We start from the raw sequence: 114,116 nt of genomic DNA, 5'->3' as shown, positions 1-114,116 counted from the left end.
GATAGGTCGGCATCTGCGGGGTTTTCACCGGGCTGGCCAGCGCTTGGTCGCCCTTGGTGATGTTTGCATTGTCCGTGGAGACAAATGCGGTATAGCCCGACTCCGGATCATCCAGCTGCGTCCGGGCATAAGCCTCGAACTCAGAGACGTAGAATTGGTAGTTCGTGAACAGCACATGGTTCTGGAAATGTGTGGCGTCCGTGGCCGTGTAGTGTGATAGACGGGCCAACGAGTAATCGACGCGTTGTGCGGTAAAGGGGGCCAGCGGTCCGATACCATCAGGGGACACATAGGTGCCGTTCACGATGTCATCATTCGTGGTCGTCAGATCCGGCACATCAAAGACATCGCGCAGCGTGAAATCCGCCGCCCCTTCCTGCGGTACGGTCATAGTGGCGTCATGTGCCACAGCGAAATGCACTGGCATAGGGGTCTCGGAGGCCCCGATGATCACTGGCTGATTGTGATTTTCGATCAGCAGGCCGATTTGCTGGGTCAGGTAGCTACGAAAGAGGTCTGGGCGCGTGATCGTGGCGCGAAAACTGCCGGGGGCGGAGACATGACCGTAGCTGAGCCGGGTATCCACCTGCGCAAAGGTCGAGGTCTTGAAGAGGACCTGCGGGTAAAACGCGCGAACCCGCCCGTCTGGCGCGCCGTCGGCCATCGCCTTGACGAAATGTGTGCAGAGGAAGTCGGTTGCCTGTGTGTAGAGCTCCTCCAGCCGCGCAACGGCGGCCTTGGCATCAAGGAATTCTTCGGCCTCTGGGGCGTCGGGGGTCAGGATATCTGTCATGAAAGTGGCTCAATTACTGGAATGAATTCAAAGCTGCGCACATCGACAAGACCGAGATCGGAGATGCGCAGTTCCGGGATCACCACGAGGGCGAGCAGCGAATGCTGCATATAGGCGTTGTTGAGGGTGCAGCCACAATCGCGCATGGCCTGCATCATCTGGTCGGTTTTGGCGGCGATGTCCTGCGCCGGTTGGTCCGACATCAGTCCGGCGATAGGCAGTTCGACCAGCGCGGTCTCTACGCCGTCCTTGAAGATGACGACACCGCCGCCGACCTCCCCCAAGCGGTTCGCCGCCATGGCCATATGCGCGGCATCGGTGCCGACCACGATCATATGGTGGCTGTCATGGGCGACCGTGGAGGCCATCGCCATCGGCCCCTCGTAGCCAAAGCCAGAAACAAAGGCGTTGGTCACGGATCCGGTGGCGCGGTGGCGCTCGACCAGTGCGATCTGGCAGACCTCGCCGGTTATCTGCACCCGGCCTTCGGTAACCGGCAGCTCGAACTGCAGCGCTTTGGTAGGCGCCTGGTTCTCGACCACGCCGATCACATTGGCGCGCACCGCATTGGCCCCGCTGGGCGCCGGAATGCCGAAATCATCGGCCTTCAGCACCTTGCCCATGTGTACGGTCTGGCGCGCCTTGGCGGGCCAGTCGTAATGCGGGCAGTCGACAAGGCATTTGCCATCTTCCGCCACGATCTGGCCGCGGGCAATCACGGTTTCGATCGGCAAGGTGGTCAAATCCGAGGTCAGGATCACATCCGCACGTCTGCCGGGGGTGAGCGAGCCGATCTCGCGTTCCAGCCCGAAATGGGTGGCCGTGTTGATCGTGGCCATCTGCAGAGCCACCACCGGGTCACAGCCGCAGTCTATCGCGTGGCGCACCACCCGGTTCATATGTCCGTCGTTCACCAGCGTGCCTGAATGGCAGTCATCCGTGCACAGGATCATGTTGCGCGGATCGAGCCCCTTTTCGGTGATCGCCGTGATCTGGGTCTCCACATCGTACCACGCGGACCCGAGCCGGATCATCGACCGCATCCCCTGCCGCATCCGCGCGATGGCATCCTCTTCGCAGGTGCCCTCGTGATCATCTGCGGGGCCACCCGCCACATAGCCTGCAAAGGCCGGCCCCAGATCGGGCGAGGCATAGTGTCCGCCCACGGTCTTACCGGCGTTTTGGGTCGCGGCCATCTCGGCCAGCATCTTGGGGTCTGCGTTCGACACACCGGGGAAATTCATCATCTCGCCCAGCCCGATAATGCCACGCCATTGCATGGCTTCCGCCACATCCTCCGCCGTGATTTCAAACCCCGTGGTTTCCATGCCCGGCGCCGAAGGGGCGCAGGAGGGCATCTGGGTGAAAATGTTCACCGGCTGCATCAGCGCCTCGTCATGCATCATGCGCACGCCTTCCAGCCCCAGCACATTGGCAATCTCATGCGGGTCGGTGAACATCGATGTCGTACCATGGGGTATCACGGCACGGGCGAATTCCGCCGGGGTCAGCATGCCGCTCTCGATGTGCATATGTCCGTCGCAGAGACCGGGGATCATGTACCGCCCCTGCGCCGCGATGATCCGGGTGTCTGGTCCGATGCAATGCGACGCATCCGGCACCACACAGGCGATGCGACCGTCCGCAATGGCAATATCGTGGTGGTCGAGGATTTCGCGGGTGTGCACATTGACCCATGTGCCGCCCTGTATCACGGTGTCAGCCGGGGCGCGGCCCGTGGCAACAGCGATCAACCGGCTGGCGGAATCGGGCCATGAGGGGAAAGAAGCATGCGTCATGTCCCTAGGTGCCACGGCAATTGGGAAGGTTCAAGCGGGGAGGGGCGGATATGGATTATGAAACAGTAACGGCCGAGGATTTCGGCAAAAGCCTGCGCGGCATCGGGTTGAATCTGCTGGTGCGCGATGTCCGGGCCACCTGTGCCTTCCTCGCGGATGTCTTTGACTTCAACGCCCACCGGGTCAGCGACGACTTCGCCATCATCACTGCGGGCAAGGAGGTGTTCCAATTGCATAGCGACGGTACCTATGCGGATAATCCGCTGTTGGGTCTGCTCCCTGAGAACCCGCCGCGCGGCGCGGGTCTTGAAATCCGGCTCTATGACAGCGATCCGGATGCCGCCGTGTCCAGGGCGGAGGCGTGCGGCGCCATGATCCTGCAGGCCCCGACCGACAAGCCGCACGGGCTGCGCGAAGCCAATATCCTGTGCGGCGATGGCTATGCCTGGGTCCCCAGCCGCCCGCTCTGAGAACAGCAGGTAGGGTGGGCTTTCAGGCCACCTTCTGCGCCGCGATCTCCTCCCGCAGCCAGGTTGAAAAGGCACGGGCGGCACTCATCTCATGGGCGCGGGGCGACTGGATCAGATAGTAGGCCTCCTGCATTCGGGCACGATGGAAAAAGGGGGCGACCAGATGGCCCGCCTCAATCAGTCCACCCGCAATGGCATCATGCGCCAAGGCGAGCCCGCCACCGGTCATGGCAACCGAAAGCGGCACGGAATAGGTGGTCGCATAGGTAGTGGGTGGATCGGGCCAGTCTAGCATCTGCTCTTCCGCCCAGACCGCCCAGGTGCCCATCATGTTGGCGCAGTCATAAAGCGGCTGGTCCGCCAGCGTCTGCAATGTCACCGCATAGCCGGGCGCACAGACCGGATAGTAGTGATCGGTCAGTAGCACTTCGGCATGCACGCGGTCCGACGGGCGCAGGGAAAAGCGAATTTCCACATCGGCGCCGTCTGCCATGTCCCGCGGCTCCCACAATTCGGTGACGATATTGATCTGCACCTCCGGGTGCCTGGCCCGAAAGCGGATCAGCCTCGGCGCCAGCCAGTGAATCGCAAAGGTCAGGTTCGATTGAACCTGCAGGACATCGCTTTCGTTACGCGTCAGGGCGCGGGTGCCATGGGCCAACGTGCGAAAAGCGTCGCGCACCACCGGCAGATAGCTGATGCCGGTCTGGGTCAGCTCCAGCGCGCGGGGGCGCCGGTGAAAGAGCGGTCGCCCCAGAAACCCCTCTAGGGATTTGATCTGCTGGCTCACCGCGCTCTGGGTCATGTTCAGATCGCGCGCAGCCCCGGTAAAGCTCAGTGTCCGGGCCGATGCCTCGAAGGCGCGGAGCCAGTTCAGGGGGGGCAGGTCAGCCATTATAACCACTTCATTAGTTTTACTTATGGCCAGCTTGCGTTTTTTTCGTTGGTCAGGCAAGCGGCTTGGATGTTGTCATGGGGCAGATGATCCGGAGGATACCCGTGACGGAAATGCGCCCGAATATGGAGAACTGGCAGGAGCGGGTTGACCTAGCCGCCGCCTTCCGTTGGACCGTGCGGCTGGACATGCACGAGGCGGTGGCCAATCACTTCAGCCTCGCCATCAACGAGGATGGCACGCGGTTCCTGATGAACCCGAACCAGATGCATTTCTCGCGCATCCGGGCCTCGGACCTGATCGTCGTGGATGCCAATGACCCGGCAAGCATGGAGGGCCCGGACGCGCCGGACCCAACGGCCTGGGGGCTGCACGGCGGGTTGCACCGGCATTGCCCGCACGCCCGCTGCGCCATGCATGTGCATTCGCCCTATGCCACGGCGCTGGCCGCCTTGGCCGACAGCCGTCTACCGCCGGTGGACCAGAACGCCTGCACCTTCTTCAATCGCTACGTGATCGACGACAACTATGGGGGGCTCGCTTTCGAGGAGGAAGGGGCGCGCTGTGCGCAGCTTTTCGACGACCCGAAAAAGAAGGTCATGATCATGGGCAATCACGGCATCATGATCATTGGCGACACCGTCGCCGATACCTTCAACCGGCTCTATTACTTCGAGCGGGCCTGCATGACCTATATTCTCGCACTGCAGACCGGTCAGCCGCTGCGCGTGTTATCGGATGAGGTGGCGGAGAAAACGGCACGGGAATTGGAGAGCTACCCTGAACAGGATGCCCGACATCTTGCGGAGCTAAAAGCAATCCTTGACGCGGAGGGGTCTACCTATGCCCAGTGATGTTGAACCGCAGGAATTGTCGAGCCCCGTCGAGGAACGCGAAGCCGGGCGCTGGAACTATCGGCCAGCGGTACCACTCGCCCAGAACCCGCTGTTTCAATGGCCGCCACGTCCGCGCGCGATTTTCCAATGGTATGCGGCGTTCTGGCTGGAAATCTCGACGACAACCCTGTGCTTTGCGCTCGCCCTGCTGGCCTATTTCGCAATTCTGCCGGAACTGGCGGAGATGCAGGTGTTGGCTTGGGGTTGGGTCGCGAAGGTCTGGCTCGCCAATCTGGTGCCGCAGGTGATCTGTGCAGGCACGCTGCACTACTGGCTGATCATGCGCAAAGGGCAGGGGGATCAGACCAAATACGATCCGCGCGATCAGGCGCGCACCAACGGCACCTTCACCTTCGGCAATCAGGTGCACGACAATATGTTCTGGCACATCGCGAGCGGCATTACCCTGTGGACGGCTGCGCAGGTACTGGTCTTCTGGGCAATGGCGAATGGCTATGCGCCAACCATGCTCTTTCCGGGCAATCCGGTCTGGTTTGTGGCGTTTTTCGTGCTGTTGCCAATTTGGTCGAGCTTCCATTTCTACTGGATTCACCGACTGCTGCACTGGCCGCCGCTCTACAAGCTGGCACATTCCCTGCACCACCGAAACGTGAACGTGGGGCCATGGTCAGGCATCTCGATGCACCCGGTTGAACACCTGCTCTTCTACACCAATTTTGCCATTCATTTCATCGTCCCGAGCCATCCGCTGCATGTGCTTTTTCACGGCTACGTGCAATCCACCCACCCGGTGTTTTCGCATTCCGGCTTTGAGGAGATCGTGGTGGGGGACAAGCGGCAGGCCAAGGCGGGTGTGTTCTTTCACCAGCTGCACCACCGCTATTTCGAGTGCAACTACGGCACGGTGGAAATGCCATGGGATCGCTGGTTCGGCAGCTACCACGATGGTTCGGCCCGCGCGACGGATGAGACCCGCGCGCGCAAGACGCAGATGTACACCTGATGGGGGGCCGCGTGGTTATCGACGATCTGTCGTGCTGGACGAGCACGCGGCGACTGGGGAAGTGAGGTCGCACGCCGCCTTCCTTCCACCGTACGCAAGAGACCTGACAGATGACGACATTTGGCCTGACTGACGAACATCAGATGATTGCGGAAACCGTCCGCAGCTTTGTTGAAAACGAAATCTACCCCCATGAAGAACTGGTCGAACGCACCGGCGAGGTGCCTGCTGAGATTGCGCAGGAGATCAAGCGCAAGACGATTGAGCTGGGCTTTTACGCCTGCAACTTTCCCGAAAGCGTAGGTTGCGCAGGGCTGAACCATCTTGAGTTTGCACTTGTCGAGCGGGAATTGGGACGCGGCTCCATGGCGCTCAATCATTTCTTCGGACGACCGCAGAACATCCTGATGGCCTGTGAAGGCGCGCAGGTGGAGCGTTACCTGATGCCCGCGGTGCGGGGCGAGAAGATGGACGCGCTGGCCATGACGGAACCGGGCGCCGGGTCGGACGTGCGGGGCATGAAATGTGCCGCCGCGCGGGACGGCCGCGACTGGGTGGTGAATGGCACCAAGCATTTCATCTCCGGCGCGGAGCACGCGGATTTCGTCATCGTCTTCATCGCGACGGGCGAGGATCAGACGCCAAAGGGTCCCAAGAAGCGGATTACGGCGTTTCTGGTGGATCGCGGCACACCCGGTTTCACCATCCGCGACGGGTACAAGTCCGTGAGCCACCGCGGCTACAAGAACATGATCCTTGAGTTCGATGACTGCCGTCTGCCGGATGTCCAGATTCTGGGGGAGGTTGATGGCGGGTTCGAGGTGATGAACACCTGGCTCTACGCGACGCGGATCACCGTCGCCACCATGAACGTGGGGCGCGCGCGGCGGGTGTTCGACTATGCTCTGAACTACGCTGCCGAGCGCGAACAGTTCGGCCAGAAGATTGGCAAGTTCCAGGGAGTCAGTTTTCAACTTGCTGATATGATTACTGAAATCGACGCGGCAGATTTGCTGACTCTCGCCAGTGCTGACCGGCTGGACAAGGGATTGCCCGCGAACCGAGAGATCGCGAGTGCGAAGCTTTATGCCAGCGAGATGCTGGCACGGGTCACGGATGCGGCCATTCAGATTCATGGCGGAATGGGTTTGATGGACGATTATCCGCTGGAACGTTTCTGGCGGGATGCGCGGGTGGAACGCATCTGGGATGGGACCAGCGAGATCCAGCGCCACATCATAAGCCGCGATCTGCTGCGGGCGCTGGGGGCATAGAGGTTTGTGCCTCCGGCGGGGATATTTGCGGCGAGAAGAAGCGTGCGGAGGCTTCAGATGAACCGCGACCTTGGTCGGATGTTGCGGCCCCGGTCGGTGGCGGTGGTTGGCGGAGGCCCTTGGTGTCGTCAGGTGCTGCGCCAGCTCCATGGCATGGGGTTTTCCGGAGGCATCTGGCGGGTACATCCCGACCCGGCGTCAGTGGAGGGGGTTGCCGCCGTGGCATCGGTTGCTGATCTGCCCGATGTGCCGGACGCGGTTTTCATTGGTGTGAACAGGCACCTGACCGTGCAGGTCGTGTCGGCTTTGGCGCAGATGGGTGCGGGGGGCGCGGTCTGTTTCGCTTCCGGCTTCTCCGAAGCGACCGGAGAAGATGGCAGCGCCCATGATTTGCAATCGGCGCTGGTTGGTGCGGCGGGCGACATGCCTATTCTTGGACCCAATTGCTATGGGTTCATTAACGCGCTGGACGGCGCATTGCTCTGGCCGGATCAGCATGGCTGTGTGTCGGTGGAGCGGGGTGTCGCGATCCTGACGCAGAGTTCCAACATCGCGATCAACCTGACGATGCAGCAACGCGGGCTGCCAATTGCCTTTGTCGGGACCTGTGGGAACATGGCCCAGACCTCGCAGGCGGATCTGGCTTCTGCACTGTTGGATGATCCACGGATCACAGCAATTGGTCTGCATATTGAAGGGTTCGGGGACACTGCGGCCTGGCACGCGCTGGCCATGAAAGCACATGGCAAGGGGGTGCCGCTGGTGGCTTTGAAGGCGGGCACATCGGAGGAAGCGCAACGCGCGACCCTGTCACATACCGCCTCCCTTGCGGGCAGTGATGCCGGGGCTGCTGCACTTCTGGCGCGTTTGGGTGTCGCACGCGTCCATGATTTGCCAGGCCTTCTGGAGAGCTTGAAGCTGCTGCATGTCGCGGGTCCGCTGGAAACCTCGGCGTTGTCGAGCATCAGCTGCTCGGGAGGAGAGGCCAGCCTCGCCGCAGACGCCGCGACGGGCATGCGGCTGTCTTTCCCGGCGCTGGAACCTCGGCAAAAGAAGGCTTTGCAGGAGGTATTGGGCCCGATGGTCGCCCTGTCCAATCCGTTGGATTATCACACTTATATCTGGGGGGATGCCGAGAAGATGGCAGCAGCCTGGACGCCGATGGCAGCGGCACACATCGGGTTGGTTCTGATCCTCGTCGACTACCCGCATACCGATGCAGCAGATTGGCACTGCGCGACTAAGGCTGCGATTGCGACCCACCGGGCCAGCGGACGGCCCGTGGCCGTGGTCTCGACCCTGCCGGAACTGATGCCCGCTGAGGTTGCCGCGACGTTGATGCAGGCCGGGGTCACCCCGCTTTTTGGCCTGCGCGAGGCGATGGTGGCAGTGGAGGCGGCGGCGCATCTGTCCGCGCCTTGTGTCGCGCCGCCCTTGGTTGCGTCACCGCCCGCTACACCCCGGGTGCTGAAGGAAGCAGAGGCGAAAGACCTGTTGCAACGCTTTGGTGTGGCCGTGCCTGCCCATCTGGTCTGCGAGGACGTTTTGCAGGTTGATGCCACGGCGCTGCGTGCGCCCTTGGCGCTCAAGGCACAGGGGATTGCGCATAAATCGGAAGTTGGCGCGGTGCGTCTTGGCCTGTCTCACGGTGATTTGCCCGATGCGGCGCGGACGCTGCCCAAGGGCAGTTTGCTGATCGAAGAGATGGTGCAGGGCGGTATCGCCGAACTGCTGATCGGCGTCACGGTGGATGCCGTACACGGCTACGTCCTGACCCTCGGAACCGGCGGTGTCCTGACGGAATTGTGGCAGGACAGCGTGTCGTTGTTGCTGCCGGTGACCGAGATGGACGTCCGGCAGGCCCTTTGCCACCTCAAAACCTACCCGCTGTTGACCGGGTTTCGCGGCAAGCCGCCCGTTGATTTGAGCGCGATTGTCGAGACCGTTATGGCGCTGCAGAGATGTGTGATTGCGCATCAGGGCGAGATCGCGGAAGTTGAGATCAACCCGCTGATCTGTACATCTACATCGGCGGTTGCCGTGGACGCACTGATGGTGCTGGGTACGTTGGCGATTTCAGAAGGAGACAGGCATGGACCCGATCAAAACTGCTCGCAAGGGGGCCATTCTTGAGGTCACGCTGGACCGGCCCAAGGCAAATGCCATCGATCTGAAAACCTCGCGTATCATGGGAGAGGTCTTTGCCGAGTTTCGCGATGACCCGGACCTGCGTGTCGCCATCCTCACCGGTGCGGGTGAGAAATTCTTTTGCCCCGGATGGGATCTCAAGGCCGCAGCCGAGGGCGACGCGGTGGATGGGGATTACGGCGTTGGCGGGTTTGGCGGGCTGCAGGAATTGCGCGGGTTGAACAAACCGGTGATTGCCGCCGTGAACGGGATCGCCTGCGGGGGTGGGTTGGAGCTGGCCCTGAGCGCTGACATGATCCTGGCTGCGGATCATGCGACCTTTGCCCTGCCGGAAATCCGGTCGGGCACCGTGGCGGATGCGGCGTCCGTCAAGCTCCCTAAACGCATCCCCTATCACATCGCGATGGAGCTGCTGTTGACCGGCAGATGGTTTGACGCGCAGGAGGCGCATTGCTGGGGGTTGGTCAATGAGGTTGTGCCGGCCATAGAACTGATGCAGCGGGCCTGGGCGCTGGCGGAGCTGATCGCCTCCGGCCCGCCGCTTGTTTACGCGGCCATCAAGGAGATCGTGCGGGACGCGGAAGACGCCAAGTTCCAGGATGCGATGAACCGGATTACCCAGCGGCAGCTGGAGACGGTGGACCGGCTATACGCATCCGAGGACCAGTTGGAAGGCGCGCGCGCCTTTGCTGAAAAACGTGATCCGATCTGGAAAGGTCGCTGAATGGATTTGCCGAAGCCACCCGTCTGCCGCTATGGGAGGTCACGGTTTGAAAGAATAGTGTGAGTATAGATGAAACTGCTTTTTGTGCACCAGAACATACCCGGCCAGTATCGCGAGATCGTGCAGTGGCTGTTGGCGACCGGTCAACATGAGATCGCGTTTCTGACCCAGCGCCGTAACCCGCCGAAGTTCGATGGGGTGCGCACCATTATCTACAAACCACATCACGTGCCGGGCAAGGACGCCTACGGGCTGTCAAAGGTATGGGAAGAGGCCGCCGGTTCCGGCTTTGGCGCGGCGATGGCGGCTCGCAAACTGGAGCGCGACCACGGCTTCAAGCCGGATATCGTGGTGGGGCACGTCGGCTGGGGCGAGCTGACGTTCTTCAAACAGGTCTGGCCAGATGTGCCGATCATCGGGTATTTCGAATACTACTATAATCTGCATGGCGGCTTGGTAGGGTTTGACCCGGCAGAGACGGTGTCGGATCACGCCCCCTTCCTGATGCAGGCGCGAAACGCGATACCTCTTGCGAACATCGAGACCGTCGATCTGGGGCAATGCCCGACCCTGTGGCAGCGCGACCGTTTCCCGAGTAGTTTCCATGACCGAATGTATGTCTGCCACGACGGCATCCGGACTGATACGCTGGTGCCCGATGCCGATGCATCTCTTTCTCTGGGCCGGTTGGATCATCCGCTGACGCGGGAGGACGAGGTGATCACCTACGTGGCGCGCAATCTGGAGAAGACGCGCGGATTCCACGTGTTGATGCGCGCCTTGCCCCGTATTCTGAGGGAACGCCCGAAGGCGCGTGTGCTGATCATCGGCGGTAATGATGTCTCTTACGGCGGCAAATCCGAGCGCCCCGGCGGCCTGCGTCGTGAAATGGAAGAGGAAGTGGGGCAGGACATCGACTGGAACCGCGTGCATTTTCTGGGGCAGATCCCCTATCCGGAGTTCCAGAATCTGGTGCAGCTCAGCCGCTGTCACATCTATCTGACCATGCCTTTCGTGCTGTCATGGTCGCTGATGGAAGCGATGGCAATGCGGGCGACCATCGTGGCCTCGGACGTCTTGCCGGTGCGTGAAGTGATTACGCACGGGGAAACCGGGCTGCTGGTCGATTTCCACGATCCGAACGCGCTGGCGCAGCAGGTCATCGATGTGGTGTCGGACCCCGGTGCCTTTGCCCATCTTGGGCTGGCGGCGCGCGCGCATATCGTGCAGCACCACGATTTTCTGACCCGCTGCCTGCCGGAGCATCTGGTACGTATCAACGGTCTGCTCCCGAAGGCCAAGGAGATCACGATGCCGGTCTAGCGCATCTTGCACCCGGCGTGGTGGCGGTCCACTTTGAGCCTATGAGCAAAACACTTCTGTCATTCGGGCACGGGTTCAGTGCCAGAGCCCTTGCCCCCCGATTGATCCAAAAGGGCTGGCGGGTGATCGGCACCACGCGCAGCGCTGAGAAGGCCGGAGAGATTGCAGCCACCGGTGTGGAGCCGCTGATCTGGCCGGGCACGGATGTGACAGATGCGCTGGCCGATGCCGATGCGGTGCTTGTTTCTGCCGGGCCGGGGCCGGAGGGCGATCCGGTTCTGGCGGAGATGCGGGCGGAGATCACCGTGGCCGCGCCGCGGCTCGATTGGGTCGGGTACCTGTCCACCACCGGCGTCTATGGCGATCATGCGGGCGGCTGGGTGGACGAAAGCGCCGATCTGACACCCTCCACGAAACGGGGCCGGGCAAGGGTTGCCGCCGAAGCCGAATGGCAGGCGATACCGGACCTGAACCTGCATATCTTCCGGCTTGCCGGTATTTATGGTCCCGGGCGCGGCCCCTTTGCCAAGGTGCGCGCGGGTACGGCCCGGCGTATCATCAAACAGGGTCAGGTGTTCTCGCGCATTCACGTGCAGGACATCGCGCAGGTGCTGGAGGCATCGCTGGCGCAGCCGAACCCCGGCGCGATCTATAATCTTTGCGACGACGATCCGGCGCCGCCGCAGGATGTCATCGCCTATGCCGCCGAATTACTGGAGGTCCCGCTGCCCCCTGCAGTTGATTTCGAGACGGCAGAGATGACCCCCATGGCGCGCAGCTTTTACGCAGAGAGTAAAAAAGTTCGGAACGATCGCATCAAAGAAGAGTTGGGTGTCCAGCTGCTTTATCCCGACTACCGGACCGGGCTGGAGGCGTTGTTGCGTGAGGAAAACCGAGATCAGGACGTTTCAGGACTATAGAGACTGGCCGCTGAGCACGTTGCTCGACGCGGTGGATCGCGCGGCAACGGATGAAAAAGTCGAAATGCGCGATATCCTGTCCGAGATCGGGGACAGGACCATCACACCCGTCATTCTGGTGGTCGCGCTTTTCCTCGTGTCCCCGATGTCGGGCGTGCCGGGCATTCCGACAATCTCTGCAGTCATCATCGTGATGCTGGCCGTGCAGGGCCTCATGGGGCGCAGGCTCTGGCTGCCCCAACGAATCATGCGGATGCGCATCGGGGCCTCGACCCTGACACGGGTGGTGGCATGGCTGCGTCGCCCGGCCGCGTGGATTGATCGGAACTCCTCCCCGCGCCTGCAATACCTGACGCGCGGGCCGATGCGCATGATCATTCTGCTGCAATGCGCGGTGATCCCGCTGGGCTGGCCCGCGCTGGAACTGGTGCCGGGCGTTACATCGCTGGCCGCGGCGACCATTGGGCTCTTCGCCTTTGGTCTCTTTGCGCGGGACGGTTACTTCGTCATCGCGGGCTACATCGGCATGATCGCGGTGCCACTGGGTGCAATGCTGCTGCTGCAGGTGGCGGTGACCTGACACTCAGGCGCGGGCTTCGCCGATCTGCGCAACACCAAGCACGTTCAACACTTTGCCTTCGATTTCGGCTGCATTCATGCCCGCCACGGCATACATATCCGCCGGGCTGGCCTGATCGATGAAGATATCGGGCAGCACCATGGAGCGGTATTTCAGCCCGGTATCAAAGACCCCTTCGTCGGCCAGAAGCTGCGCGACATGGCTGCCGAAACCGCCCACGGCACCTTCCTCGATGGTGATCAGCGCCTCGTGATCGGCGGCCAGTTGCAGGATCAGATCACGATCCAGCGGCTTGGCAAAACGTGCGTCTGCAACCGTTGGGCGGATGCCACGCCCGGTGAGCGCCTCGGCTGCTTTTTCCACTTCGGCCAGCCGCGTCCCGAATGACAAAAGGGCGACGCGCGCGCCTTCGGAAATGATCCGGCCCTTGCCGATCTCGAGCACCTCGCCGCGTTCCGGCATCTCGACGCCATTGCCTTCACCACGCGGAAAGCGAAAGGCGATGGGGCCGTCATCATGCGCCGCCGCCGTGGCGACCATGTGTTTCAACTCCGCCTCATCCGCCGCAGCCATCACCACAAAGCCCGGCAGATTGGCAAGATAGGCGATGTCGAAAGAGCCGGCATGCGTTGCCCCATCGGCACCGACCAACCCGGCCCGGTCGATGGCAAAACGCACCGGCAGTCGCTGGATCGCCACGTCATGCACCACCTGATCATACCCGCGCTGCAGGAAGGTGGAATACATCGCGCAAAAGGGTTTCATCCCGCCCGCGGCCAAGGCAGCAGAGAAAGTCACCCCGTGTTGCTCCGCGATGCCCACGTCAAAGCACCGGCTTGGATAGCGTTCGGCAAAGAGGTCGAGGCCAGTGCCATCCGGCATCGCCGCCGTGACGGCGCAAATCTTATCGTCCTCTGCGGCTTCCTGCAGCAGGCTGTCGGCAAAGACGCGGGTGTAGCTGGGCGCATTTGAGGGTGCTTTTTTCTGCTCACCCGTCAGCACATCAAACTTCGCGGTGGCATGGCCCTTGTCGCGCGCTGTCTCGGCTGGGGCGTAGCCTTTGCCCTTCTTGGTCAGCACATGGATCAGGATCGGCCCGGTGGCGCGCGCTTTCACGGTGCGCAGGACGGGCAGAAGCTGGTCCATGTCGTGCCCGTCGATCGGCCCGAGATATGAAAACCCAAGCTCTTCAAAAAGCGTTCCGCCAACCGCCATGCCCTTGAGCATGTCCTTCGCGCGTTTGGCCCCTTCGCGGAAGGGTTCGGGCAGCAGGCTCACGGCCCCTTTTGCGGCGGCCTTGAAGTCCTGAAACGGTTCTTCCGCGTAGAGACGGCTGAGATAGCTCGACATCGCACCGGTCGGCGGGGCGATGGACATTTCATTGTCGTTGAGGATCACAATCAGGCGTTTGCCCAGATGGCCCGCGTTGTTCATCGCCTCATAGGCCATGCCCGCGCTCATCGAGCCATCGCCGATCACCGCAATCGCATCGCCCAGCCCTTCGGGCACCACACCGCCCAGATCCCGCGCCACGGCAAAACCCAAAGCGGCAGAGATCGAGGTCGAACTATGGGCCGCGCCAAAGGGATCGTAAGGTGATTCCTTGCGCTTGGTAAAACCGCTGAGCCCGTCTTTCATGCGCAACGTGCGGATGCGGTCCCGGCGTTCGGTCAGGATTTTATGCGGGTAGCACTGATGGCCCACGTCCCAGATCAGCTTGTCGCGCGGCGTGTCAAAGACCGCGTGCAGCGCCACCGTCAATTCGACGACACCCAGACCCGCCCCCAGATGTCCGCCCGTCACCGAAACGGCAGAGACGGTTTCGGCCCGCAGCTCATGCGCCAGCTGGGTCAGCTCCCGATCAGACAGGTCTTTCATGTCCGCAGGGCGCCGGATCCTGTCCAGCAGCGGTGTTTCGGGTTTGTCTGAGGTCATGATGCCCCTCTCAATGCGCGCGCGTCACAACAAAACGCGCCGCCTCTTTTAAGATGTCTGCGCGCGCGCCGTAACCCCCCAGGCTGTCGCAGGCTTGTTCCACAAGATCATCGGCGCGTCGCCGTGCCGCCTCCAGCCCCAGAAGCGACACGAAAGTTGCCTTGCCTGCGTCGGCATCTTTGCCAACCGCCTTGCCGACCGTCGCACTGTCGCCGGTCACATCCAGAACATCATCGGCAATCTGGAAGGCAAGGCCAAGCGCGCGCGCATAATCTTGCAGGGCAGTGGTATCTGCTTCGGCCATCACCGCCCCGGTGGTGGCAGCCCATTCGATCAGGGCGCCTGTCTTGCCGCGCTGAAGTGCTGTGATGTCGTCCAGCGTCAAGGGATGCTGAGCCGTTTCCGCCGCAATATCGAGCGCCTGTCCCAGAACCATCCCCTGCGCCCCGCTGGCGCGGGCCAGACGCAATGCGAGTGTGGCGCGCACTTGTGCCTCCAGGCCTGCCTCGGTCCCCGTCACCAGCTCGAAGGCCAGCGTCTGCAGGGCGTCGCCCGCCAGCACAGCGGTTGCCTCGTCCCATTTGCGATGCACCGTCGGGCGACCGCGCCGCATGTCATCATCGTCCATGCACGGCAGATCGTCATGCACCAGCGAATAGGCATGCAGCGCCTCAATGGCCGTGGCAGGCCAGATCGCCGCCCGGGTGTCGATGTCATGAAGCCGCGCGCTTTCCAACACCAGAAACCCCCGCAAACGCTTGCCGCCCTGGGTCGCATGCGCCATGGCCTGCACCACGGGCAAATCGTCCAGACGCCCCAGGATCAGGTCGAAATGCTGTTGAATGGCCTGAGCATCCGCGCTCAGACGGGTCTCGAACATGGTCAGAGCCCTTCGACCGGTGTCGTTCCCGTCGGTGTGCCGTCGCCGTCCAATGTAATGGCGGCAACTTTCTCTTCGGCTTCTTTTAGCTTGGCCTCGCAGCGCGCTTTCAAGGCCGCACCACGCTCGTAAAGAGCAATACTCTCATCCAGCGCCACGTCGCCACGCTCCAACTGGCCCAAAACCTTCTCAAGCTCAGCCATAGCCTGTTCAAAGCTCATTTGATCCACTGGGATATCGGTCATGGTCGGAAATCCTGTCTTTGCGCTGGCGGTTTTCTAGCGGGTATTTCTGCGCTGTGCCAGCCCGCGCCCTGTTTCTTCTGGCCAGAAATATCCTCGGGGGAGGCCCGTCAGGGCAGGGGGCAGACAGCCCCCAACACCCGGTCTGCTATTCCGGCGCCAGCATATACCCCGCACCACGGACGGTTTGCAGGTACCGCGGCTGCTTTGGGTCTTCTTCGATTTTGCGGCGCAAACGGGTGATCTGCACATCGACGGCGCGTTCCTGCGCCTGCCCGCGATCCCGCCCCAGCTCTTCGACCAGCTTGGCGCGGCTGATCGGCTCATTGCAACTGGCCGAGAAAATTTTCATCAGCTGCATTTCGGTGGCTGTCAGCCGCACAAGGTCTTCACCCTGCCACATCTCGCCGCGTTCCATGTCATATCGAATGCCACCGAGCGTCAGCACCTTGGGCGCGGTCTGATCGGCGGGCGCTTCAGGCATACGGCGCAGAATGGCGTTGATGCGCAAGAGCAGCTCCTTTGGTTCGAACGGCTTTGGTAGATAGTCATCCGCGCCTGCTTCCAGCCCTTCGATCCGGTTGCCGGTTTCGCCCTTTGCGGTCAGCAACAGGATCGGCACGGCGCGGGTTTCCCGCAGTGATCTTGTCAGCTCCAGACCATCCTCACCCGGCATCATGACATCGAGTACGATCAGATCGAAATCCAACCCAGACAGAATGCGCCGCGCATGCGCCGCGTCCCGTGCGGCAGTCACCAGAAACCCATTACGCATCAGGAATTTCTGCAAAAGTGTCCTGATCCGCTCGTCATCGTCGACGATCAGCAGGTGCGCGTCCATATCGCTCATGTGCCACTATCCTTAAGTCTTCCATAGGCGTTGCGCATTTCCCGGTCCATCATCGCCTCAAGCACCCTGCGGAACCCGGCGACGGCGTCCGGCCCGGCTTCCCGGTAGGCCATCCGCATCCGTACCCGCTGTGCGTCCGACAGTTTCTGTTCCAGCGCGTGGCCCTCCTCTGTCAGGAACAGATGGCGTTCCCGCTTGTCCGCCTTCCCGACCTTGCTCTCAACCAGACCATCCTCGATCAGCGTGCGCAAGACACGGTTGAGCGATTGTTTCGTGACCCCGAGAATGTTGAGCAGGTTGTTGACCGTGGTGCCCGGCGCGCGATTGATGAAGTGCACGGCGCGGTGGTGGGCGCGCCCGTAAGCCATGTCCGAGAGGATACGATCAGGGTCGGCCGTGAACCCGCGATAGGCAAAGAACATCGCCTCGATGCCCTGCCGCAACTGCTCATCGGTCAAAAACAAAAGGTTTTCACCGCTTTGGGCTGAAGAAGCGCGCCCGTCTGCCATTACATGCCCCAATAATCACCCTGCCATTGTGTTACAGCATATGTCAGTGTTGTTGACATTCCAAGGGTTAAGGGCTATCGAATCGCATCTTTTGCGCAACTTTATGTCCGGTTCGGGCGTAATTTGCGCAATATTCGGAAATTTTGTTGCCAACCTTGGAAGGAAAGACAATGGCAGGCGCTTACAACGATCGCGACGGCAAGATCTGGATGAACGGCCAAATGGTCGAATGGCGCGAGGCCAACGTCCATATTCTGACCCATGCCATGCACTATGCGTCTTCGGTATTTGAGGGCGAACGCGCGTATAACGGCAAGATTTTCAAAAGCCGCGCGCATTCCGAACGCCTGGTTCGCTCTGCGCAGATGATCGATTTCGAAATCCCCTACACGGTGGATGAGATTGAGGCCGCCAAGGTCGAGGTTCTGGCCGCCAGCGGGCTGCAGGACGCCTATGTGCGGGCCATCGCCTGGCGTGGTGCGGGCGAGGACATGGGGGTCGCCTCCGCACGCAACCCGGTGCAACTGGCCATCGCGGCCTGGGAATGGGGGGCGTACTACGGGGATGCAAAGATGAAGGGCGCCAAGCTCGACATCTCCAAGTGGAAACGACCAAGCCCCGAGACCATCCCGAGCCACGCCAAGGCGGCGGGGCTTTACATGATCTGCACCATGTCGAAACACGCGGCAGAGGCCAAAGGTTGTTCGGATGCGATGATGTTCGACTACCGCGGCTATGTGGCCGAAGCGACGGGTGCCAACATCTTCTTTGTCAAAGACGGTGAGGTGCACACGCCGGACCCTGACTGCTTTCTCAACGGGATCACGCGTCAGACCGTGATCGGCATGCTGAAAGACCGCCAGATCAAGGTGCACGAGCGTCACATCGTGCCCGAAGAGCTGGAAGGGTTCGAGCAGTGCTGGCTGACTGGCACCGCCGCCGAAGTCACGCCGGTGGGTCAGATCGGCGACTATAATTTCGAGGTTGGCAGCATCACTCGCGATATCGCGCAAGGCTACGAGACGCTGGTGCGCAGCTGATCCACAGAGTTTTCCACATAAATTTTATGTTGGGAATCAATTGGTAAGCATAGTTCGGAGTCCTCGTTTAAGCGACTGTATTGACTCAGTGAATCTGCGGTGATTCAAGGTAGGTGCTTAGGCTGAGTCGTATAGACTTAGCTGGGGGTGGGGAAACTCACCCCCACATTTTGTGTTTGAGCACCGCATATGGGTTGACTCACGCATATTCGGCGCTTTATCGCTTAGGTTGACCCGGCTCAGCCTAAGCAACTTTTGACGGGTCGCATTTTAACCCACTCAAAAGGAGATGCCGCAATGGCTCACCAAATAGACTGTATCGAAAAAGATGATCGCTACGATCCAACGGAAGCAATTCAAACTATCGGTGGTCGAAACGCAGATGGCACACGTTGGAAGATAACACAGAAGCAAGCGATAGCTGGTATCAAAGGCGGTAAGTGGAGCTTTTACGTTTCATCTGGCAGCCGACGGGTGAATGTCCGTGTAGCAAAGAGTCGCTTTGGAAATGACTACATCAAGACCGAAGCTGACGACTACGAGCCAAACAATTTACTTAGCCTCCAAAGTTGCGTTTACGCATAATTGAAAAGGCCGAGGCGAGCAGCTCGTTTCGGCCTTCCCGTCACAATCTTTTGCCTTTCCCGTTACGCGGGTGTCGGGCATTTGTTACACAAGACCTGTTCCATAGCGCGGTAGCCAATCGCCACATGGAGGATTCTTGTGACACGACTTATCCGCCCGACCCGCCGCGCCGTTCTGGCAGGCTCCACCGCTTTCGCCGCCGGCCTCGCACTGCCGAGCCTCAGCCGCGCGGCCTCCCGGCCCGTTTTCACCCACGGCGTGCAGTCAGGGGATGTTGACACGTCTTCGGGTATGATCTGGACCCGGACGGATCGCCCGGCGCGCGTGACCATGGAAGTCTCCACCACCGAGAGCTTTGCCAACGTGCGGCGTCTTGCGTCGATGGATGCCATCCCGTCCAGCGACATGGCGATCAAGCGGCTGGTCAGCGGGATGCCCTCCGATCAGGATATCTTTTACCGCTTCGTCGCCGCCGATCTGAGCGACATCAATGCTGTTTCCGAACCCTTGATCGGGCGCTTTCGGACCGCGCCGACAGCACGGCGTGACATCCGTTTCGCCTGGTCCGGTGATACTGCCGGTCAGGGCTGGGGGATCGATGACGCGGGCATGGCGACCTACACGACCATGGCGCAGCACCAGCCGGATTTCTTCATCCATTCCGGCGACACGGTCTATGCCGATGGCCCGATGAAAGACGAGGTCGAGAAAGACGGCGCGGTGATCTGGAAAAACGTCGTACTGCCGGACGAAAAGCGCAAGGTGGCCGAGACGCTGGATGAATTCCGCGGCCAGTGGAAGTACAACATGCTGGACGAGCATGTGCGCGCGATGAATGCCGCCGTGCCGACCTTCATGCAGTGGGACGACCATGAGGTCGTGAACAACTGGTCCGACAGCAAGGACCTGTTGGGCGATGATCGCTATTCGGAGAAGTCGGTGCATGTCCTGCAGGCCCGCGCCACCCGTGCCTTCCACGAGATGACGCCACTGCGGATCACGCCCGAAGAGCCGAACCGCGTCTACCGCAAGATCAACTATGGCCCGATGCTGGATGTCTTCTTCCTCGATCTGCGCAGCTATCGCGGGCCGAATACGGCGGAGATGACCACGGAGCTGACCGATGACCAGCGGGTGCTGGGGGCCGAGCAGATGGCCTGGCTCAAGCGCGAGCTGGCCGCCTCCAAGGCCACGTGGAAAGTGATCGCATCCGACCAACCGATCGGCCTGATTGTCTGGGACAATTTCCGCGAACAGGCAGGCTCCGAAGGGATCGCGGATGGGGTGAACGGCCCTGCGATGGGTCGCGAAGTCGAAGTGGCGGAGCTCTTGCGGTTCATCAAGACGGCCAGGATCGACAACACCGTCTGGTTCACGGCGGATGTGCATTACACGGCGGCGCATTACTACAACCCCGACAAGGCGCAGTTCCAGGACTTTGAGCCGTTCTGGGAGTTCGTTTCCGGCCCACTGCACGCAGGGACCTTCGGCCCGAATGCGATGGACATTACCTTCGGGGCCGAGGTCAAATACGTCAAAGCGCCGACGGAAGAGCAGGGGATCAACCTGCCGCCAAGCGCGGGCCTGCAGTTCTTCGGTCTTGTCGATATCGATGCGCAGACGCAACAGATGAAGGTCCGGCTGATGGACCGCGCGGATACAGAGCTTTACACAGTGACGCTGGACCCGAAGGGCACCAGTCTTTAATCAGTCGAGGTCCAGATCGGACTTGTGATAGACATGCCGTCCATCCTCGGACGGCATGTCGCGTTTCAGGGCCCAGAATTTCCGCACGTCCCTCATTGTTTTGTCTGGATTGTCGGCCAGGAAATCACGCGTGTACCGGTTGAATTGATTGTGATGGGCAATTTCGCTCTGAAAGCCGGGCTGTGCCGTTTCTGCCTTCTGGCTAAGGTATTCTTCTACGGCATCCGCCAGCGTTTTGCCGGTGTTGTCTTTCATCCATGTCATGAAGGCGATGTTGAACTTGAAACCGTCCCCGGTGTGCGCCCTGAAAAAGCGCCGGACGTTCTGGCTGTTACGATAGCTGTCGGTGATGACCGTCTCTGGTGTCAATTCCGCGCTGTGCCAATCGAATTTCGAGCGAGGCTTGCTGCGAACCTCTCCTGGCCAGGTTTTCTCGCCGGTGTCGAGGTAGTGCGCGAGCCGGTCGAGGATGGTGAACTTGCCGCCGGTGGCCCGAAGCCCGAGCGCCTTGGCCTGCGCCACCAGTTCGGACTTGGTCCAATACCAGCGTCGCAGTTCTGTACCGTTGGTGACGGTTGTGATTTCGGGCCGATTTTCGCGTGTTTTTGACATCACGGGTCCTCTCTGTGACCCGCAACATGTTCCGGGTGGCTTAGAAATCCACCCCGCGCTGGGCTTTGATGCCCGCCTGAAACGGGTGTTTGACCTCCGTCATCTCGGTCACCAGATCGGCGTAGTCCATCAGCTCGGGCTTGGCATCGCGGCCCGTCAGGATCACCCCGGTGCGTTTGTCACGACCCTTCAGGCTCTCGATCACCTTGTGCACATCCAGATAGTCGTACCGCAGCGCGATGTTGATCTCATCCAGCACGATCAGGTCAAACTCGCCGCTTTCCATCATCTCGACCGCCTTGGCAAAGGCCGCCTCGGCTGCAGCGATGTCGCGGTCCTTGTCCTGCGTGTCCCAGGTGAAACCTTCGCCCATCGTGTGCCAGGTCACGTCGCCCAGCTGATCGAAAAACCGTTTCTCGCCGGTGATCCACTTGCCCTTGATGAACTGGACGACACCGACCTTCTGCTTCCATCCCAGCGCCCGGATCACAACGCCAAAGGCGCTGGAGGATTTGCCCTTGCCCTTGCCGGTATGCACCAGAACAAGCCCGCGTTCGGGATCCTGCGCCTCTGCTACCTTGGCGCGCTGCTTGGCCTGCACGGCCTTCATTTTCTCTTTGTGGTCCTGCGTGTCCGACATGCGGTTATTCCTTGGCGTCAGGGGGTGCCTGGAGGCGTTTGATTGGGTTTGGACTTGCTGCGGTCGAGCCCCAGCTGGCGTTCACGCCAGATAATCAGGATACCGCCGGAAATGACAAGGGCAGAGCCGAGCAGAATCGGGCCCGTAGGCACCTCGTTGAAGGCCACATAGCCGATGAGGCTGGCAAAGATCATCGAGGCATAGTCGAAGGGAGCGAGCATGGACGCCCCGCCAAAGCGGTAAGAAGACGTGACCATGATTTGGGCCACACCGCCGATCAGACCGGCAGTGATCAGCAACAGGACGACAGAGCGTTCCGGCCAGACCCAGACAAAGGCAGGATGATCCACAACCCATCCGATGGGCGCGGACAACAGCGCGAGACAGGTCGCGGTGACGGAGAAGTAAAAGACGATCGCTGCCGTGTGATCCGTCTGCACCAGGCGGCGGACGTGGATTTGCACAAGGGCGCGCAGAACCGATGCGATCAGCACCAGGATCGCGCCAAAGGTAGCAGCGCGGGACATCTCATCGGCCCCGATGCTGAGGCGCGGGGCGATCACGATCATCACGCCGATAAGTCCGAGTGCCACGGCAGAGAGGCGGATCAGGCGGATGCGTTCGCCCAGAAACAGGGCGGCAAAGATCACCGCAAACATCGGCGTTGCGTAACCGATGGCGGTAACTTCGGGCAGGGGCAGCAGCCCGAGGCCCGCAAAGGTCAGCCCCATGGCCGAGGTGCCAAAGACGCCGCGCCAGACGTGCCCCATCAGGTTCGACGGAATAAGCCCTTCGCGCAGTTGGCCCCGCTGCGCCAGCCATATGGCAATGATCGGAATGGCAAAGAGGGAGCGGAAAAAGACGGCTTCGCCCGGCGGCACCTCGCTTGATACGCTCTTGATGATGGCCGCCATGACCATGAACAGAAAGACCGCGCAAAGCTTCAATGCAATTGCGCGGCCAGGTCTGTGTTGGGTCATGTCCTGGGCCATAAGGCCCTCTTGCGCCTCCGGGTTGGAAAGATCAAGCGCGCCTGCACGGCCCGCTTGATCCATGCAGTGCCGTTAGCTCAGCGGGGCAACACCCAGTGGCACCGAGAATTTGAGGCACCAGATGTAGATTTCGTTGTAGTCGTCGATGTTGACAGAGGCGGGCACGGTGTAGACCTGCTTTCCGTTCAGCTTTTTCAGCTCGCCCAGATCACCGGCGGGCACATAGGCGCCGTCTTTACCAAAAGCCACGCGCGGGTCAGGCGCGCCATCGAGAGAGAAGTCGTCTTCCAATGTCACGGTCGCCGTGCCATCGGCGTTTTTCACAATGGTCACGCCGCCGGTGGTGATGTGATCGCTTTTACCGGTGAAGGTGGACTGCTGGGTGGTGCCGGCCACTGCACCGAACGTGGCGAGGGCGGTCAGGCCGACAACGAGAAGGGCGGAGAGGATATTTTTCATGGGTCTGGTCCTTTTCTGCAGGTGGGGTGTTGATCTCGTCGCCAACCTAGAGTTTGGAACCGTTCAGTACAATACACGTCTGCGTGAGTTGTGTAACAAGTGGTTCCGAACTATATTACCCGGAACGCAGGAGACCCGGATGGCACGCCCCAGAGAGTTTGACACGCAAGACGCGATCAAGAAAGCGACAGCTGTCTTTTGGGAAAAGGGCTTTCTGGAGGCCTCCCTGCCTGATTTGCTGGACGGCATGGGGCTGACTCGCGGCAGCCTTTACAAGGCTTTCAAGGATAAGAAGAACCTCTTTCTACTGGTGCTGGAGCATTATGAAGAGGAGGCGGTTGGCGCCGCGAAGGCGCGGCTGACGGATGCGCATGTGCCGGACGGGCGTGCGCGTATACTCAGCCTCTTTGCCGCGCTTTGTGCTGCCGTGGCCGCCGGAGACACGCGCGGTTGCCTGCTGTGCTCTGCCGCCGCTGGTTTCGAAATGTCAGATCCGGAGATTGCCGAGGCGGTTGAGAAGGGCATGAGAGGGATTCGGGACGGGTTCGAGGCCGCCTTGTGCGCGTCCCCAACCCATCGCGCACTGCCCGACACAGAGCGCAAAGCCCTCGCCAACGTTCTGTTGACCCACTACATCGGTTTGCGGGTGCTGGCCCGCTCCCGCATGCCTTTGGGCATTCTGGAGCAGAGCGTGGAGAGTGTCGCCCGGCTCCTGGATATGGAACCGGTCTGATCCGTGCTCAGCCGATGTGCCCGCGGTTCTCACCGACCTGACCGCGGTGCAACAGGAGGTGATCCAGCAGCACACAGGCCATCATCGCCTCCCCCACGGGCACCGCGCGGATGCCGACACAGGGGTCGTGACGGCCTTTGGTGATGATCTCGGTTTCTTCCCCGGACTTGGTGATCGTACGGCGCGTAGTCAGGATGCTGGACGTGGGTTTGACAGCAAAGCGCACCACGATGTCCTGCCCGGTGCTGATGCCGCCCAGAATGCCACCGGCGTGGTTCGAGGAATAGACCGGCCCATCCGGCCCCATGGTGATCTCATCCGCGTTCAATTCGCCCGTCAGCATGGCGGCGGACATGCCCTCACCGATTTCCACGCCCTTGACGGCATTGATGCTCATCATCGCGGCGGCCAGGTCCGTGTCCAGCTTGCCATAGACGGGCGCGCCCAGACCTGCGGGCACCCCGCGCGCCACGACCTCGATCACGGCGCCCACGGAACTGCCGGACTTGCGCAAGCCATCAAGGTAAGCGGCCCAATCCCCGGCTGCGACCGCATCCGGCACCCAGAAGGGGTTCGCATCGATCTGGTCCCAGTCAAACCGGTCCCGATCAATCTGATGCGGCCCCATCTGCGTCATGTACCCCTTGATTTCAACGCCCGGGACAAGCGCTGCAATCGCCGCGCGCGCAAGACCACCGGCCGCAACACGCGCCGCCGTTTCGCGCGCGCTTGACCGCCCGCCGCCGCGATAGTCGCGGATGCCGTATTTCTGGAAATATGTGATGTCCGCGTGACCGGGACGAAACTTGTCCTTGATTTCGCCATAGTCCTTGGAGCGTTGATCGGTGTTTTCGATCATAAGCTGCACCGGCGTGCCCGTGGTCTGACCTTCGAACACCCCGGAGAGGATTTTCACCTCGTCGGCCTCGCGTCGCTGCGTGGTGTATTTGTTCTGCCCCGGTTTGCGCTTGTCCATCCACTGCTGGATCATCGCCGCGTCGATTGCCACGCCGGGCGGGCAACCATCCACCGTCGCGCCCAGGGCAGGCCCGTGGCTTTCGCCCCATGTGGTCACGCGGAAAAGATGGCCAAAGCTGTTGATCGACATTGCGCGGCTCCTTTGATCCGCGTGCTTAGCGGGGCGGGCGGGCCGCCTCAAGAGCTTATCGCTTGCCAATCCTTGGATGCGGCTTTACGTCTGAGCGTACCTCGGGGGGCCTATCCGGCTGAGATGCGATGTATCGCGGACCCGTAGAACCTGAACCGGTTAAGACCGGCGGAGGGAAGGTGAGCTTGATCATCCTCTCATCCGTTCGTCGCATTTGAAAGGATTGATCATGCGGAGAACCCTACTTGCCACAACGCTGCTGCTGGCCACACAGGCCGGGGCCGATACCTCGGTGCTGACCGTCTATGCAGGCGACTATTTTACGTCGGAATGGGGCCCGGGCCCCAAGATCGAGGCGGGCTTCGAAGAGATTTGCAACTGCGACCTGCAATTCTCCACAGGCGATCTCCTGCCGCGCCTCCTGCTCGAAGGTGAGCGGACCAAGGCAGATGTGGTGATTGGCCTGACCTCTGACGTGACCGCCAAGGCCCGCGCCACGGGTCTCTTTGCCCCGCATGGGCAGGACAACGCTGCCCTGACGTTGCCGATTGACTGGGGCGATGACACCTTCCTGCCTTTCAACTACGGGCACACGGCCTTCATCTACAATGAAACCACCATGGATGCCCCGCCTGCCAGCTTTGATGCGCTGCTGGAGATGGACGACGACATCAAACTGGTCATCCAGGACCCGCGCACCTCGATCTCCGGCCTCGCGCTGGTGCTCTGGGTGGAGGCGGTTTACGGCGAGAAGGCCGGTGAGGTCTGGACAAAACTTGCGCCCAAAATCCTGACCGTGACCAAGGACTGGTCCGCGAGCTACGGCATGTTCACCGATGGTGAGGTGGATATGGTCCTGAGCTACACCACCTCGCCCGCCTACCACATGTTTGCCGAAGAAGACTTCACGAAAAAGGCCGCGATCTTCCCGGAAGGCCACTATTTCATGGTCGAAACCGTGGCCAAGATTGCCAAGACCGACGCGCCGGAACTGGCGGACGCCTTCATGGCCTATGTGCTCTCCACGGGCTTTCAGCAAATGATCCCGACCGCCAACTGGTCGCTGCCTTCGGCCCTGCCCGAAGATCAGTGGCCCGATGGCTGGGCACAACTGCCGTTGCCGGAAAAGGTCCTCTTCTACTCGGAAGAAGAAGCTGAAAGCCGCAAGGATCAGGCGATCGAGACATGGCGCACCGCGCTCAGCCAGTAATTGGCCGGACCGGGACCCTCGCAGGTGGTTTTGTCGTTGCGGTGGTCGCGCTGTCCTTCGCCGGGCTGGGGCTGCGCGCTGAAGTAGGCCGTGGGCTTGGCCCGGCGGAATGGGCGGCGATCCGGTTCACGGTGGTCCAATCCGCATGGTCGGCGGTGATCTCCGTCATCTGCGCAATCCCACTTGCTCGCGCACTGGCCCGCCGCCGGTTCTGGGGGCGGGGGGCGCTGATTACGCTTCTGGGCGCGCCTTTCATCTTGCCGGTCATTGTGGCTGTCCTTGGCCTTCTCACCGTCTTTGGCCGGACAGGTTGGGTAAATGAGGTGCTGGGCACGCTTGGGCTGCCTGGCCTCTCGATCTACGGGCTGCATGGTGTGGTGCTGGCCCATGTGTTCTTCAACCTGCCGCTGGCCACGCGCCTGTTGTTGCAGGGATGGCAAAGCATTCCCGCGGAACGGTTCCGCCTTGCCGCCCAGCTTGATCTGCCGCCGGCGATGATCCGTCGTACGCTGGAATACCCCCTGTTGTTGCAGGTTGTGCCCGGTGCTGCGGCCCTGATTTTTGTGATCTGCCTGACCAGCTTTGCCGTGGCACTGACACTGGGCGGGGGGCCACGTGCCACCACCATTGAACTGGCCATTTACCAGGCCTTTCGCTTCGATTTCGACCTCGCCCGCGCGTCGTTGCTTTCCCTCATACAGCTGGTGCTGGCGGGGAGTGCGGCGCTGATCGTGCTTTGGATCATTCCGGACTTCCCGCTAACCGCCGGGCTGGATCGAAAACTGCGCCGCTGGGATGCGCGCGGCGGGGTGCACCGGGCGTTGGATGCGGGCATCATCGCCTTGGGCAGCGCCTTTCTGCTGTTGCCCTTGATGGCCATTCTATTGGCGGGCCTGCTGGGGCTGCCAGAGATGCCATCCGTCGTGTGGCAAGCGGCGGGCAACTCGCTGGGGGTTGCCGTGTTGAGCATTGTCGTACTGCTGGCGATTGCCCTGCCCATGGCGGGCTGGATCAGCACGCGGCGGGCAGGGGGGGCGGAAGCGATTGGCCTGATTGGTCTTTCCGCCTCACCGCTGATGATCGGCACCGGCTGGTTCATTCTGATCAATCCGGTTGCCGACCCGGTGCCGCTGGCTTTGCCGGTTACCGCGCTGATCAATGCGCTGATGGCTCTGCCCTTTGCCCTGCGGGTTCTGGTGCCGCCCATGCGTGACGTGTTGACCACCTACGACCGCTTGACCCGGTCACTGGGCCTGCAAGGCTGGCCTGCGTGGCGCTGGCTGGTGCTGCCGCGCTTGCGGGCGCAGATCGGATTTGCGGCGGGCCTGACCGGCGCGCTGTCGGTTGGGGATCTGGGGGTCATTGCCCTCTTTGCTGACCCGGATCGCGCGACCTTGCCATTGCAGATGTATCGCCTGATGGGGGCTTACAGGACCGAGGCGGCTGCCGGGGCGGCGCTGCTGTTGCTCGCCATGGCGCTGGGGCTTTTCTGGATATGCGACAAAGGAGCCCGATGGCGTGCTGAGGTTTGAGACCATTCGGATCGCACAAGGCGATTTTGCGCTGGAGGCGGATTTCGAGATTGTCTCCGGGCGCAAGACGGCCGTGATCGGCCCCTCCGGCGCGGGTAAATCGACCTTGCTGGGCGCTATCGGGGGCTTTCTGCCGCTCGCGTCGGGGCGGCTGTGGTGGCAAGACCGGGATATCACCCACACGGCACCGGGGCAGCGGCCCATTGCGATGCTGTTTCAGGACAACAATCTCTTTCCGCATCTCAGTATTGCACAGAATATCGGCTTGGGCATCCGGCCAGACCTGAAGCTGACGCCGGAAGACAGGGCGCGCGTCGATCTCGCACTGGAGCGGGTGGGCTTGGGGGGCATGTCCGCGCGAAAACCCGGGGCGCTTTCGGGCGGGCAGCAAAGCCGCGCCGCGCTTGCGCGGGTGCTGGTTCAGGATCGCCCGGTGATCCTGCTGGATGAACCCTTTGCCGCCCTCGGCCCGGCGCTCCGGCAGGAAATGCTCGATCTGGTGCAGGAATTGAGCACGGAGACAGAGGCGACATTGCTCATGGTCACCCACGACCCCGCAGACGTGCGGCGGATCGCGGATGATGTGATTTTTGTTGAAGGGGGCAGGGCTGCCGCGCCGCAACCGGCGGCGGCTTTGCTGGAAAACCCGCCGCCCGCCTTGCGCGCCTACCTTGGCTAAGCGGCCTTGGCCCGCAGGGCCTCGCGTGCCTTGAGAATGCCCTGCGCGGCAGCTGCGGCCTCCTCCCCTTTTGTCACGAAATGTGCGCGGTAGATCGCCGTATGATGCGCCGTCTCCTGATACTGATGCGGGGTGAGCGAGACCGACAGGACCGGAACCCCCGTATCCAGACCCACACGCATCAGACCATCGACGACGGATTGGGCCACGAAATCATGGCGATAGATGCCACCGTCCACGACGAAGGCCGCACAGACAACAGCGGCATATGTCCCGGTAAGGGCCAGGTCGCGCGCCATCAGCGGCATTTCAAACGCGCCCGGCACGTCGAAGACATCGACCTGCGCGGGGGGGATGGTCTGGGTAAATCCGTCATAGGCGCGGTCCACGATATCGGCGTGCCACTGCGCTTTGACAAAGGCGAAACGGGTGTGTGTCATTTTGATCTCCTTTAGGTTCAGACACGTCCACCCAAGGCGATCACACGCACGACCACATGACCTACCCGGTCACGCCGCCCGCGTGCATTCTCTTTCATCCGGACTGTAACCGTCGGCTCTGGCCTCTCACCAGATCTGCTTGACCAAAGGGCTTCCGTAGGAAACCCAATGCGCTCGCGGGCTCGAAGGTCTGCGCCCCCATACCGCCGGTGGGGAATTCCGCCCCGCCCTGAGAATGTGCTGAGCTTGCCAATATGTCGGAAAGCCTGCAAGAGGAATCATACCCATTCTGAAGGCTGGACCGCATGCACCCCAATCCCGTTTTCCATACCCATGAAGCCGCTGTAAATCTTGCCTATGCCCGTGATCGCGCCTTTGGAATTCTGGCGGTCGGCGGGGCAGAGGGGCCATGGATGTCGCATATCCCGTTCCTGCTGGATGACGCAGGCGATACGCTGTGGCTGCACTTGCTGCGGTCCAATCCTATTGCGCGCGCGTTAAAAGACGGGCCTGCTGCGGCCCGGATCGCGGTGTCTGGTCCTGACAGCTACGTGTCGCCGGACTGGTATGATGTGGCGGATCAGGTGCCGACATGGAACTATGTGGCCGTGCATCTGACCGGGACGCTGGAATTGCGCCCCCAGGATGAACTGCACGATCTGCTCGACCGCCAGTCCGCGTTTTTCGAAGATCGCCTCTTGCCCAAAACGCCCTGGATGCCCTCGAAAATGTCGGATGGTGTGATGGAGCGGATGATGCGTGCGATTGTGCCCTGCCAGATGCGCGTGACCGGCGTGGACGGTACATGGAAGCTCAACCAGAACAAGCCCGACGACGTGCGGACGCGCGCAGCCGATCATGTGGAAGCTTACGGTATCGGCACGGACCTGACCGTTCTGGCGGCCTTGATGCGCGGGGCCAATGGACAGGGCGCATAGCTCTGCTAGGGTCCGTGTAACCGGAAAAGGATAGGCTCATGAAACTCTTTCATTCCCCCGCATCACCGTTTGTGCGCAAGGTCGTTGTTCTGCTGCACGAATTGGACAAGGCGGATGAGGTCGAGCTGGCAGGTGTGACATCGACGGCCTTTTCCTCTGACGAGGGTCTCGCCGCCAGCAACCCGCTGGCCAAACTGCCCGCGCTGGTCCGTGATAACGGCACAACGCTCTATGACAGCCGGGTGATCACCGCCTTTCTCAACGATCTCTATGGCGGCAAGATGTATCCTTCGGGCACCTCGCGCTGGGAAACACTGACGCTTGAGGCGACAGGGGATGGCATCATGGATTGCGCGGTCTCCATGGCCTACGAGATGCGCCTGCGCCCGGAGGAGATGCAGTACGGCGACTGGATCGAGGCGCAATGGGCCAAGGTGGCGCGTGCGATATCCGTGCTGAACGCCCGCTGGATGAGCCATCTGTCAGGGCCCATCGACATGGGACATATTTCGGTTGCCTGTGCCCTGTCGTACGTCGATTTTCGCCATGGCGCGCGCAATTGGCAGGCTGGCAATGATGCTCTGGCCGCTTGGCACGCCGGATTTGATTCGCGCGCGTCGATGCAGGCAACCCGCCCACCTGCGGGCTAAATCTTGCGGGTGTTAACGACTTTCATGGAAGTTCCGCATAAAAAACCCCGAATGCGGGCAGGCCTGCGACCCTTTGCGCGGTTTTGATTACTGGACGCCACGGAAGCACGGCGCTACATACCCGCTGGAGAACGGCTGCGCTTTGCGCGGCCAAACGGATTATTGGCCGGTCCCCGGCCCTGGAAATGGAGCAAAGCCGTGTCCCACGCAGAAGATCATGAAGGCACCCGGAGGGATTTCCTTTACTATGCCACAGGCGGCGCTGGCGTTATCGCCACAGGTGCAGCTGTCTGGCCGCTGGTCAACCAGATGAACCCTTCCGCTGACGTGCGTGCCCTTTCCTCGATCCGTGTCGATGTGAGCGAGGTCGAGCCCGGCACACAGCTGACCGTGAAATGGCTGGGCAAGCCGGTGTTCATTCGTCGCCGGACCGAAGAGGAAATCTCGGCCGCGCGCGATGTTGAGCTGAGCGATCTGCCGGATCAGGGCGCCGAGAACGCGAATATCGCTGCGGGCGCAGATGCGTCCGACGAAAACCGCGCGCTGGATGAAACCGGTGAATGGCTTGTGATGATGGGCGTGTGTACGCACCTTGGCTGCGTGCCTCTGGGCGACGCGGGTGATTTTGGCGGTTGGTTCTGCCCCTGCCACGGATCGCACTACGACACCGCAGGCCGTATCCGTAAAGGCCCGGCACCAACGAACCTGCCGGTACCAACAGCAGAATTCGTGGATGAAACCACGATCAAACTCGGTTAAGGGAGAAACCTGATGGCTGGAATTCCTCACGACCATTACGAGCCAAAATCCGGCGGTGAAAAGTGGCTGCACAGCCGCCTGCCGATTGTCGGGCTCATGTATGATACATTGATGATCCCCACACCGAAGAACCTGAACTGGATGTGGATCTGGGGCATCGTTTTGACCTTCGTGCTGGTGCTGCAGATCGTGACCGGCATCGTGCTGGTGATGCACTACACCCCGCATGTCGACCTCGCCTTTTCGTCGGTCGAGCACATCATGCGCAACGTGAACGGCGGCTATATGCTGCGGTATATGCACCAGAATGGCGCCTCCCTGTTCTTTGTGGCAGTCTATGCGCACATCCTGCGCGGTCTTTATTACGGGTCTTACAAGTCCCCACGCGAGATCACGTGGATCATCGGTATGCTGATCTACCTGATGATGATGGGCACAGCCTTCATGGGCTACGTACTGCCTTGGGGTCAGATGTCCTTCTGGGGTGCGACCGTGATCACCGGCCTCTTCGGCGCCATCCCGTTCATCGGCGAAGCCCTGCAAACGTGGCTCCTGGGTGGGCCAGCGGTGGACAATGCCACGCTGAACCGCTTTTTCTCGCTGCACTACCTGCTGCCCTTCGTGATCCTCGGCCTCGTCGTCGTTCACATCTGGGCCTTCCACACCACAGGCAACAACAACCCCACAGGGGTCGAGGTGCGCCGCACGTCGAAGGAAGAAGCCGAGAAAGACACCCTGCCGTTCTGGCCCTACTTCGTGATCAAGGATCTCTTTGCCCTGGCGGTCATTCTCGCGGTTTTCTTCGCTGTTGTCGGTTTCATGCCGAACTATCTCGGGCACCCGGATAACTACATCGAAGCAAACCCCCTGGCGACGCCGGCACACATCGTGCCCGAGTGGTACTTCCTGCCGTTCTACGCGATCCTGCGGGCCTTTGATGACACGGTTTGGGCGGTACAGTTCGCATCCTTCATCACCGGTGGGATCATCGACGCGAAGTTCTTCGGTGTGTTGGCGATGTTCGGCTCGATCGCCGTCATGGCGCTTGTGCCGTGGCTGGATACTTCTTCGGTACGTTCCGCACGGTATCGGCCGATGCTGAAGTGGTGGTTCTGGCTGTTCGTCGTGAACTTCTTCGTCCTGATGTGGGTGGGTGCGATGCCTGCCGAGGGTATTTACCCGATCATCGCTCTGATTGGTTCAGCCTATTGGTTCGCGTACTTCCTGATCATCCTGCCGCTTCTTGGCGTGATCGAGAAGCCAGTCGCGCAACCGGCCACCATCGAAGAAGACTTCACCTCGCATTATCCGAAGTCTTCGGACGCCACGCCTGCTGAATAAAGGACCAAAGATCATGTTCAGAACTCTTACTCTTAGTGCTGTGGCGGCCTTCGGTCTGGCCACAGCCGGTCTGGCGGCTGGCGCCTATGACACCCATATCGAAGACTTCGATTTCTCGTTCGAAGGTCCGTTTGGCACATATGACCAAAACCAGCTGCAACGCGGACTGCAGGTCTACACGGAAGTCTGTGCTGCCTGTCACGGGCTGAAATTCGTGCCGATCCGGTCGTTGGCTGAAGAGGGCGGCCCCTCGCTGCCTGCGGACCAAGTGCGCGCTTATGCAGAAAACTTTGAGGTCTTTGATCCCGAACTGGATGATTTTCGGCCCGCAAGACCTTCGGATCACTTTCCCGCGTCTGGCCTTGAAAATGCACCAGACCTGAGCCTGATGGCAAAGGCACGTGCGGGCTTTCACGGACCTTATGGCCTGGGGATCAACCAGTTCTTCAAAGGCATCGGCGGACCCGAATACATTGCCTCTCTGCTGACCGGGTACACTGGTGAGGAGAAAGAAGAAGCAGGTGTGATCCTCTATGAGAACAAAGCCTTCCCCGGAGGATGGATTTCCATGGCACCGCCGCTTTATGGCGAGGATGTCGAGTATGCCGATGGGCATGAGAACGACCTTCATCACATCTCTGAGGATGTTTCGGCCTTCCTGATGTGGACGGCGGAGCCGAAGATGATGGCGCGCAAGCAAGCGGGTTTTGCGGGCGTGTTGTTGCTGACACTCCTGTCTGTCCTGCTCTACCTGACCAACAAACGTCTCTGGGCGCCGGTTAAAGGCAAGGACATCGGCTAAGGTCGACTGCCTGACTTACGGGCGTTAAAAAACCCCCCGTGCGAGATCGCGCGGGGGGTTTTCCGTCTGCACCTTCACTAGGAAGGCTAATGACAGACCCTGGGGAGAGTCAGAATTGGGTGGTCCGAAGTCTCACAGCTAGTTGGCAGCTAAACGCGTCTTTCGCCGTGATCTCATTCCTGTCCCGTACCGTTGAATTCTTTCCGTACCTACTGTGTGCCCCGCAATTCAGAGCAGTTACTCGCTACCGGTCACCACTAATAAGTTAGCAATACATTAATCGGGAATCGCTGTATGTGAACTGGATCACATTGGGCGATTTCGGCCTGGGTTTTGTTGCGCGGTTGCGTGCGAGAAAACGCACCCAGCCGGGCCTGTGTCACCGCAGATCCCATCTTGATTGTCAGTGTTACAGCCATTTCAACCTCACCACTCTCAGAAGCGACGGTGAAATTTTTCGACCATGGACTGGGCCGCGCGAAATTCGCGGTCCGCCTCTACCAGCCAGGCAAGCATTGTCCTGACTGGAGACGTCGAAGGCGTAACCTTCGCACGATCGGTCTGTTTTTCACTGCGGCGTGTCATCTCAAAGCCCCTTTTTGCCGTACACCCCCGGAGTCCCGGCGGTGTCAGATCAGGACTTTCTGTCCCAACCTGTCCTCAGGATGCAGCAAAATCGAATCGGGGTCTGTGAAGCGGTTCACATGGGGCGCTTAAATCTGATGCAGGTCCGCCATGACCTGCAGAGCGTCCCGGTCAAGAACCCGCACGCCGCCGCGCGAGGCTTCGATCACGCCCGCGCGCTTCCACAACGACAGTGTCTTGGAAACGGCTTCGCGGGTGGCGCCGACAAATTCGGCCAATTCCGACTGTGACAGCGGCAGTATGGTCAGTTGCCTTGACCCGTCCACCGTAAGATAGAGGATCTTCCGGGCCAGTCGCGCGGGCATTGGCAGGAATACCTGTTCGTTGAGTTGGCTGCTCATCCAGCGCATCCGCTCCCCAGCCAGTTGAATCATGTCGATGCCCAGATCGGGCGCCTTGCGGATCGCGCGCAGCATATCGGCGTTTTTGACGCCGCGCAGGCGGGTCGGCTCAAGAGCGGTCACTGTGGCGGTGCGCGTGCCGGGATCGAAAAGAGCGATCTCGCCAAAGAGTGCGCCTGGCCGCATCACGTCCAGCGACAACTTGCGCCCCTCGCGGGACAGCACGCTGAATTCAAGGGAGCCGGAAACGATGGCGTAGAGCGTCTCGCCGATATCGCCCTGCTCGAACAGGACCTCGCCTTCGGCCAGGGACACTTCGGTCGCAACAGAAGCCATCAGGTCGGACAAGTCCTGAGACGCATGGGCCAGGAACCCGGTTTTTGGCAATGTGACTGTGTCCATCGAGGTCTCTTTCTTTCCTGACGCCTGGTGTTCAGAACTGCCAAGCGTACCTTGCCACGTGGAGCCTTTCAATCAAAACGGGAGCCCCCGTCAATGGTGAAAATGCTGTGCCTGCGGGTTTGACGTGAATGATCGATCCGTACTGGTCACATGCGACAAAAGCCCCCGATCCGGGTGGCAAAAGTTGCCCCAAACCCGGAAAGTGCGCCACGCAATGCATCATCGGACGGGCCGTAGACTGTAAAGCGCTCTGGCGCGAAGGTGGCCAGAAACCGTTCCGCGAAATGTGCCCCGAAGTTTTGCAAGTGAAGCATTGCGGCATCGTTGTCTGCGTAGCGCTCCAGCACCGTACACCGGGTCTTATCCTCCGTCAGATGATAGTCATAGACCAGCGCGCCGGGCTCATTGGCCTGCGTCGCGGCAACCATTTCATCAATCAATGGCTGGACACCGTCATACATGCCGTCCTGGATGGTCATTTCCAGGACCCATTCAATGTGATCTTCCAATACACCTCTCCCACAAGGTGTTCCCAGAGTAGCGAGCATCCCGGCGTGTTGTCACGACAATTCTAGTGTCGCGGAGAGCCGGACATCCGGATCAGGCCAGCAGCGCGTCAGAGCTGTGGCCCGACATTGCCAGCGTCACAATCGAGCCTTCGACCTGTGGTTCAGTGACCTCGACAGGGCAGAACTGTTCGGTACGACCCATTGTCGGGCTTTCCATCAACACGTGATGTTGCCGGCCGACCTGGCTTTGCAGATGGCGCTGGACCTGCGCCGCACCAGCCGCCCGCAGGCGCGCGGCACGTTGCTTGATCAGGGTTCCGTCAACCGCGGGCATCCGCGCCGCGGGCGTGCCGGGACGGGCGGAGTAGGGGAAGACGTGCAGCCACGTCAGATCGCATTCGGTCACCAGCGCCAGTGAATTCTGGAACATCGCTTCCGTCTCGGTCGGAAAGCCCGCAATGATATCCGCCCCGAAAGTCATATTGGGGCGCAGCTTGCGTGCCTCTTCGGAAAAGCGGATTGCGTCATCCCGCAGGTGTCGCCGTTTCATCCGCTTCAGGATCATATCGTCGCCATGTTGCAGGGACAGGTGTAGGTGCGGCATCAACCGTGGTTCGCTGGCAATGGCCATCATCAGGTTCTCATCGACCTCGATACTGTCGATGGAGCTGATCCTCAGGCGGGGCAGATCCGGCACGAGGCGCAGGATCCGCATGACCAGATCGCCCAGTTTCGGCGTGGCGGGCAGATCCGCACCCCAGCTCGTCAGATCCACGCCGGTCAGGACGACCTCATTATAGCCCTTGTCGACCAGCCGTTTGATCTGATCGACCACCACGCCCGCGGGTACCGACCGCGAATTGCCGCGTCCGTAGGGGATGATGCAAAAGGTACAGCGATGATCGCAGCCGTTCTGGACTTGCACATAAGCGCGGCTGCGTGTGCCGAAGCCGTCGATCAGGTGACCGGCCGTTTCGGTCACCGACATGATGTCGTCGACCTGCAGGGCTTCGGTCTCGCCAATGAAATCCGCCGCCAGCGATTGCCAGGTCGCGCCCTGCATCTTTTCAGTATTTCCGATCACCGCATCGACCTCGGGCATCTGCGCAAAGGTCTCCGGTTCGGTCTGCGCGGCGCACCCCGTCACGATCAGCCGGGCACCCGGATGGGCACGGCGCAGCTTGCGAATGTCCTGACGGGCTTTGCGCACGGCTTCTGCCGTCACGGCGCAGGTGTTCACGACAACCGCATCGCTGAGGCCAGCGGCGTCCGCCAGTTCTTTCATGGCTTCGGTCTCATAGGCGTTCAAACGACAGCCCATGGTGGAAAAAACGGGAACGTTCATGATAGGGACGCCAGAAATTCTGGGGTCAAAACCCCGCTGAAGACATGTGTGGTGGGTCCGGTCATCCAGACACCGTTGTCGCGCCAGTCGACATAGAGGGTACCGCCGTCCAGATCGACCCGTACCGACCTCCCGGTGAGCCCGCGGCGCGCCGCTGCCACGGCCGTCGCACAGCTCGAAGACCCGGAGGCCAGCGTGATGCCCACACCACGCTCCCAGACGCGCATACGAATATGGTCCTGCCCGATGACCTGCGCCACCTGCACGTTGGTGCGTTCCGGATAAAGCGGATGGTGTTCATGCGCTGCACCGAAGGCAGCCAGATCGACGGCTTCCGCATCCTCGACAAAGAAGGTGCAATGCGGATTGCCCATGCCCGTGGCGACCGGCGCACCATCCATCGGCAGAGAGAGGGTATCCATCTCCCGTGCAAGAGGCACATCAGCCCACTCCAGCTGTGGGTGCCCCATATTGACGGAGGTCAGGCCATCGCTTGCATCTCGTGCCTCCAGCCGGCCCCGCTCGGTTGTCAACTGAAGTCTGTCCTGACCGGTTTCCTGCATGACATGATGGGCAACGCAGCGGGTGGCATTGCCGCAGGCGGCGGCCCCCGATCCGTCCGCGTTGAAAAAGGTCAGATGCAGTGCGTCAGCACCGTTTGTCATCACCGCGAGTTGGTCAAATCCGACCCCGCGATGCCGGTCGCCGAGCGCCCGCGCAAGATCCCGCGTGACGTCGATTTTCTGCGCGCGCGCGTCCAGCACGACAAAGTCGTTGCCAAGCCCGTGCATCTTCATGAAGGGCAATCCGGTATGATCATCGCTGCGCATTTCGGCCATATAAGCTGATGCGGCAAAACTATCCAGTATGTCCTTGCGAAAACACCGATTAAGGGCTTGACCCTCCCGCGGCACCTTTCTAAGTAGGCGCTCTAGTGGGCCGTTAGCTCAGTTGGTAGAGCAACTGACTTTTAATCAGTGGGTCGCAGGTTCGAATCCTGCACGGCTCACCACTTACAGAAATGATTTCAATATCTTAACAGTAGACGTCTATTGGTGAGGCCATAGTGTTGCCGGCTTCGGGGACACATGGGGGACAAAGCGCTGCGTTCCGACTTGATTCATAGCTGCATTGCGCTCACGCTTGCTGATTGCGGCAAACGTTGATCTGTCCCACCTGACATTTGACAAAACCTGACAATACGGGCTCAGCGCGTTCTGTTGGCCTTAGGGTGGCTTGGTCCGGTCATATTAGGTGTTCTGTGCGGCAGGTCTAATTGACCAATGTCTGCTGTGAGCCCATCTTGCATTTTTTTGTTTTGCCGCGAATGTCGGGTTTTGATCTCATGCCACAAGGATCGCTTCTCTCAGTGGACAGAACAATAGAATATCTCACGAGATGAAGTTACGCCCTTTACGCGTCTTGTCTGTTTTCGCGGTCTGCTATGGCATCATTTGGCTTACAGTTCGCTTGTTGGGCCTAAATGTTCATGCGTTCAATGGATCTTGGGAAGATCACGGCGATCATTTCTCGACGCAAGTACCCGTAAAATTGAAAACCAGATATTGCTTATGTCCAGCATACGTCTGCGAAACTGGAATCGAAGCTGGCCTGTTGGCACGGCGCACTGTCTTTGGATGGCGCAAGTTCAACTACTTTCGCGACCCGGAGACAAAACCAGCCCACCTTGACCAGAACCCAAGGATTATTCGCGCGCGCGGCGAAAATGAATTCTGTGTGACCAAGAAGCGAGGCGACAACCTGAAAGTTACACTGACACCTTACACGCGGCGGTATCTATTGCTTGATATTGAATGACTTCCCAGTGCAACCTTAGAGTCAGACCGTCGCATTTTGAAAACGATTGAAAAACGGACATTTGAATTTGTGAAGCAGGCGTCTGCTTCGTCCGCCTTGCCAACTAAAGCTGTCCAAAACGAAGGTCGGCTTTGGGCTGCGGTCCGGCCAGTCGGGTTCAAGCTTGCGGCTGTAGTCAGGCTCATCGCTCGTTATGACGCTTTGCGCAGATAGCCGACTTTGCAATGTTTGCAAGCTCTCACTCCTCTAAAAACCTTCCCATATGCAAAATCTCAAAAATCTACCCGAAATGGGCGAAGCGCAAAGGCGCATCACGCGTCCTATTCAGCCAATCTATAGGCGTGAATACCGAAAGATATTCGAAGATTTTTGACAGGCTTGATTATCAAAGACTAGGTTCAATTCATGGCTTTGGTCTTTAAGAAATATGTATTTTAACGGGGTGCGTCCCCTTAAAGAATGCCTCGGATTCGTTTAACCGTTCAGATCTTAGCTCGGGAACAAGCTTCATGCCCAGAAATGTCAGCCAAGAGAGAACGAACAATAGAAACATTTTGCGTCTTCGATGCAGAAATCGCATCAAAATTGCCTTTTCCAATTTGGCCATCGTTATCTCCTAGTGCCAAACCAGCGGACAGCCCCAAAGTAATGCCGGTAAAAGTCGCCGAAACAAAATCGTTCAATTCGTCGCCCTAATCTCAAACCATACTTGACTAAAAAAAATCACGTATCCAGCGCCGATTTTTGGAAAGCTACGAAGTGTCGATGGCCTAGACGTATGCTGTTGCCCGTTGACTTCGAAAACAGGTGGCGCAATGTGAACCAAGAAAGTGTCTACAATACTAGGGGCTATTCAGGCCGACACCGATCCGGGCAAAGGTTTGAGAATATCTCATCATAGTCAAACTGATGTCAGTGTGAGGCTTGGTGGGTCAAGAGAAGTAACAACCCATATGCATCAGCTGCCAAGCCAGATCAGGTCAAAGGGATTGGGCGCTGTTCCTCAATCGCTTCCATCGCGAAGTACGAGGTCACGGTTTCCAGTTCGACCGCATCAATCAGACGTTTGTACACGTGGTCATATCCGTGCATGTCCTGCGTCACGATCTTGAGCAGATAGTCGTATTCACCGCCGATACGAAAGAAGTCGATGACCTCGGGAATCGTCGATACATGCTTGCGAAATTGCTTTAGCCAGCTTGCGGAATGGTGGCGCGTTTTCACCATGACAAAGACCACCAGACCCATGCCCAATTGGGCGCGATCCAAAACAACGGTGCGCTTGGCAAGGACACCGTTGGCTTCCAGGGCCTTCATCCGCCTCCAGCACGCATTCTGCGAAAGTCCGACCCGATCACTTAGCGCCCGTTGCGATTGTCCGGAGTCCCGCTGCAACTCTTCCAGGATGCGAAGGTCGATTTGATCTAATTTTATTGCCATTGTTCAATCATTATCAAAAACTTTGCAGTGTCACACCAAAAAACGAATGATTTATTTCGTTTTCCCTGTGTCAAAGTAGGCAGAAGCCAACCAAACGGATCGCGTTTCATGTCACTTCTGGATGACTTCAAGACATCACTGGCGCGCCCTGATGTCATTGATCACATCAGGGCGGGGTTGATTGGCGACGGGATCGAAATCAAAGGGCCTTTCGGTTTCCGGCCGCTGCTTTATGCTGACTATGTCGCGTCGGGCCGGGCACTGACGCAGGTGGAGGACTTCATCCGCGATCAAGTGCTGCCCTTTTACGCCAACAGCCACACTCAAGCCTCCTACTGCGGGGCATTCATCACGCGGCTGCGCGAAGCAGCACGGGCCGAAATCGCCCGATTGGTTGGTGCAACGGATGGGACCAGCGTTGTCTTCACCGGGTCGGGGTCGACTTCCGGGATCAACCGGCTGGTTGGGCTCCTTGATATTCGGACCGTCGCAGAGACCGGCCGCGCAGTTGTCATCATCGGACCGTACGAGCATCACTCGAACATCCTGCCGTGGCGCGAAAGCGGTGCCGAGGTGATCGAGGTTCCGGAAGGTCCAAATGGCGGCCCGGATTTCGAGGCGCTTCGGCGCGTGTTGCAAACCGTTAAGGACGCCGATCTGGTTGTGGGTGCCTTCTCGGCCGCGTCCAATGTCACGGGCATTCTAACGGATGTTGATGGCGTGACACGGCTGCTTAAACAACACGGTGCGCTGGCCATATGGGACTATGGCTGTGCCGCGCCTTATGTGGAAATGGAGATGCGTGCGGGCAGTGACGCGGCAAAGGACGCGATCGTTTTTTCCCCGCATAAGTTTCCCGGTGGGCCGGGGTCTTCGGGGGTGATGGTCCTGCGTGACGCCATGGCACGCCAACAAACGCCAACTCTGCCAGGCGGGGGCACGGTCAGTTTCGTCTCGCCCTGGGGGCATACCTATGCGTCGCAGCTTTGCGAAAGGGAGGAAGGCGGAACCCCGAATGTCACCGGAGACATCCGGGTGACCCTGTGCATGCTCGTGAAAGAAGCCCTCGGGCAAAGCTGGATGGACGAGAGGCACGTGGCTCTGCGCACGCGCGCGCTTGACGTCTGGAAAAAGAATTCACGGATCGAGATATTGGGTGCGCAGGATGCCCCCGCCCTGCCAATATTTTCCCTGCGGATAGCAGACGGAGCGGGCGGCCATGTGCATCACCAGTTCTTTACGCGACTGCTCAGCGATGTCCACGGTGTGCAGGCGCGTGGTGGCTGCGCCTGTGCCGGCCCCTATGCCCACAGGTTACTGGGAATGGACAGGGGCAGTTCCGAGGCGATCCGTGTCGCCATCGCACGCGGCGAAGAACTTGAAAAACCTGGCTGGGTCCGGCTGAATTTTTCGGCGCTGCTGACAGATGAGAAGGCGGATGCGATTATCGCCGCAGTGGACAATCTGGCATCGGACGCTGCAAGATACCTAGGTTGTTATGGGGCGGATCCCGCGACCGCGCGCTTTTCCCCTAAGCCAGAAGCCGAAGGAAGTCTTGTGTCGTGACCAGCCCATTGGCGAATAGATCGTTCCGCCGACTGTTTGCGGCCCAGATTTTTTCGCTTCTGGGGGTCGGCCTGCTGACTGTTGCCTTGTCGCTCGCGGCTTACCGAATCGGCGGAGCCGAGGCGGGCGGACAGATGCTGGGCATGCTTTTGGCGCTGAAAATGGTCGCCTATGTCGTGCTGGCGCCCTTGGCTGAGACCGTTCTGGCCAACGTATCGCGAAAACGTGCAATGGTGTTGTTGGATCTGGGGCGGATGCTGCTGCTTGTGCCCATGGCTTTTGTTACCGAGACTTGGGCCGTCGCCACACTTGCGTTTGCATTTTTTGTTCTTTCGGCGGGGTTTACGCCCTTGTTTCAGTCCATCATTCCGGACGTCTTGCCCGAGGAAGAAGCCTATACCAAGGCACTGGCCTGGTCACGCGTTGCCTACACGCTGGAGGCCGTGCTGAGTCCCGTCATCGCAGCGGCCTTGCTGAACCTGGCCAGCGGCGAGACGCTATTTCTTGCGGCATCCCTGTCATTTCTGGGGTCGGTCGTGGCCTTGCTTGTCACAAGTTTCCCGGACCGGGAAACTGCCGACCGCAAAGGGCCATTCCTGAAGCGGGCGAGCCTGGGGTTACAGATCTATGCGCGGACGCCGCGCTTGCGCGGCCTGTTCCTGTTAAATCTGGCGCTGTCGCTGACGCTGGCCTGGGTGTTGGTCAACTCGGTCGTTTACGCCGGTGAAAGACTGGGCGATGCCGAACGTTTTTTTCCGATGCTCATGGCCTTTTACGGGCTTGGGGCGGGTCTCGGGGCCGTCGTTGTCCCTCGGTTGCTGAAGCTGACAAGCGAACGTTCGGTCATGTTGATGGGGGCCTATGGCTTTGCCCTTGCCGGCGCCATCTTTGCGCTCTTGCCGCCCATGCCGTTCCCGGCGTTGGCCGTGATCTGGGCCGCATTCGGGGTCGCCTCTTCTCTGGTTCTGACACCCGGTGGCCTGGTCATTACACGATCTGCCGTCAGCGCGGATCGCGCGGCGGTGTTTGCGGCGCAGTTTTCGCTCAGCCATGCAGGCTGGCTGGTGGCATATCCTCTGGCCGGGTGGTTGGGGGGATTGGCCTCACTTGAAACGTCGCTGTTGATCCTGTCGGTCGTGGGCACGGTCGTCGCAACAGTCGGCATGTCAGTCTGGCCAGCCGATGATCCCCTGAGGCGCGATCACTCCCATCCCGACCTTCCCGCCGATCATCCACACCTGAAACTTGTCCCCGCCAGCGGACCGCATCACCGCCACATCCATGACTTCCATATCGACGAGTTGCATCCGACGTGGACGCAAGGGACAGTCTGATGTCGCCCCAAAACAATGCTTTGAAGGGATCACGACCATGAGTAACGACGACCTTTCGCCCATCGACGCCAAGGGCCTGTCTGCGCTTGAGGCACGGCTGAAAGAGGATCTGGAGTTTCTCTGCTACCCCGGAAAAGATTGGGTACCACCACGCGATGGCGTGTCGGACGTGGTGATTATCGGTGGCGGCATGTGTGGCACGCTGGCCTGGTTTGCACTGGCCACCGGCGGCATGAGGAATGTGCGCGTGTTGGATCGCGCAGAGAGGGGCCGCGAAGGGCCCTGGCTTGACTATGCGCGGATGGAGACCCTGCGCTCTCCCAAGACCTTGACGGGTCCTGCCTTCGGGCACGGCTCTTTGACGTGTCAGGCCTGGTATCGTGCCCAGTTCGGCACGAAAGCCTGGGACGAACTCGACAAGATACCGCGCACCATGTGGATGGATTATCTTCGCTGGTATCGCGATGTCCTGGGTGTTCCAGTCGAAAACGGCATCTCGGTCGACCATGTCGAGCCAGAAGGCGATCTGTTGCGCCTGACGGTTTCGGGCGCAACGAGTGAAACCATTCTGACTCGCAAGCTCGTATTTGCCACCGGGCGCGATGGTACGGGGGGCCCGAATATTCCCGGGTTCATCAGGGATCTGCCCGGTCATCTGTGGGCGCATAGTGCCGACGAGATTGACTTTGCAAGTCTCAAGGGCAAGCGCGTCGCCGTTATCGGTGTCGGCGCGTCAGCCGTCGATAATTCGGCAGAAGCGCTTGAACACGGGGCCGCTGAAGTGCGCCACCTGATCCGGCGCAAGGAAATGCCGACCGTCAACAAGATGATGGGGATTGGCAGCTTTGGCTTCACCGCCGGGTTCGCCGAGATGAGCGACGAATGGCGTTGGCGTTTCATGCAATACAGCTTTGCGACACAAACACCTTCGCCGCGCGGCTCGACCATGCGGGTCAGCCGTCACGCCAATGCCTACTTTCACTTCGGCAAGGCGACCACGCGCATCAACCCCAAGGGCAATGGCGCGACCGTCCATTTCGCGGACGGCACGTCCTACGACGCCGATTTCGTGATCCTGGGCACGGGTTTCATCATCGACCCGATGGCCCGCACCGAATTTGGCGACACGGCGGGCGAAATCCTGCTGTGGCGGGACGTCTACACCCCGCCCGAAGGCGAAGAATCCGGCGATCTGGGGCGTTTTCCCTATCTGAATGCCGACTTCACATTCCGTGAGAAAACGCCGGGGCAGGCCCCATGGCTCAGCAATGTCTACTGTTTCAACTACGGCGCCTCGGCCAGTCTCGGTAAAGTCAGCGGCGATATTCCAGGCATCAGCGACGGGGCCGCATGGCTGTCGCGCGCGATCGCCGCCACGCTGTACTCCGAGGACATCGAAACGCACTGGCAGGGCATGCAGGACTACGACAAGCCCGAGCTTTTGGGCGACGAATGGGAGGCAACAGACCTTGAGGCCGGCACGAAAACGCGGGAAGGTCAGGTGGCATGACGCTATTTGACACGACGATTCTCAGCAAATCCGGTTTGACGCCGGACAGTCGGTTGGCAGCTGCCACGTCAAGCAGGGCGAACATTTTCAATATGAGTCAGGCTGCGGAACAAGCCGTTTTGCGCCCGGAAGACTGCGGTGCCTTCGGCCACGATCTGCGGGCAGCCCTGGCTGCACGCGTCGCGCATCACGCCGGAGAGCACGCGCTGGCAGACCACTATGCAACAGCTGCCGGGGACAAGGCCGCGCTTGCTGATCCGGGCGCGTATGATGCGGGGTTGGGCCATGTGCTGACCTTCGTCGACAAAATTGCGAACCAGACCCGGGACGTCGCGGCAGAGGACATTTCCGGGCTGCAGGCCGCGGGCGTTTCGGACGCCGATGTCGTTCGTCTGTGCGAACTTGTTGCCTTCCTTGCCTATCAGGTCCGGGTGATCGCTGGCCTGCGATTGATGCAAGGCACCGCCGGATGAGCCGCGTCATCCACAAATTCACCCGCAACGTGCCCGGCTGGCAGCCTCGGGTGACGCCTGTAAAACTGGACGAGGCGACACCTGAACAGCTAGCAGCGCTTCAGGTCACCCCCTCGAACACCAAGGTGTCGGACTATGTCCTGACGCTGGCCCATGATGTCGAGAGCCTTGCGGTCCGCTCGCCGCTCTTCAACGCGATCATGTACGACCCGGGCGGCATGTCGCGCGCGGAACGCGAGCTTGGGGCGCTTGCGGCCTCGATGGTCAACCGCTGCATCTATTGCGCCGCCGTGCATGCTGACCGCCATGCCCAGCTTGAAAAAGACACAACCGTTACTGATGAACTTTTCGCCAAGGGCGAGAACGCCGATTTGACCGCAAGGGACCGTGCAATTTTCGACTTCGCACGGAAATCCGCCGAAGCGCCACCCGCTGCGGGGCCGGCTGATATGGATGCGCTGCGGAACGCGGGTCTGTCAGACGAAGAAATCCTTGACCTCATCCTGTCCGCTGCCTTGTTCGGCTGGGCCAATCGGTTGATGCATGTTCTGGGCGACCCTGTCCGAAAAGGGAACGGCGCATGAACGCGCCGATGCGCATAGGGATCGCAGGCGCAGGCTCGATCGCCTTCGGCACGGCAGCGCTTTTGCACGAGCAAGGTCATGACCCGATGCTGTGGTCGCCGTCGGGGGCGGGAACCGCAGCCCTGGAGACCGCACCCCTTTCTGCTTCGGGCGCTATTGAGGCGGAATTTACGCCGGCCATAGCCAACTCCGCAAAACAACTTGCCGAAGACACCGACGCGCTGGTGATTGCTTTGCCAGCCTACGGGCACAAGACCGTGATGGACGCGCTGGCCCCGCATATTCGGGAGGGTCAACAGGTTATCATCTCGTCCCACGCCTCGCTTGGGGCGGTCTATCTGATGCAGCTATTGGCAGCGCGTGGCGTCCAGGCCCCGATCACTGCCTGGGGCACCACCGTTGTCACCGGGCGACGGCAGGACGGAGCTGCGGTGCAGGTCAATACAGTCCGCGCCCGTGTCGATATGTGTTCGGTTCCCAAGGCAGACACCGATGCTGCTCTGAACCTCTGCCGCAATTTGTTCGGAGACCGCTTTCAGACGCGCGACGGGCTGCTGGCGATTTCGCTGTCAAATCTGAACCCGCAGAACCATCTCGGCATCGCCCTGGGTAACATCACACGCATGGAACGGGGCGAGACCTGGAGCCAAGGCCAGAACGTAACGCCCAAAATTGGCCGGTTGCTGGAACAGCTTGATCTCGAACGGCTGGCCATTGCCAAGGCGCTTGGCCTCGACGTGAAGACGATTTTCGAGCACTTCCACCTTAGCTTCCACGTCCCCGTGGCGTCGATTTCCGAGATGAACCAGCAAATGCACGCGCAAGGCAATGGCGGCACCGGTCCTGCCACCGCCGACAGCCGCTATGTCACCGAAGACGTGCCCTATGGGTTGCAACTGACTGCGGTTCTGGGCCGTTTGACCGGCCAACCTGCGACGTTGCACGAAGCCGGGATCAAGATATTCTCGGCCATGTACGGTCGCGACTTCCCGGCCGAAAATGAAATCCTGAATGCGCTGGAACTTGACCGTTTCAGCCTTGACGACCTGCAACAGGCCGCCCGTACCGGGTTGCTGCAGCCGACGCCCTGAATGGTGTCGTGACTAAAAAATGATACGGACAAAATCTGAACCAACAAGGAGACGCCCGATATGACCAAACTATCATTCAACCGACGCCGCTTCCTCGGCACCGCCGCCATGACTGGTGCGGCGCTGGCCAGTCCGGTTTACCTGCGTCACGCGAAAGCCGCTGGCGGAGAGGTAAATATCTGGACCTACAACGACTTTGTCCCCAAGGCCTTCAAAGAACAATTCGAGGCTGATACCGGCATCAAGGTCAACGTGCGGCTCGTCGATGACCAGGGCAAGCAATTCAACCTGCTGGCCGCTGAAGCGCCGAACCCGACCGTGGACATCATGACCGTCGCCGGTCACCGCTTTTTGCAGTTCATCGACAGCGACCTTCTGGCGCCGCTGGACACCGGTCGCCTGAGCAACTGGGGCAACATCAACCCGACATTCTCGGAAAGCGACTGGTCCACGATCAATGGCAACAAGTGGGGTGCTCCCATCCTGTCAGGTATGGAGGTTCTGTCCTACAACACCGACATGGTCAGCGCCGAAGAGGCCGAAAGCTGGGATGTTCTGTTCTCGGAGAAATACAAGGGCCAGACCGCCTATATCATCCAGGACATGATGTCGATTGTCATGCTGAAGCTGGGGTACGATGGTAATATGGTCGCGTATATGGACGATCCGGAAAAGGCTGCGGCCATTGTTGAGGAGGCCAAGCAATTCCTGATCTCCAAGAAGCCTCTGGTGCGCAAGTACTATGACAGCGGCGCGGAAGTGCAGCAGATGTTCGTCAACCAGGATATTGCGCTTGGTCACAGCTGGAATGGACCGGCGGCAGCGCTGATCAACGATGGCTTCCCGCTGGCAATGTCGATCCCGAAAGAAGGCTCATATGGCTTTGTCTATACCTATAACATCGCCAACAACGCGCCGAACGTCGACAACGCCTATCAGTTCCTTGATGCGATCCTTGCGTCACCCGAGATCGGTGCATCGATGACCAAGGCATCTGGCTTCATCTCGACCTACAAGGATGCGTCGAACTATCTGACCGACCTTGAAAAGGCATCGACGTCCTTCCCGGAAGAACAACTGGCAAATCTGCAGTTCTTCCGTGCCGAGGCGAACGAGATGAAATACAGCCTTGTTGACCCGGCCGTGGAAGCGGTCAAAGCCGCCTGATCACTGGCTGCATGTAAACCCGTCCTTGCCCGTCCACGAATGGGCGAGGACACGGCCCGGCTGACCCAGGAAGTTCTGCATGAGCAATGATACTACGACGCGCACCAAAAGCGCTGGCGTCGCCCCGGAGAAGTCTGACCGCACCTTTTGGTGGTGGCTGTCCGTCTGGACGCCCTACACCGCGCTGATGAAGCTGGTCACGACATCGCCGCGGCGGCAGTTCGTCATTCTTGCCGCCTTTCCCATTCTATGGGTCCTGACCCAGCACCTTGGCCCCATGCTGCAAATGCTACGGGTCAGCCTGATTGATGCCTACCCCGTGGCTCCGGGGGTCGAACAGCACTTCACGCTCGACAACTATGCGCGGTTCTTTGGCGAGCGCATCTTCTGGCAGCCATTTTTCCGGACACTGATCTTTGCCGGAACGCTTACCTTCTGTACCCTGATCCTGACATTCCCGGTGGCCTATTTCCTGGCCCGCCATGTCAGCCGCAAGAACCAGTTGCTGATGCTTTTGTTGCTGCTGATCCCGTTCTGGGTCGGCGAGATCGTCCGCACCTATGCCATCATGATCCTTCTTGGGAACACCGGCGCCGTGAACCTCGTGCTGAAATGGTTCGGCCTGATCGACCGACCGATCCCCTTCATGTATACCAGCTTTTCAATGGGGATAGGCATCGTCTACCTGACTGCGCTCTATATGCTGCTGCCGCTCTATTCCGCGCTCGAGAAACTACCCAAAAGCTATGGCGAGGCCGCCGCTGACCTCGGCGCAGGGGCATGGACCCGGTTCCGCCGCGTGACCCTGCCGCTGACGCTTGAGGGGATTTCCTCCGGGTGCACGCTGGTCTTCCTGATCTCCACCGGGTTTTACGCCACACCGGTTTTGCTGGGCGGACCCTCCACCACGGTATTTTCCGAAACCATCGCCGGGTTCTTTCACGTGGCGGGGGATGAGTGGCCCACAGGCGCGGCCTTTGCCACGATCATGTTTGTCACCGCGATGCTGTTGACGGGCATATTCCAGAAACTGATGTACGTCCTGCGAAAAGGGGATACGAAATGACCCGCGGCAATCGCATCCTCCTGTCCTGCATCTATTGGGCCTTTGTGCTCTATGTTTTCGTGCCGCTGATGCTGATGATCCTGATGGGTTTCAAGGACAGCAAATTTATCGGATTCCCGATCAAATCCTGGACGCTGGATTGGTACCTGGGCGTTTTCGCCGACGCCGAAGTCGTGTCGACCCTGACCTATTCCGTTGTGATCGCGGTGCTCTCGACCCTGATCTCGGTGGTGGTCGGCACATGGATTGCGGTGCTGCTTGAAGGGCGCAAGTTCCTTGGACGGGCGGCCATCTTCGGGCTGACCATTCTGCCCGCATTGGTGCCCGGCATCATCTCGGCCATCGCGTTTCGCATCTATGCCCGCCTCTTGGGGATTGAGCCGGGCATGGGCGCCATCATCTGGGCGCATGCGGTGCACAACGTCCCCTTTGTCGCCCTTGTCGTCATGGCCCGGCTATCGACCCTTCCCAAAAGTCAGATCGAAGCCGCACGGGACTTGGGCGCTGACCCAATCATCGCCTTTCTCAGGATCACATTCCCCTACCTGATCCCTGCCATTCTGGGCGCCAGTATCTTCTGCCTGCTGCTCAGCTTTGACGACTTTGTCCGCTCGTTCTTCCTGGGCGGGTACGAGCCAACGCTGCCTGTCCTGATCTTCGCAAAGCTGCGATCGGGCATGTCCCCTGAAATCAATGCAATTGCGACCGTCGCACTGGTGCTGACAGCCGCCATCGGCATCTGGGCCGAACGTTTTACGCGCCGCGCGAATAAGGACACAAACCCATGACCACCCCAGCATCGCTTGTTCTTCTTGAAGGCGTTTCCAAGCACTTCGGTGATACGGTGGCCCTTGACGATCTGACACTGGACATTGCGCGTGGTGAGTTCGTGACCTTCCTTGGGCCGTCGGGGTGTGGCAAGTCCACCACGCTGCGCATTCTGGGGGGGTTTGAACGCCCGACCTCCGGCCGTGTTATTCTGGATGGTGAAGACGTGACCCTTCAACCGCCCGAGAAACGTCATGTGAACATGGTGTTTCAGGACTATGCGCTGTTTCCGCATATGACCGTCCGCCAGAACATTTCCTTCGGTCTGGAATTGAAGGGCATGGACAAAACTGCGATCCGAAAACGCTCCGACGAGATCATGGCCTTTCTGGAACTGGAAACCTATGTCGACCGCTATCCCGGGCAATTGTCAGGCGGTCAGCGGCAGCGCGTCGCTCTTGCGCGCGCTCTGGCACCGGATCCTGCGCTCTTACTGCTGGATGAACCTCTAGGGGCGCTGGATGCCAAGCTGCGCGGACAAGTCCAGTTGGAACTGAAATCCATCCAGCGCCGCACTCACAAGACCTTCTTCTTCGTCACCCATGATCAGGAGGAGGCGCTGACCATGTCCGACCGGATCGTCGTGATGAACAAGGGCCGTGTCGAACAGGACGGCACGCCGGAAGAGTTGTATTTTCAGCCGGCCTCGCGCTTCGTGGCGGAGTTTGTTGGTGACACCAATCTTTTGTCCGGCACATTGCGAGGCCAGGACGGTGACAAGATCGTGATGGATTGGTTTGGTCAGAACTTAACTGGCCTCGCGCCGGGTTTCACGTCGGCGGTGGGGGGTAACATCACGGCGTCGGTTCGCCTGGAAAAACTCGGTCTTTCTGCCGAGCGTCCTTCTGCCGAAAATGCTGTGCAGGGCAAGGTCGTGGCCAAGACTTTTCTGGGAAGCCGCATGGCCGTGGATTTGGCGGTTGATCAGACCGAGGGCGCGATTCTGCGTGCTTTTGTGGATGCCGAGACCGGAGGCACTTTCGGAGCGGACCCTATCTGGATCGGTTGGGACAGTAAGGACATGGCCGTTCTCAGAGACTGAAGCGTCAAATCGGTCCGGTCGCTTCAGGGCTCTGTCAATTTCCACGACAGGCAAGCCGCAGGCGCGCCAAGATGTCGAAGTCGCACGACTTGATGTTGAAAGGACGAATTGCGTCGATATCGGCCATGTCCGGACTTCCCGCTAAGGTCTGCATAGCCTGCGATCTGCGAGTTCGCATTCGTCTTGACTTTGCAATCGCAGCGAATGGCCAGTCTGGTGAAGCTGCGGCGCAGGGCTTCAGGTTACGTGATTAGCCTTGGCCAACAGTGATTTCAGGTAAGATGACCTTGCTTACCTTTTCGCCTGTGTTGATCGCTGTGTAGATGGATCTCGGTGGGCGGGCCGCTTCGTTGACACAGCGCTGTACCCACTCTCTGTCTTCCATTGATCTCAAAGATAGAGACAACGCACGGTCGGTTATTGTCGGCAGATTTCTCTTTATGTCATTGAAGTGTCTTGGCTCATGAAGCGATGTCAGAATTGGCAAGGTCCATGTACGCCGGAGCAGATCCTGATCTGCGGCCCCGGAAACACGTTGAATTCTGCGTGCGATTTTAGCGGCTGATTTTCCGAGTTGCGTAAGCCGGAATTCCGGACGTATCGGATGGCCATAACCCGGGTTTCTTTCAACAAGACCCATCTTGATAAGATGATCAATGCTTTGTGAAAAGGCCGTCCTGCTTGCGCCAGTTGCGGTCAGAAGTGTCGCCTGCCGCCCAGCGGTGCCGGCTTGTAGACTTGATAGAATGGGAAGGGCCCATGCCCTTGAAGTTAAGTTGACAAAAACCTGAATGTCCATAAAGTATAGTTAGTATATTTTCGTAAAAAGGAAAAGCCATGCCGCTTGTTTCGTTGGAAGACACCATCACCATTGCTTTGTCGGTCACGGATCGACACGCAAGCGCCAAATGGTACAATGACATGCTAGGATTTGAGATACTCTATCACGCGGATGAAGCAGGTTGGTCGGAACTGCAGACCAAGACCAGCGGTGTTACAATCGGCCTCGGTGAGCAAACCGAACCCGCACCGGGTAATTGCGTTCCTGTTTTTGGGATCGCCGACCTGGACAGCGCCCGGCGTGCACTTGAACAGGCAATGGTAAGGTTTGACGGCGAAACCGATACAGTTGAAGGGATGGTCAAGACAGCAACTTTCTACGACCCGGACGGGAATGCGCTCATGCTCGCCGAAGATTTGACAAAAAGCGCATGATGGCACGCATCACTCCATCGAGAGGCTTGATCGTGATTTTTGTCCCGACCCTTTACACAGTCACCATGTCGTGACTATTCAACAGCCACGCAGCTTTGGTTGGTGGGGTGGCAAAGCGGATACCATGGCAACTGTTAAAGGGGTTTTTCCTGTACCCCATGCCCTCGCAATCTGCCGTATTCTACTTTGCGGATGATTTCCAAAACACTGTATTCGATTTGCCCGCCATATCTAAGAACCAGCGCGCAATCGACTCGGTGACGTCCCGAATTTCAGACGAAATAGCTTGGAAAAATTCTGAGCGGAGTTGAATCCAGAGGCAATTGCGACATCCATGACCGAAAGGTCGGTTTCGATCAAAAGTCTGCGCCCCTTGGCGAGCCGGGCATTCGAAATGTACTGCCTGGGCGTTCTATGGAGATATTTCGCGAACAACCGTTCCATCTGGCGGCGCGAGATTGAGAATTGTTCAGCGAGGTCATCCAGCGCCAGGTCGGCTTCAAGATTGGTATCGATGTATCCGATGATTTCTATGAGGCGCTTGTTCCGACTGTTCAAAGTAGCGGCGCGGGATGCTGCCTGACTGGTATCAGGGCCTCTAACGTCGCTTATGTTCATCATTTCACGCGCGATTGTTGCAAATTCAGAGCCAAAATCTTGCTGTAACACCGTGAGAAACAAGTCTGCACTTGTTGCGCCCCCTGCGGATGTACTGACACGTCCGTCAACAACGTAAGCCTTGTCTGTGGGGGTCAGCGTCGGGAATTGCTCGCGGAATCCATCGATGTTTTCCCAATGCAGTGTAGATTCTGCGGACGACAATATACCCGCTTTTGCAAGTGCGAACGCCCCGGTGCACAATCCGCCCATCTGAGCGCCGAAGGCCCATTGCCGCGCCGCCCACTTCCAGACAGTTTTCGAGATGCTCTTGTTCGGCTCTACCCCGGCGCAAATGAAGATCCGACTGCCCCCAATGTCGGAGGAAAGACGACCGTGGCAGCCAATGGACAGCCCGTTCGAACTGGCAACGGGTTCTCCGGTTTCGGACAGCACAGTCCATCGGTAGAGACCCCGTCCGGCCAATTGGTTCGCGACGCGCAGAACCTCAACGGCGGATGTGAAGGCCAACATTGAGAATGCCGGAACCAGAACGAACACGTAGTCTATGGGATCAACATTTTGAGCTACCGGATGAGAATGCGCTCCTTTCGGTACCTTGACCGGTGCTTTTACGATCCCGTTGCACGTCGTTTTACCTGGCATGAGATATCATCCCCCTGCAACGTTGGTCTGGCGGCGCTGTCGGTGAGCCGCCACCTTGTGACGGTTCCCGCAGGTGGACATGTTGCACCATCGTCTGCCGCGCCCCCTGCCTGCGTTCAGAAAGAACCAGCTGCACCGTTCACACTGACGGAGTTTTCCGATTTCGGGAGATCTCAGCAGATCCTCCACAAGCAGTACGAAGCTATCGAGATAGTAGGACGCCGTGCCGCCGGTCGCCTTCCAAGGTGAAGGCGCGCTGGAGAGGTTCAACTCAGCACGTTGCAAGGCAGCCTTCGTATAGTCTTCGAACGTCTGAAGATGTTCAGGCGCAACTGTCTGTCTCCCGGTATAGGCGGATAGCACGAGATATGTGGCTTCCCGAAAGTTGACCAAGGCATCGACATCATATTGCGTTGGATGCGCCTGACCCACGTGTTCCCCTGCATTACCGCTCGCCGCAAGCCAGGAAAGAAGATCATCCGGTGACGTCAGACGATTGTCCGTGCGGGATTTGTCGGTGTCGCCAACGGTGTTGAGAAAATCCAGCGCAAGATGCCCCCCTACAAAATTGTCACTCATCCACATAGTAACCTCATATTTAATTTTTATAGTTACATATCGCAAAAAGTAATGTAACCATATAATCACTATAAAGCATTACAGGAGAAACGCCATGCTGTCGCTACCGGGACGCTACGATCACAAGGGGCAGTCCATTGCATGGGGGCAGTTGGGCTCTGGTGACCCCCTGGTACTGGTGCATGGAACACCGTTCTCGTCACAGGTCTGGCGCAGAATCGCGCCCCTTCTGGCCGAACGCTGGACCGTCTATTTCTTCGATCTGATTGGCTATGGTCAGTCAGAAAAGAAAGATGGGCAAGACGTGTCCTTGGCCGTGCAGAATGATCTGCTGGCCGCCCTATGTGCGCACTGGGAGTTGAAGCGCCCTGAAATACTGTGTCACGACTTTGGCGGTGCGACAGCTTTGCGGGCTTACTACATCAACGATCTGCGCTACAAACGAATGACAATCTTTGATCCCGTCGCGGTCGCACCCTGGGGGTCGCCATTCGTGGCGCATGTCAGGCAGTATGAAGCTGCTTTTGCAGGTCTGCCTGCCTATGCGCACGATGCGCTTTTACGCGCCTATCTGCAAAGCGCGGCATACAAGACGCTGACCGGGGAGGCATTGCAAGTCTACATGACACCCTGGCAAGGAGACGTCGGTCAGCCAGCATTCTATCGTCAGATCGCACAGATGGATCAGAAGTTTACGGATGAGGTCGAGAGCCAATACGCACCGCTCGATTGCCCCACTACTTTGCTTTGGGGCGAGAAGGATGAGTGGATCCCCTTGGAGCGAGGTCACAAGCTGGCCGGTATGCTGACCGATGGCGCGATGAAAGTAATCCCCAATGCAGGTCATCTTGTTCAAGAGGATGCGCCAGAGGCCATTGTCGCCGCCATGTTTCAGCACAGCACATAATCCGGCAGGAGTGACGTGATGGATGAAAAGATTTCCTCAGACCCCCTCCTTCAACCCTTTCGGCTGAAACATCTGCATCTGCGCAATCGTGTCATCAGCACAGCACACGCTCCTGCCTATGCCGAAGATGGTCACCCCAGGGATCGCTATCGCCTCTATCATGAGGAAAAGGCCAAGGGCGGTTTGGCGCTGACCATGATCGGCGGATCAACCAATGTGGCGCCGGACAGTCCTTCGGTCTTTCGCCAGCTCTACGCAGGGGATGACAGCATCATCCCGTGGTTCGAAAAGCTGACCGCCGGTGTGAAGTCTCATGGTGCGGCCGTCATGTGTCAGATCACACATATGGGGCGTCGCACCGGCTGGGATACGGGTGACTGGTTGCCCGTCATTGGCCCATCGGGGCGACGCGAGCGGGCGCATAGATCGATGCCGAAAACAGCCGAATACATGGATCTCAAGCGGATCGCGTGGGAGTTCGCCGAAGGCGCGCGACGCTGTCAGGATGGTGGATTCGACGGCATTGAAATCCTGTCTCACTCCCATCTTCTGGGCCAGTTTCTATCGCCTCTGGTGAATGACAGGGAGGACGACTACGGCGGTTCGCTGGAAAATCGCTTGCGTCTGACGTTCGAGGTGCTGGACGCCGTGCGATCCAAGGTAGGTCCCGACTTCGTCGTGGGAATGCGCATCACCGGAGATGAGTTGTCAACGGGTGGGCTCACTGCCGATGAATGCGTAGAGATTGCCAAACGGTTGGCGCAGAGTGAACAGATCGACTTTCTCAACATCCTTGCCGGAGCGCCATACGATGATCTGGGGCTGGCGGGGTGGGTGCCGCCGATGGGCGTGCCATCTGCCCGGGATTTGCAGGTTGCCGGGTGGATCAGATCTGCCGTCGATTTACCGATTTTCCATGCTGGCGGGATCAATGATCTGGCGACGGCCCGGTACGCCCTTAAAGAGGGTATGGTGGATATGATCGGTATGACGCGCGCCCATATCGCCGACCCGTATCTGGTCAAAAAGATCAGCATTCGGCAAGAAGACCGCATCCGCTCCTGCGTTGGTCTTGGCTACTGCGTAGACCGCGTGAACCAAGGCAAGGATGCGGTGTGCGGACAGAATGCAGTGACGGGCCGCGAGGGCTTTCTGAGCCATCGCCTTCCGCAGACTGCAAAAAAGAAAACCATTGTCGTGGTTGGAGGCGGCCCCTGCGGCTTGGAGACAACGCGTCTGGCCGCCGCCGCAGGTCACAACGTGCACCTTTTCGAAGCTTCGGACAGGCTTGGTGGCCAACTTGCTTTGGCAAGCAAAGGAACCGTGCGGCGGCAGATGGAAAGCGTTCTGGATTGGCTGGTACAGGAAGTCACACACTCACCAGCGACCCTGTATCTCTCCACCTATGCGGAAGCTGAAGACATCAAGGCGCTGAGGCCCGACCTTGTAGTTCTCGCAACGGGTGGATGGCCCTCCGAGCCGGACTGCCCCGGCGGTGATCTCACCGTGTCCTCCTGGGATGTTCTCGGCGGAAATGTTCGCGTTTCAGGAGATGTGTTGTTGTGGGACATGTTGGGGGATCAGCCAGCAGCGGTGGCGGCGGATTATATGTCTGATCATTCTGCCCAGTTGATCTTTGCGACGCCAGATACCCGTCCTCTGACCGAATTGGGTCCCACGACACAATCGGTAGCTCTAAAAAACCTCTATGAGCGAGAGGTGCGTTTCATACCGAATACGGAGGTGCAGCGGGTCGAACGAGACGGAAACCGCAAGGCTGTCACCTTGCTAAATACACTGACCGGTGCGACTTGGCGCCAAGTATTCGATCACGTAGTGTTCGAGACCGGCTGCAAACCAATGGACGATCTCTATTTCGACCTCGTCGGTCAATCAAGCAACGCAGGCCAACTTGATCTGAGGAAGTTTGCCAGGGGCATTGTAGAGTTTCCAAGCGCGCATTCAGACAGCAGCTTTGCGTTGGTCAGGCTTGGGGACGCGGTTGCCAGCAGGAACCTGCATGCTGCTCTTTTCGATGCGAACAGACTTGTGCAAGGGCTCTAGGTGTAAACACCGAACGAACGACGTTGCCGCCATTGGGCACAAGCCCTCTCGTGGAGGACGCCAACGGGACGTTGTTTGAACTCATGCGCAATGGAAACCCCGGCTACAGCCCAGAAATTCGGAGATTTGGGTTCGGGCGCGCTGTTCGCAACGGTCCGCTGAAGTGAGCACTTCGCCGGGCTTCACTTTGATGAGCCCGTGCCACCGGTGGAGACTATACACTGGCCAACCCGGTTCGAGCTCAGTCTGCCGCGCGACACAGCGAGAATGAAAGACGGCGTCACAAGATGGAACGATGCTCAGGTGTTTCGCGCGCCAAGCATGAACCTGACAGGCGAGATGAGCATCCATACCCCGACGCTCAACATCGTCCCTCCCGCCAGGTTTCCGCCCCAGAAAGAGAGATTGTTTGATCCGAAACGCTTGACGATCTGTGTTTTTAGCATGACGGCACCGAACGCAATTGCGGTGAAACAGACCAAGCCATTCAAGTACATAAGAAGGCCAAGAACCAGGATCTGGGTGCTGATATTCCCCATCTCTACCGCTACGAATTGGGGAAGGAAGGACGTCAGCAGAACAACCATCTTCGGGTTTCCAAGATTGGTGAGGAGACCTTGGATATATGCAGCCAAAAGCGGCTCCTCGGACGGTACAAATGCTGTATGCGTCGCTGGATCGTGGTTTTTGCGAAAAGCGAACGAAGCGCGGAGCATCCTGTAGCCGACGTAGATTAAATAGACGGCGCCCGCCGCGCGGACTGCCATCCATATCGCGGGCGAGAGGGTGTTGATGAAATCCATCCCAAACGCAATTGCCGGCACAAAGACAAAGCCCGCGGAGATAACGCCAAAGATCGCAGCAAGAGCGTGTCGCATGCCCTGGGAGGTTGCCCGCGAGACTACGACGATACTGTCAGGACCAGGCGTCAGAAACATCAGCGCGTGGATTCCAACCATCAATAGAACCAAACTCCAATCCATCAGTGATCTCCACACCATGCTGCTTTTGACGTTGGCTAAACCGTAGATCGCCTGTTGCTCTGAGTAAACTAAGCGCGTCATTCAAATCGCGTTGCGCCGCAACGGTTGTACGTTCATGTGATCCTTGGTTGTGCATCCTCGCAAGAGCCTCTTGCAGCTGTTCGGGTTTTCCAGGCTGCATCGTGCATTTACTGAATTTCCAAGCGTTCGGAGACTGATGCTCCGGGCTGTTCGTTCCGATGGGGTGTCGCGACAATTCTTTTGCCGGCGCTCTCCCTGACGGGTTCATCCAGTTTGCGAGGAAATGAAAATGTACGGCATGATAAATGAAGGCATTCGCGCCTTCATCCTTAAACACCACGATAAAGAAACCTGGGAGGCGATTTGCCAAAAGGCCTCTGTCGGTGACCAACAGTTTGATGGCATGAAAAGTTACGATGACGGTATCACCTATCAGTTGGTGGGCGCCATTTCCGAACACACCGGTCTGTCATCGGGCGAGGTCTTGACCAAGTTTGGATCGCACTGGGTCGACTATGCCGGAGAATCCAGGTTCGGCAATCTCATGAAGGTTGCGGGCGACAGTTTTCTGGAGCGGTTGAATGGCCTGGACGACATGCATGCCCGTATTCAGCTTTCAATGCCAAATCTGAAACCGCCGTCGTTCAAGCTCGAGGAAGTGGCAGACAGAACGTACCGTTTACACTACTTTTCCCAGCGAACCGGCCTGGACTCGATGGTCGTCGGACTGCTGTATGGAATGGCAGAAGAGACGGGCGAGAAGATCAAGGTCAATCAGGTTGCCGAAAAATCTGATACCGTTGATCACAGTGTGTTTGAGATTGCCGTAGTCAACTGATGACCAACGGTTTGGGAACTGGTGTTGGGCGTAAAACCCGTTCATTTCGCTCCCCACAAATATCGGTGGGCCATGTGGTCTGTCGCCGGTTGTTACACCTGATGGTCGCAGGCCGTGCGCACAAGCGGGCGTGGTCTTCTTCCACTTGCTGAAAGCTTCATAAGGGCGATGCTTCTGTGCTTGAATGATATGGGCATGAGACGAGATGATCGTTTCCAATGTTCATGACAGCCGGTGTCGCGTCCGCGCAGTCGGCCCGTGCGATGGGGCAGCGGGTGCGGAAAACGCAACCCGAGGGCGGAGACATCGGAGAGGGCAACTCGCCCTCTAGAACCGGACGGTGGCGTGCACGCTCCGCCTTGGGCGACGGGATCGGCACCGACGCAATCAGGGCCTTCGTATACGGGTGACGGGGGTTTGCGATCAGCTCGGATGCGGTGGCGACCTCGACGATCCGGCCCAGGTACATGACCGCGATCCGGTGTGAGATATGGCGCACAACGCTCAGATCATGCGCGATGAACAGCAGGGCCAGCCCCATCTCGCGCTGCAGCTCCTGCAACAGGTTCACCACCTGCGCCTGCACGGAGACGTCAAGGGCGCTGACAGGCTCGTCGCAGACCACCAGCTCCGGGTCTGTGATCAATGCGCGGGCGATACCAATGCGCTGGCATTGACCGCCCGAGAATTCATGCGGGTAGCGATTGATGAGAGCAGGCAAAAGGCCTACGCGCTCCATCATCTGGCCCACCTTGGCACGGACCTGCTCTTTTGAGAGGTCGGGGAAGTGGGTCCGCAGCGGTTCGGCCACGATCTGGCCAACAGTCATGCGCGGGTTCAGCGCGTCCAGCGGGTCCTGGAACACCATCTGCACATGGCGCCCATGCGCGCGTTGCGCGGCTGTGTCCATGCTCACGATGTCCTCGCCGCGCCAGAGCACGCGCCCGTCACTGACCGGCACCGTGCCGACAATCGCACGCGCCAGCGAGGATTTGCCCGACCCGCTTTCACCCACCAGTCCAAGGGTGCGGCCCGGCTCCAGCCTCAGCGAGGCCTGCTTGACCGCTTGCAATTCGCGTGGCGGACTCCATGGCCATCCCCCCTGCCGGGCGACCTTGAAGGTGACGCTCAGGTCGCGGGTTTCCAGCAGCGGGGCGCTCATGCCACTGTCTCCCGCGCCGCATGGCAGGCGCGCAGACGCCCGGCTTCAAATGCCTCCTGCACCGGCATGGTCGTCGCACAAGGCTCATGACTGGCCGGGCAGCGGGGGCTGAAGGGGCACCCGGCAGGCAGCGCCGTGAGATCGGGCGGATCGCCGGGTATGGTCTCAAGCTTGTCCTGCGGGACATCGAGACGTGGGACCGCCTTCAGCAGGCCCCGCGTGTAGGGGTGCGAGGGGGCGGCGAAGACATCATCGGTGGCGCCCGTTTCCATCACCCGCCCACCGTACATCACCAGCGTCTTGACGCAGGAGCCCGCGACAATGGCCAGATCGTGGGTGATCAGGATAAGGGCTGTGCCGAAATCACGCTGGATATCGGCCATCAGTTCCATGATCTGGTTCTGGACAGTCACATCCAACGCGGTGGTCGGCTCATCCGCAATCAGCAGTTTCGGACGGCAGAGCAGCGCCATGGCGGCCATGATCCGCTGCCGCATGCCGCCTGAGAATTCGTGCGGATACATCCTGAGCCGGGCACGGGCATCCGGAATGCGTACGGCGTCGAGCATCCTGGCACTTTCCGCGAAAGCGTCGCGCTTGGACGCCCCTTTGTGCAGCATCAGCACCTCGGCCATTTGATCGCCGACGCGGAGATAGGGGTTCAGCGAGGTCATTGGATCCTGAAAGATCATCGCGATCTCATTGGCGCGGATCGCGTTCAGTTTGGACTCCGGCAGGTTCAGGATTTCCTGACCGTCAAAGCGGATCGATCCGCCGGCGGTGCCGTTTTTGGCGAGAAGGCCGAGTATGGCAAAGGCCAGTTGGGTCTTGCCCGACCCGCTTTCGCCGACGATGGCGAGGCTGTCGCCGGGATCGAGCGAGAGGGTCATACCGTTCACGGCTTTCACGGTCCCGTCGGGGGTGTCGAAGCTGACGGTGAGGTCGGTGACGTCGAGAAGTGCCATAACTTACCGATCCTTCGGAAAATTCATCATTACCGATCCTTCGGATCGAGGGCATCGCGCAGCCCGTCGCCGACAAAGAAGAAGCCGAAGAGCGTGATGACGAAGAAAAAGAGTGGCCAGCCGAGCATCCAGAGGGTGCCGTTGTTCATCTCAGAGGCGCCATCGTTGATCAGCGCGCCCCAGCTTGTGAGCGGTTCCTGCACGCCAAGGCCCAGAAAGCTGATGAAGCTTTCGTAGATGATCATCGAGGGCACCAGCAGCGTCGCATAGACGATCACCACGCCCAGCAGGTTCGGGATGATGTGGCGCAGGATGATGGTGAAGGGCCGGACCCCGGTGGCGACGGCAGCCTCGATATAGGCCTTGCCCTTCAGGGTCAGCGTCTGGCCGCGGGCGATGCGCGCCATGTCGAGCCAGCTGATCAGCCCGATGCCGATGAAAAGCATCAGCAGGGAGCGGCCAAAGACTACGAGCAGCAGGATCAGCACGAACATGTAGGGGATCGACATCAGCACATCGACGATGCGCATCATCACGTTGTCGATGCGCCCACCGAAATACCCCGCAATCGCCCCGTAGAGCGTGCCGACGATCACCGAGATCAGCGCGCCGACGATGCCCACCAGCAGCGAGATCTGCGTGCCCTGCACGGTGCGGGCGAAGAGGTCTCGCCCCAGTGCGTCGGTGCCGAACCAATGGCCCGTCTCCAGCGATGGGCGCCCGCCCTGGGCGACGTTGCCGAGCACGTTCCAGTCGATGTCCTCGTTGTTCCAGGGCGCGATGAAGGGGCCGATGAGCGCGAAGGCGGCAACGAGCAGCAGCACGATCAGCCCGGCGACCGCAGCGCGGTTGCGCAGGAAGCGTGCCCGCGCATCGGCCCAGAGCGAGCGGCCCTTGATGGGTGCCGCGCCCGCCAGATCGTCGGCGACGGATTTGGTTGCGAACATGCGGCTAATACCTGATTTTCGGGTCGATCCAGGCGTAGAGCACATCGACCAGAAGGTTGAAGAAGATCGTCAGCGCGCCCAGCAGGATGGTGATGCCCATCATCACGCCGTAGTCGCGGTTGAGCGCCGAGGCGACGAAGAACTGCCCGATGCCACCCGTGGAGAAATAGATGTCGATCACGACCGAGCCGGTGATCATGCCGACGAAGGCAGGGCCCAGGTAGGAGATCACCGGCAGCAGCGCGGGTTTCAGCGCATGGCGGAAGATCACGCGCCGCATCGGCAGGCCCTTGGCGCGGGCGGTGCGGATGTAGTTCGAGGTCAGCACTTCGAGCATGGAGGCCCGCGAGATGCGCGCAATCGAGGCCATGAAACTGGTCGAGAGCGCGATGACGGGCAGGATCACGAATTGCCACTGGCCACCCTGCCAGCCACCACCCGGCAACCAGCCGAGCCAGAGCGTGAAGGTCAGCACGAGGATCGGCGCCAGCACGAAGTTCGGCAGCACCTGCGCGCCGATGGAGATGCCCACCGCCAGATAGTCGAGCCAGGTGTTGTGGCGCAAGGCGGCGAGGATGCCCAGGCTGCCACCCACGATCACCGCGACCAGAAAGCTCCAGAACCCATAGGTCAGCGTCACGGGAAAGCCCTGGCCGATCAGGTCATTCACATCCTGATCGCGATAGATGAAGGAGGGGCCGAAGTCGAATTCGGTGACCACGCCGACCACATACCGCCAGATCTGGATGTGAAACGGCTGATCGAGCCCGTATTGTGCCTGCAGATTGGCAAGCACCGCAGGCGGGATGCCGCGCTCCGTCGCAAAGGGGCTACCGGGGGCGGCATACATCAGGATGAACGTGCTGACGATCAGGATCAGCAGAACCGGGATCGCGACGAGCAGACGCTTGATTATGTAAAATATCATCTTTGGAATGTAGCGCCGGAGCGGGTGAAGTCACCCGCTCCGCTGCGCCTTACTCTGGTGCAACGCGGTAGATGTCTTTCACGTACCAGTTGTTCTCCACGTTCTCCTTCGGCCAGTTCTTGATGGTCGGGTCGAGCACGAAGTTCTGTGTGTAGTGATAGATCGGCAGGATCGCCATATCCTCGGCGAGAATCTGTTCAACCTGCGTATAGACCGGTTGCGGGTCGGACATGGTGACGCTTTCGGCCATCAGCCGGTCGACCTCTTCACTGACGTATTTGCCATCGTTGTTGGCGTTGTTCGAGGTCAGAAGGTCGAGGAAGGTCGAGGCCTCGTTGTAATCCCCGCACCAGGCCGAGCGGGCGATGTCGAAGTTCTGATTGCCGCGAATTTCCAGATAGGATTGCCATTCGAAGTTGTTCAGCACCGTCGTGACGCCTAGGGGCCGCCACATCTGGCTGACCACTGTCGCGATCTGCTTGTGGTTTTCGGAGGTGTTGTAGATCAGGTTGAGCTCAATGGGGTTGTCCGGGCCATAGCCCGCCTCTTCCATCAGCGCCACGGCCTTTTCCATGCGCTCCTGCTGGCTCCAGAGCGAATAGTCGATCGCAGGCAGCTCAAAATCAGCCGTGGCCCAATGGGTGAAGCTGAAGGCGGGGGCCTGACCGGCTTTCAACACCTGATCGGTGATCACCTCGCGGTTGATCATATAGCTGAGGGCTGTGCGCACGCGCGGATCCTGCAGCGCCTCGTGGCCGCTTTCAGACTGGTTCACGGTGTAATAATAGGAACAGAGCCGCGGCACGGAATGCGCCACATCCGGCGTCTCTTCCTCAAGACGCGGGTAGCTGCCGGCGGGGAGGTCATCCATCATGTCGAATTCGCCCGCCTGAAAGCGGGTCAGCGCCTGATTGGCGTCATTGATCACAAATCCGGTGATCTCGGTAATGATCACATCCTCCGCGCCCCAGTATTCCGGGTTCTGAACCAGCCGCACGAATTCGTTCGTCGCCATATCGTCCAGCTTATAGGCCCCGTTCGACACGATGTTCATTGGGTTGGTCCAGGCGGCACCATGGGCCTCGACCGTGGGTTGGTGCGTCGGCATGAAGGTATAGTGCACCGTCATCTGCGGGAAGTAGGGCAGGGGCTGGGCCAGTGTGACCTCCAGCGTCCGGTCGTCGATGGCGCGCACGCCCAGCTCTTCGGTGCTGGCCTCGCCGGCAATCGCCGCCGCCGCGTTGGTGATCTGGCTCAACTCCACATACCAGGCGTATTCAGAGGCCGTGGCCGGGTCGGCCGCGCGGCGCCAGGCAAAGACGAAATCCTGTGCTGTCACCGGATCGCCATTGGACCAGCGCGCATCCTCACGCAGTTTGAAGGTCCAGGTCTGGTTGTCTTCGGAGGACCATTCTTCGGCCACGCCGGGGCGCAGCGTGCCATCGGCGTTCTGCGTCAAAAGCCCTTCGAACAACTGGCGCGCCAGATGGCCCCCAACGGTTTCCTCGATCAGTTGCGGATCGATGGAGGGAAACTGGTCCAGCAAGCGATACTGAAAGGTCTGATCTGCGGCCAGCGGCTCGCCGGTGACCGGATGGGTGTCCGCCGCCCAAAGAGGCTGGCAAAGAGCGAGTGAAACAAGTGTTGAGGTAGCCAAAATTCGATGTTTGGTCATTTTTTATCTCCCTTATGTTTTTTGATGTGGCATCTGACAGGCGCAACCTGTTTCGCCATATGGTTGCAAGAATTGGCGGAATAGCAGGGATTGTACACCAACAACTTTGCGTTTGGGCGAAAGATCGGCGACAAAACTCCGATACCGACTGCGCAGGGTCAATTGAGCGGCGGTGTGGGTGCCGAATTCTGTGGCCTGCCTATTCTGCGCGTCTCCTCGGACTTGGACTGCCGGACCGGCAGCGCCAATGTTCGCCCAACCATCTTCAATCCCCTTTCGTTTCAATCCCCTGCACCCGACTTGCGTGGCATTTGTTCAATGGGCTAGGGATACCCTATGGAGCCGTTGGATTTCTCTCACAGCCCGATGCTGGTTATTGCATCCCTGTTCGTGGCGCTGATGTCTGGATTCACCGGCTTGTCGCTGACCCAGGGCCTGTCTCAGCGGAGCATCGAGCAGCGCAAAATCCTCATCGTACTTGCCGCCATTGCGCTGGGCGGTGGCATCTGGTCAATGCATTTCGTCGCAATGCTCGGCTTGCAGCTCCCCATCCTCTTTTACTATGACGCCGCAATCACGCTGGCGTCGGCCCTTGTGGCGATACTGGTCGTGGGCCTCGCGCTGTTGATCCTGCATTTCTGGAAACGCACCAGGACCACGCTTGTGCTGGCAGGCACGACGGTCGGACTTGGCGTGCTCGCGATGCACTATCTCGGCATGTCGGCGATGGAACTGTGCCAGGCGCTCTACACGCCTGTGGGTATTGCCCTTTCGGTGATCTCTTCCTGCGTTCTGAACATCGCGGCCTTTGCCATCGCTTACGGCAACAGGTCGCAACGTGGCATCGTTGTCGGCACGCTTTTCTTTGGCTTCGCGGTCTTTGCCGTGCATTTCATCGCCATCAGCGGCACCAGCTTTGTGGAGGTCGACGTACTGACCGAGGTCGGCCCGCTGATCAGCAACGAGGTGTTGGCCATCGGCGTGGTGTTGAGCAGTTTCGTCTTATGCGGTGCCTTCCTGCTGACTGGCGTTACGGTGCTTGCCCCCCCTGCAGGAAGTCGCCAGGCGTCGGCGCGACCAGAGCCTACCCCCGAGCCGGAGAAATCGACCTCTGCAGGAACCGTCCCCCCTCAGATCCCGTATGAGCAGGAGGGCCGCACCCTCTTTGTGAGCACCGACGCAGTTGCAGCCATCCGGGCAGAAGGGCACTACACCCATCTCTACACGGCCACGGACAAGCTCTTTTGCGTCTGGTCGATCACCGAAGCCACCAAGCGGCTGGGGCAGGGGCCGCTCATCAAGGTGCATCGCAGCTATCTGGTCAATCCGGCCTTTGTCACCGGCTTCGAGCGGCTCAAGGACAATGGCGTGTGCCATTTCGATGTGACGCATTTGAAAAAGGTTCCGGTCAGCCGGTCTCGATTGCGGGATGTGCGGGACGCGCTGGGTGTCTAGAGCCGCGCATTTCGTGCGATCCATGGCGCATTTCGTGCGGAAAACCTCTCGATCGACTTAAATCCATGTGCGGTTCACGGGGCCGCAGCCTCATGCTCTCAGCCAGCTACTCATGGTCATGGCAGGGAGGACATTCATGATACCGGCAGCGTTTGATTACTATCGTCCGACGAAGATGGATGATGTGATCGCCCTACTCAAAGAGCATGGCGATGACGCGCGCGTCATGGCGGGCGGGCACAGTCTGATCCCGATGATGAAACTGCGCATGGCGGAGATTCCGCATCTGATCGATCTTCAAGCCATTGATGGCTTGAACGAGATTTCCATCAAGGACGGGCAGATCACCATCGGGGCCATGGTCACGCAACACGATCTGATCAACCATGCCGGTCTGGAAGCGGCGGCGCCGATCCTGCGCGAAGCCGCACTGCAGATCGCGGACCCGCAGGTGCGCTATATGGGGACCGTGGGCGGCAATGTTGCCAATGGCGACCCCGGCAACGACATGCCGGGTCTCATGCAGTGTCTTGATGCGACGTTCGCGTTGGTCGGTCCCGGTGGGGAGCGCAGCGTCGCGGCGCGCGACTTCTACGAAGCGGCCTATATGACCGCGCGCGAGGATGAAGAGGTGCTGACCTCGGTGTCGATCCCTGTGCCGCAGGGTGGATACGCCTATGAAAAGCAAAAGCGCAAAATCGGGGATTATGCCACGGCGGCGGCGGCGGTTCAGATCGTCAAGGAGGACGGCAAATGCACGGCAGCCTCCATTGCCATGACCAACCTGAGCGATACGCCGATCTACTCGGCCGATGCCGGTGCGGCGCTTGTCGGCACAGCCGTTGACGCCGCCGCACTCACCGCGGCCAAAGCGGCCATGCTGGGCGATATCGATCCCACGGAAGACAATCGGGGCCCGGTCGCTTTCAAGAAACACGTTGCCGGCGTCATCCTGGCCCGCGCGATTGAGCGTGCCTGGTCGCGCGCCTGAGGCTTGTCCTCACGGAGCGAAGAGACAGGGCAGAGAGGAAAATCATGTCAAAGAAGATGCACATAAAGTTGAACGTCAACGGCAAGGATGAGGAGTTTCTGGCCGAACCGCGCGAGCTGTTGATCTACACGCTGCGCGAGAGGCTCAATATCACCGGGCCGCATATCGGCTGCGAAACCTCGCATTGTGGTGCCTGCACGGTGACAATCGACGGAAAGTCGGTCAAATCCTGCACCATGTTCGCGGCGCAGGCGGACGGTAAGGAGATCACCACCATCGAGGGCATCGGCACGCCCGACAGCCTGCACCCCCTGCAGGAGGCGTTCAAGGAACACCACGGGCTGCAGTGTGGTTATTGCACCCCGGGGATGATCACGCGGGCCACCAAGCTGCTGGAAGAGAACCCGAACCCTTCCGAAGAAGACATACGCTTTGGTATGGCGGGCAACCTCTGCCGCTGCACGGGGTATCAGAACATCGTCAAATCCATCCTCGCGGCTGCGGCCGAGATGAATGCTGCAAAGGAGGCCGCGGAATGAAGGACGAAGTGGAAAGCCGCGACGATCGCGTCGCCAACCTCAAAGGCATGGGCTGTTCGCGCAAGCGGGTCGAAGATGCCCGGTTCACGCAAGGCAAGGGCAATTATGTCGATGACATCAAGCTCGATGGCATGCTCTTCGGCGACTTTGTGCGCTCGCCCTATGCGCATGCGCGGGTCACCAATATCGACACCGAAGAGGCGCTGAAGGTCCCCGGCGTGCTGGCCGTTCTGACGGCGGCTGATCTGGAGCCGCTGGGTCTGCACTGGATGCCGACGCTTGCGGGGGACAAGCAGATGGTGCTGGCCGACGGCAAGGTGCTGTTTCAGGGTCAGGAAGTGGCCTTTGTGGTGGCCGAAGACCGGTTTGCGGCGGCGGATGGGATCGAGGCCGTCGAGGTGGATTACGAAGAACTGCCCGTGATCGTTGACCCGTTCGAAGCGCTTAAAACGGATGTGGTTCTGCGCGAAGATCTGGTTGCGCAGGATGGTTCTATCCCTGATGGTGCCCATGGCCCGCGCACGCACCCCAACCACATCTTCACGTGGGAGGCGGGTGAGAAAGAGGCCACCCAGCAGGTACTCGACAATGCGGAGGTGCTTGTTGAAGAGAGCATGTACTACCACCGGACGCACCCCTGCCCGCTGGAAACCTGCGGCTGTGTGGCGTCGATGGACAAGGTCAATGGCAAGCTGACGCTCTGGGGGACCTTTCAGGCGCCCCATGCGATCCGCACTGTGGTGTCGCTGATCTCCGGCATTGAAGAGCACAATATCCGTGTCGTCTCGCCCGATATTGGCGGTGGTTTTGGCAACAAAGTCGGGGCCTATCCGGGATATGTTTGTTCGGTTGTGGCCTCCATTGTGACGGGCAAGCCGGTCAAATGGATCGAAGACCGGATGGACAATCTGATGACCACCGCCTTCGCGCGCGATTATCACATGACGGGCAAGATTTCCGCCACGAAGGAAGGCAAGATCACCGGGCTGCATTGTCACGTGACCGCCGACCATGGCGGGTTCGATGCCTGCGCTGACCCCACGAAATTCCCTGCAGGGTTCATGAACATCTGCACCGGCTCCTACGACATTCCAACGGCCTTTCTGGAGGTGGACGGCGTATATACCAACAAGGCACCGGGTGGGGTCAGCTATCGCTGTTCCTTCCGCGTCACAGAAGCGGTGTATTTCATCGAACGGATGGTGGAGGTTCTGGCGATTGAGTTGGGCATGGATGCAGCAGAGCTGCGGCGGATCAACTTCATCAAGAAAGAGCAGTTCCCCTACAAGGCCGCACTCGGTTGGGAATACGACTCCGGGGACTATCACACCGCTTGGGACAAGGCGCTGACAAGCGTTGACTACGATGGGCTGCGCGCGGAGCAGGCGCAGCGGGTCGAGGACTTCAAAGCCGGGAAGACCCGCAAGCTCATGGGCGTGGGGCTGAGTTTCTTCACCGAAATCGTAGGGGCCGGGCCGGTCAAGAACTGCGATATTCTGGGTCTTGGCATGTTCGACAGCTGCGAAATCCGCATCCACCCCACGGGGTCCGCGATCGCGCGGCTGGGCACCATTTCGCAGGGTCAGGGCCATGCCACGACATTCGCGCAAATCCTCGCCTCTGAGATCGGTTTGCCCGCCGACAGCATCACCATCGAAGAGGGCGATACAGATACGGCACCGTATGGTTTGGGCACCTATGGCTCTCGCTCCACACCCGTTGCTGGGGCGGCGACGGCCATGGCGGGCCGCAAGATCCGCGCCAAGGCGCAGATGATCGCGGCCTATCTGCTGGAGGTCCATGACAACGACGTGGAATTCGACGTAGACCGCTTTGTCGTCAAGGGCGCGCCTGAGAAGTTCAAGACGATGAAGGAAATCGCCTTTGCCGCGTATAATCAGGCGATCCCGGGGATCGAGCCGGGGCTGGAGGCGGTCAGCTACTACGATCCGCCGAATATGACCTACCCGTTCGGTGCTTACGTTTGCGTCATGGACATCGACGTGGATACGGGCGTGCCCGAGATACGCCGCTTCTATGCGCTGGACGACTGCGGCACGCGGATCAACCCGATGATCATCGAGGGGCAAGTGCATGGCGGTCTGACCGAAGCGCTTGCCGTCGCGCTGGGGCAGGAGATTGCCTATGATGACATGGGCAACGTGAAGACCGGGACGCTGATGGACTTCTTCCTGCCGACCGCCTGGGAGGTGCCGAACTACGAGACCGACCACACCGTGACGCCGTCGCCGCACCATCCCATCGGGGCAAAGGGCGTGGGCGAGAGCCCGCATGTGGGCGGCGTGCCCTGTTTTTCCAATGCGGTGCATGACGCTTTCCGCGCGTTTGGGCTGCGCCAGACGAACATGCCCCATGATCATTGGCGGATCTGGAAGACTGCCAATGAACTTGGGCTGCATGACTGAAACCGCTGGCGGGGGGGCCTGTGCGCCCCCCTAATTGGATCGGAAGTTGAGATGGATTGGACAACGCTTCAAACCGCGATGGCGGAACAGGGCTACGTCGCGGGCGACGATCTTGCGATGGCGGTGCACCTGTCGCTGGCGCTTGGTCGGCCTCTGCTTTTGGAAGGAGCAGCAGGGGTTGGAAAGACGGACATCGCCCGGGTGCTGGCGGCCGTGCAGGACACGCAGTTGATCCGGCTGCAGTGCTATGAGGGGCTCGACGCGCAACAGGCGATTTATGAATGGAACTACCAGCGGCAGCTGTTATCGATCCGCGCCGCTGCAGAAGACGGTGAGACCGGGCGCAGCGTCGAGGAACGCATTTTCTCCGAAGAATTCCTGCTGGAGCGGCCTTTGCTCAAGGCCATTCGCCAGTCGGATCCCCCCGTCCTGTTGATTGATGAGATCGACCGGGCCGATGAGGAGTTCGAGGCCTATCTGCTGGAGGTCCTGTCGGAGTTTCAGATCACCGTGCCGGAGTTGGGCACGCTGGTGGCCACCTCTCGTCCGATTGTCATCCTGACGGCCAATGGGACGCGCGACCTCAGCGATGCGTTGCGCCGCCGTTGTCTTTACGCCCATGTGGCTTATCCTGATCGTCAGACGGAGCTGGCGATCCTGAAAGCCCGCTGTGCCGGGATCGAGACGAAACTGGCGGGCCAGATTGTTGGGTTCGTGCAGTCTCTGCGCAAGGAAGACCTTGAAAAACAGCCGGGTATCGCCGAGATGCTCGACTTTGCATCGGCTTTGATGGGGCTTGGGATTGCTGATCTGACGCGGGACCCAGTGGTCCTGCAGGCCACGCTGGCCACCCTTTTGAAAACGCAAACCGACCGCGACAACATCACCACCGAGGTTGCGCAGCGCCTGGCGGGCAAAGCCGCATGAGCCGGGTAACAAGATTTGCCGCGCGCGATCCCGGACCCGCCGCGCGCGTGGGTGGGTTTGTCGCGCATTTGCGGGATAACGGTCTGCGGCTGGGGGTGGGCGAGGCGGAATTGGCCCTGACAGCCCTGACCCATGTTGCCCCCTGCGCGCCTACAGAGGTGCGCCATGCCCTGCGGACGGTGTGCTGCAGCTCCGCCGAAGACACCGCGCGGTTTGATGATCTGTTCGATGCGTTCTGGATGAACGGCGGACGGGTTGCCCCGAAAACGACACCGGTGACGGCGCCAGCCTCTGACCACGTGCATTCATCGCGCAACGCGCAAGGTCAGGAGGCGGAGAGGACTGCCGGTGCTCCGACGACACCTGATGCGGGCGATGATCCGGCGGACGCGGACGGCGAAGGCAGGCTTCTGGCCACCTTGAACGAGGCGCGCATGAAGAAGGACCTGCGCGATCTGGTGCAGCCGGAAGATATTGCCGAAGCGCAGCAGGTCGCAGAGCGGTTGGGTGCCGCCCTGCGGGACAGGCGGTCGCGCCGCCGCAGGCAGGCCCGCAAAGGCGACCAGATCCATTTCCGCAAGTTGATCCGCCAAAGCCTGTCGACCGGTGGTGAGCCGATACGGCTGCCGCGCAAGCATCGCCCGGACCGCCCGCTGAAGATCGTGACGCTCTGTGATGTGTCGGGGTCGATGACAACCTATGCGCAGGTTTTTCTGGCGTTCATCGCCGGTATGATGCGGGCGGATGAGACGACCGATGCCTATCTCTTTCACACGCGGCTGGTGCGCATCGCCGACGCCTTGCGGGACCGGGATGCCATGCGGGCATTGGCGCGGTTGTCGTTGCTGGCGGATGGGTTTGGCGGTGGGTCCAGGATTGGTGCGTCGCTGATGCAATTTGCGCGCGGCTATGCGCGGCGGTTCGTCGATGGGCGCACGGTCGTGCTGATCCTGTCCGACGGGTATGATACGGACAGCGCCGATCAGATCGGCGCGGCCTTGTCCAGGTTGAAGACACGTGGCTGCAAGATCATCTGGCTGAACCCCCTGAAAGGGTGGGACGGGTATGAACCGGTTGCGCAGGGCATGGCCGCCGCGATGCCGCATCTGGACTTGTTCCGCCCGGCCAATACGCTCGCAGATCTGGCGGCGCTTGATCGTGATCTGGTGCGCCTATGACCCCGGCAGAGCTGACAGATGCGGATATTGCCGAACTGGCCGAAGACATGCGCGGGCGGGGCGAGCCCTTTGCAATCGCCACGGTCATTCGCACACTGGGGGCCACTGCTGCGAAGCCGGGTGCCAAGGCGCTCGTGACGGCAGAGGGCACGATCCTGCAAGGCTGGATCGGGGGCGGCTGTGTGCGCGGTGCCATTGCCCAAGCCACGCGACGCGCGATGTCGGAAGGGACGCCGCAACTCATTTCGCTGCACCCGCAAGACCTGCTGGATGAAAAGGGTATTGCGCCGGGCGACGATGTTGAAGGTGTCAAATTCGCGCGCAACGGTTGCCCGTCCAAAGGCTCGATGGACATCTTTGTGGAGCTCATCCTGCCCTTGCCGCAGCTGATCATCTATGGTGAAGCGCCGGTCGCGCAATCGCTCACACGGTTGGCTGCGCAGTTCCAGTGGTCGGTCGTGACCGGTGCCGTGGATCGGGCAGCGGCTCCGGTCTCCGCTGGCGAAACCCGGATGATCGTGGTGGCGACACAAGGCAAGAATGATCTGGCTTGCCTGCAGGCCGCTCTGAACGCAACGGCTGATTTCACTGCCTTCGTCGGTAGCCGCAAGAAGTTCGCCGCCTTGTCGCAAAAGCTGATCGCGGCGGGCGTGCCGGCAGAGGCAGTTGCAGCCGTTCAAGCGCCCGCAGGCTTGGCCATCGGCGCGGTGACGCCGGACGAAATTGCCCTCTCCATCCTTGCGCAACTGACCGAAGTGCGCCGCCGCCATCAGAGGACCGAGGATGAGGATGGCTGAGTGCGGTGCGATCATTCTGGCCGCCGGGCTTTCACGCCGCATGGGCGCGCGCAACAAGCTGCTGATCGAGATGAATGGCAGGCCGATGATCCGCCGGGTGGTCAGGGCGGCGGTTGACGTCTGTGACGGGCCAGTCACGGTTGTGACAGGTCATCAGCGTGCGGATATCGAGTCGGCGCTGGCCGGGTTGCCGGTCTTTTGCGTTCATAACCCCGCTTTTGAGACCGGTCAGAAATCATCAGTTGTCTGCGGGCTAAAGGCCACGGCGGAGGCAGAGGCCACGCTGATGATGCTCGGTGACCAGCCCTTGCTGTCTCCCAAACATCTGATCTGGTTGCTTTCTCAACATCGCGCGCAGACCCCGCGCAAGATCACCGTGCCGGTGAACGGTGCGGTGCGCGGCAATCCCCTGGTGATCCCGAGAGCACTTAAGTCGCTTCTTTTGGCGAACCCGCGCGATCCAGGGTGCCGGTCTTTCACCCGGGCCCATCTCGAGCATGTGCACCGCGTCGAGACAGCGGACCCGGCCTTCTTTCTCGACATCGATACGGCGGAAGATCTTACCGGTTTCCAGCGCCAGCAGGAGCTGAGTAAATGAAGCGCCTGCTTAGCCGTTTGCTGCGCCGCTGCGCGCGCACCGCGCCAACCAAAGAGCAGGCCGACTTGCTGGCCACCATCAAATTCCCATGCTGTTAAGGAGGACACTCATTTGGAACTCAGCGATCAGATCACCATTAACGCGCCTAAGGATCGGGTGTACGAAGCCCTGAACGATCCGGAAATTCTGCAGCAATGCATCCCCGGGTGTGACGAGCTGATCAAGCATTCGGATACCGAATTGGAAGCGAAAGTCGTGCTCAAGGTCGGACCGGTCAAGGCTAAGTTCAAGGGGGACGTCGTCCTGGACACCACCGGTGCGCCAGATGCGTTTTTATTGTCCGGTCAAGGCAATGGGGGGGCGGCTGGTCATGCAAAAGGTGGTGCTGACGTGACCTTGAAGGAAGAGGCTGGTGTGACGGTGCTGACCTACACCGCCAAGGCTGATGTCAGTGGCAAGCTGGCGCAATTGGGGTCGCGTCTGATCCAGGGCACGGCCAAGAAACTCGCAGCAAAGTTCTTTACCAAGTTCGCCGAAATTGTCGATGTGGTGGAAGCTTAGTCGCGGTATCCACCGGTTTATGGGGTGAGGCTGCGTGCCCAGGACAGGGTATGCATTGGTGCCGATGCGCGACATTCCCCGGTGGATGGGTGTCGAGCCAATTGCCACACCCTTCCGAAAGCGGGAGAGGGCTAGACGCATGGCTGTATCGTGGATTCTGCGGGTTCGACGTCCTTTGCATTGACCTACGGGCCAGCGACCGGCGTGACCAAACCTCAGTGACCACCCGCAAAGGGATACGTTGCCGCGCCCGTCGGACACTCAGTTAGGCATGTTCTCGCCGGTGCGCGAGATGGAGATTGCGGGATGCTCTGGATCGCAGCAGGCCCAAAGAGCATTTAGACGGCAACGCATGTTTGCCGCCCAATGTCGTCGACGGCGCTGTTCTGTGTCTTCCCAGAAATCAAAGCGCAGTAAGGGGTGAGTAAACACACCTGATCGCACAAGCGTGACATCCAAAGCAGACAAATCCACTGTAGAAGGTGCCGAGGGGTCGGGCCCCATCTGCAATTCTCGTGGCCAACGAGATAAAGCCGACTGATCTGCAATGAGCTCGGGGGTCTCTAAAAGTCGTCCTTGACAGGTCAGAGTCATTACTATCAAGTTGTACATACAAATTCTTGATAGATGAAATTTGGGGACGCGCATCAGAAGGAATCTATTGGCGATAGGGAGGTGGGGCGGCGCCGGTTTCGGGATCAGAGAAGCCATTCAAAGACACTTGCGCGAATGCCCCGCCAACGGTCGATCAGGAAAAGCCGACGAGGCTAAGGGAGAGAAAATGAAACAGAAAATCAAAGCGGCACTTCTGGCGTCCAGCCTGTTGCTTATGCCTGTGGCTGGCCTCGCGGATACGGCGGATGGCGACGCGCTGAACAGCATGACCTGGGACGAAGTTGTTGAGCTTGCCAAGGGAGGCGAGGTGAACTGGTTCCTCTGGGGCGGGTCTGACAACATCAATCAATACGTCTCGGAGTACATCGGCGGTCGCCTGAAGGATGAATACGGGATTACACTGAACCGTGTAGGCTTGAGCGACACGGTCGAGGCGGTGAACATCGTTCTGGGCGAAAAGGAATCCGGTGTCATGGATGCCGGATCCGTCGACATGATCTGGATCAACGGTGAGAATTTCCGCACGATGAAACAGGGCGGTCTTGCCTATTGCGGCTACACCGACATCCTGCCCAACAACGCCTTTGTGGATTGGACCAATCCAGCGATTGCCAATGACTTTGGCGTTCCCGTGGAGGGGTGCGAAGTGCCGTGGTCCAAGGCGCAGTTCGCTTTTGCCTATGACACTGCCCGCCTTGACAACCCGCCGCGATCCATCGGTGAGTTGATCGACTGGGTGCAGGAAAACCCCGGTCGTTTCACCTATCCCGCGCCGCCGGATTTTAACGGCTCTGTCTTTGTGCGCCATGTGTTTTATCACGCGGCCGGGGGCGTGGATTCCCTGCTTGGCGATTTCGATCAGGCCAGGTTCGATGAGGTCGCGGCCAAGACATGGGGCATCCTGAACGACATGGAACCCTACCTTTGGCGCGAAGGGAGAACCTATCCCGCGTCGATCTCCGCTATGGAACAGCTTTACGCAAACTCCGAGGTGGATCTGACGTTCAACTACGAACCCTCTGGCGTGGGTCTGAACATTGAAAACGGGGTCTTCCCGCCTACCACGCAGGGCTATGGCCTCACGGACGGCACCATCGGCAACACCAACTACACGATCATCCCCTTCAATTCACCCAACAAGGCCGCGGCCCTTGTGCTACAAAACCTGCTGCTCTCCGGCGAGGCGCAATATCAAAAGGCCCGCCCGGACGTCTGGGGGGCGGCCCCTGCCATCGAAGTGTCGCGCACCAGCGATGCAGTGCAGGCGGATTTCGGCACCATCGTGGCGCACCCCAATGTGGTTCCCGCCGATGAACTGGCCAAGGCAGCCCTGCCTGAACTGCAGGCCTCCTGGATTTCCGCCATCGAAAAGGGATGGCTGGAAAACGTCGGTCAGTAGTCTCCCGCTGACCCTTCCCACGACGCAGCCTGCGTCGTGGGGCGCTCGCCACCGCAACAATCCAAATGGAAGTCGGGCATTTGTCAGACCGAACGAAAATCTTTTTGCTGCTGCTGCCCGCGATGTTCATCATCGTCGTGCTGTTCTTTGGCGGACTGATGATCGGGTTGATGCGCAGCTTCAACTACATGCCGGTGATCGGCCTGACCGAACCGGACCTGAGCGCTTATATCTCCGTCTTCACGGATCGGGAATTCTACCTCTCCTTTCTGTTGACCTTCCACATCGCCTTCACGTCCACTGTGATCTCCTCGATCCTTGCCATCGGCGCCGCCCTGCTCCTTCGGCGCAGTTTTGTGGGCCGCGGCATCGTGAACTTCCTCTTCCAGCTCAACCTGACGGTGCCGCATCTGGTGGGTGCCATCGGGATGCTCTACCTCTTTTCGCAATCCGGCAGCTTCGCGCGTCTGGCGCATGAATTCGGTATGATCGCCCGGCCCAGCGACTTTCCAGCGCTTGTTTTCGACCCCTATGCCATTGGGATCATCCTGCAATACGTCTGGAAGGAAATCCCCTTCATTGGCGTCATCGTTCTGGCAAATATGCAATCCATCGGTGAGGATTACGAAAGCGTTGCCCGCTCGCTGGGCGCCAGCAAATGGCAGACTTTTCGCTATGTGCTGCTGCCGCTGATTTTCCCGGGTGTTTTGTCGGCAAGCGTGATGGTCTTTGCCTTCACCTTCGGTGCCTATGAAATCCCGGCCATTCTGGGCGCGAATTTCCCCGCTGCACTGCCGGTGCTGGCCTATCGCAAATACACCGATGTCGATCTCGCCGCCCGGCCCGAAGCCATGGCAATGGCCATTGTCATCGCGCTGCTCTCTGCCGTGATGATCTACTTCTATGTGCGCTATTCGCGCCGCCGGATCAGGGGATAGCTGATGAGCAACGCTGAAAGCATCCCAATGCGCAGCTTCAGGGTCCTGACCGGGGTTGTCCTGATCACATGGCTTGTCCTGCCCCTGATACCGCTGGCCATCTGGTCCTTCGCGCGCGGCTGGTTTTATCCCGATCTATTGCCCAAGACCTGGACCCTGCGGGCCTGGGAATACGCCATGTCCGACACCGCCGGGGTGCTCGACAGCCTGTGGCTGACCATCGGCATTTCACTGGCCGCGACGGTTCTGTCCATTCTGGTCGGTGTACCCGCCGGACGCGCACTGGGGATGTATAAATTCCGGGGCAAGGAGATTGTCGAACTGATGATCCTCGCGCCCACGATTGTCCCCGGTATCGCGGTTGTTCTGGGCATCCACTCGGTCTTTATCTCGATGGGTCTGAACAACACCGTCTGGGGCGTGATCCTCGTGCACCTGATCCCGACGCTGCCCTATATGGTGCTGGTGATGTCGGGCATCTTCGCCAATTACGATCCGGCGTTCGAGGCGCAGGCGCGCAGCCTCGGGGCCTCGCCGCTCAAGACCTTCTGGTACGTCACCCTGCCCGCGATCCGTCCCGGCATTATTGTCGGGGGGCTCTTTGCCTTCCTGGTGTCGTGGAGCCAGTACATCCTGACCCTGCTGATCGGCGGCGGGCGCGTGGAAACCCTGCCGCTCCTGCTCTTCAACTTCGCGACCGCAGGCCGCAATGACATCACCGGTGCCATCGGCATGATCTACATCCTGCCAGGTATCATCATCCTGTTGCTCACCGCCAAGCACCTCTCGGGTCGCAGCGGCGCTGTCGGAGGCTTCGGACAGATTTGACCCATGTTTCGATCAAAGAGCTGACCAAGGTCTATCCCGGCGCGACCATCCCGTCGCTGGACCGCTTGTCGCTGGAAATTCCCACCGGCGAATTGACCGCGCTGCTCGGCCCGTCCGGCTGCGGCAAGACCACGACGATGAAGATGATCGCCGGGCTGCTCGAGCCTACATCCGGCGATGTTACCTTCGATGGCCGCTCCGTCCTGCGCGATAAGCCCGAAGACCGGGGCGTTGTCATGGTGTTCCAGAACTACCTGCTGTTCCCCTATATGAGCGTCGCTGACAACGTCGGGTTTGGCCTCAAGATGCGCAAAAAAGATCCCGCAGAGATCAAACGCCGCGTGGGCGAAATGCTGGAACTGGTCAAACTGCCGGATTTGGGAGATCGCAAACCAAGTGCTCTCTCCGGCGGGCAGCAGCAACGCGTCGCTTTGGCGCGCGCGCTGATCGTGCAGCCCAATGTGCTCTTGCTGGATGAACCGCTGTCGAACCTCGACGCGCATCTGCGGTTTGAAATGCGCGATCTGATCCGGTCGCTACAGCAGGAAATGGGCATCACCACGATCTTCGTGACCCATGATCAGGAAGAGGCAGTGGTTCTGGCCGACCGCGTGGCGCTGATCCTCGACGGGCAGATGAAACAATACGACCGGGCCGATGTCTTCTACAAACGCCCCATCGACGAAGCGACGGCACGGTTCTTTGGCGGGCATAACTTCATTCCCGGCACATCGGACGGCCATGTTTTTGACTGCGCGCTTGGCAAGCTGTCGCTGCCGGAGGGGGCCACAACCGGCGCTGGAAAGCTTACCTTTCGGCCCGAAAACGTGCGGATCGGCACGGCGGCGGATGGGCAGAACTGCCTGACCTCGACCATCGCTGATGTCATCTATCTGGGCACGCAGACACGGCTGAAACTGCGGGTCGGCGACACCGCCCTGGACGCCGTGGTGAACCCTAATGAAATCGAAAGCTACGCGGTTGGGGATACCCTGCCGATCCACCTGCCACGCGCAACACTATGGGTGATATGATGGCGGTGACCTTCAGATCGATCTTCGAGGTGACGCGCGCGGAATGGCTGGGCGGACTTGGTATCCCTGAAGAGGACATTCCGGATGTCGTGATCCTTGAGGGCTCATGGTGGCGGGCCGAACGGCAAAAGGCGCGCTTGCAGCATCTGACCGATGTGCGGGAGCTCGGGTTTCCCGATATCTTTTGGGGCAGGCATGGGGACAAGAAGGTGGTATTCTGCATGGGCTACGGGGCGCCCCGTGCCGTGGAGGTCAGCCAGATTTTTGCGCAACTGGGGTGTAAACTGGTCATCCAGATCGGTACTTGCGGCGGGTTGCAATCCCATTTGGCGCCGGGTGACATCATTGTTCCCGATGTCATACGCTGTGAGGACGGTGTGGCCGAACACTACGTCGACGGCGCCACGATCAACGCTGCGCCCCATTGGATTGCACGGGCGCAAAGCGCGCTGCAAACGCGGGGCCGCACGGTCCATATCGGCCCGCATGTGACCTTCTCATCGCTCTTCGCCGAAAGCGTCGAGATGTACGAGGCGTGGCACAAGGACGGGCTGCTCAGCGTTGAGATGGAGACCGCGGCGACCCTGGCCGCAGCGGCCAAATATGGCATGCCCGGGGTGTCGATGGTCGTGGTCTGGGACGAATTGACCGCCGGGCGCCGGTTCATGGACCCGATGACGCCAGAGGCGCTGGCCGAGCTGGAGATCAGCAATGAAGCGGTATTTGCCGCAGCCCTCACGCTGACGGAGGAAGTGACATGAAATACGGTATTCACGCCGGTCTCTGGCAGGCCCGGTGGACGGATGAGATTACCCCGATCCTGAAGATCGTGGCTGATCTCGGGTTTGACGGTATCGAGGTGTCGCTTCTGGGGATGAGCGACGAAAAGGCCACAGCGCTCGGTAAGGCGGTGCGGGACCACGGGTTGCAGGTCACCTGTTCGGACGGGTTGGCGCCCGACAAGGATATCACCTCTGATGATGCTGACGTCCGGACGGCAGGCGTCGCCTATTTGAAATGGGCCATTGAAAGCACGGCACGGATTGGATCGCGTGGATTGGCGGGCGTGGTGTTTGCGCCCTGGGGGCAGTTCGACCCGCTGAACAAGCCTACGCGGGCCGCCCGCTCCGCAGAGGCGCTGGGGTCGTTGCATGAGACGTTGGCGGCCCACGATGTCACGCTCGGGATCGAAATGCTTAACCGGTTCGAGACGGATCTCGTAAACACGGCGGACGAAGCCGTCAGCATCGCAAAGGCCTCCAGGTCCGACCGGGTGGGCGTTCTGCTGGATACGTTCCACCTCAACATCGAGGAAAAGGATATCCGCGCGGCCATCGCCAGCGCCAAGGGAAAGCTGGCGCATTTCCATGTGTCCGACAACGACCGTGGTGTGCCTGGGTCGGGACATGTGCCCTGGGATCAGGTCAAAGCCGGTTTGGAGGACGCGGACTATGAGGACTGGATCGTCGCAGAGATGTTCGTGATCGCGGGCAACCCCGCCAGTGCGGATCTGAACATCTGGCGGCACATTGAACCCGATGCAACGAATGCGGCCCGTCGTGCGCTGGCCTTCATGAAGAGTACTTTCGGATGAAAGAGTTTCTCGCCCTCTGCGTCACCCGGTTTGAAGCGCTTGAGCGGGAGTTGAACAAGCTTGATGCTGCCACCGGCGATGGGGATCACGGGACGACCATCCTAAAGGGATTGCGCGCCGCAGCAGCAGTCGACGGTACGCCAGACAAGGCGTTTCGCAAGGCGGCAGGCGGTGCGTCCGGCTCGCTCTTTGCGCAGATCATCGCGGCGTTGGAAAAGGCGGTCGACGGCGCATCGTTGGGTGAGGCACTGTCGCAGGCGGCGGATCGGATCGCGATGCTGGGGCAGGCAAAACCGGGGGAAAAAACGATGCTGGACGCGCTGATCCCCGCTGCTGCGGCGACCTCCCCTGATGACGCTGCGCAAGCCGCCGCCGCAGGCCGGGATGCGACACGGGATATGCCTGCCAAACGGGGCCGAGCCAGATATGTGGAAGGCGCGGGCGTTGGCCATGTCGATGCCGGTGCCACCTCTGTCGCTGCCCTATTGGCCATCTTTGCCGAATGGAGGCGCATGTGAAAAAGCTCTTCAATACCAAGGAGCGGATGCCGGACGATATGATCGACGGTTTCGTCGCCGCCTATCCGGATCTCATTTGTCGCGGGGCTGATCCACGGGTGGTACGCCGCAAAATGCTCCGCACAAAGGAAGGTAAGGTCGCGCTGCTGATCGGCAATGGCAGTGGCCATGAACCGATTGCCATGGGGTTCGTCGGCGAAGGGTTGCTGGACGCCAATGTCGTGGGCGATGTTTTCGCAGCCTCCTCGCCGGATGCGATCCTTGAGGGGATCGAAGAGGTCTGTGGCGATGCGGGCGCCGTCCTGCTGATCTCGCGTCACGAAGGCGATGTGATCAATGGCAATGCCGCCGCCCTGATGGCGCAGGACGACGGTCTGAACGTGCAGCCCCTGTTGATGTATGATGATATTTCCTCCGCACCCAAAGGGCAGGAGGACGAGCGTCGCGGCGCTGCTGGCACCATGTTCATCTACAAAATTCTTGGGGCTGCGGCGGAAGAGGGGATGCAGATCGAGGATCTGATGACCCTTGGCGCGGAGGTTCGCGCCGCCACGCGGACATTGGGTGCCGCTGTCTCGCCCGGTGTGTCGCCGCTGACCGGCGAGCTGATGTTCACCCTGCCCGAGGATGAGGTCTTCATCGGCATGGGGGTGCATGGCGAACCTGGCGTCGGTCGCCGGAAGGTCGGGCCAGTGCAGGACCTTGTGGTCTATATGCTGGGTGAACTGCTGGAGGATCGCGCAATTGAGGCAGGCACGCCCACGGTCGTTCTGGTGAACGGCGCGGGCGGTACCACGATGATGGAACTGCTGACGATCTATGGCGAGGTGCACAGGCAGTTGGGCGAGAAGGGGATTGAACCTGTCTCTCCCATGATCGGGTCCTATTCAACGACGCAGGAAATGGGCGGGTTCTCCATCTCGCTCTTTACGCCGACACCGCAGATGCTGGCGCTGTGGCGTGCCCCGCACAAGGCGCCGCACTTCCCGCACATCACCGCACAGGGGGCCTGAATATGGTGGACAGGATTCACGGTGTGGCGGTCGATGCCGGTAGCGGGTTGGAGGCCAGCATTCGCGCGGCGCGGGGCGCGGACGCCAAACCTGACGATTTGCTGACGTTCAAACGGGCCGTACTGGAAACCCTGGGGCCGGATGCCACGACGGTTCTGGTCGACGCCACCTGCGGTCCTGATTTGCTGCACAGCTATCCCAACGGCTGCGCCCGGATGCTGGCCTTCGAGGCGGACGTCTATCACATCTCGGATGCGGACCGGATCACGGTATTACCCCGCAACTTCATCGTTGATGACTATCCGGCGATGGGCGTGGAGCAGCTGAAATTCTTCATGTATTACGCGCCGGATGATGATCCGGACCTGAACGCACGCAAGCAGGATCTTGTCGCCGATATCGGGCGCCGATGTCGCGCGGCGGGCATCCGATATCTGATGGAACCGTTGGTGTATCACCCGGACCTTGCGGCGGGCACTGCGGAATATGCCGCGCAAAAACCCGATTTGGTGCGGCGCGCGACGGACGTTTTTGCGGATGCTCGATTTCAAGTGGACGTTCTGAAAGTCGAAATTCCTGTGGATCTGTCTTTTGTGGAGGGCTTTGGCACGGCGCAGATGACACGCGCACAGGCGTTGGAGGCGTTCCGCAATGCTGCTGCTGCGGCAAACGGGATTGATCTTGTATACCTCAGCGCGGGCGTGTCCTTTGACTGGTTCGAGGCGTCCTTGAAACTGGCGGTGGAGGCGGGTGTCGATTTTTCCGGGTTCATGTGCGGGCGTGCGATCTGGTCGGATGGCGTCGCGATTTTTGGCGCGGAGGGCGAGGGCGCGTTACGGGCGTGGCTGCAGGACACCGGCAGGATGCGTCTGCGCCGTCTGATCGCGGCTTTGGAGAAGGGATAGATGCTTTTGGACGGTAAGATTGCGATCGTTACCGGCGGTTCCAGCGGCAATGGCCGCGCCATCGCCGACGGTTTCGCCCGTCAAGGGGCCAGGGTGATCGTCGCGGATCTGGATGAAGTCGGCCGGGAGGGTGGCACACCCACCGCAGAGGCCATCAATGCGCAATTCCCGGCGATGGCAAAGTTCGTCACCTGCGATGTCAGCAAGGTCGATCAGCTGGAAGCTCTGGTGGCGGTGGCCGAAGCCTGGGGCGGCTTGGATGTCATGGTGAACAACGCTGGCATCCTGCGGAAAGAGCCCATTCTTGAAGCGACCGAGGACGTCTTTCACCGCATGCAGGACGTCAATGTCAAAAGCGTTTTCTTCGGATCGCAGATGGCGGCGCGGGCCATGGTGAAGCGCAAAAGCGGGGTGATCATCAACATGTGTTCGATTGCCGGGATGCGGGGCACCGGCGGGTTTTCGCACTACAACATGTCCAAGGGGGCTGTACGTCTGTTGACCTACTCGCTGGCCGATGAGCTTGGGCCGATGGGGATCCGGGTGAACAACGTGAACCCTGGCATCATGCGCACGCAGATGAACATCGAGGATGATCCGGTGATCGGGACGGAAACCGGCGAAGGGTATCTGGACATGATCCCGGCCCGGCGCTGGGGTGAGCCCGAAGAAGTCGCGGATGCCTGCATTTACCTTGCCTCCGATCTGGCCAAATATGTGATGGGCACGTCATTGGTTGTGGATGGCGGATACCTGAGAATCTGAGGGAAAAACCATGAAACTTGGTCTGATCCGCGCGTCCCTGCCGAGCTATTTTCCCGAAAAGCACGGGGTGTGGGCCGCTGCTGAAACCGCCCTGACGGCCCTATGTGCCGATGAGGGTGTCGCGTTTTATATGCATGCCGATGTCCCGATGGATGCGCGGGAAATGGAAGATGCGCTTGCGGCTTGCAGGGCGCAGGGTGTTGATTTTGTTCTGCTCCTGCATGGCGGTTTCACGATGGGCGATGTCGCCCGCACCGTGGCGGCGTCTGAATTCCGCTGTGGCTTCTGGTCGGTGCCAGAGCCGGTGCGCACCGGAGATGTGCAGCTCAACAACTTTGTTTCGCTCAACATGTCGATGTCGATTGCGCGCCAGGTGCGCGACCTCTCTGCCCGGCCTGTGCAATGGTACCACGGCGCGCCGGAAAGTGCCGCCTTGCAAGATCGGCTGCGTTGCACGGTGCGGGCGCTCAAGGCGTTGAAAGCTCTGAAAGGCGCACGGATCGGCGTAATCGGTGGGTTGGCCATGACGTTCTACAACATGGAGGTGTCGACATCGGAGTTGCGCGCGCGACTTGGTGTCGATGTAGCCCATCATGATATGCATGAACTGACCGGGCGGATGAAGGCGTTGCCTTCTGATTTGGTTACCGCAGAGGTCGCAGAGATGGCCAGCGCTGCCGAAGTCTCCGGCGTGTCCGAGGACCAGATGGCACTGAGCGCCCGCGCGGCCCTGGCGCTTGCGGAGATGGCCGAGGCCGGTGGCTATGCGGCGCTAGCAGTCAGCGACTGGCCTGCGTTGCAGGATGATCCCGGCATGCACCCCGGGGCTGCGTTTACATGGTTGGAGGAACGTCACAACCTGCCCGTCGCGTCGGAGGGTGACGTGCTGGGCGCGGTGACGCAGCTTGTCGCGGCATCAGTGACCGGGCGGGTTGGCTACCTGCTGGATATGACGGAACCGGATTTGGCGAGCGGACAGCTCCTGATGTGGCATGGAGGCGGCGGCCCCTTGTATCTGGCCGATGAGGCGGGGGCGCAATGGATCAATCACCCGATGATCGGGCGCGGCACAGAGGCGGGCCCTGTCCATGGCGCGATCAGCGATCTGGTCTTCCGCGACGGCCCCGTCACGGTGTTTCGGGTGGCGCGGAACGCAAGCGCCTTCTTTGGCATGACCGCGCAGGTCTCGGGTCGTGATCCGAGTGGCTTCACAGGCTGTCGCGGGTGGCTGGACAGCTTCGAGATCGACGGGCAACAGGCGGGTCTGGAAGATGTCGTGGCCAGCGTGATGGCGCATGGGCTGGAGCATCACTTCGTACTGGTGCCCGGCCATGTCGTGGGCATCCTGACAGAATTCGCGTCGTGGACGGGCATGGACATATTGGGACGGGTCCCGATGCGCGGGCATCTGGATAGGCGCGACTTTACGTAGCTGCGGCGGCAAGCTTGTCGTAGAAATCGAGGAAAATCTCATCGCGCTGCACATCATGCGCTTCGCGCATCGGGTGGCGGTTTGCATCCCTTTGCCAGTACAACTCGTCATCCAGAATAGGCGACTGCGTTAAGTGCGTCGGCACCCAGTCTGGATTGATCAGCCAAGCAATGTTGATGATGTCCCAGATGACCCAGGTGCGCCGTTCCCTGTCCGAGATCGCGAACATGTCATGCAGCGGGTTGTGGATATAAAGATGGTAGAGGTAGTCGCCAATCGCCCCGCGCCCTTGGACAAACTGCGCCATTTCGGGTCGCGAAATCTTGAGCTGTGCGCCGACGTGATAGCCGGGCAGATAGACATGCGGCACGCCGCTGTCGAAAATGATGCGTGAGGCATGCACGTCCTGCACCAGATTTAGCGACGGGCGGTTGCAATGCGGGGCCGACGAGGGATAGGCCGACGTCCAGATCACAACAATACGCTCCCGTATCTCCGGTGCTTTGAGCAGGGCGCTGGCGATATTCGTCACACAGCCCATCGCCGCGATGTAAAGCGGCGCATCACCGGTTTTGGCAAGGCGGATGATGGTGTCGACGGCATCGGAGGCCACCACGTCCTCCGGATGTTGCATGTAGCGTTGCGCACCCTTGAAGACCTTGCCATCTGCGGAAATCCCAAGCTTTTCGTAGATGGTGCAAATCTCCGCATAGCTGAGATCCATACCTTCTGCAGGCCCGACAAATGTCAGATCCGCGGCGCGCCGGCCTTGTCCATGCAACCGGTCGAGCCAGCCCTGAAATCCGCCCACCAGATGCTCGTCGCGGGCCGTGCCTTCTTCCAGAGCCCGCTCGGCCGCCAGAAGCTCCGGCTGATGATGGGCAAAGGAAAACGGCACGGCTGTCACCGCTTCAACCGTCATGTGGTCCGGCGACATCAGCGCCCAGGCAATCGCGAACTGGTCATCGATTTCATTGGCAGCATCGGTGTCGATCAGCAACCGAACCGGCCCGTCATGTGGCAATGACAGGCGATCCTGCATCAAGGCGGGGGGGAGCGGTGAAAAGCTCATGGGCGGGTCTCCTCAGACGTGGCGTGGCGTGCGGGCGGATTGGGACAGGTTGAAACTGACGGACCCGGCGCGGAAAACATCCTCGTGAAAGACCATGCGCCCGGTGTCATCAAAGGCAGAACAGGCCTGCTTCAACAAGGGTTGTCCGGGCTCGATCTGGAAGGTCTCCGCCATGGTGTCATCGGCCAGAATGGGGCTGATGTCTTCGCAGGCTGCAGACCAGTCCAACCCAAAACGCGCGCTGAGGATGCGTAGAATGGATTGCTCGGGTCCGCGTTCCGGGAAGTCTTCGGGCCTAGCATCCTTGAGCAGCGCGCGGGGGGCATAGGTCATCACCAGCATGCTTGGCGTGTCATCGACCAGCCGGAGGCGGACCACGCGGCTGATCTCGGTGCCCTGCATCTCCTTGGGCAGGTCTGCGGTTTCCGGCGCGCCGGGGGCAAAGTGGTCCAGCGACATGAAGCGGGAGGAAGGATCGTGCCCCGCGCGCAGCATCGCATCGGTGAAGGACGTCAAGCAGGTGTCGGAGGCGGGCGACAGGGTCAGCACTCGGTAACCGCTGCCTTGCTTGCTCTCGACATAGCCATCCTGCACTAGCATGTCCAAAGCCCGTCGGATCGTCACGCGGCTCACTGAAAAATGCGTGGCCAGTTCGCTTTCGGTCGGCATGCGCCCGCCCACGGGGTACCGCCCCGCCTTGAGACGCTGGAGGATCACGCGGTACGCATGTTCATACTTCGGTTGCGTTTCTGATTGCATGGATACCATCCCCTATCCGACCCAGACGCTTTTGGTCTGACTATAGAGCGCGATGGCGTCCTTGCCCATTTCGCGCCCGTAGCCTGATTGTTTCACACCGCCAAAGGGCGAGGCGGCGTCGGTCTCCCCCCAGCAATTCACCCAAACGGTCCCGGCCTGCAGGGCGTCGGCAAACCGCCTGACGCGCGTCACATCTTGCGACCAAAGGCCCGCCGCCAGCCCGTAATCCGACTTGTTGGCCCGGGCCAGCACGTCGGCGTCGTCGGTGAACTTCAAAATCGACAGGACAGGGCCAAAGACCTCTTCCCGCGTGATGGTCATCCTATCCTCGACTCCGGTGATCAGCGTGGGCGGGATGAACCAGCCATTCCCCTGAGCCCGCGCGCCACCGATCTGCACCGTTGCGCCCTGCTGTTGGCTGGTCTCGACATGACCAAGGATCATATTCATCTGTTTTTCGCTGATCACCGGGCCCAGATCATGGCCGGGTTCTTCAAGGCTGGGTCCAACGCTGACCTCTCGCGCGAGCGCGGTCAGGCCGTCCACCACCTGATCATACACGCTGTCATGGACGTAGAGTCGCGCCCCCGCCGTGCAGCTTTGCCCGTTGTTGCCGAAGTTTGCCCAGAACGCACCGGGAATGGCGCGGGACAGATCGGCATCCGGAAAGATGATATTGGCCGCCTTGCCGCCCAATTCCAGCGAGAGTTTCTTGAGATTGCCGGCAGAGGCCTTGACGATCTCGCGGCCCGTGCGCGTGCTGCCGGTAAATCCGATTTTTGCGATGCCTTTATGCGCTGCCAGTGCCGCGCCCGCATCACGGCCATAGCCGGGCACCACGTTCAAAACGCCCTTCGGCAAGCCCGCTTCCAGCGCCAGATCGGCCAGGTAGAGCGCCGAGAGCGGTGTTTCTTCGGAGGGTTTCAGCACGATGGTGTTGCCTGCGGCCAGGGCGGGCGCGAGTTTCCAGGCGGCCATCAGCAAGGGGTAGTTCCATGGGGTGATCAACCCGCAGACCCCCACTGGTTCGATGCGTGTGTAATTCAAGCGGTCGGGTGTGCTGACCGGGATTGTCGCGCCTTCGATCTTGTCCGGCCAGCCCGCGAAGTACCGGAAATGCCGGGCGGACCACTGCGCATCGACATCCCGTGCGGTAGCGTATGGTTTGCCGTTGTCGAGCGCGTCGAGCTGCCCAAAAATCGGTGCGCGCTCTTCGATCAGATCGGCCAGTCGCCATAGAATGCGACCCCGGTCATGGGGCATCATCCGGCCCCATGGCCCGTCATCAAAGGCCCGCGTCGCCGCCTGAACCGCAAGATCAATCTCCGGCGATCCTGCCCGCGCAACCTCTGCCAGAGGACGTCCGGTCGACGGGTTGATCACCGCTAGCGTTTGGGCGGTATCGCAGCGCTTGCCCCCGATCCGGAGCGCCTGTTTGGCCTCAATGAAGGCGGCGACCTCTGGCAAGAGCGGGGTCATCTTCATGACTTGCCTCCCTGCGCCGCTTTTTCAGCTTCGCGCAGCGCACGGCGATTGATCTTGCCGGACGAGGTCATCTCGAACCCGTCGACATAGGCAAATTCGCGCGGCGCCTTGTAGCCTGCCAGCCGGGTTTTGACATGCGCGCGCAGCTGCTCGGACAGTGCCGCATCGCCGGAAAAGCCCTGTTTCAGCTTGATAACCGCTTTGACAATGGCCCCACGATCCGCATCCGGTTTGCCGATCACCGCAACTTCGGCCACACCGGGGTGGGCGAGCAGGCATTCCTCGATCTCTGCGGGACCGATCCGGAAGCCGGAGGATTTGATCAGATCGTCGGACCGGCCCTTGTACCAGAAGTACCCATCCGCATCCCGCACGGCCAGATCGTGGGTGCGCAGGTACGGCCCCAGCGCCATCTCCGCCGTCTTTTCGGGATTGTTCAGATACCCCAGAAACCGGGTGGGAGAGCTTTGCAAGGTCACGATCTCGCCCGGTTCACCGTCTGCGACTTCTTCGCCGTCTGCGTCCACCAGAAAAACCTGATGTCCCGGATAGGCGCGGCCCATGGAGCCGGGTCTACGGGAAAAGAGCGCGGCACAGTTGCCGATCAGGTGGTTCACCTCTGTCAGGCCGTAGAATTCATTGCACACGACCTTCAGCTTGGTCTCTGCCCAGTTCAGGGTTTCAGAGGCCAGCGCTTCCCCGCCGGTACAGATGACCTTGAGGGCCAGATCATGGACCGCACGCGGGTCGGGTGTCTGCGCCAGACGTTTGATTGCCGTGGGGGCAAGGAAACTGTGTGTCACCTGTTGGCGGCTCATGAAGCGATAGGCGTAATCGGCTGTGAACCGTTCCAGCGAGGTGGCGATGGGCCGCCCCGCCATCCATGCGGGAAACAACATGTCCAACAGACCACCAACCCATGCCCAATCCGACGGGGACCAATAGACCGCATCCGCGTCCTCCATCGCGAGGTTGAAGAACAGGTTGATCGAAGGCGTGTAGGCCGCCAGTATCCGATGCCCGTGCAGGATGCCCTTGGGCTTGCCGGTCGACCCGGAAGTGTACATCAGCAGGGCGGGGTCATCGCCGCCTGTGTACTCTGGCGCAAAGTCAGGCGCGTCGGTGTCCATGGCGGCGGCAAGATCCAAGTCACCATCCTGCGGGTCGCGGCAGAGGACATGTTTGAGGTGCGGGAAATCGGTCCGGGCCGCCCGGCGCATCGGCGCCCAGGCGTCGGCTGCGGTCAGGATGACGGGCAGTTCGCAATCGTTCATTGCATGGCGCAGCGTGTCGGGACCATAGAGCTGCGATAGCGTCACCGCGGTGCCGCCCAGCTTGCAGATGGCCATATGGGCGATGGCAGTATCGGGATGCTGTCCGGTGTGCAGACCGATCAGGCTGCCGCGTCCGTAGCCCAATTGCCTCAGCTGCGCGGCCAGGTTGGTCGCCGCGCGGTCGATCTCCGCAAAGCTTTTTACATGCGTGACGCCGGCACTGTCCTCGAAAATCATGGCCGGATTGTCACGCGTGGTGGGGCCGAGGTGCTTGCCCACGGTCATGTGAAAGATGTTCGCGTCTTCCGGCCACCTGATCTCGTAGCCATCACCGACTTCGGTCAGATTGAGCCCGGCATGCAGGTCGCGGGGAATGTTGATTTTTGCGCTCACCCGTCCCGCTCCCCGCCAAGGGCTGTCAGACACAGCACGGGCAGATCGTCCCCGGATGCGGCGATGATGCCCCGCGTTTCCGTTGCGGGAATAGCTTGCAGCCGCAGCGTGGTTTTCGTGGTGGCCCCGTCGAAGTGCACGAGACCGAAATCGCCGTCCAGCCCGGTGGTGCGAAACAGGATCTGCGCGGTGCCGGGCAAGTCTGTCCAGTCCCCCTTCAAGCAGCCGCAGGTGCAAACCCGCAAGGGTGGAAAGCTGGTCGCGGCGCAGCTTTGACAGCGCCGGGCTCTTGCTTTGCCAACCGATAGCCCAGCGACATAGGGCGCCATCCAACCCGGGTTTAGTGCGTAGTCGAGGCCGAGATGATGTGAAATCATGCCGCTCTCTCCGCGCGCTCAAGGATCGTGACCGCCGAGAGTGTACAGACCCCGCCATGGGTGTCTGCCAACGCATAGCGTGGCAGCGTGTCGGGCTGCAGGGCGGGGTGGTACCGGCCTTCGAGGAGCAGGGCGCAGGTTGCCGTCTGCCCGACGCCCGTTGCGCCCACGGGCGCGCCTTGCCCCATCAATCCGCCGGACAGGTTGATCGCGCAGCGGCCGGAGGGCGCAAAAGCTCCGTCGTTCAGGTCGCGCGATACATCCTCGCTCAGCCCCAAGGCGGCAATGGCCTGCAGTTGCGTCCCCGCATAGGCGTCGTAGAGTTCGGCAAGGCCGATCTCCGCCGGGGTCGCGCCTGCGTCGGCACAGGCCCGCTGCATCGCCATCTGTTTTGCGTTGAAAAACCCCGGATCGGCCCGCGCGCCGAGATGCATGTGATCCGTCGCGGCCCCCATCCCGGCAATTCTGGCGGCTCCGATACGCGTGCGCGGTGTCGCATCGGTTCGGGACAGGATGATCGCCGCGGCTCCATCGGACAATGGTGAGCAGTGCAAGCGTCTATAGGGTGAAGCAATGGCCGGGCTATCGGCGATGTCCTGTGGGCTATCCCTGCGTGGCAAATGCGCACCGGGATTGTGGCACGCATTGCTGCGGTTCTGGAGCGTCACGGTCGCCAGATCCGCCTCCGTTCCCCCATGTTCCGCTGCAAAAGCCTGAAAGGACAGGGCATAGAGCGCCGTTGATGTCAGGCCCGTCATACCATCCGTCCAGGCGTCGAAGGAAAACCCGTAAAGGGTGCGGACCGCATCACCTGACAATGAGGAGGCGGAGGGATCGGCGCCGATGACAGCCACATGTTTTGCCGCCCCGGCCTGAATGGCGCGGGCGGCGGTGTGCACGGCAACCTGACCTGACGCGCCGCCACCTTCGCAGCGCGTGGCGGCAACCCCCGTCAGACCAAGTTCTGTGGCCAGAACCGATGCCGGGTTCAGCTGCAAATGGAAAAAATCGCTCTCGGAGGCGACGTACAGCGCGTCGATATCCGACCGCTCCAAGCCGGACCGTTCCAAGGCCATTTCAAAGGCCGAGAGGGCCCAGTCACGAAAGCCCGTCCCGTCCTTGCGCCGGTTGAAGGGCGTCAGGGCAGCGCCGGTGACTGTGACGTCTCTGACTTGCATCTCTCAACGGTGCTCACATTTGGCTGGATCACCGGGATACTTTGACCTAACATATTTGTAGATACAAGTTGATTTTAAGATGAACGCGCAGGGCCGCCGTATGCCGGTTTCGGCGTCACGGTGATGGGCTGGCGAGGATTTCGCTTTGAGTTTGAGGCCGCTTCTGACGTCCGGATTGATCTGTTTCTGCGCAGGTGGTCTCTATGGATGGAGCGCTCTCATCGCGCCAGTGCAGGCCGCTTACGGCGTCACCACGGCCCAGACGGGTTTGATTTTCTCTCTGGCAATCGTGAGCTTTACCGTCGCGGTTATCCTTGTGCCCCGCCTTCCCGTGCGGACGTCGACCCCAAGAGCCGTGGCCTGTTTCGGAATGTTCGGTGCCCTTTGCGTTCTTGCAGCGGCGCGCATGCCGGAATTTGGATTTTTCCTGCTGTGGTTCAGTGGAGGCTTCGGCGCCGCAAGCGGCGGCATCTATATCGCGGCCCTTGGCGTTGCCGCCTCGGCGCCTGCGCATAAGATCGCCACCCCGGCCATGGTCGCGGCCTTCGGCACCGGCGGCGCCGTTTTTGGACCGCTATGGCGGGTGATGGACACAGAGGGCTATGGGTTGGACGGGTTGCCGCTGTTGGCTGCTGGCCTTGGCTGTTGTTCTATGTTGGCGGCTCTTACGTCGAAGTCTGGCTCCTCCATACGCAGCACGCCGCGTGCGGAACGCGTCACACCCGCCCGCCCGGCGCAGTCGACACAGGTGCTGGCCATGATCTGGACCATTTTTGCCTTCGGGTCGTTCGGCGGGCTGATGGTGCTTGGACTGGCCTCCAAGATGATGGACGTCGCCGGTGCTGACGTCGCCCTAGCCAGTCTCGGCCTGGCCGGTATCGCGCTTGGCAACACCTCGGGCCGGCTGTCTGTTGCCCTGCTGACCCAGCACCTAACGCCGCAGACCTGCATGCTGGTGGCGATGGGCCTGACGCTGGCTGGCTTGGCGATGGCCGCTTTTCACCTCAACCCGGTGATGCTGTGCGTCGCGCTGATCCTGGTGGCCACGGGCTACGGGGTCGTCGCCTCGACGGTTCCGGTCATGACCAGAGCCGCCTTTGGGGCGGATGACTTTGCCAAACGCTTCTCCGTGGTGTTTTCCGCGTGGGGGGTCGCGGGGTTTCTCGCGCCCTGGGCGGGTGGGGTGATGTTCGACATGCGCGACAGCTTCATGCTGCCATTGCTATGCGCGATGGGGGCCGCACTCGTGTGTGGCTGGCTGTCGGTGCGCCTGCCACGCCGTGCCACTTTGAAGGGTCTCCCTGATCCCTGACGAAGGGCACCCGCACAACGGATGCCGACACCACGTCACTGTGACGCAGCGGAGAATTGCGCCACCCCCGGCAGACGTTTCTTGCGATAGGCAGAGGCGGACATGCCAACATGGCGCTTGAACGCATTCCTGAAACTCGACGTCTCCGTGTAGCCGACCTCGCTGGCGATCTCCTCGATGGGCGTGTCACTTGTCTCCAGCATCTGTTTGGCTTCTTCGATGCGCAGGGTCTGGATGTAGTCGGCGGGCGATTGCCCGGTGGCACGGCGGAACCGTCGCAACAGGTTGCGTTCGGTCAATCCCGTGCGCTTGGCCATCGCGGCAACCGGTCGTGGCACCGCGTAGTTATCCGCCGCCCAGACCTGAGCCTCGGCCACAACCGCGTCTTCATGCTGCCGCCCGGCCAACAGCGAGGCATAGTGCAATTGCCCTTCAGTATGCGGTTGCAACAGATAGATCTTTGCCATGCGTCTGGCCTCTTCCTCGCCTGCAAAGCGGCCAACCAGGTAGAGCATCAAATCACCCCAGGCGGACGCGCCGCCCGCTGTCACCACACGGTGCCCCTCACCTGCGGGAACCAGAATGCGCTCCCGCCGCAACTGAATATCCGGAAACTCCCGCGTCATGAAATCACCGAACCCCCAGTGCGTGGTCGCCTCCAGCCCGTTCAGCAACCCCGTGGCCGCGAGCAGGACCGATCCCGAACATACGGATGTAATGACGGCACCCCGGGCGTGGGCAGTGCGGATGTAGGCCGACATTTCACCAAATTCATTCGGCATCGGACTGGAAGGGGCGAGATGCAGATCCGGCACGATCACGACATCCGGTCGATCAAAGTCGCTCAACGCGCCATCGGGCGTGATGACCCGGCCATTCACATCCCGGTAGGATGCACCATCGACCGATAGAAGCTTCGCGTCGAAGGCCGAGGGGTTCGGTTGCGTGCCGTGCAACATCTGCCAGTCGCGCCCGACCGAACCCATGACATCGAGAATGCCGAAAACAGTGGAGGTGCCGACGCAGGGCATTGCCAGCACGGCAGTTCGGCAGGCGGTAGGAGAAGAGGTCATGCGATATGTCCGATTTTCACCGCTTTGATCTGTTCGCCGCATATCACGACTCGCAAGCATACGGCAATAGCACTGCAGGCACAGAGGCATCCCGCCTCATGACGTGGAGCAAGATCATGACAGAACACACCCCCCTTTCGCCGTTTGACGAGGCCAAGGCAGAAGCCTTTGCAAATCGTCTGGTGGGCGCGCTGAACGCGGGCGCATTGTCCCTGATGACATCGCTGGGGCACCGCAGCGGACTTTTCGATGTACTTGCCGACCTGCCCGGCGCCACTTCCCAGGCCCTTGCAGACAAGGCCAATCTGGCGGAACGCTACGTGCGGGAATGGCTGGGTGTGATGGTCACCTCGGAGGTGGTCGCCTATGACCCAACCGCCCAGACCTACCGGCTGCCACCCGAACACGCTGCTTTCCTGACGCGCGCCGCCAGTCCCAACAACATCGCCGTGACCAGCCAGTTCATCGGTGTCGCTGCCTCCGTCGAAGAAGAGATGCTGGCGCGGTTTCAGGATGGGGCGGGCACGCACTACCATCACTACGACCGGTTCCACGAGGTCATGGGCGAAGACAGCGCTCAGACGGTTGTGGCGGCGTTGATCGATCACATCCTGCCCATCGTTCCGGGGCTGCGCGAACGGCTTGAAGAGGGGATCGATGTCGTCGACATGGGCTGTGGTGGAGGCTGGGCCATGCTGCATTTGGCCGAAACCTTTCCCGCCAGTAGGTTCACCGGTGTCGATCTTTGTGCGGATGCGTTTGACGCGGCGCAGGCCGAGGCCCGGCAAAAAGGTCTGACCAACCTGACTTACACACAGCAGGATCTGTCCACGGTTGAGCAGCTTGGCACATATGATCTGGTGACAGCTTTCGACGCCATACACGATCAAAAGGACCCTCAAGGGGCGCTGGATCTGATCTTCAACGCGTTGAAGGAGGGGGGCGTTTTCCTGATGCAGGATATTGGCGGGTCGCGAGACCTGCAGGTCAATATCCAAAACCCCTTTGCGCCGCTGCTCTACACCATCTCGCTGATGCACTGCACGCCGATCTCCGTCGGGCAGGGCGGACCCGGTCTGGGCGCGATGTGGGGCGTTGAAACCGCGCAGGAGTTTCTGACCCGCGCCGGGTTTGGGCAGATCGAGATGCTGCGCCTGCCGCATGACCCGATCAACGCCTACTTTGTCGCCCGGCCCTGATGCCTTTTTTTGTGAGTGGAGAGTTTTGATGTCACAGAGTTCTACAAACGGCGCCATCGTCATCGGGGCAGGTCTCTCCGGTCTGGCCGCCGCATACGAGCTGCGGGCCCGAAATATTCCGGTCACCGTGCTGGAAGCAAAGGACCAGATCGCCAGCCCTTGGCGGTCACGGCATCCGCAATTGCGGCTCAACATACACCGTCACTATGCGTCCCTGCCCGGCAAGAAGATGACCTGCAAGGATGGGGTCTTTGTGCGCCGGGATACGGTTGTCGAGTTCCTGGAGGACTACGCACGCGATCTCGATGCGCCGATCCATTTCGGAACGCGGGTGCAGCAGGTGGCGCGCGCGGCGGAAGGGTGGCGGGTGGTCACGAACAAAGGCGTGTTGTCCGCCACCCATCTGATTGTCGCCACCGGTCGGGAACGGCACCCGAGCCTACCGGTCTGGCCGGGTCTGGACGATTTTGGCGGAACGGTCATCCATGCGGCAGACTTTGAGGATGTTCGCGCATATGACGGGAAAAACGTGCTTGTTGTTGGCGCCGGAAACTCCGGCACCGATGTCCTGAACCACCTGTCGCGCGCCGCACCTGCGAAAGTCTGGGTCTCGCTCAGACATGGTCCATCGATTTTGCCGACCCGTATCCTTGGCTTTCCGCTGCACCGCTTGGCGGGTCTGTTTCTGCGCTTTCCCAAGTGGTCGCTTGATCCACTCTTTGCCGCAACCCAATGGGTCGCATTCGGGAACCTGCGACGGCACGGCCTGCGGCGGCATAAGCTCGGCGGCAACACCCGCATGATGACCGAAGGGGTGACCTTTGCGATGGATGACGGCTTTGTCGCTGCGTTGAAATCGGGCCGGGTTGAGGCTGTTGCCGAAACGGTTGGATTCACGGCAGACACCGTTCAACTGATGGATGGGCGCGCGGTGAAGGCAGATGTGGTCATCTGCGCGACCGGATACCAGACGGGCCTCGAATCCTTGTTCAGGGAATTCGGAGTCCTGAGCGATGCGGGCCAGCCGCTGCACCCGACAGGCGCGCCAGATCCCAGCAATCCCGGTCTGTGGTTCACCGGATATGCACCTAAATTAAAAGGATTTTTTCACACCGCAGGCGAAAGTGCAACGCGCATCGCGACGGCCATCGGTGGATCAGAAAAAAGTTTGCCCACCGTGAACAGCGTCACATACGGCACGGGCGAGATCGCTCAAAAGGCGCTGAAAGTGAATGGAGTTAACGATGATTATAACAGTGATGAATCGCCGGGGTCGGCACAGTCTGAGCCTGCACGGAATTTTGACAAAATGGCGCGTCGCCCTGCGCCAGAAACGCGCGTTGAGAAGGCTTGACGACATGCCCGACTACCTGTTGCGGGACATGGGGTTGGAGCACCTGACCCGCGCGGAACGCAACCGATTTGGCCAGGATTACTGGCGCTGATTTCGCAGATAGACCCACCTCGAAAAGAGAGACGACCGATGCAGAAGTCTTACAGAAACCAAAGCACCCGGACAGTTCTGGGCCGTCTGGTGGTCACGGCCAGTGCCATCGCATTGGTGGCCATGTCCATCGGCGGCGTGTTTCAGGCTGATGCCGGACAAAAGGTGCTGCCTGGCTCCCTGACCGACGAAGATTTCCTTTATGACGGCGCACCGCCAGAGGCGATGGTATCGCTGGGCCGCGCCCTGTTCTTCGATCCGATTCTGTCCGGAAATCGCAATATCTCCTGCGGCACCTGCCATGACCCGGCGCGCGGCAGCAGCGATGGCGTTGCGCTGTCCATCGGCGAAGGTGGCGCCGGGTTTGGCCCCGAAAGGCGCACGGCGGAGGGCGTCACCCAGCGGATTCCCCGCAACGCGCAGGCGCTCTGGAATGTCGGTGCCCGGGAATACGTATCGATGTTTCATGATGGCCGTCTGGAGCCTGATCCACACAGGATTTTCCAAAGCGGATATTGGAGCCCTGCACGGGAAAACCTGCCGGAGGGTCTCGACACGCTGCTGGCAGCACAGGCCATGTTCCCGGTCTTGTCCGCGTCTGAAATGGCGGGGCAAAAAGGGGAAAACCCGGTTGCAACCGCGGTTGCCGAAGACCGGGTGGGCGATGCCTGGGACCTGCTGGCGGCGCGTTTGGATGCTGTCCCGGAATACCGGAACCGCTTTCGCGATGCCTTTCCCGAGATGGGCGATGATACACCGGTTTCCTTCGTGCAGGCGGCCCGCGCGCTTGCGACCTTTCAGACCGTTGCGTTCCGGTCTGATCAAAGCCCTTTCGACAGCTGGATGGCCGGCGATCAGACCGCTCTGACCGCAGCGCAGAGGCGCGGTTTTGCCCTCTTCCATGGGAAAGCGGGATGCGGCAGCTGCCATTCCGGCAGTCTGCTGACCGATCATGGTTTCCACGCGATCGCCGTGCCGCAGATCGGCCCCGGCAAGGGCCACGGTGCGGACACCGGTTATTGGCGCGCCTCCGGCTTTAAAGACAGGCTGGAGGACGAAGGGCGCTACCGTGTCACCTTTGACGATGCGGACCTCTTTGCCTTCCGCACGCCCAGTCTACGCAATGTCGCCTTGACCGGTCCCTGGGGTCACAACGGCGCATTTGACGATCTGGAGGCGATGGTGCGCCATCATCTGGACAGCGTTGCATCGCTCAATGCCTATGACGCCACCGCCGCCGATTTGCTGCCGCTGGATCGGGTGATCGAACCCAAGGGGGAAGGCTCCAAACTGCTCTTTCCCCTCGTCGGCAGTCCCCAGCGCGCCGCCTTTGATCTGCGCGATACATGGGTGCATCGCTCAGAGGCTCTGCGGAACCGTATTGCCGATGCCTCCCAACTGGCGCCGGTGTCTCTGTCGGATCGGGAAGTCGAAGCCCTGCTGGCCTTCCTACACAGCCTGACCGACCCGACCGCTGTCGACCGAAGTCATCTGATCCCGGACACTGTGCCCTCCGGTTTGCCACCGCAACCGGGTCGCGCGCGGGGAGGATAGCGCCTGCACTGATCCCGGTGTCTTCGCTGACTACTGTATCGATCGAGACCCGCTGTCAGCGCCGCGCGTGCGGTGCTGCAGCCTTCCCTACCGGTTTCCCCATCCGAAGCCGGAATTTCCAACCAAGCATATTTGCTTTCAATCTAAAGGACTGAAAAATGACCAAATTTCTCGTTTCAACGGCAGTGTCCATGGTTCTTGGCGCTGCGACCGTCGCAGCGGAGACGCAGGAGGTGCAATTCGATTCCGGCGTTCCCGTGGGCAATGTGGCCAATACGTCGGCCACCCCAGCCGTCGCGGATGCGCCCGAACACATGACGCTGAACTTTATCTTCCACATCGACGAAGGGATGGCGGAGCAGGACGTCTTCTATGAAAAGGTCCCAGGGTCGGGCGAGGTCTTCCGGCCCACGGCCGCCACGCGGGACATGGACGCGCCGCTCTATGCGCCAGCGGTTCCTGTGGCGCATAACTTCCTCGATACCGAAGACACCGGGCCCTATCCAAAGGGTCGCGCGCTCGGCCTGACGCTGGGGGAGTGGTTCGCCGCCAAGGGCAACGGCACCTACACTTGCGAAAATGGCGTGGGCAAAGTGGATTTCTCATTTGAGAACCTCGTGCCCGATGGCGTCTATACGATGTGGCACGACTTCATGGTCTGGCCGCCGACCGACCCGTTCATTGGCACATATGACCTGCCTTTCGGGGCGCGGGACGGATCGGAGAATGTCTTTGTCGCCAAGGCTGACGGGTCGGCTGAATTCATCCGTACCATATCACCCTGTCTGCAGCTGACGGGCGAGCATCTGATGGCGGATCTTGCCGTGGCGTGGCATTCGGATGGCAAGACCTATGGTCCGCTGACCGGTGAGTTTTCCACCGTGACCCATGTGCAGATGTACGTGGGCCTGCCAAAGCGCGCGGGCATGTGATGGGTTGAACCGGGGCGGGTAATCGCACCGCCCCGGTTTTTTTGTCAGACTATGTGCCGTGCGGTTGCAGCTTGTGTCCCCACCTGCTCAGGCGTTCAGGCCTTTCATCCCTTCCTCGGTGTAGCGCGCGCCTGCCACCTCCAGATGGGAAATCGCCACCTCCAGAGCGTGCACCTCTGCCGGTGCCAGCGTGATATCCAGCGCTGCGGTGTTTTCTTCGAGATATTTCAACCGTTTGGTGCCGGGGATCGGCACGATGTCCTCGCCTTTGGCCAGCAGCCAGGCGAGAGCGATCTGCGCGGGTGTACAGCCCTTTGATGCGGCAAGGTGCTGGACGACGTCCAGTATCGTCGCGTTGGTTTCAATGTTGTCCGGCGAAAAGCGCGGCAGGTTGGCACGAAAATCGCCCTCCCCGAATGTTGTGCCCTTGCTGAAACTGCCGGTCAGGAAACCCCGCCCCAGGGGCGAGTAGGGCACAAAGCCGATGCCAAGCGCGCGGCATGTGGGCAGGACATCCTGTTCCACCTCGCGCGACCACAGCGAGTATTCGGTTTGTACCGCTGTGACCGGATGCACGGCATGGGCGCGGCGCAGGGTGTCAGCACTGACCTCGCACAGCCCGATGTGACCGATTTTACCGGCCTCAACGAGCGCGGAAAGCGCGCCCATGACCTCCTCTATCGGGCGATTGCGGTCGACCCGGTGTACGTAATAAAGGTCGATCCGTTCGACGCCCAACCGCCGCAGGGATGCTTCACAGGCGGTGCGGGCGTAGTCCGGGCTGTTGTCTAGGGTTCTGGCATATTCGCCGGGTGCGCGGACAATGCCGAACTTGGTGGCGATCACGGCATCCGGTTTGCGTTCCTTTAGAAAACGGCCAATCAGTTCTTCGTTGTGATGCGGACCGTACATGTCGGCAGTGTCAAAGAAGGTCACGCCCAGATCCGCGGCACGGTTCAGGACTTTCAGGGATACGTCATCGTCGCGGGGGCCGTAGAACTCGCTCATACCCATGCAGCCAAGGCCAAGCGCAGAGACGGTGAGGGTCGGGGACAGGGATCGTTGTTGCATCTGTTGCTCCATTCATTGGACCCTCAAGATAGTTTTCCGAAAAGGCAGTAGAAATATCTACCATTGGAATGCTATTTTCCGAAAATGAAAGATATACGCCTCAAGTGGGACGATGCGCCGGTCTTTCTGGCCGTGGCGCGTAGCGGGACCCTGACCGGGGCCGCCGATATGCTCGGCACAGGTATTGCGACCGTTTCACGACGCATTCAGCGGCTGGAGGAGGCCTTGGGCATGCCGCTCTTCGTGCATCATCAGACGGGCTATAAGCTGACGGATGAGGGGGCGGCGTTGCTGCCGCGTGCCGAAGCCTTGGAGGAGGCGATGCTCAGCTTTCGGGCGGGTGTGACGGCAGAGGCAGAGGTCACGGGGCACGTGCGTCTGGCCACGGCGGAGAACCTGGCCAACCCGATCATCATTCCGGCCCTGCCTGCGCTTCTGGACAGGCACCCTCAACTCACGCTGGACGTAGTCACCGATGTGGCAACCGCAAACCTGCACCGGCGCGAGGCCGATCTTGCCGTGCGGATGGTGCGCCCGACCGGCGGCAATGTCACGATCCGCCGGATTGGGACGATCGGGTTCGGACTTTACGGATCACCCGGCTACATGGCCGCGCGCCGGGCACATCCTGAAGAGGGGCTGCTGGAGAACGACCGCGTCATCGGCTGGTCGGAGCGGCAAAACACACTCCCGGCCGCGCAATGGATCGAAAGGGCTCTGCGGGGCAGGGCGCCGGTGCTGATGACCTCAACGCTTGCCGCGCAGATGTCCGCGGCGCAGGCGGGCATCGGGCTCGCCGTTCTGCCGCATTTTCTGGCGCGGGAGGCGGGACTGCAGCCCTTGCCCGTCGAACTGGGGCTCGATCAGCCGATCTGGCTGGTTCTGCACAGCGACCTCTCCGCGTCGCAACGCGTCCGTGTTGTTGCCGATCACCTTGTGGAGATATTTCGGCGGAACGGCGACCGGCTGAAACAGGCGCGTGCCGAAAAACTCAGGTGAGCTCCCGGCCTCTCCGCGTATGATGATCAAACCCCGTTAAGTAGGGGTCAGAACGGCGACCGTGAATTGCTTTGCGTCATCGCAGTGCATTTGCTTGATCGCCCATCCGGAGGCCTGCGCCAGTTGTGTCAGGCTGTCCACGGTGTATTTTCGCGACATGCTGACATCGATGGCTTCGCCTTCGGTGAAGGCAATCTGCCTGCCTGCAAGGTCAACGGTTTGGGCCTTGCGGGAGATTAGCGACATCTCGATGCGGGCATCCTGCACGTTCCACCTTGCCTGATACGAAAAGTCGGCAATGTTGAAATCCGCGTCCAGTTCCACGTTCATCCGCACCAGCACATTGGTGATGAACTGCGCGGTGACGCCTGCTGCATCGTCATAGGCGTCGACAAGCACGCCCGGTGCCTTGACCAGATCGACCCCCATAATGAAGGCTTCTATTCCGGGCCAGGCGCGCGCGCGGGACAGAAGGTCAACGGCGTCGGCGGGGGTGATGTTCCCGATGGTCGAACCTGGAAAGAACCCCACCTTGGGCCGCGAGGCCATATCGTCCGGCAGGGCGACAGGTTCGAGAAAATCGCCGACAATCGGGCGCACGGACAGATCGGGATAGCGCGCGCGCAGGTCGTCCGCTGTCAGGTTCAGAAACGCGGCGGAGATGTCGATGGGCACATAGGCCGACAGATGTCGCCCGGCATCCAGCAGGGTGCGCGTCTTGACGCTCGCGCCCGAGCCCAGTTCGACAAGAGCACCACCCGTCGGCACCAGCTGTGCAAGGTCATCAGCATGGCGCTGCAAAATCGAGATTTCGGTGCGTGTCAGGTAGTATTCGGGCACGGTCGTGATCTGCTCGAAGAGCGCACTGCCGGTTTGGTCATACAACCACTTGGGATTGATGGACTTTTCGGGCCTAACCAGGCCCGCCCAAGCATCCCGCAGGAAGTCGGACGCGGGGGTGGCGACGATGTCGCCTGCGGTGATCGGTTCTGCATGTCCCATGATCAGACGTCCTTTGCCAGCCGCAGACCCATCATCTGCCACCGCTGATGGGGATAAAAGAATGTGCGGTACGTGGGCCGCATCTGGTCTCTGGGCGTCGCGCAGGATCCACCGCGCAAAACGCGCTGATTGACCATGAATTTGCCGTTGTACTCCCCCAAAGCGCCTTCGGGTGCCTGGAAACCGGGGTAGGGCGCAAAATCCGACGCCGTCCATTCCCAGACATCGCCCCAAACCCCGTCCCCGGGCAGCGGGCGCAGGGCCCCTGTGGCATCGGCATCGCCCATCAGGTTGCCGGTGATTGCGTGATCCCTGAACGCCACCTCATGCTCGGCTTCGGTGGGCAGGCGCGCCCCGGCCCAGCGGGCAAAAGCATCCGCTTCGTAGTAGCTGACATGCACAACCGGTGCCTCGAGTGCGACCGGTTGCGGGCCACGCAGCGTGTAGGTCCACCATTCCCCATCGGCCTGCCACCAATAAAGCGGATGCTCCCACCCTTCGCGCAGGGCAACCTCATGGCCTTCCATCAACCAGTGCCGCGGGTCGGCATATCCGCCATCCTCCATGAAGGCGATCCAGTCGCGGTTGGTGACCGGGCGGGTGCCGATGTCATAGGGCTGCAGAAACGTCTTGTGACGCGGTCCCTCACAATCATAGGCGAACCCTGGGCCACCATGGCCGATATCGACCAACCCGCCTTCGTGGCGCTTAAAGCCTTGTGTGACTTCCGCTGTAACGGGCAGCGGTTCGGGGTCCTTGTAGACGGGCAGAAGGGGGTTGAAGCTGAGACCATGCAGCAGGTCGGTCACCAACAGTTCCTGATGCTGCATTTCATGGTGGCACCCAAGCTCCACCAGCGCAGCGATCTCATCACCGTCATCGCGTCCCGCCGACATCAGCGTGGCCAGAGCATCCTCGACATGGGCGCGATAGGCGCGCACCGCCTCGCCGCCCGGACGGGACACCAGCCCCCGGCGGTCCCGCGCATGGCGCGGCCCGGCCTGTGTGTAGTAGGAGTTGAACAGAAACGCGAAACGGTCATCCGGCGAGACATATCCAGGCTGGCGCGGCTTGAGTATGAATTCCTCAAAAAACCAGGTCGTGTGTGCGAGATGCCACTTCGCCGGGGAGGCATCCTCCATGCTTTGCAGCATCGTGTCTTCCGGGGTGAGCGGAGCGACCAGTGCGTCAGTACGCATCCGCGTGCGTTCGAAGAGCATCAGCGCATCGCGTGGGGGCAGTGGGGCGGGAGAGAGATTCATGGGGCATTTTCCTTGCGGGCGCCGTGGCGCGGAACGGATAAGTCGGAACTCTGACCATGGGCATGGCTGCTGTCAGTTCTTGTCACTTGGAACGCGGTGTTGGGGAATTTTGGGTCACGGAGGGTTTGGGACAGCGTGGCAGGCAGGCGAACACCACTCGGGCGATGGGTTGTATCTTCGGCCGGTGTGATCGCTGGGTCGCTCATCAGGGCCCCGTTTCGTGAGCCTCTAATGTTGGTCGCCGCACCTGCGTCAGCAAGGCCAAACGCGCATGAAATGTTCAACGCTGCGTGATCTGCGCGTGACTTTGCCGATTGGTTTGGGATTCCGCCTGTCGATCCTGGATCAAGTGATACCGGGCTGGCCTCGTGGCCACCTGGTCGATCATCCCCTCCGATTGACGCCGTATCCAGCCTGAGGGGCGCGCCGTTTCATCCGGCGTAAGAAATAGCTTTCTCGTTTTGCGCCATGTTGGCTGGAAGCATGGCCCGCGCGGGCTGGGTCTTGGGCCACGTCAGCATGATCACGGCACATCCTGAGAGATCACTCTTTGCAACGTCATTCGCGAGGTGCCCGACCGTCGTGTGCACATGGAGCTCGGTCGCCTTGGAGATATCCGCAGCGATCTGCACAGACTGATGCGGGCTTACACCGCGCGCCAGCAGATCGGATTGTATCCGCGCGGCCTGCCCCACGGACATGTAAAAGGCGGTCGTGGTGCCCGGCAGGCAGAGGCGCGTGCTATCGGGCACCCCATCCCCCGCCTGCGATTGCCCGGTGGTCAGGATCAGGCTATCGCTGACCCCGCGTTCGGTCAGCGGGCGTTTTGTCGTTGCGGCCATGGCGCAGGCGGCAGTGATGCCCGGCACAACCTCGATCGGGATATTTGCGGCTTCTGCTGCGGCAATTTCCTCACCGGCGCGGGCAAAAACGGATGGATCGCCGGACTTCAGCCGGACCACGCGTTTGCCCTGCCGCGCCGCTGCGATGATCACATCGTTGATGCGGTCCTGTGGCCAGGCATGCGCGCCGACGACCTTTCCGACAAAGACACGCCCCGCGTCCCGCCGCGCCAGTTCCAGCGCCTCAGGGTCGACAAGGCGGTCGTAGTAGATCACATCCGCCTCCTGCAGCCGCTGCACGGCGCGCAGGGTCAAAAGATCGCGGGCACCCGGCCCCGCGCCGACCAGGGCGATGCTGCCTGTCCCGGTGGTATCCGGCGCGCGGCCCGCATGAAGCGCCTGTTTGACAAGGCCGATGGCGTGGCTGTCGGCGCCCCTGGACCAGGCGTTGCGCGGTGCCTCTGCAAAGACCCAACGCCAGAAGGCGCGGCGGTGCTCACGCGGCACACGGGCGGCAACTGCGCCGCGCAATCGGCCGGCAAAGGCGGCCAGCCCGCCGAGGTTGGGCGCCAGCATCTCTTCGACCCCGGTCTTGATCTGGCGGGCCAGAACCGGGGCGGTGCCTTCCGTGCCGATGGCGACAACCACCGGATCACGATCCACCAGAGAGGGGGTCGTCAGGTCGCAGAGCTCGGGTTGATCCACCACGTTGACAGGGCAGCGTGCCGCATTGGCCAGCGCATGCAGGGCTGCGTCCGACCCGGGGCAGCCGGTTGCCACGAACGCCATGGCGGCCCCCTCGAAGAGGGCGGCATCAATCGGGTCTTTGTGCCATGTGGCCGTACCGCTGCGCACTATCGCGGCCAGCTCTTCCTCGATCTCCGAGGCGGCCAGCACAATCCGGGCGTCGGTTTTCAGGATCAGCCGCGCCTTCTGGGCCGCCTGCTCGCCACCGCCCGCGATGACCACGCGCCGCCCTGTCGTCCTGATGAACATCGGAAAGCTTTTCATGGGGCGGTTCCTCTCCTTGAGATCACTCGGCGGCCTGCAGGTTGGATGTCTGGGGTAGAAGTGCGGTGAGTTCCGGACGGCAGGCGCCGCAATTCGTGCCGGCCTGCAACGCCTCGCCAATCGCCTCAACGGTCAGGAGGCTCCCGCTTTCGATGGCGGTGGCGATGGTGTTCAGCCCCACCCCGAAACACGCGCATATCGTGGGGCCTGGATCGACCCGCCCGACGGGTGCCCGCCCCGTCAGTGTCGCGGTAGCCTCGGACCCCGGCAGCGTCGCGAGGTAGTCCCGCATGACCGCCACGGGGTGCGGGCTGATGAAGAGCGCGGCCTTGAGCACGCCGTTTTCCGAAAAGGCCAGCCGCGCGGTTCCCTTGCTGACGTCCTGCAGCATCTGCAGCTCAGCATCCTTCAGCCCGAAGAGCCGCCGCGCTTCGCCCTCCCAATCTGTCACCGGGTTCCGCCCGGCCAGTTCGCTACGCCATCCGGCATCCGTGCGCACCTGCGCCCAATAGGCGGCGTTCGGGGTCATTTCGGTTTGGGAAATCGCAAAGCCGTACCAGGTCGCCGTAAATCTTTTGGCCGAAACGTGGGCCGCTTTACTCTCCGGCTGGCCGGAAAACGGGTCCGTTGCGGCGGGCACCAGCGCGTCAATCCGGGCTGCCGGGGCGGTTTGACCGGTCCAATGGATCGGGGCGAAAAGCGTCCCCGGTTGCTGCGCTTCCGTCAGGCGCGCGCGCAGAATGGCGCGCCCGGTTGCGTTTTCCAGCGCCACCAGATCGGCGGCTGACACACCCAAGTGTTTCGCATCCTGCGGGTGAATATCCACGTAAGGTTCTGCCAGATGCGCCGAGAGGCGCGGCGACAGGGCCGTCCGCGTCATCGTGTGCCACTGGTCCCGGTTGCGCCCGGTATTGAGCGCAAATGGATGCTCCGCCGTAACCGCTGCGGCTGGCGCGCGGGCGGTGACGGGCAGCATCCGTGCCTTGCCATCCGGGTGGAAAAACCCGCCATCCTCGAAAAACCGGCCACCTGTTTTGCTTTGGCTGACCGGCCAGCGGGTCGGCGGCAAGGCGTCATAGGCGTCATCTGTCAGCTCGCGCAGGCCCGAGATGTCAAAGTCGCGGCCCAATGCGCCAGCGACCCCGGACAAAGCCGCGTGTTCTTTGAAAATCTCTGCGGCGGAGGGATAGGCGAACGCCTGTTTCCAGCCCATGCGCTGGCCGACCTCGCAAAGGATCTGCCAATCGGGGCGTGCCTCGCCGGGGGCAGCAAGTACGGCGCGCTGGCGGCTGATCGTCCGGTCGGAATTGGTAACGGTGCCGCTTTTTTCCGCCCAGGCGGTGGCGGGCAGCAGCACATCCGCCAGTTGTGCGGTGTCAGTGCGCGCGGTGATGTCACTCACCACAGTGAAGTCGCATTGCGCAATCGCGTCGCGCACAGCATCCGCGTCGGGCATTGAAACAGCCGGGTTCGTGTGAATGATCCAGAGCGCCTTGATCTTGCGCGCAGCTACGGCCTGAAACAGTTCTACGGCCTTGAGTCCCGCCTTTTCGGGCATTGCTGGCGCGTCCCAAAAGTCTTGCACCGCCGCGCGGTGGTCTGCGTTCTCGATCTCCAGATGGCTGGCAAGCGTATTGGCCAGCCCACCCACTTCGCGCCCGCCCATGGCATTGGGTTGGCCGGTGACGGACAACGGGCCGCATCCTTTCGTGCCGATCCGCCCGGTGGCGAGATGACAGTTCAGAATGGCATTGACCTTGTCGCTGCCGGAAGTGGATTGGTTCACCCCCTGGCTGAACACGGTGACTACCTTGGGGGTGTCGATCCAGAGGCGACAGAAGGCCTCGATCCGGTCCCGCGACAGGCCGGTGGCTGTTACATCATCCGCCTGTGCCGCCGCGAGGGCAGCACTGAAGCCCTCGACATGACGCAGGTAGTCCGCGTCTATCCGGCCTTCCTGCGCGATCTGTGCCAGCAGGTGATTGAAGAGCGCAACATCACTGCCCGCCGCGAGGGGCAGGTGCAGATCGGCGCCTTCGCAGGTGGCCGTCCTGCGCGGATCAATCACGATGATCCGGGTGCCACGTTTTGCCTTCGCCGCAAGCAGGCGTTGGTGCAACACCGGATGACACCACGCCAGGTTGGAGCCGACAAGCACGACGAGATCTGCCGCGTCCAGATCTTCGTAGGTGCCGGGCACCGTGTCCGTACCAAAGGCGCGCTTATGTCCGACCACGGTCGAGGCCATGCACAGCCGTGAATTGGTATCGATGTTGGCCGACCCGATGAAGCCTTTCATCAGCTTGTTGGCGACATAGTAATCTTCGGTCAGCAATTGCCCGGAGACGTAAAAGGCCACGCTGTCCGGGGCGTGGGTGTCGATGGCCGATTTGAACTTGTCCGCGACAAGATCAAGCGCTGTGCCCCAAGGCGCGCGCTGTCCATTGATCTGCGGGTGCAGCAGGCGCTGTTCCAGGCCAACGGTCTGCCCCAATGCCGTGCCTTTTGAACAAAGCCGCCCCTGATTGGCCGGATGGTCCGGATCGCCGCGCGCGGCAAGCCCGCCTTGCCCGTCCGGGCGCAGCAGAACCCCGCAGCCCACACCGCAATAGGGGCAGGTGGACCGTGTCTCGGGCAGGCCGCTGCCGTCCATCAGGCAGCGCTCCTCTTGCCGACCGCATGCCCATCGAGCAGAATGCGGCCCGCCTCGACCCGCACCGGGAAGGTCTCGATCTGCCCGTCTTCGCCCAAGGCCGCGCCGGTGTTCAGGTCGAAGACCCAGTTGTGCAGCGGGCAGGTCACCTTTTGCCCGTGGATGATGCCTTCCGAGAGTGGCCCGCCCTTGTGCGGACACCTGTTCGAGGCGGCAAAGACCTCTGCCTCATCCGTGCGAAAGAGCGCCACGCAGCCCACCGGGGTTTTCACCAATCGGGCGCCGCGCAGCGGAACATCCTCGATGCTTCCAAGGTCAATCCAGTTCATTCCGCAGCCTCCAATGTCAAATCCGCAAGGGGCGCAAATTTCGGAGGTTCCTTGGCCTGTTCTGCCCAGGGGTCCTTGCGATAGATCGACTGGCTCAGCTCGAACCGCTCGACCAAGGCGCGGCGTGTGTCCAGATCACCGATCTGTTCCTGAATCCACTCAAGCCCAACCTTGGCCATCCATTTGTAGACGCGGTCCAGATATTTGGCGTGCTCACGGTAAAGCTGGGTGACGGCGAGCACCACGGCGATGGTCTCTTCCTCCGTCGGGACCTGAATGAGCGGCTGAACCTCTTTCACATCCATGCCCGCGGCCCCGCCGATCCCGATCTGAAAGCCGCTGTCGACACAGACGATCCCGATGTCCTTGCAGGTCGCCTCGGCGCAGTTGCGCGGACAGCCTGAAACGCCAAGTTTGAGTTTATGCGGGGTCCACGACCCCCAGAGGATTTTTTCCAGCTTGATCCCAAGCCCGGTGCTGTCTTGTGTGCCAAAACGGCAGTGATCGGTGCCCACGCAGGTTTTAACCGTGCGCAGCCCCTTTGAATAGGCGTGCCCGGAGACCAGACCGGCCTTGTTAAGGTCCGACCAGATATGCGGCAGATCTTCGCCTTTGACGCCCAACAGGTCGATCCGCTGCCCGCCGGTGACCTTGACCGTCGGCACATCGTATTTGTCTGCCGCATCGGCGATGGCGCGCAGCTCATCCGCGTTGGTGATCCCGCCCCACATGCGCGGCACAACCGAAAAGGTGCCGTCTTTCTGGATGTTCGCGTGTTTGCGTTCGTTCACAAAACGGCTTTGCGGGTCGTCCTTATACTCAATCGGCCAATCGGCCAGCAGGTAAAAGTTGATCGCCGGGCGGCACACATGGCAGCCATTGGGTGTTGTCCATCCCAACTCCTGCCAGACGGCGGGCTGCGATTTCAGCGCCTGCGACTTGATCAACCGCCGCACGTCCTCGTGGGTCAGATCGGTGCAGCCGCATACCGATTGTGGCGCTGACATCTGGAAATCGTCGCCCAGCGTGACCTGTAACAGCTGTTCCACCAACCCGGTGCAGGTGCCGCAGGAGGCGCTGGCCTTGGTCTTGGCGCGCAAGCTGCCCAGATCGGTTGCGCCCTCTGCGATGGCGTCGGTGATGGTGCCTTTGCAAATGCCGTTGCAGCCGCAGATTTCCGCCTCAGGCGGCAATGCTGCAACGGCTGAGAGCGGGTCCGCGGTATCGCCTCCCTGATAGGCCGGGCCAAAGATCAGCGTCTCGCGCATCTCGTCAATCTCGGTGCCGTCCTTGATCAGCCCGAAGAACCAGTTGCCGTCCGCCGTATCGCCGTACATGACGGCGCCGATCAGCCTGTCGTCTTCGATCACGAGGCGTTTGTAGATGCCGCGCGACGGGTCCCGGAAAACGATATCCTCCCGTCCCTCGGCATCTGCAAAATCGCCCGCGCTGAAGAGGTCACAGCCGGTGACTTTCAGCTTGGTCGCCACGTCTTTCACCACAAAGGCGCCTGTCTCGCCCAGCAGCCCCTGCGCCACGATCTTCGCCTGATCATAGAGCGGCGCGACAAGACCAAAGAGATGCCCGTCAAACTCCACGCATTCGCCGACGGCATAGACATCCGGGTCGGTCTTGGATTGCATTTGCGCGTTGACCTCGATGCCGCGCGCAACCTCAAGGCCCGCGTCCGTGGCCAGCCGCGTTTCGGGGCGGATGCCAACGGCCATGACAACCAGATCAGCCTCCAACCCGGTGCTGTCCTCCAGCATGACGCCTTCGACGCGGTCCTCGCCCAGAATGGCAGCAGTGGAGGCCTGTGTGATGATCTTGATGCCGCGTTTTTCCAGGTCGCGGCGCAAGAGATACCCCGCTGCTTCGTCCAGCTGACGCTCCATCAGGTGGCCCATCAGGTGCAGCACGGTCACATCCATACCCCGTTCGGCCAATCCCGCCGCCGCCTCAAGGCCCAGCAGGCCACCCCCGATCACAACAGCCTTGCCACCTTTTTCTGCGGCTTCGATCATCGCATTGGTGTCATCGAGATCGCGGTAGGTGATCACACCGGGCAAGTCCTTGCCTTCAACGGGGATGATGAAGGGCGCGGAGCCGGTGGCGATCAGCAGCTTGTCGTAGGCGACAGCGCCGTTTTCACCGGCGACGGTTTTTGCGTCACGATCGATGCCCACCACATGTTCGCCAAACCGGCAGGTGATGTTGCGTTCCGCGTACCAGGTATCGTCGTGGGTGACGATGTCCTCATAGGTCTTTTCCCCCGACAGCACCGGGGAGAGCATGATGCGGTTGTAGTTGCCGCGCGCTTCGGCGTTGAAAATCGTAATGTCATAGGTGTCGGGTGCTGCATCCGTCAGGTGCTCCAGCACCCGGCCAGAGGCCATGCCCGCGCCGATGACGACCAGTTTCTGCTTCATCTCCATCACTCCGCTGCGACCGCTTTGGGGGATCGTGAGGTGTTCACAGGCGCGCCTGCGGTGGGTTTCGGGGTTGGTTTGGCGCCGTGTTCGTATTCCTCGAGGAAATCGAGCACTTCCTGCCGGTAGGCGTAGTAGTCCGAGTGCTCCAGCAGCGCCTTGCGTGTTCGAGGACGGGGCAGGGGCACATCGACGATCTTGCCGATGGTTGCTTGCGGGCCGTTGGTCATCATCACCACGCGGTCGGCCAGAAGGATGGCCTCATCCACGTCATGGGTCACGCAGACGGCGGTGACCTTTGTGCGCGACCAGACCTCCATCAACACTTCCTGCAGCTCCCAGCGGGTCAGGCTGTCGAGCATGCCGAAAGGTTCATCGAGCAGCAAAAGCTTGGGGCTAAGCGCAAAGGCGCGGGCGATGCCGACCCGTTGTTTCATGCCGTTCGACAGATCGCTCGCGGGCTTGTCCATCGCATCGGCCAGCCCCACGCGCTCAAGGTAGTATTCCACCACCTCCTGGCGTTCCGTCCGCGTGGCAGAGGGGTAGACCTTATCCACGCCGATGGCCACGTTCTGCTTGGCCGTCAGCCAGGGAAAGAGGTTCGGCGATTGAAAGACCACGGCGCGTTCGGGATCGGCACCTTCGACGTGGCGACCATCGAGCTTGATCGCGCCCTTGGAGATTTCATTGAGCCCCGCCGCCATGGTCAGTACCGTGGATTTGCCACAGCCCGAATGCCCGATTAGGGAAATGAACTCCCCCCTGTCTACCTTGATGTCGAAATCCTCGACAACGGTGAGCGGCCCCTTTGGGGTTGGGTAGACCTTGTGCAGCTGTGAAAAGTCGAGGAACCGGTTGTCGATCAGGCCCTTTTGCGCATCCGCCACGGCGGTGGGCACACCGTGAATGGGCGTCACATCCGGCAGCAGGCGCGCGCCTTCGACCTTGGCTTCGATACCCACATCCATCAGGTATTTGGTGACATCGGCGCGCAGGCGCTTGAAGCTGTCGTCGTGATTCATTGCAATGCGGTCACGGGGCCGGGCGATGTTGACCTTGAACTCCGCGCCAAGGGTGCCATCGGGGTTCAGGGCGATGATGCGATCGGCGAGGATGATCGCCTCATCCACGTCATTGGTGATCAGCACGCAGGTCTTCTTGTCCGCCTCCCAGATGCGTTCGATTTCATCCGCAAGATTGGCCCGCGTCAGTGCGTCGAGCGCGGATAACGGTTCATCCAGCAGCAGCATCTCGGGATTCATCGCCAGCGCACGGGCCACATTGACCCGCTGCCGCATGCCGCCAGACAACTCCGCCGGGCGGCGGCTGGCAGCGTGGCTGAGTCCGACCATATTGACGTAATGCGCGGTTTTCTCTGCCCGCTCCGCCTTGGACAGTTTGGGAAAGACCGTATCAACGGCCAGTCGCACATTGCCCGTCACGGTCAGCCAGGGCATCAGCGAGTAGCTTTGAAAGATCACGCCCCGTTCCGGCCCGGGACCGGTGATCGGCGCACCCTTGAAGGTGGCGCTGCCGTCTGTCGGGCTCTCGATCCCGGCCATCAGGTTGATCAGTGTGGTCTTTCCGGTGCCGGAAAACCCGAGGATCACCAGAAATTCGCCGGTCTGCACATCAAGGTCGATGTTCCTGAGCACATGCGATTGCGCGGTGCCGGTGCCAAAGCTCTTGGAGCAGTTCTTGAGGCTTAAAAGTGTCATGCCGCTCACCGGTTGTTCGTGAAGGTAAAGAGCGATTGCAGCGCGTACATCACCCGGTCGAGCAGGAAGCCGATGATCCCGATGGTCAGCACGGCCACGATAATCTTGGCCAGCGATTGGGACGATCCGTTCTGGAATTCATCCCAGACGAATTTGCCAAGTCCGGGGTTCTGCGCGAGCATTTCCGCGGCAATCAGCACCATCCAGCCCACGCCCAGCGACAGGCGCAACCCGGTAAAGATCAGCGGCAATGCCGAGGGCAGGACCAATTTGGTGATCTTGGTCCAGGTGTTCATCTTCAGCACTTTGGAGACGTTCACCAGATCCTTGTCGATGCTCGACACCCCAAGGGCGGTATTGATCAGCGTGGGCCAGAGCGAGCAGAGCGTGACGGTGATGGCCGAGACGAGGAAGGATTTCGCAAACCAGCCGTCCTGCGTGACGTAGACGGCGCTGACAACCATCGTGACGATCGGCAGCCACGCCAGCGGTGAGACGGGTTTGAAAATCTGAATGAGCGGGTTCAGCGCCGCATTCGCTGTGGCGGAGAGGCCCGCCGCGATGCCCAGTGGAATGGCCACAACACTGGCGATCAGAAAGCCGAAAAAGACGGTTTTGATCGAGGTCGCGATTTGAGCGTAATAGGAGGGCGCGCCTGTAAAGGGGATGTCCTTGACCTTTTGCGGCTGGCCATTGGCGATGAAACGTTCGTTGCGTTTGTCCACACGCTCTTCATGCTTGGCGCGTTTTTCGGCCTTGGCCTGCGCGTCCCCGTGCAGGTTCTTGGCTTCTTCCCAGACGGCAGCTGGCCCGGGGATCGCCCCCAGCGAGGTCTGCACCTGCGGGGCGAGGGTCGCCCACATCAGTAAAAACGCGCCGATAGCCAGCAGAGGCACCACCAGCAGCCGCCAGATTTCGGAAAGCTGCGCGCGCGGGTTGTCCCCGGCGGCGGCCTTCAACAGTGGCGTCATCCAGCTCAGCCCCAGAACCTGGAACCATTTGTCGGCCGTATTGATGCGGGTGAAGAGGCGGGCCTTGCGCGCGGCGCGGGCCTCGTCACTCAGAGTTGTGGGATCAATAGCGGTCATGGGACGCACCTTTGTGATCTGGAGGGAGAGCTCGGTCTGGTCGCCTTGCGACGGAACCAGACCGAGCGACCGTTACCCTTGGACTTCGTTACCAATGACGCGCTGCTCGCCCTTTAGCCCGATGGGCAGGCTGTCGAGATAAGCGTTGGGGGTTTTGCCGTCATAGCCAATCTGGTCGATGATATCCTCGGCCGGGGTCGCGGCCTTGTAGCCATCGCTGTCCCAATCGAAGTCATCCGCATTGGCCAGCCCTTCATCGACCAGCAGACGGGCGGCTTCGAGATAAATCTCTGGTTTGTAGACGGATTTGGCCACTTCGTCATACCAGCTGTCGGGCTTGGCCTCGGCGATCTGCCCCCAGCGGCGCATCTGCGTCAGGTACCAGACCGCGTCGGAATAATAGGGGTAGGTGGCATTGTAGCGAAAGAAGACGTTGAAATCGGGCACATCGCGGATGTCGCCCTTTTCGAATTCAAAGGTGCCGGTCATCGAGGCGGCGATAACCTCGAAATCTGCGCCAACGTATTCCGGGCGGCTCAGGATTTCGACCGCTTCCTCGCGGTTGGCGTTGTCGTTTTCATCCAGCCAGATCGCCGCGCGGATCAGCGCCTTGACCACGGCGAGGGTTGTGTTGGGGTTTTCATCGGCAAACCCTTGCGTGATGCCAAAGACCTTTTCGGGGTTATTGTTCCACAGCTGGTAGTCGGTGATCACCGGCACGCCGATGCCTTTGGCGACGGCCTGCTGGTTCCACGGCTCACCCACGGCGTAGCCATAGATCGTACCTGCCTCCAGCGTCGCGGGCATCTGCGGGGGTGGTGTCACGGAGAGCAGAGCCTCCGCCCCGATCTGACCAGAGATGTTATCGGGCGCGTAATACCCCGGGTTGATCCCGCCCGCGGCCAGCCAGTAGCGCAGTTCGTAGTTGTGGGTCGAGACCGGGAAGACCATGCCCATGTTAAAGGGCTTGCCCTTGGCGTTATAGTCCTCGATCACCGGTCTGAGCGCCT

Annotated in this window: 108 protein-coding genes, 1 tRNA gene and 2 riboswitches (2 of these 111 only partly in view); of the genes, 63 read left to right on the top strand and 46 right to left on the bottom strand. The window is 60.5% G+C overall.

Annotated elements, in window-relative coordinates; all coding sequences use genetic code 11:
- Both Q1A52_RS03220 and ade read right to left on the bottom strand, forming a co-directional pair.
- On the bottom strand, positions 1-793 hold the 5' portion of the coding sequence (locus tag Q1A52_RS03220; protein ID WP_300010764.1) for an AMP nucleosidase. It extends 671 nt beyond the left edge of the window; the window shows 793 of its 1,464 coding nt (coding positions 1-793); its start codon is at positions 791-793; its stop codon lies beyond the left edge, outside the window.
- Entirely contained in the window at positions 790-2,592 is a 1,803-nt protein-coding gene (gene ade / locus Q1A52_RS03215) for an adenine deaminase (RefSeq protein ID WP_300010760.1), read from the bottom strand. The genes Q1A52_RS03220 and ade overlap by 4 nt, the downstream gene beginning before the upstream one ends.
- A gap of 50 nt (positions 2,593-2,642) precedes the next feature.
- Between ade and Q1A52_RS03210 the strand changes: the two genes are divergently transcribed.
- Positions 2,643-3,062 carry a VOC family protein gene (locus Q1A52_RS03210; protein WP_300010758.1) on the top strand — a complete coding sequence of 140 codons (420 nt, stop codon included), beginning with the start codon at positions 2,643-2,645 and terminating at the stop codon, positions 3,060-3,062.
- A gap of 22 nt (positions 3,063-3,084) precedes the next feature.
- On the opposite strand, the gene Q1A52_RS03205 is transcribed toward Q1A52_RS03210, so the two are convergent.
- The gene (locus Q1A52_RS03205; RefSeq protein WP_367277985.1) at positions 3,085-3,957 is read right to left on the bottom strand and encodes a LysR family transcriptional regulator; all 873 of its coding nucleotides are present in this window, start codon (positions 3,955-3,957) and stop codon (positions 3,085-3,087) included.
- 98 nt (positions 3,958-4,055) lie between these two features.
- Here Q1A52_RS03205 and Q1A52_RS03200 point away from each other — a divergent pair, with 98 nt between their 5' ends.
- From Q1A52_RS03200 to Q1A52_RS03165, 8 genes are all read left to right on the top strand, one after another.
- Entirely contained in the window at positions 4,056-4,811 is a 756-nt protein-coding gene (locus Q1A52_RS03200) for a class II aldolase and adducin N-terminal domain-containing protein (protein ID WP_300012150.1), read from the top strand.
- Positions 4,801-5,817 carry a sterol desaturase family protein gene (locus tag Q1A52_RS03195; protein ID WP_300010754.1) on the top strand — a complete coding sequence of 339 codons (1,017 nt, stop codon included), beginning with the start codon at positions 4,801-4,803 and terminating at the stop codon, positions 5,815-5,817. The genes Q1A52_RS03200 and Q1A52_RS03195 overlap by 11 nt, the downstream gene beginning before the upstream one ends.
- A gap of 110 nt (positions 5,818-5,927) precedes the next feature.
- Positions 5,928-7,091, top strand: a complete 1,164-nt coding sequence (locus Q1A52_RS03190; RefSeq protein WP_300010751.1) for an acyl-CoA dehydrogenase family protein — start codon at positions 5,928-5,930, stop codon at positions 7,089-7,091.
- Between the two features lie 57 nt (positions 7,092-7,148).
- Entirely contained in the window at positions 7,149-9,224 is a 2,076-nt protein-coding gene (locus tag Q1A52_RS03185) for an acetate--CoA ligase family protein (RefSeq protein ID WP_300010748.1), read from the top strand.
- Positions 9,184-9,963: a carnitinyl-CoA dehydratase gene (locus Q1A52_RS03180; RefSeq protein ID WP_300010745.1), complete on the top strand. Its 780-nt coding sequence runs from the start codon at positions 9,184-9,186 to the stop codon at positions 9,961-9,963. The genes Q1A52_RS03185 and Q1A52_RS03180 overlap by 41 nt, the downstream gene beginning before the upstream one ends.
- A 69-nt stretch (positions 9,964-10,032) precedes the next feature.
- Positions 10,033-11,286 carry a glycosyltransferase family 4 protein gene (locus tag Q1A52_RS03175; RefSeq protein WP_300010742.1) on the top strand — a complete coding sequence of 418 codons (1,254 nt, stop codon included), beginning with the start codon at positions 10,033-10,035 and terminating at the stop codon, positions 11,284-11,286.
- Between the two features lie 41 nt (positions 11,287-11,327).
- Positions 11,328-12,206 (top strand): SDR family oxidoreductase, encoded by an 879-nt coding sequence (locus tag Q1A52_RS03170; protein WP_300010739.1) that lies wholly within the window; start codon positions 11,328-11,330, stop codon positions 12,204-12,206.
- Positions 12,169-12,786, top strand: a complete 618-nt coding sequence (locus Q1A52_RS03165) for an exopolysaccharide biosynthesis protein (protein WP_300010736.1) — start codon at positions 12,169-12,171, stop codon at positions 12,784-12,786. Before Q1A52_RS03170 ends, Q1A52_RS03165 begins: the two co-directional genes overlap by 38 nt.
- Before the next feature lie 3 nt (positions 12,787-12,789).
- Here Q1A52_RS03165 and dxs read toward each other — a convergent pair whose 3' ends face one another.
- From dxs to Q1A52_RS03140, 5 genes are all read right to left on the bottom strand, one after another.
- Positions 12,790-14,721: a 1-deoxy-D-xylulose-5-phosphate synthase gene (dxs, locus tag Q1A52_RS03160; protein WP_300010733.1), complete on the bottom strand. Its 1,932-nt coding sequence runs from the start codon at positions 14,719-14,721 to the stop codon at positions 12,790-12,792.
- Between the two features lie 10 nt (positions 14,722-14,731).
- Positions 14,732-15,601 (bottom strand): polyprenyl synthetase family protein, encoded by an 870-nt coding sequence (locus Q1A52_RS03155; protein WP_300010730.1) that lies wholly within the window; start codon positions 15,599-15,601, stop codon positions 14,732-14,734.
- A gap of 2 nt (positions 15,602-15,603) precedes the next feature.
- A complete protein-coding gene (locus Q1A52_RS03150) occupies positions 15,604-15,846 on the bottom strand; it encodes an exodeoxyribonuclease VII small subunit (protein WP_195821282.1) in 243 nt (80 codons plus the stop codon).
- 145 nt (positions 15,847-15,991) lie between these two features.
- Positions 15,992-16,693, bottom strand: coding sequence for a response regulator (locus tag Q1A52_RS03145; RefSeq protein WP_195821283.1), 702 nt, complete (start codon positions 16,691-16,693; stop codon positions 15,992-15,994).
- Entirely contained in the window at positions 16,690-17,202 is a 513-nt protein-coding gene (locus Q1A52_RS03140; protein ID WP_300010727.1) for a MarR family transcriptional regulator, read from the bottom strand. The genes Q1A52_RS03145 and Q1A52_RS03140 overlap by 4 nt, the downstream gene beginning before the upstream one ends.
- A 170-nt stretch (positions 17,203-17,372) precedes the next feature.
- On the opposite strand from Q1A52_RS03140, the gene Q1A52_RS03135 reads away from it, so the two are divergent.
- The 3 genes from Q1A52_RS03135 to Q1A52_RS03125 all read left to right on the top strand — a co-directional run bounded on the left by Q1A52_RS03135 (position 17,373) and on the right by Q1A52_RS03125 (position 20,534).
- A complete protein-coding gene (locus tag Q1A52_RS03135; RefSeq protein ID WP_300010724.1) occupies positions 17,373-18,242 on the top strand; it encodes a branched-chain amino acid aminotransferase in 870 nt (289 codons plus the stop codon).
- 297 nt (positions 18,243-18,539) lie between these two features.
- On the top strand, positions 18,540-18,827 hold the full coding sequence (locus Q1A52_RS03130) for a DUF3892 domain-containing protein (protein ID WP_300010721.1): 288 nt from the start codon (positions 18,540-18,542) through the stop codon (positions 18,825-18,827).
- 138 nt (positions 18,828-18,965) lie between these two features.
- Positions 18,966-20,534 (top strand): alkaline phosphatase D family protein, encoded by a 1,569-nt coding sequence (locus Q1A52_RS03125; RefSeq protein ID WP_300010718.1) that lies wholly within the window; start codon positions 18,966-18,968, stop codon positions 20,532-20,534.
- On the opposite strand, the gene Q1A52_RS03120 is transcribed toward Q1A52_RS03125, so the two are convergent.
- The 4 genes from Q1A52_RS03120 to Q1A52_RS03105 form a co-directional block, all read right to left on the bottom strand.
- The gene (locus Q1A52_RS03120; RefSeq protein WP_300010715.1) at positions 20,535-21,146 is read right to left on the bottom strand and encodes a DUF6434 domain-containing protein; all 612 of its coding nucleotides are present in this window, start codon (positions 21,144-21,146) and stop codon (positions 20,535-20,537) included.
- Between the two features lie 40 nt (positions 21,147-21,186).
- Complete coding sequence (gene cobO, locus Q1A52_RS03115; protein WP_299780420.1) at positions 21,187-21,786, bottom strand: cob(I)yrinic acid a,c-diamide adenosyltransferase; 600 nt, start codon at positions 21,784-21,786, stop codon at positions 21,187-21,189.
- Positions 21,787-21,803: 17 nt separating this feature from the next.
- Positions 21,804-22,778 carry a DMT family transporter gene (locus Q1A52_RS03110; protein WP_300012147.1) on the bottom strand — a complete coding sequence of 325 codons (975 nt, stop codon included), beginning with the start codon at positions 22,776-22,778 and terminating at the stop codon, positions 21,804-21,806.
- 72 nt (positions 22,779-22,850) lie between these two features.
- The gene (locus Q1A52_RS03105) at positions 22,851-23,237 is read right to left on the bottom strand and encodes a DM13 domain-containing protein (RefSeq protein ID WP_299860238.1); all 387 of its coding nucleotides are present in this window, start codon (positions 23,235-23,237) and stop codon (positions 22,851-22,853) included.
- 139 nt (positions 23,238-23,376) lie between these two features.
- Here Q1A52_RS03105 and Q1A52_RS03100 point away from each other — a divergent pair, with 139 nt between their 5' ends.
- A complete protein-coding gene (locus Q1A52_RS03100) occupies positions 23,377-23,970 on the top strand; it encodes a TetR/AcrR family transcriptional regulator (RefSeq protein WP_300010711.1) in 594 nt (197 codons plus the stop codon).
- Between the two features lie 7 nt (positions 23,971-23,977).
- On the opposite strand, the gene aroC is transcribed toward Q1A52_RS03100, so the two are convergent.
- Positions 23,978-25,078, bottom strand: coding sequence for a chorismate synthase (gene aroC, locus Q1A52_RS03095; RefSeq protein ID WP_300010708.1), 1,101 nt, complete (start codon positions 25,076-25,078; stop codon positions 23,978-23,980).
- Between the two features lie 92 nt (positions 25,079-25,170).
- A riboswitch (TPP riboswitch) is annotated at positions 25,171-25,272 on the top strand.
- Between the two features lie 35 nt (positions 25,273-25,307).
- Here aroC and Q1A52_RS03090 point away from each other — a divergent pair.
- Genes Q1A52_RS03090 through Q1A52_RS03080 form a run of 3 tightly spaced genes read left to right on the top strand, consistent with a single transcriptional unit; the run spans position 25,308 to position 28,499 of the window.
- The gene (locus Q1A52_RS03090) at positions 25,308-26,288 is read left to right on the top strand and encodes a thiamine ABC transporter substrate binding subunit (RefSeq protein WP_300010703.1); all 981 of its coding nucleotides are present in this window, start codon (positions 25,308-25,310) and stop codon (positions 26,286-26,288) included.
- Positions 26,264-27,820, top strand: a complete 1,557-nt coding sequence (locus tag Q1A52_RS03085) for a thiamine/thiamine pyrophosphate ABC transporter permease ThiP (RefSeq protein WP_300010700.1) — start codon at positions 26,264-26,266, stop codon at positions 27,818-27,820. The genes Q1A52_RS03090 and Q1A52_RS03085 overlap by 25 nt, the downstream gene beginning before the upstream one ends.
- The gene (locus Q1A52_RS03080) at positions 27,807-28,499 is read left to right on the top strand and encodes an ATP-binding cassette domain-containing protein (protein ID WP_300010697.1); all 693 of its coding nucleotides are present in this window, start codon (positions 27,807-27,809) and stop codon (positions 28,497-28,499) included. The genes Q1A52_RS03085 and Q1A52_RS03080 overlap by 14 nt, the downstream gene beginning before the upstream one ends.
- On the opposite strand, the gene Q1A52_RS03075 is transcribed toward Q1A52_RS03080, so the two are convergent.
- Positions 28,496-28,939, bottom strand: a complete 444-nt coding sequence (locus Q1A52_RS03075; RefSeq protein ID WP_300010694.1) for a 6,7-dimethyl-8-ribityllumazine synthase — start codon at positions 28,937-28,939, stop codon at positions 28,496-28,498. The genes Q1A52_RS03080 and Q1A52_RS03075 overlap by 4 nt on opposite strands.
- 82 nt (positions 28,940-29,021) lie before the next feature.
- Positions 29,022-29,180: riboswitch (FMN riboswitch) on the bottom strand.
- A gap of 64 nt (positions 29,181-29,244) precedes the next feature.
- Between Q1A52_RS03075 and Q1A52_RS03070 the strand changes: the two genes are divergently transcribed.
- The 5 genes from Q1A52_RS03070 (at position 29,245) to Q1A52_RS03050 (ending at position 33,429) form a co-directional block, all read left to right on the top strand.
- Complete coding sequence (locus Q1A52_RS03070; protein ID WP_300010691.1) at positions 29,245-29,877, top strand: FMN-binding negative transcriptional regulator; 633 nt, start codon at positions 29,245-29,247, stop codon at positions 29,875-29,877.
- Positions 29,878-29,915: 38 nt separating this feature from the next.
- A complete protein-coding gene (locus Q1A52_RS03065; RefSeq protein ID WP_300010688.1) occupies positions 29,916-30,527 on the top strand; it encodes a glutathione S-transferase in 612 nt (203 codons plus the stop codon).
- Positions 30,528-30,725: 198 nt separating this feature from the next.
- Positions 30,726-31,286 (top strand): ubiquinol-cytochrome c reductase iron-sulfur subunit, encoded by a 561-nt coding sequence (gene petA, locus Q1A52_RS03060; protein WP_300010683.1) that lies wholly within the window; start codon positions 30,726-30,728, stop codon positions 31,284-31,286.
- 12 nt (positions 31,287-31,298) lie between these two features.
- On the top strand, positions 31,299-32,627 hold the full coding sequence (gene petB, locus Q1A52_RS03055) for a cytochrome b (RefSeq protein ID WP_300010680.1): 1,329 nt from the start codon (positions 31,299-31,301) through the stop codon (positions 32,625-32,627).
- A 13-nt stretch (positions 32,628-32,640) separates the two neighbouring features.
- Positions 32,641-33,429: a cytochrome c1 gene (locus Q1A52_RS03050; protein WP_300010677.1), complete on the top strand. Its 789-nt coding sequence runs from the start codon at positions 32,641-32,643 to the stop codon at positions 33,427-33,429.
- 713 nt (positions 33,430-34,142) lie between these two features.
- On the opposite strand, the gene Q1A52_RS03045 is transcribed toward Q1A52_RS03050, so the two are convergent.
- The 4 genes from Q1A52_RS03045 to dapF form a co-directional block, all read right to left on the bottom strand.
- Positions 34,143-34,817, bottom strand: a complete 675-nt coding sequence (locus tag Q1A52_RS03045) for a Crp/Fnr family transcriptional regulator (protein WP_300010674.1) — start codon at positions 34,815-34,817, stop codon at positions 34,143-34,145.
- 146 nt (positions 34,818-34,963) lie between these two features.
- Positions 34,964-35,326: an antibiotic biosynthesis monooxygenase gene (locus Q1A52_RS03040; protein WP_300010671.1), complete on the bottom strand. Its 363-nt coding sequence runs from the start codon at positions 35,324-35,326 to the stop codon at positions 34,964-34,966.
- 91 nt (positions 35,327-35,417) lie between these two features.
- Complete coding sequence (gene mtaB, locus Q1A52_RS03035) at positions 35,418-36,671, bottom strand: tRNA (N(6)-L-threonylcarbamoyladenosine(37)-C(2))-methylthiotransferase MtaB (protein ID WP_300010668.1); 1,254 nt, start codon at positions 36,669-36,671, stop codon at positions 35,418-35,420.
- Positions 36,668-37,501: a diaminopimelate epimerase gene (dapF, locus tag Q1A52_RS03030; RefSeq protein ID WP_300012144.1), complete on the bottom strand. Its 834-nt coding sequence runs from the start codon at positions 37,499-37,501 to the stop codon at positions 36,668-36,670. Before dapF ends, mtaB begins: the two co-directional genes overlap by 4 nt.
- A 106-nt stretch (positions 37,502-37,607) precedes the next feature.
- Between dapF and Q1A52_RS03025 the strand changes: the two genes are divergently transcribed.
- Both Q1A52_RS03025 and Q1A52_RS03020 read left to right on the top strand, forming a co-directional pair.
- Positions 37,608-37,683: transfer RNA gene (locus tag Q1A52_RS03025), tRNA-Lys, on the top strand.
- A 386-nt stretch (positions 37,684-38,069) separates the two neighbouring features.
- Positions 38,070-38,489, top strand: a complete 420-nt coding sequence (locus Q1A52_RS03020) for a hypothetical protein (RefSeq protein ID WP_300010665.1) — start codon at positions 38,070-38,072, stop codon at positions 38,487-38,489.
- Positions 38,490-38,971: 482 nt separating this feature from the next.
- On the opposite strand, the gene Q1A52_RS03015 is transcribed toward Q1A52_RS03020, so the two are convergent.
- Positions 38,972-39,172, bottom strand: a complete 201-nt coding sequence (locus Q1A52_RS03015; RefSeq protein WP_300010662.1) for a hypothetical protein — start codon at positions 39,170-39,172, stop codon at positions 38,972-38,974.
- A gap of 292 nt (positions 39,173-39,464) precedes the next feature.
- The gene (locus Q1A52_RS03010; protein WP_300010660.1) at positions 39,465-39,929 is read right to left on the bottom strand and encodes an Lrp/AsnC family transcriptional regulator; all 465 of its coding nucleotides are present in this window, start codon (positions 39,927-39,929) and stop codon (positions 39,465-39,467) included.
- A 108-nt stretch (positions 39,930-40,037) separates the two neighbouring features.
- Here Q1A52_RS03010 and Q1A52_RS03005 point away from each other — a divergent pair, with 108 nt between their 5' ends.
- The 10 genes from Q1A52_RS03005 to Q1A52_RS02960 all read left to right on the top strand — a co-directional run bounded on the left by Q1A52_RS03005 (position 40,038) and on the right by Q1A52_RS02960 (position 50,590).
- Positions 40,038-41,495: an aminotransferase class V-fold PLP-dependent enzyme gene (locus tag Q1A52_RS03005; protein ID WP_300010657.1), complete on the top strand. Its 1,458-nt coding sequence runs from the start codon at positions 40,038-40,040 to the stop codon at positions 41,493-41,495.
- Positions 41,492-42,829, top strand: coding sequence for an MFS transporter (locus tag Q1A52_RS03000; protein WP_300010654.1), 1,338 nt, complete (start codon positions 41,492-41,494; stop codon positions 42,827-42,829). The genes Q1A52_RS03005 and Q1A52_RS03000 overlap by 4 nt, the downstream gene beginning before the upstream one ends.
- 37 nt (positions 42,830-42,866) lie before the next feature.
- On the top strand, positions 42,867-44,339 hold the full coding sequence (locus Q1A52_RS02995) for an NAD(P)-binding domain-containing protein (RefSeq protein ID WP_300010651.1): 1,473 nt from the start codon (positions 42,867-42,869) through the stop codon (positions 44,337-44,339).
- Positions 44,336-44,812 carry a hypothetical protein gene (locus Q1A52_RS02990; protein ID WP_300010648.1) on the top strand — a complete coding sequence of 159 codons (477 nt, stop codon included), beginning with the start codon at positions 44,336-44,338 and terminating at the stop codon, positions 44,810-44,812. The genes Q1A52_RS02995 and Q1A52_RS02990 overlap by 4 nt, the downstream gene beginning before the upstream one ends.
- Complete coding sequence (locus Q1A52_RS02985) at positions 44,809-45,396, top strand: peroxidase-related enzyme (protein WP_300010645.1); 588 nt, start codon at positions 44,809-44,811, stop codon at positions 45,394-45,396. The genes Q1A52_RS02990 and Q1A52_RS02985 overlap by 4 nt, the downstream gene beginning before the upstream one ends.
- On the top strand, positions 45,393-46,487 hold the full coding sequence (locus tag Q1A52_RS02980) for an NAD/NADP octopine/nopaline dehydrogenase family protein (protein ID WP_300010642.1): 1,095 nt from the start codon (positions 45,393-45,395) through the stop codon (positions 46,485-46,487). Before Q1A52_RS02985 ends, Q1A52_RS02980 begins: the two co-directional genes overlap by 4 nt.
- A 60-nt stretch (positions 46,488-46,547) precedes the next feature.
- Positions 46,548-47,654, top strand: coding sequence for an extracellular solute-binding protein (locus tag Q1A52_RS02975; RefSeq protein ID WP_300010639.1), 1,107 nt, complete (start codon positions 46,548-46,550; stop codon positions 47,652-47,654).
- Between the two features lie 79 nt (positions 47,655-47,733).
- Positions 47,734-48,720 carry an ABC transporter permease gene (locus Q1A52_RS02970; protein ID WP_300010636.1) on the top strand — a complete coding sequence of 329 codons (987 nt, stop codon included), beginning with the start codon at positions 47,734-47,736 and terminating at the stop codon, positions 48,718-48,720.
- Positions 48,717-49,508, top strand: a complete 792-nt coding sequence (locus Q1A52_RS02965) for an ABC transporter permease (protein WP_300010633.1) — start codon at positions 48,717-48,719, stop codon at positions 49,506-49,508. The genes Q1A52_RS02970 and Q1A52_RS02965 overlap by 4 nt, the downstream gene beginning before the upstream one ends.
- Positions 49,505-50,590, top strand: a complete 1,086-nt coding sequence (locus tag Q1A52_RS02960; RefSeq protein ID WP_300010630.1) for an ABC transporter ATP-binding protein — start codon at positions 49,505-49,507, stop codon at positions 50,588-50,590. Before Q1A52_RS02965 ends, Q1A52_RS02960 begins: the two co-directional genes overlap by 4 nt.
- A 250-nt stretch (positions 50,591-50,840) precedes the next feature.
- Here Q1A52_RS02960 and Q1A52_RS02955 read toward each other — a convergent pair whose 3' ends face one another.
- Positions 50,841-51,389: a winged helix-turn-helix transcriptional regulator gene (locus Q1A52_RS02955; RefSeq protein ID WP_300010627.1), complete on the bottom strand. Its 549-nt coding sequence runs from the start codon at positions 51,387-51,389 to the stop codon at positions 50,841-50,843.
- Between the two features lie 38 nt (positions 51,390-51,427).
- Between Q1A52_RS02955 and Q1A52_RS02950 the strand changes: the two genes are divergently transcribed.
- Entirely contained in the window at positions 51,428-51,805 is a 378-nt protein-coding gene (locus tag Q1A52_RS02950; protein WP_300010624.1) for a VOC family protein, read from the top strand.
- A 231-nt stretch (positions 51,806-52,036) separates the two neighbouring features.
- Here Q1A52_RS02950 and Q1A52_RS02945 read toward each other — a convergent pair whose 3' ends face one another.
- A complete protein-coding gene (locus tag Q1A52_RS02945; protein WP_300010621.1) occupies positions 52,037-53,068 on the bottom strand; it encodes a GlxA family transcriptional regulator in 1,032 nt (343 codons plus the stop codon).
- A gap of 6 nt (positions 53,069-53,074) precedes the next feature.
- Positions 53,075-53,647, bottom strand: a complete 573-nt coding sequence (locus tag Q1A52_RS02940) for an ABATE domain-containing protein (RefSeq protein ID WP_300010618.1) — start codon at positions 53,645-53,647, stop codon at positions 53,075-53,077.
- 94 nt (positions 53,648-53,741) lie between these two features.
- Here Q1A52_RS02940 and Q1A52_RS02935 point away from each other — a divergent pair, with 94 nt between their 5' ends.
- Positions 53,742-54,554 (top strand): alpha/beta hydrolase, encoded by an 813-nt coding sequence (locus Q1A52_RS02935; protein WP_300010615.1) that lies wholly within the window; start codon positions 53,742-53,744, stop codon positions 54,552-54,554.
- Between the two features lie 18 nt (positions 54,555-54,572).
- Positions 54,573-56,618, top strand: a complete 2,046-nt coding sequence (locus Q1A52_RS02930; RefSeq protein WP_300010612.1) for an NADH:flavin oxidoreductase — start codon at positions 54,573-54,575, stop codon at positions 56,616-56,618.
- 299 nt (positions 56,619-56,917) lie between these two features.
- On the opposite strand, the gene Q1A52_RS02925 is transcribed toward Q1A52_RS02930, so the two are convergent.
- Positions 56,918-57,682, bottom strand: coding sequence for a LysE family translocator (locus tag Q1A52_RS02925; protein ID WP_299828738.1), 765 nt, complete (start codon positions 57,680-57,682; stop codon positions 56,918-56,920).
- Positions 57,683-57,911: 229 nt separating this feature from the next.
- On the opposite strand from Q1A52_RS02925, the gene Q1A52_RS02920 reads away from it, so the two are divergent.
- Positions 57,912-58,460 carry a heme NO-binding domain-containing protein gene (locus Q1A52_RS02920; protein ID WP_300010609.1) on the top strand — a complete coding sequence of 183 codons (549 nt, stop codon included), beginning with the start codon at positions 57,912-57,914 and terminating at the stop codon, positions 58,458-58,460.
- 157 nt (positions 58,461-58,617) lie between these two features.
- Here Q1A52_RS02920 and Q1A52_RS02915 read toward each other — a convergent pair whose 3' ends face one another.
- The 5 genes from Q1A52_RS02915 to Q1A52_RS02895 are packed head-to-tail and all read right to left on the bottom strand — an operon-like array spanning position 58,618 to position 64,137.
- Complete coding sequence (locus tag Q1A52_RS02915; protein ID WP_299780487.1) at positions 58,618-59,622, bottom strand: oligopeptide/dipeptide ABC transporter ATP-binding protein; 1,005 nt, start codon at positions 59,620-59,622, stop codon at positions 58,618-58,620.
- The gene (locus tag Q1A52_RS02910; RefSeq protein ID WP_300010606.1) at positions 59,619-60,587 is read right to left on the bottom strand and encodes an oligopeptide/dipeptide ABC transporter ATP-binding protein; all 969 of its coding nucleotides are present in this window, start codon (positions 60,585-60,587) and stop codon (positions 59,619-59,621) included. The genes Q1A52_RS02915 and Q1A52_RS02910 overlap by 4 nt, the downstream gene beginning before the upstream one ends.
- Positions 60,588-60,616: 29 nt before the next feature.
- Positions 60,617-61,534: an ABC transporter permease subunit gene (locus Q1A52_RS02905; protein WP_300010603.1), complete on the bottom strand. Its 918-nt coding sequence runs from the start codon at positions 61,532-61,534 to the stop codon at positions 60,617-60,619.
- A gap of 4 nt (positions 61,535-61,538) precedes the next feature.
- A complete protein-coding gene (gene oppB / locus Q1A52_RS02900; RefSeq protein ID WP_300010600.1) occupies positions 61,539-62,462 on the bottom strand; it encodes an oligopeptide ABC transporter permease OppB in 924 nt (307 codons plus the stop codon).
- A 49-nt stretch (positions 62,463-62,511) separates the two neighbouring features.
- Entirely contained in the window at positions 62,512-64,137 is a 1,626-nt protein-coding gene (locus tag Q1A52_RS02895) for a peptide ABC transporter substrate-binding protein (protein ID WP_300010598.1), read from the bottom strand.
- A 366-nt stretch (positions 64,138-64,503) separates the two neighbouring features.
- Here Q1A52_RS02895 and Q1A52_RS02890 point away from each other — a divergent pair, with 366 nt between their 5' ends.
- The 20 genes from Q1A52_RS02890 to Q1A52_RS02795 all read left to right on the top strand — a co-directional run bounded on the left by Q1A52_RS02890 (position 64,504) and on the right by Q1A52_RS02795 (position 84,650).
- The gene (locus Q1A52_RS02890; protein ID WP_367277982.1) at positions 64,504-65,592 is read left to right on the top strand and encodes an MHYT domain-containing protein; all 1,089 of its coding nucleotides are present in this window, start codon (positions 64,504-64,506) and stop codon (positions 65,590-65,592) included.
- 136 nt (positions 65,593-65,728) lie between these two features.
- Positions 65,729-66,583, top strand: coding sequence for a xanthine dehydrogenase family protein subunit M (locus tag Q1A52_RS02885; RefSeq protein WP_300010593.1), 855 nt, complete (start codon positions 65,729-65,731; stop codon positions 66,581-66,583).
- A gap of 44 nt (positions 66,584-66,627) precedes the next feature.
- Complete coding sequence (locus Q1A52_RS02880) at positions 66,628-67,122, top strand: (2Fe-2S)-binding protein (RefSeq protein WP_195819455.1); 495 nt, start codon at positions 66,628-66,630, stop codon at positions 67,120-67,122.
- Positions 67,119-69,548 carry an aerobic carbon-monoxide dehydrogenase large subunit gene (locus Q1A52_RS02875; RefSeq protein ID WP_300010590.1) on the top strand — a complete coding sequence of 810 codons (2,430 nt, stop codon included), beginning with the start codon at positions 67,119-67,121 and terminating at the stop codon, positions 69,546-69,548. Before Q1A52_RS02880 ends, Q1A52_RS02875 begins: the two co-directional genes overlap by 4 nt.
- 51 nt (positions 69,549-69,599) lie before the next feature.
- On the top strand, positions 69,600-70,475 hold the full coding sequence (locus Q1A52_RS02870) for a MoxR family ATPase (RefSeq protein ID WP_300010587.1): 876 nt from the start codon (positions 69,600-69,602) through the stop codon (positions 70,473-70,475).
- Entirely contained in the window at positions 70,472-71,653 is a 1,182-nt protein-coding gene (locus Q1A52_RS02865; RefSeq protein WP_300010585.1) for a VWA domain-containing protein, read from the top strand. Before Q1A52_RS02870 ends, Q1A52_RS02865 begins: the two co-directional genes overlap by 4 nt.
- The gene (locus tag Q1A52_RS02860; RefSeq protein WP_300010583.1) at positions 71,650-72,450 is read left to right on the top strand and encodes an XdhC family protein; all 801 of its coding nucleotides are present in this window, start codon (positions 71,650-71,652) and stop codon (positions 72,448-72,450) included. Before Q1A52_RS02865 ends, Q1A52_RS02860 begins: the two co-directional genes overlap by 4 nt.
- Entirely contained in the window at positions 72,437-73,048 is a 612-nt protein-coding gene (locus tag Q1A52_RS02855; protein ID WP_300010581.1) for a nucleotidyltransferase family protein, read from the top strand. The genes Q1A52_RS02860 and Q1A52_RS02855 overlap by 14 nt, the downstream gene beginning before the upstream one ends.
- A gap of 111 nt (positions 73,049-73,159) precedes the next feature.
- Positions 73,160-73,609 (top strand): CoxG family protein, encoded by a 450-nt coding sequence (locus Q1A52_RS02850; RefSeq protein ID WP_300010578.1) that lies wholly within the window; start codon positions 73,160-73,162, stop codon positions 73,607-73,609.
- Between the two features lie 781 nt (positions 73,610-74,390).
- Positions 74,391-75,623: an ABC transporter substrate-binding protein gene (locus Q1A52_RS02845; RefSeq protein ID WP_300010575.1), complete on the top strand. Its 1,233-nt coding sequence runs from the start codon at positions 74,391-74,393 to the stop codon at positions 75,621-75,623.
- Positions 75,624-75,703: 80 nt separating this feature from the next.
- Positions 75,704-76,561 carry an ABC transporter permease gene (locus Q1A52_RS02840; protein WP_300010572.1) on the top strand — a complete coding sequence of 286 codons (858 nt, stop codon included), beginning with the start codon at positions 75,704-75,706 and terminating at the stop codon, positions 76,559-76,561.
- A gap of 3 nt (positions 76,562-76,564) precedes the next feature.
- Positions 76,565-77,389 (top strand): ABC transporter permease, encoded by an 825-nt coding sequence (locus Q1A52_RS02835; RefSeq protein ID WP_300010569.1) that lies wholly within the window; start codon positions 76,565-76,567, stop codon positions 77,387-77,389.
- Complete coding sequence (locus Q1A52_RS02830) at positions 77,386-78,423, top strand: ABC transporter ATP-binding protein (protein ID WP_300010566.1); 1,038 nt, start codon at positions 77,386-77,388, stop codon at positions 78,421-78,423. Before Q1A52_RS02835 ends, Q1A52_RS02830 begins: the two co-directional genes overlap by 4 nt.
- A complete protein-coding gene (locus tag Q1A52_RS02825; RefSeq protein ID WP_300010563.1) occupies positions 78,411-79,184 on the top strand; it encodes a hypothetical protein in 774 nt (257 codons plus the stop codon). Before Q1A52_RS02830 ends, Q1A52_RS02825 begins: the two co-directional genes overlap by 13 nt.
- Complete coding sequence (locus Q1A52_RS02820; protein WP_300010560.1) at positions 79,181-80,017, top strand: sugar phosphate isomerase/epimerase; 837 nt, start codon at positions 79,181-79,183, stop codon at positions 80,015-80,017. Before Q1A52_RS02825 ends, Q1A52_RS02820 begins: the two co-directional genes overlap by 4 nt.
- Positions 80,014-80,535, top strand: coding sequence for a dihydroxyacetone kinase subunit L (locus Q1A52_RS02815; RefSeq protein WP_300010557.1), 522 nt, complete (start codon positions 80,014-80,016; stop codon positions 80,533-80,535). The genes Q1A52_RS02820 and Q1A52_RS02815 overlap by 4 nt, the downstream gene beginning before the upstream one ends.
- Positions 80,532-81,548 carry a dihydroxyacetone kinase subunit DhaK gene (locus Q1A52_RS02810; protein ID WP_300010554.1) on the top strand — a complete coding sequence of 339 codons (1,017 nt, stop codon included), beginning with the start codon at positions 80,532-80,534 and terminating at the stop codon, positions 81,546-81,548. The genes Q1A52_RS02815 and Q1A52_RS02810 overlap by 4 nt, the downstream gene beginning before the upstream one ends.
- Positions 81,549-81,550: 2 nt before the next feature.
- Positions 81,551-82,453: a tagatose 1,6-diphosphate aldolase gene (locus Q1A52_RS02805; RefSeq protein WP_300010551.1), complete on the top strand. Its 903-nt coding sequence runs from the start codon at positions 81,551-81,553 to the stop codon at positions 82,451-82,453.
- Positions 82,454-83,218 carry an SDR family oxidoreductase gene (locus tag Q1A52_RS02800; RefSeq protein ID WP_300010548.1) on the top strand — a complete coding sequence of 255 codons (765 nt, stop codon included), beginning with the start codon at positions 82,454-82,456 and terminating at the stop codon, positions 83,216-83,218. It begins immediately after the preceding gene.
- Positions 83,219-83,228: 10 nt separating this feature from the next.
- Positions 83,229-84,650: a hypothetical protein gene (locus Q1A52_RS02795; protein WP_300010545.1), complete on the top strand. Its 1,422-nt coding sequence runs from the start codon at positions 83,229-83,231 to the stop codon at positions 84,648-84,650.
- Here the strand turns inward: Q1A52_RS02795 and Q1A52_RS02790 are convergent.
- Genes Q1A52_RS02790 through Q1A52_RS02765 form a run of 6 tightly spaced genes read right to left on the bottom strand, consistent with a single transcriptional unit; the run spans position 84,643 to position 91,188 of the window.
- The gene (locus Q1A52_RS02790; RefSeq protein WP_300010542.1) at positions 84,643-85,722 is read right to left on the bottom strand and encodes a nucleoside hydrolase; all 1,080 of its coding nucleotides are present in this window, start codon (positions 85,720-85,722) and stop codon (positions 84,643-84,645) included. The two genes, Q1A52_RS02795 and Q1A52_RS02790, sit on opposite strands and share 8 nt — an antisense overlap.
- Before the next feature lie 12 nt (positions 85,723-85,734).
- Complete coding sequence (locus Q1A52_RS02785; RefSeq protein ID WP_299957535.1) at positions 85,735-86,481, bottom strand: GntR family transcriptional regulator; 747 nt, start codon at positions 86,479-86,481, stop codon at positions 85,735-85,737.
- 12 nt (positions 86,482-86,493) lie between these two features.
- The gene (locus tag Q1A52_RS02780; protein WP_300010537.1) at positions 86,494-87,966 is read right to left on the bottom strand and encodes an aldehyde dehydrogenase family protein; all 1,473 of its coding nucleotides are present in this window, start codon (positions 87,964-87,966) and stop codon (positions 86,494-86,496) included.
- Positions 87,963-89,633, bottom strand: coding sequence for an acyl-CoA synthetase (locus Q1A52_RS02775; RefSeq protein ID WP_300010534.1), 1,671 nt, complete (start codon positions 89,631-89,633; stop codon positions 87,963-87,965). Before Q1A52_RS02775 ends, Q1A52_RS02780 begins: the two co-directional genes overlap by 4 nt.
- Positions 89,630-90,010 (bottom strand): hypothetical protein, encoded by a 381-nt coding sequence (locus Q1A52_RS02770; protein WP_300010531.1) that lies wholly within the window; start codon positions 90,008-90,010, stop codon positions 89,630-89,632. Before Q1A52_RS02770 ends, Q1A52_RS02775 begins: the two co-directional genes overlap by 4 nt.
- The gene (locus tag Q1A52_RS02765; protein WP_300010529.1) at positions 90,007-91,188 is read right to left on the bottom strand and encodes a thiolase family protein; all 1,182 of its coding nucleotides are present in this window, start codon (positions 91,186-91,188) and stop codon (positions 90,007-90,009) included. Before Q1A52_RS02765 ends, Q1A52_RS02770 begins: the two co-directional genes overlap by 4 nt.
- Before the next feature lie 145 nt (positions 91,189-91,333).
- Between Q1A52_RS02765 and Q1A52_RS02760 the strand changes: the two genes are divergently transcribed.
- Complete coding sequence (locus tag Q1A52_RS02760) at positions 91,334-92,500, top strand: MFS transporter (protein WP_300010526.1); 1,167 nt, start codon at positions 91,334-91,336, stop codon at positions 92,498-92,500.
- Between the two features lie 35 nt (positions 92,501-92,535).
- On the opposite strand, the gene Q1A52_RS02755 is transcribed toward Q1A52_RS02760, so the two are convergent.
- Positions 92,536-93,573, bottom strand: a complete 1,038-nt coding sequence (locus Q1A52_RS02755) for a GlxA family transcriptional regulator (protein WP_300010523.1) — start codon at positions 93,571-93,573, stop codon at positions 92,536-92,538.
- 116 nt (positions 93,574-93,689) lie between these two features.
- Here Q1A52_RS02755 and Q1A52_RS02750 point away from each other — a divergent pair, with 116 nt between their 5' ends.
- The 4 genes from Q1A52_RS02750 to Q1A52_RS02735 all read left to right on the top strand — a co-directional run bounded on the left by Q1A52_RS02750 (position 93,690) and on the right by Q1A52_RS02735 (position 98,702).
- The gene (locus Q1A52_RS02750) at positions 93,690-94,772 is read left to right on the top strand and encodes a class I SAM-dependent methyltransferase (RefSeq protein WP_300010520.1); all 1,083 of its coding nucleotides are present in this window, start codon (positions 93,690-93,692) and stop codon (positions 94,770-94,772) included.
- Between the two features lie 28 nt (positions 94,773-94,800).
- Positions 94,801-96,126 (top strand): NAD(P)/FAD-dependent oxidoreductase, encoded by a 1,326-nt coding sequence (locus Q1A52_RS02745; protein WP_300010517.1) that lies wholly within the window; start codon positions 94,801-94,803, stop codon positions 96,124-96,126.
- Positions 96,127-96,255: 129 nt separating this feature from the next.
- Positions 96,256-97,770: a cytochrome c peroxidase gene (locus Q1A52_RS02740; RefSeq protein WP_300010514.1), complete on the top strand. Its 1,515-nt coding sequence runs from the start codon at positions 96,256-96,258 to the stop codon at positions 97,768-97,770.
- Between the two features lie 158 nt (positions 97,771-97,928).
- Positions 97,929-98,702, top strand: a complete 774-nt coding sequence (locus Q1A52_RS02735; RefSeq protein ID WP_300010511.1) for a hypothetical protein — start codon at positions 97,929-97,931, stop codon at positions 98,700-98,702.
- An 87-nt stretch (positions 98,703-98,789) separates the two neighbouring features.
- Here the strand turns inward: Q1A52_RS02735 and Q1A52_RS02730 are convergent, their stop codons facing one another.
- A complete protein-coding gene (locus tag Q1A52_RS02730) occupies positions 98,790-99,773 on the bottom strand; it encodes an aldo/keto reductase (RefSeq protein ID WP_300010508.1) in 984 nt (327 codons plus the stop codon).
- 84 nt (positions 99,774-99,857) lie between these two features.
- On the opposite strand from Q1A52_RS02730, the gene Q1A52_RS02725 reads away from it, so the two are divergent.
- Entirely contained in the window at positions 99,858-100,772 is a 915-nt protein-coding gene (locus Q1A52_RS02725) for a LysR family transcriptional regulator (RefSeq protein ID WP_300010505.1), read from the top strand.
- 36 nt (positions 100,773-100,808) lie between these two features.
- On the opposite strand, the gene egtD is transcribed toward Q1A52_RS02725, so the two are convergent.
- The 9 genes from egtD to Q1A52_RS02680 all read right to left on the bottom strand — a co-directional run.
- Entirely contained in the window at positions 100,809-101,774 is a 966-nt protein-coding gene (gene egtD, locus Q1A52_RS02720; protein WP_300010502.1) for an L-histidine N(alpha)-methyltransferase, read from the bottom strand.
- 2 nt (positions 101,775-101,776) lie between these two features.
- Positions 101,777-103,036 (bottom strand): ergothioneine biosynthesis protein EgtB, encoded by a 1,260-nt coding sequence (gene egtB, locus Q1A52_RS02715; protein WP_300010499.1) that lies wholly within the window; start codon positions 103,034-103,036, stop codon positions 101,777-101,779.
- Positions 103,037-103,467: 431 nt separating this feature from the next.
- Entirely contained in the window at positions 103,468-104,889 is a 1,422-nt protein-coding gene (gene cysG / locus Q1A52_RS02710; RefSeq protein ID WP_300010496.1) for a siroheme synthase CysG, read from the bottom strand.
- A gap of 22 nt (positions 104,890-104,911) precedes the next feature.
- Positions 104,912-107,542 carry a nitrate reductase gene (locus Q1A52_RS02705; protein ID WP_300010493.1) on the bottom strand — a complete coding sequence of 877 codons (2,631 nt, stop codon included), beginning with the start codon at positions 107,540-107,542 and terminating at the stop codon, positions 104,912-104,914.
- Entirely contained in the window at positions 107,542-107,871 is a 330-nt protein-coding gene (gene nirD / locus Q1A52_RS02700) for a nitrite reductase small subunit NirD (protein WP_300010490.1), read from the bottom strand. Before nirD ends, Q1A52_RS02705 begins: the two co-directional genes overlap by 1 nt.
- Positions 107,868-110,300, bottom strand: a complete 2,433-nt coding sequence (nirB, locus tag Q1A52_RS02695) for a nitrite reductase large subunit NirB (RefSeq protein ID WP_300010487.1) — start codon at positions 110,298-110,300, stop codon at positions 107,868-107,870. Before nirB ends, nirD begins: the two co-directional genes overlap by 4 nt.
- Before the next feature lie 5 nt (positions 110,301-110,305).
- Complete coding sequence (locus Q1A52_RS02690) at positions 110,306-112,018, bottom strand: nitrate ABC transporter ATP-binding protein (RefSeq protein WP_300010484.1); 1,713 nt, start codon at positions 112,016-112,018, stop codon at positions 110,306-110,308.
- Between the two features lie 5 nt (positions 112,019-112,023).
- Complete coding sequence (locus tag Q1A52_RS02685; RefSeq protein ID WP_300010480.1) at positions 112,024-113,106, bottom strand: ABC transporter permease; 1,083 nt, start codon at positions 113,104-113,106, stop codon at positions 112,024-112,026.
- A gap of 72 nt (positions 113,107-113,178) precedes the next feature.
- Positions 113,179-114,116: the 3' portion of a CmpA/NrtA family ABC transporter substrate-binding protein gene (locus Q1A52_RS02680; RefSeq protein WP_300010477.1), read on the bottom strand. The gene runs 430 nt beyond the window's last position; 938 of the gene's 1,368 nt are visible here — the last part of the coding sequence; the start codon falls outside the window, past its right edge; the stop codon is at positions 113,179-113,181.

Origin of the sequence: uncultured Roseobacter sp., assembly GCF_947488185.1 — a bacterium.
Taxonomy (GTDB): domain Bacteria; phylum Pseudomonadota; class Alphaproteobacteria; order Rhodobacterales; family Rhodobacteraceae; genus Roseobacter.
The sequence above is the reverse complement of the archived record's forward strand: the minus strand, read 5'-3'. Positions and strand labels throughout refer to the sequence as shown.

Bases quoted from the DNA above. Each gene is read 5' to 3' on its own strand.
- ade (WP_300010760.1), bottom strand. From the start codon at position 2,592: ATGACGCATGCTTCTTTCCCCTCATGGCCCGATTCCGCCAGCCGGTTG.
- Q1A52_RS03210 (WP_300010758.1), top strand. From the start codon at position 2,643: ATGGATTATGAAACAGTAACGGCCGAGGATTTCGGCAAAAGCCTGCGC.
- Q1A52_RS03205 (WP_367277985.1), bottom strand. From the start codon at position 3,957: ATGGCTGACCTGCCCCCCCTGAACTGGCTCCGCGCCTTCGAGGCATCG.
- Q1A52_RS03195 (WP_300010754.1), top strand. From the start codon at position 4,801: ATGCCCAGTGATGTTGAACCGCAGGAATTGTCGAGCCCCGTCGAGGAA.
- Q1A52_RS03190 (WP_300010751.1), top strand. From the start codon at position 5,928: ATGACGACATTTGGCCTGACTGACGAACATCAGATGATTGCGGAAACC.
- Q1A52_RS03185 (WP_300010748.1), top strand. From the start codon at position 7,149: ATGAACCGCGACCTTGGTCGGATGTTGCGGCCCCGGTCGGTGGCGGTG.
- Q1A52_RS03180 (WP_300010745.1), top strand. From the start codon at position 9,184: ATGGACCCGATCAAAACTGCTCGCAAGGGGGCCATTCTTGAGGTCACG.
- Q1A52_RS03175 (WP_300010742.1), top strand. From the start codon at position 10,033: ATGAAACTGCTTTTTGTGCACCAGAACATACCCGGCCAGTATCGCGAG.
- Q1A52_RS03170 (WP_300010739.1), top strand. From the start codon at position 11,328: ATGAGCAAAACACTTCTGTCATTCGGGCACGGGTTCAGTGCCAGAGCC.
- dxs (WP_300010733.1), bottom strand. From the start codon at position 14,721: ATGACCTCAGACAAACCCGAAACACCGCTGCTGGACAGGATCCGGCGC.
- Q1A52_RS03155 (WP_300010730.1), bottom strand. From the start codon at position 15,601: ATGTTCGAGACCCGTCTGAGCGCGGATGCTCAGGCCATTCAACAGCAT.
- Q1A52_RS03150 (WP_195821282.1), bottom strand. From the start codon at position 15,846: ATGACCGATATCCCAGTGGATCAAATGAGCTTTGAACAGGCTATGGCT.
- Q1A52_RS03145 (WP_195821283.1), bottom strand. From the start codon at position 16,693: ATGAGCGATATGGACGCGCACCTGCTGATCGTCGACGATGACGAGCGG.
- Q1A52_RS03140 (WP_300010727.1), bottom strand. From the start codon at position 17,202: ATGGCAGACGGGCGCGCTTCTTCAGCCCAAAGCGGTGAAAACCTTTTG.
- Q1A52_RS03135 (WP_300010724.1), top strand. From the start codon at position 17,373: ATGGCAGGCGCTTACAACGATCGCGACGGCAAGATCTGGATGAACGGC.
- Q1A52_RS03130 (WP_300010721.1), top strand. From the start codon at position 18,540: ATGGCTCACCAAATAGACTGTATCGAAAAAGATGATCGCTACGATCCA.
- Q1A52_RS03120 (WP_300010715.1), bottom strand. From the start codon at position 21,146: ATGTCAAAAACACGCGAAAATCGGCCCGAAATCACAACCGTCACCAAC.
- cobO (WP_299780420.1), bottom strand. From the start codon at position 21,786: ATGTCGGACACGCAGGACCACAAAGAGAAAATGAAGGCCGTGCAGGCC.
- Q1A52_RS03110 (WP_300012147.1), bottom strand. From the start codon at position 22,778: ATGGCCCAGGACATGACCCAACACAGACCTGGCCGCGCAATTGCATTG.
- Q1A52_RS03105 (WP_299860238.1), bottom strand. From the start codon at position 23,237: ATGAAAAATATCCTCTCCGCCCTTCTCGTTGTCGGCCTGACCGCCCTC.
- Q1A52_RS03100 (WP_300010711.1), top strand. From the start codon at position 23,377: ATGGCACGCCCCAGAGAGTTTGACACGCAAGACGCGATCAAGAAAGCG.
- aroC (WP_300010708.1), bottom strand. From the start codon at position 25,078: ATGTCGATCAACAGCTTTGGCCATCTTTTCCGCGTGACCACATGGGGC.
- Q1A52_RS03090 (WP_300010703.1), top strand. From the start codon at position 25,308: ATGCGGAGAACCCTACTTGCCACAACGCTGCTGCTGGCCACACAGGCC.
- Q1A52_RS03085 (WP_300010700.1), top strand. From the start codon at position 26,264: ATGGCGCACCGCGCTCAGCCAGTAATTGGCCGGACCGGGACCCTCGCA.
- Q1A52_RS03075 (WP_300010694.1), bottom strand. From the start codon at position 28,939: ATGACACACACCCGTTTCGCCTTTGTCAAAGCGCAGTGGCACGCCGAT.
- Q1A52_RS03070 (WP_300010691.1), top strand. From the start codon at position 29,245: ATGCACCCCAATCCCGTTTTCCATACCCATGAAGCCGCTGTAAATCTT.
- Q1A52_RS03065 (WP_300010688.1), top strand. From the start codon at position 29,916: ATGAAACTCTTTCATTCCCCCGCATCACCGTTTGTGCGCAAGGTCGTT.
- petB (WP_300010680.1), top strand. From the start codon at position 31,299: ATGGCTGGAATTCCTCACGACCATTACGAGCCAAAATCCGGCGGTGAA.
- Q1A52_RS03050 (WP_300010677.1), top strand. From the start codon at position 32,641: ATGTTCAGAACTCTTACTCTTAGTGCTGTGGCGGCCTTCGGTCTGGCC.
- Q1A52_RS03045 (WP_300010674.1), bottom strand. From the start codon at position 34,817: ATGGACACAGTCACATTGCCAAAAACCGGGTTCCTGGCCCATGCGTCT.
- mtaB (WP_300010668.1), bottom strand. From the start codon at position 36,671: ATGAACGTTCCCGTTTTTTCCACCATGGGCTGTCGTTTGAACGCCTAT.
- dapF (WP_300012144.1), bottom strand. From the start codon at position 37,501: ATGCGCAGCGATGATCATACCGGATTGCCCTTCATGAAGATGCACGGG.
- Q1A52_RS03020 (WP_300010665.1), top strand. From the start codon at position 38,070: ATGAAGTTACGCCCTTTACGCGTCTTGTCTGTTTTCGCGGTCTGCTAT.
- Q1A52_RS03010 (WP_300010660.1), bottom strand. From the start codon at position 39,929: ATGGCAATAAAATTAGATCAAATCGACCTTCGCATCCTGGAAGAGTTG.
- Q1A52_RS03005 (WP_300010657.1), top strand. From the start codon at position 40,038: ATGTCACTTCTGGATGACTTCAAGACATCACTGGCGCGCCCTGATGTC.
- Q1A52_RS02995 (WP_300010651.1), top strand. From the start codon at position 42,867: ATGAGTAACGACGACCTTTCGCCCATCGACGCCAAGGGCCTGTCTGCG.
- Q1A52_RS02990 (WP_300010648.1), top strand. From the start codon at position 44,336: ATGACGCTATTTGACACGACGATTCTCAGCAAATCCGGTTTGACGCCG.
- Q1A52_RS02985 (WP_300010645.1), top strand. From the start codon at position 44,809: ATGAGCCGCGTCATCCACAAATTCACCCGCAACGTGCCCGGCTGGCAG.
- Q1A52_RS02980 (WP_300010642.1), top strand. From the start codon at position 45,393: ATGAACGCGCCGATGCGCATAGGGATCGCAGGCGCAGGCTCGATCGCC.
- Q1A52_RS02975 (WP_300010639.1), top strand. From the start codon at position 46,548: ATGACCAAACTATCATTCAACCGACGCCGCTTCCTCGGCACCGCCGCC.
- Q1A52_RS02970 (WP_300010636.1), top strand. From the start codon at position 47,734: ATGAGCAATGATACTACGACGCGCACCAAAAGCGCTGGCGTCGCCCCG.
- Q1A52_RS02965 (WP_300010633.1), top strand. From the start codon at position 48,717: ATGACCCGCGGCAATCGCATCCTCCTGTCCTGCATCTATTGGGCCTTT.
- Q1A52_RS02960 (WP_300010630.1), top strand. From the start codon at position 49,505: ATGACCACCCCAGCATCGCTTGTTCTTCTTGAAGGCGTTTCCAAGCAC.
- Q1A52_RS02955 (WP_300010627.1), bottom strand. From the start codon at position 51,389: ATGGACATTCAGGTTTTTGTCAACTTAACTTCAAGGGCATGGGCCCTT.
- Q1A52_RS02950 (WP_300010624.1), top strand. From the start codon at position 51,428: ATGCCGCTTGTTTCGTTGGAAGACACCATCACCATTGCTTTGTCGGTC.
- Q1A52_RS02945 (WP_300010621.1), bottom strand. From the start codon at position 53,068: ATGCCAGGTAAAACGACGTGCAACGGGATCGTAAAAGCACCGGTCAAG.
- Q1A52_RS02940 (WP_300010618.1), bottom strand. From the start codon at position 53,647: ATGAGTGACAATTTTGTAGGGGGGCATCTTGCGCTGGATTTTCTCAAC.
- Q1A52_RS02935 (WP_300010615.1), top strand. From the start codon at position 53,742: ATGCTGTCGCTACCGGGACGCTACGATCACAAGGGGCAGTCCATTGCA.
- Q1A52_RS02930 (WP_300010612.1), top strand. From the start codon at position 54,573: ATGGATGAAAAGATTTCCTCAGACCCCCTCCTTCAACCCTTTCGGCTG.
- Q1A52_RS02925 (WP_299828738.1), bottom strand. From the start codon at position 57,682: ATGACGCGCTTAGTTTACTCAGAGCAACAGGCGATCTACGGTTTAGCC.
- Q1A52_RS02920 (WP_300010609.1), top strand. From the start codon at position 57,912: ATGTACGGCATGATAAATGAAGGCATTCGCGCCTTCATCCTTAAACAC.
- Q1A52_RS02915 (WP_299780487.1), bottom strand. From the start codon at position 59,622: ATGAGCGCCCCGCTGCTGGAAACCCGCGACCTGAGCGTCACCTTCAAG.
- Q1A52_RS02910 (WP_300010606.1), bottom strand. From the start codon at position 60,587: ATGGCACTTCTCGACGTCACCGACCTCACCGTCAGCTTCGACACCCCC.
- Q1A52_RS02905 (WP_300010603.1), bottom strand. From the start codon at position 61,534: ATGTTCGCAACCAAATCCGTCGCCGACGATCTGGCGGGCGCGGCACCC.
- oppB (WP_300010600.1), bottom strand. From the start codon at position 62,462: ATGATATTTTACATAATCAAGCGTCTGCTCGTCGCGATCCCGGTTCTG.
- Q1A52_RS02895 (WP_300010598.1), bottom strand. From the start codon at position 64,137: ATGACCAAACATCGAATTTTGGCTACCTCAACACTTGTTTCACTCGCT.
- Q1A52_RS02890 (WP_367277982.1), top strand. From the start codon at position 64,504: ATGCTGGTTATTGCATCCCTGTTCGTGGCGCTGATGTCTGGATTCACC.
- Q1A52_RS02885 (WP_300010593.1), top strand. From the start codon at position 65,729: ATGATACCGGCAGCGTTTGATTACTATCGTCCGACGAAGATGGATGAT.
- Q1A52_RS02880 (WP_195819455.1), top strand. From the start codon at position 66,628: ATGTCAAAGAAGATGCACATAAAGTTGAACGTCAACGGCAAGGATGAG.
- Q1A52_RS02875 (WP_300010590.1), top strand. From the start codon at position 67,119: ATGAAGGACGAAGTGGAAAGCCGCGACGATCGCGTCGCCAACCTCAAA.
- Q1A52_RS02870 (WP_300010587.1), top strand. From the start codon at position 69,600: ATGGATTGGACAACGCTTCAAACCGCGATGGCGGAACAGGGCTACGTC.
- Q1A52_RS02865 (WP_300010585.1), top strand. From the start codon at position 70,472: ATGAGCCGGGTAACAAGATTTGCCGCGCGCGATCCCGGACCCGCCGCG.
- Q1A52_RS02860 (WP_300010583.1), top strand. From the start codon at position 71,650: ATGACCCCGGCAGAGCTGACAGATGCGGATATTGCCGAACTGGCCGAA.
- Q1A52_RS02855 (WP_300010581.1), top strand. From the start codon at position 72,437: ATGAGGATGGCTGAGTGCGGTGCGATCATTCTGGCCGCCGGGCTTTCA.
- Q1A52_RS02845 (WP_300010575.1), top strand. From the start codon at position 74,391: ATGAAACAGAAAATCAAAGCGGCACTTCTGGCGTCCAGCCTGTTGCTT.
- Q1A52_RS02835 (WP_300010569.1), top strand. From the start codon at position 76,565: ATGAGCAACGCTGAAAGCATCCCAATGCGCAGCTTCAGGGTCCTGACC.
- Q1A52_RS02825 (WP_300010563.1), top strand. From the start codon at position 78,411: ATGGGTGATATGATGGCGGTGACCTTCAGATCGATCTTCGAGGTGACG.
- Q1A52_RS02820 (WP_300010560.1), top strand. From the start codon at position 79,181: ATGAAATACGGTATTCACGCCGGTCTCTGGCAGGCCCGGTGGACGGAT.
- Q1A52_RS02815 (WP_300010557.1), top strand. From the start codon at position 80,014: ATGAAAGAGTTTCTCGCCCTCTGCGTCACCCGGTTTGAAGCGCTTGAG.
- Q1A52_RS02805 (WP_300010551.1), top strand. From the start codon at position 81,551: ATGGTGGACAGGATTCACGGTGTGGCGGTCGATGCCGGTAGCGGGTTG.
- Q1A52_RS02800 (WP_300010548.1), top strand. From the start codon at position 82,454: ATGCTTTTGGACGGTAAGATTGCGATCGTTACCGGCGGTTCCAGCGGC.
- Q1A52_RS02795 (WP_300010545.1), top strand. From the start codon at position 83,229: ATGAAACTTGGTCTGATCCGCGCGTCCCTGCCGAGCTATTTTCCCGAA.
- Q1A52_RS02790 (WP_300010542.1), bottom strand. From the start codon at position 85,722: ATGAGCTTTTCACCGCTCCCCCCCGCCTTGATGCAGGATCGCCTGTCA.
- Q1A52_RS02785 (WP_299957535.1), bottom strand. From the start codon at position 86,481: ATGCAATCAGAAACGCAACCGAAGTATGAACATGCGTACCGCGTGATC.
- Q1A52_RS02780 (WP_300010537.1), bottom strand. From the start codon at position 87,966: ATGAAGATGACCCCGCTCTTGCCAGAGGTCGCCGCCTTCATTGAGGCC.
- Q1A52_RS02770 (WP_300010531.1), bottom strand. From the start codon at position 90,010: ATGATTTCACATCATCTCGGCCTCGACTACGCACTAAACCCGGGTTGG.
- Q1A52_RS02765 (WP_300010529.1), bottom strand. From the start codon at position 91,188: ATGCAAGTCAGAGACGTCACAGTCACCGGCGCTGCCCTGACGCCCTTC.
- Q1A52_RS02755 (WP_300010523.1), bottom strand. From the start codon at position 93,573: ATGACCTCTTCTCCTACCGCCTGCCGAACTGCCGTGCTGGCAATGCCC.
- Q1A52_RS02750 (WP_300010520.1), top strand. From the start codon at position 93,690: ATGACAGAACACACCCCCCTTTCGCCGTTTGACGAGGCCAAGGCAGAA.
- Q1A52_RS02745 (WP_300010517.1), top strand. From the start codon at position 94,801: ATGTCACAGAGTTCTACAAACGGCGCCATCGTCATCGGGGCAGGTCTC.
- Q1A52_RS02740 (WP_300010514.1), top strand. From the start codon at position 96,256: ATGCAGAAGTCTTACAGAAACCAAAGCACCCGGACAGTTCTGGGCCGT.
- Q1A52_RS02735 (WP_300010511.1), top strand. From the start codon at position 97,929: ATGACCAAATTTCTCGTTTCAACGGCAGTGTCCATGGTTCTTGGCGCT.
- Q1A52_RS02730 (WP_300010508.1), bottom strand. From the start codon at position 99,773: ATGCAACAACGATCCCTGTCCCCGACCCTCACCGTCTCTGCGCTTGGC.
- Q1A52_RS02725 (WP_300010505.1), top strand. From the start codon at position 99,858: ATGAAAGATATACGCCTCAAGTGGGACGATGCGCCGGTCTTTCTGGCC.
- egtD (WP_300010502.1), bottom strand. From the start codon at position 101,774: ATGGGACATGCAGAACCGATCACCGCAGGCGACATCGTCGCCACCCCC.
- egtB (WP_300010499.1), bottom strand. From the start codon at position 103,036: ATGAATCTCTCTCCCGCCCCACTGCCCCCACGCGATGCGCTGATGCTC.
- cysG (WP_300010496.1), bottom strand. From the start codon at position 104,889: ATGAAAAGCTTTCCGATGTTCATCAGGACGACAGGGCGGCGCGTGGTC.
- Q1A52_RS02705 (WP_300010493.1), bottom strand. From the start codon at position 107,542: ATGGACGGCAGCGGCCTGCCCGAGACACGGTCCACCTGCCCCTATTGC.
- nirD (WP_300010490.1), bottom strand. From the start codon at position 107,871: ATGAACTGGATTGACCTTGGAAGCATCGAGGATGTTCCGCTGCGCGGC.
- nirB (WP_300010487.1), bottom strand. From the start codon at position 110,300: ATGAAGCAGAAACTGGTCGTCATCGGCGCGGGCATGGCCTCTGGCCGG.
- Q1A52_RS02690 (WP_300010484.1), bottom strand. From the start codon at position 112,018: ATGACACTTTTAAGCCTCAAGAACTGCTCCAAGAGCTTTGGCACCGGC.
- Q1A52_RS02685 (WP_300010480.1), bottom strand. From the start codon at position 113,106: ATGACCGCTATTGATCCCACAACTCTGAGTGACGAGGCCCGCGCCGCG.